This window comes from Haematobacter missouriensis, from assembly GCF_000740775.1.
Lineage (GTDB): Bacteria > Pseudomonadota > Alphaproteobacteria > Rhodobacterales > Rhodobacteraceae > Haematobacter > Haematobacter missouriensis.
This window is the reverse complement of sequence record NZ_JFGS01000001.1, coordinates 282,993-395,641: the sequence shown is the minus strand read 5'-3', so window position 1 is coordinate 395,641 and position 112,649 is coordinate 282,993. Positions and strand designations below refer to the sequence as shown.

Sequence of the window (112,649 nt, the reverse complement as noted above, 5' to 3'; positions counted from 1 at the left end):
TGACCGCCTTCCTCTCCTTCCGGGAGGAGGTCGTCGCACGGCGCACGGCCTTTGAACTCCGCAAGGCGCGGGAGCGGAGCCACCTGCTCTGCGGCTTGGCTGTTGCCGTCTCCAACGTCGATGAGGTGGTGGCCACGATCCGGTCCTCCGCCGATCCGGCAGAGGCGCGGGAGCGGCTGATGTCGCGCCGCTGGCCCGCCATGGACATCGCCGAATACATCCGCCTGATCGACGATCCGAGCCATACGATCAACGACGACGGAACCTACAACCTGTCGGAGCTCCAGGCTCGCGCGATCCTGGACCTCCGCCTGCAGCGCCTCACCGCGATGGGGGTGAAGGAGATCACCGACGAGCTGCAGGAGCTGGCCGCGAAGATCCGCGACTATCTCGACATCCTGCGCTCGCGGGAGCGGATAATGTCCATCATCTCCACCGAACTGCGCGAGGTGCGCGATGCCTTCGCCGTTCCCCGCCGGACGGAGATCGCCGACTGGTCCGGCGACATGGAGGACGAGGATCTGATCGAACGGGAGGACATGGTCGTGACCGTGACCTCCGGCGGCTACATCAAGCGCACCCCGCTGGCGGAGTTCCGCTCCCAGCGGCGGGGCGGCAAGGGTCTGTCCTCCATGTCCACCAAGGAGGACGATGTGGTGACGACGCTCTTCGTCGCCAACACCCATACGCAGCTGCTGTTCTTCACCACCGACGGAATGGTCTACAAGCTCAAGACATGGCGCCTGCCGCTGGCGGGCCGCAATGCCCGCGGCAAGGCCATTGTCAACATCCTGCCGATCGGGGCCGGTGTCTCCATCGCCGCGATCATGGCCATCGACGAGCCGGAGGTGGAATGGGATATGCTGCAGATCGTCTTCGCCACCTCGGACGGTGACGTGCGGCGCAACGCCCTTTCCGATTTCACCAACGTGAAGTCCAACGGCAAGATCGCGATGAAGCTGCCCGATGGGGTCAGCCTCGTGGGTGTCCGCATCGCCAACGAGCAGGACGACATGATGCTCGTCACCGCGCTCGGCCGGGCGATCCGCTTCCCGACGACGGACGTGCGCGTGTTCAAGGGCCGCGATTCCACCGGTGTGCGCGGCATCCGTCTCGCGGAGGAGGATGAGGTCGTCTCCATGTCCGTCATCCGGCATTTCGAGGCAACGCCGGAGGAGCGCACTGCCTACCTCAAGCAGCGCCGCCTCGTCGCGGGTGCGACGGAGGAGGTGGAGGCCGACGAGGATGAGGACGCCGTGGAGGGAGGGCAGCTCTCCACCGAGCGCTATGCGGAGATGTCCGCCATCGAGGATCTGATCCTGACGGTCACGACCTCCGGGACGGGCAAGCTCTCCTCCTCCCATGACTATCCGGTTCGCGGAAGGGGCGGCCAGGGTGTCATGGCGATGGACAAGGGCATGCGCGGAGGGCGGCTCGTCGCTTCCTTCCCCGTCGCGATGGAGGATCAGATCATGCTGGCCACCTCCACCGGCCAGTCGATCCGCTGCCCGGTCGATGGCATTTCCTTCCGTTCCCGCAGCGCGGGGGGTGTGCGCATCTTCGATACGGGTGGGGATGAACAGGTCGTCTCCGTCGCCCGGATCGCCGAACAGGCGGAAGACAGCGAGGAATGAGCAAAGGGGCTGGCGAAACGCCGGCCCTTTTCATTCGAAGGCGGCAGCACCTAGGGGGTGAAGAAAGCGGTCGGATCCCGACGGAACCGGGCCGAAATATATCAACCGCATTGAGCTTTGCGCACCCCGGGTCGTTTCGCGCGGGACGCCGGACCTGATCCTTCGCGGCTCCCCCCGAAAAGTCTGCCCGGCGCTTGGGATAGGGAGTGACCTGCTCTCCACAGGTCACAACATGCGGATACTGTCGCTTCAGCGCCGCGAAACTGCCCGGCCGGTAGAAATCATTTCCCGACACGACCGGCGCGCGCCGGTCCTGCCGCTGTCTGGCCCTTCCCAAATGCGCTTTACGGGATTAAGTGCGGCGCATGACCGAAAAGCTCCATATCATCGGCGGCGGCATGGCCGGATCGGAAGCCGCCTGGCAGGCGGCCCAGGCCGGGGTGCCCGTCGTCCTGCACGAGATGCGCCCCCAGGTGGGCACCTTCGCCCATCGCACCGGCGACTTCGCCGAGATGGTCTGTTCCAACTCGTTCCGCTCGGATGACGACGAGCAGAACGCCGTGGGCCTGCTGCACTGGGAGATGCGGGCGGCGGGCGGGCTCGTCATGACCACCGCCGACCGGCACTCCCTGCCTGCGGGCGGCGCGCTGGCGGTGGACAGAGATGCCTTTTCCGCCGATGTGACGGCACGGCTCCGCGCCCATCCGCTGATCGAAACGGTTGCGGGAGAGATCACCGAGCTGCCGCGGGACGGCCACTGGATCATAGCGACTGGCCCGCTCACTTCCGGCGCGCTGGCCGAGGCCATCCGGGCGGAGACGAGGGCAGACGCGCTTGCCTTCTTCGACGCCATCGCCCCCATCATCTATGCCGAGACGATCGACATGGACGTGGCATGGCGCCAGTCCCGCTACGATAAGGGAGAGACGGAGGAAGAGCGGACCGCCTATATCAACTGCCCCATGACGCGGCAGCAGTATGAGACCTTCATCGACGCCCTGCTCGCCGCCGACAAGACGGAGTTCCGTGAGGGTGAGACAGCGAAATATTTCGACGGCTGTCTGCCCATCGAAGTGATGGCAGAACGCGGACGTGAGACGCTCCGCTTCGGCCCGATGAAACCCGTGGGCCTGACCAACGCTCATGATCCCGCCGTGAAGCCCTATGCCGTGGTGCAGCTCCGCCGGGACAATGCGCTTGGCACGCTCTACAATATCGTGGGCTTCCAGACGAAGATGAAATACGCCGCCCAGACGGAGGTGCTTCGCCTGATCCCCGGCCTTCAGGACGCGCGCTTCGCCCGGCTGGGCGGCATTCACCGCAATACCTTCCTGAACTCACCCACCCTGCTCGATCCGCGGATGTGTCTGCGCTCGCGGCCGAATATCCGCTTTGCGGGTCAGGTGACCGGGGTGGAGGGCTATGTGGAATCCGCCGCCATGGGTCTGGTCGCAGGACGGCTTGCCGCGGCGGAGATCCTGGGCCGCGACCTGCCCCCGCCACCGCGGGAAACCGCGATGGGCGCGCTCATCGCCCATATCACCGGCGATGCGGAGGCCGCGACCTTCCAGCCCATGAACGTGAACTTCGGCCTGTTCCCGCCCATCGATGCAAAGGGTGGCCGGCGTGGGCGCAAGGACCGTTACAAGGCCTATACCGACCGGGCGAAGGAGGCCTTCTCGCACTGGCTTCCGGATATCACTTCCGCACCCGCCCATGCAGGAACCGCTGTCTGATCGGGGGGTTCCGGGGGGCGCTGCCCCTCGGGCCGGGGGGATCGGGGGGAGTGCGCTCCCCCCGACACGCCGCACCCGGTTCGCGCCCTCGCCCACGGGGCTGCTCCACCTCGGGCATGCCTTCTCCGCCCTGACGGCCAGTGCCCGCGCGACCCCGGGGCAGTTCCTGCTCAGGATCGAGGATATAGACACCGCCCGTTCCCGCCCCGACTACGAAACGGCCCTGAAGGAAGACCTGCACTGGCTGGATCTTTCCTGGCCGGAACCGGCGCTCCGTCAATCGGACCGTCGCGACGCCTATGACGCCGCTCTCGCCCGGCTGGCGGAGATGGATCTTCTCTATCCCTGCCGCTGCACGCGGGCCGACATCCGCGCGGCCCTGTCCGCCCCGCAGGAAGGTATGCCGCTGATCGGGCCGGACGGTCCTGTCTATCCCGGCACCTGCCGCGAGCGCACGATCGCCGAGGCGGGGCCGGGAGACGCCATCCGCCTCGACATGCAGCGGGCCGTGAAGCTGATCCCGCCCGGCACCGGCTTTCTGGAGACCGGACCGGAGCATCCCGGCCTGCATCTGCTGGACGCCGAGACGATGCTGCGAAACATCGGTGACATCGTTCTGGCGCGGGGGGATATCGGCGTGGCCTATCACCTCGCCGTCGTGGTGGACGATGCGTTTCAGCAGATCACCGAGGTCGTCCGCGGAGAGGACCTGTTCGAGGCGACCTTCATTCACCGCCTGCTGCAGCTGCTGCTCGCCCTGCCCACGCCCGACTACCACCATCACCGCCTCATCCGCGATGAAAACGGCAAACGGCTCGCCAAGCGGGACGATGACCGCGCAATCCGCCATTATCGGGCAGCGGGTGCCACGCCGGACGACATCCGGGCGATGCTGGAAAAGTGAAGCTCAGCCCTCTTCGGGCTGCATCAGCTCCACCTCCTCCTTCCCCCGGACAGCCGTGTAGAAGCAGCTCCGCCGGTTGGTGTGGCAGGCCGGTCCCGTCTGTTCGATGAGCACGAGCACGCAATCCCTGTCGCAGTCGAAACGGAAATCGACCAGCTTCTGCACGTGGCCGGACGTCGCGCCCTTGATCCACAACTCCTGCCGGGAACGCGACCAGTAGGTCACCTCCCCCGTTTCCAGCGTCCGCTCCACCGCAGCCTGCGTCATCCAGGCGACCATCAGCACCTCGCCCGTGCGATGGTCCTGCGCCACAGCGGGGATGAGACCGCGGTCGTCGTAGCGAAGGGTCGAGGGGTTGAACATGACAGGCTCCTGTTCATCGGGCATCGCGCCGCATATATGAGGTGGAAGCGAAAGAGGAAACCCGTGGACGATCTCGTCAAGCTCTACTCCGCGCGGCTGCTGGCACTGGCTGCCGACATTCCGCTCACCGGACGGCTTCCTGCCCCGGACGCAAGCGTCATGCGCCGCTCCCCGCTCTGCGGCTCGCAGGTGACGGTCGATGTGACGACAAAGGACGGCAGAATCGGGGAGTTCCGGCAGGACGTCCGGGCCTGTGCGCTGGGTCAGGCTGCGGCATCCGTGGTGGGTCAGGTCATCCTCGGGCGGTCCGAACCCGAGGTCCGCCGCGCCCGCGATGAACTTCGCGCGATGCTTGCCGCCGGCGGGCCGATCCCGGCGGCGCCCTTTGACGGGCTGGAGGCGCTGATGGCGGCGCGTGACTTTCCCAATCGCCATGCCTCCATCCTGCTGTCGCTCGACGCGACCGTCGCAGCGCTTGAGGAAATCGCCGCGAAAACCTGATCCCGAAGACGAAAAAGACGCCGCACATCCCTGCGGATGGCGGCGCCAGTGGCACGTCTGCGGAGGGACAGGGCCGCAGGCGGCAGGCAGACTCAGAGCAGGATCGGAAGGTGAAGCAGGACCACGAACAGCAGCGTGATCGCCGTCATGCCCAGCATATCTTCCACCAGCGTATCGGCGTGACGGGAAACGACGGACTTCAGTTGGGTCAGCATCTTGAACCTCCGTTTTGTTCCCTATTTGTTCCCTATTCTTCGTGATCTGTAAAGAACTTTTTAGGAACATTCTGTCATCCTGTGGGATTCGTCCTCCGACATGCTGCAGAAAAGCCCTGAATATCCTGCGATGTCCTGTAAAGAGACGCTGCGCGCTGACAAATCGGCCCTGCCTGTCCCGAAATGTGCGGATTTCCAAGATTGCGCCCCAGCTCCGCTCTCGTGCGGACCTGGAACCTGTTTCAATAGCCTGTTAACCGATGCGCCCCAGACGGATGGAGCGGTCTTTCTCCATCAGCCACAGCAGCAGACGCGCGGCCTCTCCCCGCGCCGAGGTCAGTTCGGGATCCATCGTGAGGAGCGCGCGCGAATCTGATTGAGCCAGAGCCATCAACGCACCCTGCCGCTCCAGATCGGCAATGCGGAACTTCGGCAGGCCGGATTGCGCCGTTCCGATGACATCGCCCGCACCACGGATCGCCAGATCCTCCTCGGCGATGCGAAAGCCGTCCTCCGTATCACGGAGCAGCTTCAGTCGCCGCTCCGCCGTCTCTCCCAGCGGCGGCTGGTAAAGCAACAGGCATGTGGAAACAGCGGCCCCGCGGCCCACCCTGCCGCGAAGCTGATGAAGCTGCGCGAGGCCGAATGTCTCCGCCCGTTCGATCACCATGATCGACGCGTTGGGGACGTTCACACCGACCTCGATCACCGTAGTTGCGACAAGGATCCGCGCTTCCCCCCCGGCAAAGCGGGCCATCGCGGCGTCCTTCTCCGCCGGGGGAAGCTGGCCATGAACCAGCGCCACGTGGTCCCCGAACAGGCCGCGCAGTTCCCTGAACCGCTCCGTCGCGGCGGTAAGGTCGGATGTCTCGCTTTCCTCCACCAGCGGGCAGACCCAGTAGGCCTGCCTTCCCTCATGGAGCGCACGGCCCAGATGCGCGATGACTTCCTCCCGCCGCGCGGCGGACACCAGCGCGGTGCGGACGGGTGTCCGGCCCGGTGGCTTTTCGTCCAGCACCGAAAGATCCATGTCACCGTATTGCGCGAGCGCGAGGCTCCGAGGGATCGGCGTGGCCGTCATCACCAGCACATCGACCGCCTGACCCTTGGCCCCCAGCTCCATCCGCTGCGCGACGCCGAAGCGATGCTGCTCATCCACGACCGCGAGCCGCAGATCATGGAAAGCCACATCCTGCTGAAAGACCGCATGGGTACCGACGAGAATCCGCGTCTTACCGGAGGCGAGGCCGGCGAGCTTGGCGGCGCGCTCAGCCCCCTTGTCGCGACCGGTCAGCAACTCCATTGATATTCCCGCGCTTTCCGCCAGCGGGCGAAGGCTTTCGAGATGCTGGCGCGCGAGGATCTCCGTCGGCGCCATCAGAACGCCCTGCCCGCCCGCCTCCACCGCGATGGTGAGGGCGAGGAACGCCACCAGCGTCTTGCCGGAGCCGACATCACCCTGCAGCAGCCGGCTCATCCGTTGCGGAAGCGCCATGTCGGCAGCGATCTCCGCCACCGCCCGTCTCTGCGCCCCCGTGGGTTGATACGGCAGGGCGGAAAGAACGCGTCCTTGCAGAACGCCGCTTCCGGTCGTCGCCCGCCCCCGTTGACGCCGCGCACGGGCACGGGACAGGGCTAGCGTCAACTGATGCGCGAAGAATTCGTCATAGGCGAGCCGCCGCCGCGCGGGATGGTTGGGCGAAACGGCATCCGGCCCGTCCGGGGCGTGGGCCGCGCTCAGCGCTTCCCGCCAGGAGGGCCAGCCTTCGCGGGCACAGAGCGCGGGGTCGATCCATTCCGGCAGATCGGGCGCCCGGGCGAGCGCACCTTCCGCCGCGCGGAAGACGGTCCGCTGCCCCAACCCCGCCGTCAGCGGATAGACCGGCTCGAACTCCGGCAGGCGCTGCGCCTCCTCCTGCATCAGGATGTGGTCGGGGTGGACCATCTGGGCCATGCCGTCGAACAGCTCGACCCGGCCCGACACGATGCGGCGCGCGCCGACCGGCAACTGCCGCTGGAGATAATCGCCCTTGGCGTGAAAGAAGACGAGCTGGAACTCCACCGCCGCGTCTCGCACCGTCACCCGATGCGGGCGGCCGCGGGTGACAGGCGCGCTGTGCCCCAGCACCTCTACCTCCGTCGTGACGATACCGGGCAGTTGCGCGTCTCGGATCGTCTCCCGCCGCCGCCTGTCGATCACGGAATGCGGCAGAGTGAACAGCAGGTCACGGGGGCGCTCCACTTCCAACCCCGTGAAATGCTTCGCCGTCTTCGGGCCGACGCCCTCCAGCGTGTCGAGCTGGGCGAAGAGCGGCAGCAGGAAGGACGGACGATCCGCCATCACGCCCCGCCGATGAGGTCGAGCCAGCCGTCCTCGTCGATCACTCGGATCCCGAGCTCCGCGGCCTTCGTGGCCTTTGACCCGGCCCCCGGCCCCGCCACCAGCAGGTCGGTTTTGGCAGAGACGGAACCGGCGACCTTGGCACCCAGCGATTCCGCCCGCGCCTTGGCCTCCGCCCGCGTCATCTTCTCCAGCGAGCCGGTGAAGACGACCGTCAGACCGACGACCGGGCTTTCCGTGGCGCGGCTTTCGGGGGGCACGATCTCGCGTAGCTGGGCGACGAGATCGTCCACCGCTGCCCGCTCATGCCCGCCCTCCGCCAGCGTCGTGACGACAGAGGTGGCAAGTGTCGTTCCCACACCGTCGATGGAGAGGAGCTCCTGCCATGCAGCCTCCGCCTCCGGGGGGACATTCTCCCGCGCGGCCGCACGGGCCCGCGAGATCTCGGCGCGACGCCCCGCCTGCGCGGCGGCGGCCCGCTCCTCCGCTTCGGCCTCATCGGATGCGATGTTTGCGATGGCGGCAGGCTGCGCAGCATCTATCGCGGCGCGCAGCGCCGGCCAGCCGTGATAGTGGTGGGCAAGGTCCTTTGCCGCCACCTCCCCCAGATGCCGGATGCCCAGGGAGAACAGAAACCGCTCGAACGGGATCACCCGCCTTTCATCGATGGCGGCGAACAGCTTCTCCGCGCTGCGCTTGCCGAAGCCGTCGCGGTTCGCAAGCTTGGCGATCTGCGCCTTGTCACGCGCCTCGAGTGTGAAGATGTCGGCAGGGGTCTTCACCGGCAACATGTCGTCAGCAAAGAACATCTCGATCTGCTTGACGCCCAGCCCCTCAATGTCGAAGGCGCCTCGGCTGACGAAGTGCTTCAACTTTTCCGTCGCCTGCGCGGGGCAGATCAGCCCGCCCGTGCAGCGGCGCACCGAATCCCCCGGCTCGCGGATGGCGGGGCTTCCGCATTGCGGGCAGGTTTCGGGGAAATGATAGGGTTCCGTGCCCTCTGGGCGGCGCGCAAGATCCACGTCCGCCACCTTGGGGATCACGTCGCCCGCGCGATAGACCTGCACCGTATCGCCGATGCGGATGTCCTTGCCGTCCCGGATGGGGTTCCCGGCGGAATCCAGCCCGGCGATGTAATCCTCGTTGTGCAGCGTGGCATTGGAGACGACGACGCCGCCCACCGTCACCGGCGTCAGCCGCGCGACGGGGGAAAGAGCGCCCGTTCGTCCCACCTGGATGTCGATGGCTTCCAGAACCGTCCAGGCAAGCTCCGCCGGGAACTTGTGTGCAAGCGCCCACCGGGGTGTGGTGGACCGGAAACCAAGGCGACGCTGGTAGTCCAGATCGTTGACCTTGTAGACCACCCCGTCGATGTCATACCCGAGCTGCGCCCGGTTTTCCTCTATTTCCTGGTAAGTGGCCAGCATCTCCTGCGGCCCGTTGCACAGGCGGGTGAGAGGGTTGGTCTGAAATCCAAGCGCCGCGATGCGGGCGATGGCGTCGAACTGAGTGGCGGCCAGGGGCTCGCTCACCACGCCCCAGGCATAGGCAAAGAACCGAAGTGGTCGGGAGCGTGTGATCGTCGCATCAAGCTGGCGGAGCGATCCCGCGGCCGCGTTGCGCGGGTTGGCAAAGACACGATCCCCCGCCGCCGCCTGCCGCTCGTTCAGCGCGGCGAAATCGGCGTGGCTCATATAGACCTCACCCCGAATCTCCAGCACCTCCGGCGCACCGGTCAATGTGCGGGGAATATCTGCGACCGTCATCGCGTTCTGGGTGACATTCTCGCCCACCGCGCCGTCGCCGCGCGTCGCGGCCTGAACGAGAATACCGTTCTCATAGCGGAGCGACAGCGACAGCCCGTCGATCTTCGGCTCCGCCGTGTAAAGCAGCGGCGCGTTGGCGGTAAGGCCGAGATAACGCCGCACCCGGTCGTCGAAATCGCGCAACTCGCTGTCGGAAAAGGCATTTTCAAGCGACAGCATGCGGATTTCGTGACGGACCTTGGAGAAACCCTCCGCCAGCGCACCGCCGACCTGTTCGGAGGGGCTGTCGGGCCGCTTGAGGTCGGGGAAATGCTCCTCGATATCCGCGTTGCGCCGCTTCAGCGCGTCGTATTCGGCATCGCTGATCTCGGGGGCGTCCTCCGTATGGTAGGCACGGTTTGCGCGGGCCAGCGCATCCGACAGCGAGGCCAGCTCCTGCGCGGCCTCTCCGGGGGTCAGCGTCTCGACGGGTTTGAAATCGGGCATGTAAGTATCCGTCACGATCGGGCCGGGCCGCCCCTGTCAGGTTGACCCTGAATAGGGCGCAGGGCATGGCGCGTCCAGCATCACCAGAGGCCGGTCATGCTGCGCAGCACCAACGCGCCGCGGCGGGTGAATTCTGCTGGCAAGGGCAGCCCCGTCCAGACCCTTTCCGGTGCATGGAGCGCCGCCCGGAGCGTCGGGCCCGCCTGCCACGCCGCGAGCATTGCGGGTGCGGCGACACGGGGCACAGTCGCACGCCCCTGACGCGCGCGGGTTAGAGCCTCCATGCCGCGCCGGGCAAGGTCCGCGGGCTCGCTGTCGGCAGGAAGCGGATACCGCCCCCGCGCCACGAGCACCGGCACCGCCCGAAGCCAGGACGCGATCCCCGAGGCCAGCGCCAGATCACGGATCGCCGGCTCGCTCGCCGCATCGGCGCCCAAAGCTCTCGCAGCCTCCATCATGAGATTGCCGGAGGTGGCATCGAGATAGGCGACGAGCGCAGGGGTATCGGCGAAAGGCTCCTGCCAGACATCCCAGAACCGCGCTTCCGCCATGGCACGGAGCGCACCCGTGTCCAGTCCGCACTCCTGAATGAGCGTTGAGAGCGGGCCTGCGACCTCATGCGCGTGATGGGTCTTGCCCGCAGCGATGGCGTCCAGTGTATCGACCCACCATTGCAGGCGCATCTCCGCAATCATCGGCTCCCGGCTGGCCCAGGGAGCACGGGCGATCTCCAAGTTGTAGGCATAGAGCGGCCAGAGCCTGTCGCGCGCCTCCGGGCTGGCCGACATGGTGGCCAGAAACCTGTCCGGGTCGCCCTTCTCTACCAGTCTCGCACAGGCGTCGAGGCTCATGCCACCGACTCCGCCACGCCGAGGATACCCTCCACGTCGAGATGTGCCTCCATGTGATCGGCGAGATCGTTCAACACGCGCTCCACCTCTTCTCCGTAACTCAGTCCGCTGGTCAGCCCTCGCTGGGCAAGCCACGCGCGACGGAACCCGTCGGCGGCGAACAGACCGTGGAGATAGGTGCCGGCGATCCGCCCATCCGTGGAGCGTGCGCCCTCGTCCCGCCCGCCGGGCCGCACGAAGGGCCGCATGCGATCCGGCCCCTCCGTCCGGCCTGCGTGGATCTCATAACCGGAGAGACGCTCCCCGGTCAGGTCATCCTGTGCCTCCATCCGGGCAAGCCGCTTCTCGGGGGCCATCACCGTCTTCACATCCAGAAGACCAAGCCCCTCCGATACACCCGGCTCGCCATCGATACCGTCCGGATCGGCGACCTGCCTGCCCAGCATCTGATATCCCCCGCAAATCCCCAGCACCGCGCCGCCCCGTCGCACATGGGCGTGGATGTCGATGTCCCAACCTTGCGCGCGCAGGAAGGCAAGGTCACCGCGCGTCGACTTGGTTCCCGGCAGCAGCACGAGATCGGCATCCCCCGGCAAGGCGCGCCCGGGCGGCACGATGTCGAGACGGATAGACGGCTCAAGCTTCAGCGGATCGAGATCGTCGAAATTCGCGATACGCGAGAGTGCGGGACAGACGATGCGGAATGTGCCCTGAAGACCACCGGCGGCAAGGTCAAGACTGTCCTCGGCGGGTAATCTCGTGGCACCGGCGAACCAGGGCAGAACGCCATAGCCCTGCCAGCCCGTCCGTTCCGCCACCAAGGAATACCCATCGTCGAACAGCCGCGGATCACCGCGGAAACGATTTACCAGAAAGCCCCGAATCATTGCGCGGTCGGCAGGCTCGAGAATTTCCGCAGTGCCGACCAGCTGGGCGATGACGCCCCCCCGGTCAATGTCCCCCGCGAGGATGACCGGAACGCCAGCCGCACGGGCAAAGCCCATATTCGCGATATCTCGCGCCCGGAGGTTTACCTCGGCAGGACTGCCTGCCCCCTCCACGACGATCAGATCGGCGTCACGCGAAAGGCGCTGAAAACTGTCAAGGACGGCGGGCAGCAGCGTCCCCTTCATGGCTCCGTAGCCGGAAGCGGGGAGCGTGGTGCGCGCCTGCCCCTGCACCACAACCTGCGCACGGCGATCCGTCTCGGGCTTCAGGAGAACCGGATTCATGTCGGAGACAGGCTCCCGTCCGGCCGCCAGCGCCTGTAGAGCCTGCGCGCGACCGATTTCGCCGCCATCGCGTGTCACGGCCGCATTATTGGACATGTTCTGCGGCTTGAAGGGCGCGACTGAAAGCCCACGCCGAAGCGCCGCGCGGCATAGCCCTGCCACGAGAAGAGACTTCCCCACATTGGAACCGGTCCCCTGGATCATCACGGCGCGCGTCATGCCTCGTTCTCTACGCAATACCGCAGCGGAAGGCGAGGCCGGCCGCAAAAGGAACTAGGGAAAACGATGCGGCTCGCGCTATCTTTTCCTCCAGATCGCGGAGGCGCCATGTTCCAGCCGACCGAATTTCTCTCAGGGCTGTTGTCCACCCTGCTCGACCGTACACAAAGCGCCGATGCGCGCATCGTGCGCCGCCCGATCCGGGAGCTTTGCGGCGCGCTGATGTCGAGCCGGGGGGAGGTCTCCGGGGTAAGGCTGGCCAAGGAAGTGCTCGCTCGCTACCGCATCATGACGGAGGCAGAGCGGCTCGACTTCTTCCGTTGGCTGACGGAGGATATGGATCTGGACACGACGGTGCTGGCGCAGGCGGTCACGGCTTACGGCCGCGAGCCGACGCCTGCCACGCTCGCTGCTGTCACCCATGCCGCGGAGCCCCAGCGACGGGAGTTGCTCCGCAGGATCAATCAGGCCCCCGACGCCACGAACGCGCTGGTGAAGATGCGGCTCGACCTGCTGACCCTGACATCCGCCGCGCCCGAGATCGCCCGCGCCGACCTGGACTTCGTGAAGCTGTTCGAGACATGGTTCAACCGCGGATTTCTCGTCCTCCGCCCGATCAACTGGCGCAGCCCCGCGAATGTGCTGGAAAAGATCATCGATTATGAGGCTGTTCATGCGATCCACGGCTGGGGCGACCTCCGCCGCAGGCTGGAGCCGCCCGATCGGCGCTGCTTCGCCTTCTTCCATCCCGCGATGCCGGAGGAACCACTGATTTTCGTTGAAGTGGCGCTGGCGGAGGGGATCCCCGGCTCCATCCAGGCGCTTCTTTCCGCCGACCGCGCGCCGATGGATCCGGCACAGGCCAACACCGCCGTCTTCTATTCCATCTCCAACTGTCAGCAGGGCCTGCGCGGGATTTCCTTCGGCAACTCGCTCATCAAGCAGGTGGTGGAGGAGTTGAGCCACGAACTGCCCCATCTTCAGAATTTCGTTACTCTTTCTCCGATTCCCGGCCTTGCCCGCTGGCTGCGCGACAGGCCGGAGGCCGCCGCGGCACTGAAGGCGGCGGAGGCTGGAGACCTCGCCGCTCTGGCAGAGGCGAACGACGATCTTCGACATTTCGCCGCAGTCTATCTTCTGGAAGCACGGCGGGCTGACGGGTTGCCTCTCGACCCGGTTGCCCGGTTCCACCTGGGCAACGGAGCATTGGTGCATGATGTGCATGCGCTGGCAGATACGGCGCGGAATGGTCTCGCCCAGTCCTGCGGGGTGATGGTCAACTATCTCTACGAACGGGACACGGTGGAGGAGAACCACGAGAGTTTCGCCTCTCGCCGCGTCGTCGTTGCATCCAAGGCGATGCGCGCCCTGCTCAAGCCGAGAGCCAAGTCCCGCCGGTGAACGGCTCTGTCAGCCGAACAACTCGTGGCACAGCTCCAGTGCTTCCACCAGCGCATCGACCTCCGCCTCCGTGTTGTAAAGTCCGAAGGAGGCGCGGCAGGTCGCCGTCAGCCCGAGATGGGACATCAGCGGCTGAGCGCAATGATGGCCGGCCCTGACCGCGACACCCTTCTTGTCCAGTACGGTGGAGATATCATGAGGATGAGCGCCGCCGGAAAGCGTGAAGGAGAAGATTGCTCCTTTGTCCGGCGCGTCCCCCTGTACCTGCAACCAATTAAGGCCGGAGAGCCGCAGACGCGCATAATCGCGCAGGTCCCGCTCATGCGCCGCGACATTCTCCATGCCGAGGTCCATCAGATAATCGAGCGCCACACCCAAACCGATCTGCTGGACGATACCGGGCGTTCCGGCTTCGAACCTCATTGGTGGATCGGCATAGGTCACGGCATCCTGCGTGACGGTACGGATCATATCCCCACCGCCAAGGAAGGGCCGCATCTCGGCCATCCTCTCGCGGCGCATGAAGATTGCACCAGAACCACTTGGTCCGTATAGCTTATGACCCGTTATTGCGTAGAAGTCGCAATCTATCGCAGCAACGTCCACCGGCCCGTGAACGGCCGCCTGTGATCCATCAACGAGCACCGGCACGCCCTTGGCACGCGCGGCAGAACAGATGGCAGCGACATCCACACGTGTCCCCAGGACATTGGACATCTGCGTCACCGCGACCAGACGCGTGCGCGAACCGATCGCCGCGATAACCTTCTGCGGGTCCAGCGTGCCGTCTGCCTCGGGCGCAATCCATTTCAGCACCACCCCCTGACGCTCCCGCAGGAAGTGCCAGGGAACGATATTGGCATGGTGCTCCATGACCGTCAGGACGATCTCATCGCCGGCTTCCAGCCGCGGCGCGGCCCAAGCGTAGGAGACGAGGTTTATCCCCTCCGTCGTGCCGGAGGTAAAGACGATCTCTTCCTCCGACGGAGCGTTCAGAAAGCGGGCAATCTTGCCCCGTACCGCTTCGTAATGGTCGGTGGCCAGGTTCGACAGATAGTGCAAACCCCGATGAACATTAGCATATTCGTGGGAATAGGTGCGGGTTATGGCATCGATAACCACCTGCGGCTTCTGCGCAGAGGCACCGTTATCCAGATAGACCAGCGGTTTACCGTTCACCTCGCGAGAGAGGATAGGAAAGTCGCGGCGAATTTTTTCGACATCATACATGTCAGCCTCCAGCCGGGGTCAGCCCGGGCGGCATTGTGGCAAGGCTGCCAAACAGCAGCGCAAGAACAGAAGCCACGCAGAACACGGCAAAGATCACCCCCAGAAACACCCGCATCCGGCTGCGGAAGCCATGTAACTCCGTGACGAAGTTGGTCAGTAGCCAGAAGAACAGGATAACCGCGGCGAAACCTGCGACCTCACCCAGAACAGGAAGGGCGAAATAAAGGAGAAGCTGCGCGCATTGCGCAAGGACCATCACCCCCTGCAGAACGGAGACGCCAAGCAGCGTATCGGCAAACCGTGCCGTTCCCCCGAACGCGCGCCCGAAAAGCTGCACCGCTCCCACGACGATCAGCAAAAGCAGCGCTTGGATCGCGCCGGTCAGAATCGGGCTGAGGCTCGCGCCCATCAAGGCCGTGCCTCCGACGAGCCACAGGAACAGGTGGGAGAAAAGCGCGCTCGCCACCGCCACGATCAGGAAAACCTGCCAGCGTGCTGACATCGGCAGGTTGAGATCCAGAATATGGCGCAAGGCAGCGCGCGGTGTCAGGATCAGCTCACGGAGACTGAAGATGGCCATATGTCCTCACGGCATCGCCGGCTGCGGCCGCTCCGCTTCGGCAAGCGAGAGAAACCAGATCGTCAGAAAGACCGCAAGCACCACTATGCCCGAGACCGTCGCCGCAGGGGACGGGCCGACCAGACCGGCGACCAGCCCGTTGAGCAGGAAAAGCGGCGCCGATGCGAGTAAAGACCAGAAAAGCGCCACACGTGCGGCATGATAGCTGCCCCGTCCGCCCAGAAGCCGTGCGACAAGATGAGACAGGCCCGCCAGCAGATAAAAGAACAACGGCGCCAGAAACAGCCAGCCGAGCAGCGCACCCCCCAGCCGCGCATCAAGCGGGATGGCCGGATCAAGGTGTGCTTCGCGTGCAAGCCGGGGCCATTGAGCCACGAAGATAACCAGACAGGCCGCCATCAGCACCGCGAGCGCCCTGTCCTCTCTTACCCCATCCGACAAGCGACGGCGCACGACCGCCCCCGGCGTGCGATAGCTGCGCAGGATCTCGGTCGTGATCGCCATGTCGCTTCAGTGCCGGTGACGGACGAGCCAGCCCTCAAGCCGGGTCAGGATATCGCCCGCAATACCCTCATCCTCGATCTCCGCCACAGCATCGGCGAGGAAGGAGAGCACGAGCAACGTCTGCGCCGTGTGCAGATCCACCCCGCGGGAGCGCAGGTAGAACAGCGCCTCTTCATCGATGGCGCCGGAGGTGGAACCGTGGGAGCATTTCACATCGTCAGCATAGATCTCAAGCTCAGGCTTGGTCAGGAACTGGCTGTCGCCGTCGAGCAGAAGCGACTGGCTGATCTGATAGCCATCCGTTTTCTGCGCGCTCTGCTTGACAAGGATCTTGCCCTGGAAAACGCCGGTTGCGCCGTTGCGGAGCACCTTTTTGAACACCTGGCGGCTTTCGCAGCCCACTCCGGCATGGGTGATGAACACCGTGTCATCATGGTGGAAATTCGTGCCGTCGCCCACGCAGGCACCGGCGACATGCGCATTCGCGCTATGCCCCACGATATCCATCACCACCTCATTGCGCGTCAGCACGCCGTTCATAGCAAGCGTGAAGCTCTTGAACAGGCTCGCCTCGCCGATACGGGCAAAGACATGAGTGTTCACCCGCCGTTCGTGATCGCGGCCCTGAATGCGAATGTGGTGAAAGCGCGCGCCGTCGGCGACATCGACTTCCAGCACACTGTTCAGACGTCCCGCTGCGGTGCCGCTCTCCAGCAGAGTAAGATCGGAACCCTCCTCCAACTTTACGCAATGATGGAGAATAGCATCCTTATTACTTGATCCAGAACGATAAACCAGATGAACAGGCTTGGCTACCACGCCCTTGACGCGGATCATGACACCTGCTTCGGCATAGGCCGTATTCAGAGTCGCAAGCGAGCGCTGCACCGGGACTTGTCCCGCTGCCTCCAGCACACCGTAAATCTCACGCCCCCAGTGGATGTCATGCGCCAATGCATCGGCGAGCTGCTCCACCTCGATCCCGGCGAGATCGAGGTCGTCCGACGCCGCACTGTCGAAGCGACCGTCCGTAAAGACGATCTTAACGCGGTCAATATTGGCAAAAGCCTCATCCGCGGGGGAGTTAAGGGCGGCGGCAGGCGCTACTGGCTGCGTCAGAGCTGCAGGATCGGTATACTTCCAGTATTCGTCGCGGCGGGTGGGCAGGCCCATGTCGCGCAGACGCTGGAGCGCCTTGGCGCGCGCACGCTCTCCCCAGCCGCTCCCTTCCGGGACGGTCAGCGCGGAAAGCCGCGCCTCCGTAACGTCGATCTTTGCTTGCGGGATTGCCATCAGGCCGTCTCCCCCAGGATATCGGCATAACCGTTGTTCTCAACCTCCAGCGCCAGTTCCGGCCCGCCGGTTTTAACGATCCGGCCATTTGCCATGATATGCACCACATCGGGTTTGATATGGTCCAGCAGGCGCTGGTAGTGCGTGATCACAAGGAAGGAACGATCCGGCGAGCGGAGCGCATTCACCCCGTCGGCCACCAGTTTCATCGCATCGACGTCGAGACCGGAGTCCGTCTCGTCCAGAATGCACATCCGCGGCTCCAGCATGGCCATCTGGAGGATTTCGTTCCGCTTCTTCTCCCCGCCGGAGAAGCCCACGTTGACGGGTCGCTTCAGCATGTCCGCGTCGATCTTCAGCGCCTTGGCCTTTTCCCGCACGACCTTCAGGAACTCGGTGGAGGACATCTCCTCCTCACCCCGCGCCTTGCGCTGCGCGTTCACGGCGGTGCGCAGGAAGGTCATGTTGCCAACGCCCGGAATTTCCACCGGATACTGGAAGGCAAGGAACAGGCCAGCAGCAGCACGCTCCTCCGGGTCCATCTCCAAGAGCTCCTCGCCATCCAGCGTCGCGGAACCCTCGGTGACCTCGTAGCCGTCGCGACCCGAGAGAACATAGGAGAGCGTCGATTTGCCCGAGCCGTTCGGCCCCATGATCGCATGCACCTTGCCAGCTTCGACCGTCAGATCGACGCCCTTGAGGATTTGTTTATCCTCTTCTTCAAGTTTGACGTGCAGATTTTTGATATTCAACATGTTTATTCCGACGCCTAGGCGCCGTCCCTGATAATTGGCGGCGGCTTAGCCGACCGAGCCTTCCAGCGAAATGGCGACGAGCTGCTGCGCTTCCATGGCGAATTCCATCGGCAGCGCCTGAAGCACTTCCCGGCAGAAACCGTTCACCACGAGCGCTACGGCCTCCTCCTCATCCATACCGCGCTGGCGGCAGTAGAAGAGCTGATCGTCATCGACCTTGGAGGTAGTCGCCTCATGCTCCGTGCGGCTCGAATTGTTGCGGATCTCGATGTAGGGCACGGTATGCGCCCCGCACTGGTCACCGATGAGCAGGCTGTCGCACTGCGTGTAGTTGCGGCTGTTCTGCGCGCGCGGATGCATGGAAACCAGCCCGCGATAGGTGTTCTGCGCCTTGCCCGCCGAGATACCCTTCGAAACGATTCTGGACTTGGTGTTCCGGCCGAGATGAATCATCTTGGTGCCGGTATCGGCCTGCTGCATGTTGTTGGCGATGGCGATGGAATAGAACTCGCCCTGGCTGTCATCGCCCCGCAGAATGCAGGAGGGGTATTTCCAAGTGATCGCCGATCCGGTTTCCACCTGCGTCCACATGACCTTGGACCGAGCACCGCGGCAGTCCGCCCGTTTGGTGACGAAGTTGTAGATGCCGCCCCGGCCTTCCTCGTCGCCAGGATACCAGTTCTGCACGGTGGAATATTTTACCTCCGCGTCGTCGAGCAGCACGATTTCCACCACGGCGGCATGAAGCTGGTGCGTCTCGCGCTTGGGCGCGGTGCAACCTTCGAGGTAGCTCACGTAGGCGCCTTTATCGGCGATGATCAGCGTACGTTCGAACTGCCCGGTGTTCTCCGCATTAATGCGGAAATAGGTGGACAGCTCCATCGGGCAGCGCACGCCCGGCGGCACGTAAACGAAGGAGCCGTCGGAGAACACGGCGGAGTTCAGCGTGGCGAAGAAGTTGTCGGATTGCGGCACAACCGAGCCCAGGTATTTCTTCACCAGTTCGGGATGTTCCCGGACCGCTTCGGAAATCGAACAGAAGATCACGCCCGCCTTCGCCAGCTCCTCCTTGAAGGTCGTACCGACGGAAACGCTGTCGAACACCGCATCAACGGCGACCTTGCGGGCCTCCGCCGGAGTGTCGCCCGCGCCCTCGACGCCCGCGAGGATCATCTGCTCCTTGAGCGGGATACCGAGCTTTGCATAGGTCGCGAGCAGGGTCGGGTCCACGTCGTCAAGCGACTTCGGCTTCTCCGTCATGCTCTTTGGCTTGGCGTAGTAATATTGGTCCTGATAGGCGATCTCGGGGTAATGGAGCATGGCCCAACGAGGCTCCTCCATCTTCACCCAGCGGCGATAGGCGGCCAGACGCCAGTCCAGCATCCACTCCGGTTCGCCGTTCTTTTCAGAGATCAGGCGCACGATGTCCTCGTTCAGACCCTTCGGCGCATATTCGGTCTCGATCTCGGTTTCCCAGCCGTATTTATACTTGCCGGCCATCGCCTGGACGGTTTCGACCGTCTCGCGGTCGACGCCGTCACGGACCTCTGTCACCGCATCTGCTGCGGCGAGTTCAAGCCGTTCGGCCTCGGTCATCTCGCGTGCTGCCATCTTCCTCATCCTTCCGCCGGCGATTGCCGGCCATTCAAGCGACCCGCAGCCGCGCCTTGGCGCGCCGCGAGAGCCACGCTTCAGCGAAGCGCGACAAATCTTCTTCCCGCGTTCCGGGTCCGATCGACACCCGGATCGCCGATGCGGCCGCGATGTCATCAAAGCCCATCGCACGAAGCGTCCAGCTCGCCCTGACCTTGCCACTGGAGCAGGCAGAACCGGCCGAAACCGCGAAACCGGCCAGATCGAGCTGCATCACCTGCGTCTCGCCCTTCCAGCCGGGCGTCACGATGCAGGAGGTGTTCGGCAGCCGGGGACCGTCTTTCCCGACAAAAATAGTCTCTTCCGCAGCGGATGCCAAGTTTAGTTCTAGACTATTTCTAAGTTCCGCGACGCGATCCCAGACACCTTCCGCCAAATCCCGCGCCGCCGCTTCTGCCGCTGCCCCGAATCCGGCAATCCCGACGATGTTCTCCGTTCCCGATCGGCGGCCCATCTCCTGACCGCCGCCGCGTATCTGGGCGGCAAGGTCCAGCCCGCGACGCAGAACCACGGCGCCGATACCCTTGGGACCGCCGAGCTTGTGCGCCGACACAAGCCCCATGTCGAGACCGAGCCAGTTGAAGGCGAAGGGCACCTTGCCGAACCCCTGCGTGAGATCAGAGACCGCCAGCCCTTCCGGCAGGGTCTGAAGGATACCTGTTTCACTGTTGGCGAGTTGCAGCGTGGAATGCGCGGGGTCAGGTACGCTGACCTGCCCGTCCCTACCGGTTGTCAGAACAGGGTTGATCCAGGCGCCCACCGCGTCATGTTCGATCTCTGCGCCGACGAAATCACGGCTCGCGAGCGTCAGCGCCGCCGCCTCCGTCGCGCCCGAGGTAAAGACGATATCCGCCCCCTCCGCGCCAAGCGCGGCCGCGATCTGCGCACGCGCCCTTTCCACGATAGCCTTGGCCGCGCGCCCCTCGGCATGAACGGAGGAAGGATTGCCCACCGCCTCCATCGCCGCGATCATCGCCTGACGCGCCTCGGGCCGGAGCGGCGTCGTGGCATTCCAGTCCAGATAGACCCGCGCAATGTCGCCGTTCATTTCACCGCCGCCGGAGCGGGTGTCGCGTTCAGCGGCGCGGAAGCCTCCTCCTCATCCACGATGCGGAAAATCGAGGGAACCGCGGGACAGGGGCGAAGCTGGTTGCCGATGACTTCCGAGAGCCGCGTCTGATGCAGAAAGACATAGACATGGGCGGAGAGACCCTCCCAGAGCCGGTTGGTCAGCGACTGCGCCCGCGTGCCGGAAACCCCGCCCGTCGCCCCCGCCCCGGTGTGCATGGCGCTCACCGTTTCATCGACGGCTTCCAGAATGTCGGACACCCGGATGTCGGAGGCGAGACGCGCCAGCCTGTAACCGCCGCCCGGGCCACGCACGGATTCAACCAACCCCGCACGGCGGAGCTTGACGAAAAGCTGCTCCAGATAGGGCAGCGACAGATCCTGCCGACGGGCGATCTCGGCCAGCGAAACCATTCCGTCGCCTTCCGCCATCGCCAGATCGGCAAGCGCCACCATCGCGTAGCGCCCCTTGGTCGAGAGCTTCATGATACCCCCAAAGCATTGACGCGGGCCGGAAGGCTGCTTAATTGCCTTCCGTCCACGGTCGTCCGGAAACTTGGAATTATTCTAAGTGCTGCGAGGCCCGCGGTCAAGTTCGCCCCGTCCGTCGGACGGCAGGTCACAGTGAAGCGAGGATACAGGCGGCAGGATGCCCGAAGTCATTTTCCAAGGGCCGGACGGCCGGCTCGAAGGTCGCTATCACCCGCAGAAAGAGCGCGACGCACCGATCGCCATAGTCCTTCACCCGCATCCGCAGTTCGGCGGGACTATGAACAATCGCGTCGTCTACAACCTGCATTACGCCTTTTACAACATGGGCTTCACGGTGCTGCGGTTCAATTTCCGCGGTGTCGGGCGCAGCCAGGGCGAATATGATCAGGGGATCGGCGAGCTGTCGGACGCGGCATCTGCGCTCGACTATCTCCAATCGATGAACCAGAATTCCAAGCACTGCTGGGTGGCAGGCTTCTCCTTCGGCGCGTGGATCGGGATGCAACTCCTCATGCGGCGCCCGGAGATCACCGGCTTCGTGTCGGTGGCGCCGCAGGCGAACCTCTACGACTTCTCCTTCCTTGCGCCCTGCCCGTCCTCCGGGCTCATCATCAACGGCAGCGCAGACCGTGTCGCCCCGCCGAAGGATACGTCTACTCTGGTGAGCAAGCTGCGCGAGCAGAAGGGCATCACGATCACGCACGAGCAGATCGATGGCGCCGGCCACTTCTTCGAAGACCCGCATATGGAGCCGATGATCGACACGGTCACCGGCTACGTGAAACGCCGGCTGACGGAAACGACACGCTGACATCCTGCGGCCGCCCCTTCGGCGGCCGTTTTCTTCCGGCGATCCCGACGGAGATATTCCCCCATGGCCGACAGCGCGCATACCCCCTCAAATCTGGAGCGGCAGCTTGCCTTCCTTCAGGAGGCCGACCGGCTGAAGACCGTGCTTCGGGCCAGCCGCCTGACCGATGATTCCCGGCGTGAGAACTCCGGCGAGCATTCGTGGCACGTGGCGCTTTACGCGCTGATTCTCGCCGATCAGGCAGGGCCGGATGTCAGCATAGACAGGGTCATCCGCATGCTGCTGATCCACGATCTGGTGGAGATCGACGTGGGGGATACCCCGATTCACGGCACTTTCGATGCCGCGGATGTCGCGGCGCGTGAACAACGCGCAGCGGACCGGATTTTCGGCCTGCTGCCTTCGGAACTGGCTTCCAGCCTCCGCGCGCTGTGGGAGGAATTCGAGGCCGCGCGCACCGCTGATGCCATCTTCGCCAAGGCCATAGACCGGGTTCAGCCGGTCATGCACAACATCGCCCTCGGCGGCGGGACATGGCAGGAATTCGGCGTCACGGAGGAGCTGCTGGAGCGTCGCGTGGGCAGCAAGATCGCGCGCGGAGCTCCCGACCTGTGGCACCATGTGCGGGCGCTTGCCGAAGGCCATCTTCCTGCGGACCGTGCGACGGAATAACGCAGACCTCTGCAACGCCCGCTCATGATATGTCTCAAGGCGGTCGTGGAGCGCCCGCATATTGCGCGCCGGGGCGGCTCCGCGCCACTTGCCGGGATGAAGCGACCTCTTCGGGGCATGTCGTATCGTATGCCGTTGGATACCGCCCTTTCCCCCCAGTCGCATTTGCGCTAGAGGCAGGCTGACGATTCCGGCAAAGGAGCTTCTGCCCGTGTCCAAGATCAAGGTAGCCAATCCCGTCGTCGAACTCGACGGCGATGAGATGACCCGCATTATCTGGGAATTCATCAAGAAGAAGCTCATACTGCCTTACCTCGACCTCGACCTGAAGTACTACGATCTGGGCATCGAGGAGCGTGACCGCACCAACGACCAGATCACCGTCGATGCGGCCAACGCGATCAAGCAGTATGGCGTCGGCGTGAAATGCGCCACGATCACCCCTGATGAAGCGCGGGTGGAAGAATTTGGCCTCAAGCAGATGTGGCGGTCGCCCAACGGCACGATCCGCAACATTCTGGGCGGCGTGATCTTCCGTCAACCCATCATCTGCAAGAACGTGCCTCGTCTTGTTCCCGGCTGGACCCAGCCCATCGTGGTCGGGCGCCATGCCTACGGCGACCAGTATCGCGCCACCGACTTCCGCTTCCCCGGCAAGGGCAAGCTTACGCTGAAGTTCGTGGGCGAGGACGGCACGACCATCGAGCGTGACGTATTCGATGCGCCCGGCTCCGGCGTGACGATGGCGATGTACAACCTTGACGATTCGATCATCGACTTCGCCCGTGCCTCGATGAACTATGGGCTGAACCTCGGCTGGCCGGTTTACCTTTCCACGAAGAACACGATCCTGAAAGCCTATGACGGCCGCTTCAAGGATCTGTTCCAGAAGGTTTATGAGGAGGAGTTCGAGGAGGCCTTCAAGAAGAAGGGCATCACCTACGAACACCGCCTGATCGACGATATGGTGGCCTCGGCGCTGAAGTGGTCCGGCGGCTATGTCTGGGCCTGCAAGAACTACGACGGCGACGTGCAGTCCGATACGGTGGCACAGGGCTTCGGCTCCCTCGGCCTGATGACCTCTGTCCTTATGACGCCCGATGGCAAGACCGTCGAAGCGGAAGCCGCCCACGGCACCGTGACGCGGCACTACCGCCAGCATCAGGCAGGCAAGGAGACCTCGACCAACTCCATCGCCTCGATCTACGCTTGGACCGGCGGTCTGAAGCACCGCGCCAAGCTCGACAACAATCAGGCGCTGCTCTCCTTCGCCGAAACGTTGGAGAAGGTGACTGTTCAGGCGGTTGAGGACGGTTACATGACCAAGGACCTCGCGCTGCTCGTCGGGCCGGATCAGAAATGGCTCACGACCATGGGCTATCTCGAGAAGGTTGATGAATACCTGAACCGGGCGCTCGCCTGATACGAATCCCGGCTGGCGGAGCTTTCCGCCAGCCGGGCTACGCCGTGCCGCCCCAAAACGGGCCGCCCATCCGGCGCACGACCCCCTCCCCCCGTCATGACTGGCTTGTCTAAAACGGAAATCCGCTTGACCGGCGTGGTGGGCACGTCACCATGGCGCAGGGGCAATTTAGAACTTCAGGGAGAAGACATGAAACCGTTCAGCACACGCCTTCTGGCCGCCTCAGCGCTCGCGCTGATGTCGGCAGGCGCACTTCAGGCACAGACGCTTGTCTACTGCTCGGAAGGTTCGCCCGAGGGATTTGACCCCGCGCCCTATACCGCCGGCACGACTTTCGACGCCAGCGCGCATCCTGTGTACAACCGTCTGGTCCAGTTCAAGCCGGGCACCACGGAGGTGCAGCCGGCACTCGCGGAAAGCTGGGATGTGTCCGATGACGGGCTGGAATACACGTTCCATCTGCGTCCGGGCGTGAAATTCCACAGCACGCAAGCCTTTACGCCCAGCCGTGAGTTCACTGCCGATGACGTGATCTTCTCGTTCGAGCGGCAGGGGAAGGCGGACAATCCGTTCCACAACTACGTGGCGGGTGTTACCTATGAATATTATTCCTCGATGGAGATGGACAGTCTCATCAAGGAAATCCAGAAAGTTGACGACCATACCATCAAGTTTGTGCTGAACCGGCCCGAAGCGCCGTTCATGGCGAACCTGGCCATGCCTTTTGCCTCCATCGTCTCCAAGGAATATGCCGACACGCTGATGGCGGCAGGCCACCCGGAGGACTTCAACAACCTTCCCGTGGGCACCGGGCCGTTCAAGTTCGTCGCCTACCAGAAGGACGCTGTTATCCGTTACCAGCGGAACGATGACTACTGGGGCGAAAAGGCGAAGGTGGAGAACCTGATCTTCGCGATTACCCCCGACGCTGCCGTCCGGCTCCAGAAGCTGAAGGCGGGTGAGTGCCACATCATGCCCTACCCCGCTCCGGCGGATATTGAGGGCATCAAGGCAGATTCGAACCTCACCATGATGGAGGCTCCCGGCCTCAACGTCGGCTATCTCGCCTACAACACCCAGCAGGCGCCGTTCGACAACCCGAGCGTTCGCAAGGCGCTGAACATGGCGATGAACAAGCAGGCGATCATCGACGCCGTGTTCCAGGGTTCCGGCGTGGTGGCCAAAAACCCGATCCCGCCGACCATGTGGTCCTACAACGACGCCGTGCAGGATGATGCCTACGATCCGGCCGCGGCGAAGAAGCTGCTCGATGAGGCGGGTGTCAAGGATCTGTCCATGAAGATCTGGGCGATGCCGGTGCAGCGCCCCTACATGCCCAACGCACGGCGCACGGCAGAGTTGATCCAGTCGGACTTCGACAAGGTCGGGGTGAAGGTGGAGATTGTCTCCTACGAATGGGGCGAATATCTCAAGAAGTCGATGGAGGAAGGCCGCGACGGCGCCGTGATCCTCGGCTGGACCGGCGACAACGGCGATCCGGACAACTTCCTGGGTGTCCTGCTGTCCTGCGCCTCCGCGCAATCGGGCGGGGCCAACCGCGCCTTCTGGTGCAACGAGGAGTTCTCGGACCTGCTGGCCAAAGCCAAGGCAACGTCCGATATGGCCGAACGCACCAAGCTCTATGAGCAGGCTCAGGTGATCTTCAAGGATCAGGCCCCCTGGGCGACGCTCGACCACTCGACCGTCTTCATGCCGATGTCGAGCAAGGTGAAAGGCTATGTTATGAGCGCGCTTGGCGATCATACGTTCGATGGGGTCGAACTGGCCGACTGACCGGCTGGCTGATGTCTGAAAGGCCGGTGCGGCAGGCGTCGCACCGGCTCCATATTTTTTCCGGAAGAAGCGCGAAACATGATCCGGTTCATCCTTGGCAAGTTTCTCTACCTGATCCCCACCTTCCTCGGCATCACGATCGTGGCTTTCGGTTTCGTCCGCATCCTGCCCGGCGATCCGGTCCTGCTGATGGCGGGTGAGCGCGGCATCTCCCCGGAGCGCTATGCGCAGCTTTCCCATCAACTCGGCTACGACAAACCGATTTGGCAGCAGTACCTGGACTTCCTCTGGCGGCTGGCTCACGGCGATCTGGGCAATTCCATCGTCACGAAGAAGCCCGTTCTGACGGAGTTTCTCGCACTCTTTCCGGCCACGATCGAACTTGGCCTGTGCGCCATTCTGATCGCAACGCTGGTGGGCGTGCCGGTGGGTGTGATCGCGGCGATCAAGCGCGGCTCTTGGTTCGACCAGCTTGCCATGACGACGGCGCTTGTCGGTTTTTCCATGCCGATCTTCTGGTGGGGGTTGCTGCTCATCATCCTGTTCTCGGGCACTCTGGGCTGGACACCGGTTTCCGGCCGTATCTCCCTGATGTATTTCTTTCCGCAGGTGACCGGCTTTATGCTGATTGACAGCCTGCTCTCAGGGCAGAAGGGCGCCTTCGCCTCCGCGGTCTCGCACCTGATCCTGCCGTCCGTCGTGCTGGCGACGATCCCCCTTGCAGTGATCGCCCGTCAGACCCGCTCCGCCATGCTGGAAGTGATGGGCGAGGATTACGTTCGCACCGCCAAGGCCAAGGGCCTGTCAGAGGGACGTGTCGTGGGGGTTCATGCGCTGCGCAATGCAATGATCCCGGTCGTCACCACCATCGGCCTGCAGATCGGCGTGCTTCTGGCGGGTGCGATCCTGACGGAGACGATCTTCTCCTGGCCCGGCATCGGCAAGTGGATGATCGATTCCATCTCCCGCCGGGACTATCCCGTGGTGCAGAGCGGTCTGCTCCTCATCGCGGCCGTGGTCATGATCGTGAACCTGATCGTGGACCTGACCTACGGCCTCATCAATCCCCGCATCCGGCATCAGTGAGGCGCGCATGACCGATACCTCCTCCACCGCTCCGGCAAAGCTCTCCGACGCCGCCATCCGTCGGCGCATGTTCGCGGATTTCTGGTTTTATTTCAGCGAGAACCGGGGTGCCGTCGTCGGACTGGCAATCTTTGTCCTGCTCGTTCTCGTGGCGATATTCGCGTCGCTCATCGCCCCGCATGACCCCGCGATGCAATATCGCGACTCCCTCCTCGTCCCGCCGATCTGGCAGGAGGGCGGTAAATCCGGCTTCCTGCTGGGCACGGATGCGGTGGGACGGGACATCCTTTCCCGCCTGATCTATGGCGCGCAGTATTCGCTGTTCATCGGTATCGTGGTGGTGGCGGTCGCCCTGATCGGCGGCATCATCATCGGCCTGGTCGCCGGATATTTCGGCGGTTGGGTGGATACGGTCATCATGCGCTTGATGGACGTGATCCTCGCCTTCCCCTCGCTTTTGCTGGCGCTCGTGCTGGTGGCGGTGCTGGGGCCGGGACTGGTCAACGCGATGATCGCCATCGCCATCGTCTATCAGCCGCATTTCGCCCGCCTTACCCGTGCGGCCGTCATGGGCGAGAAGCGGCGAGAATATGTCACCGCCGCCAGGGTGGCGGGCGCGGGCAACCTGCGGCTTATGTTCAAGACGATCCTGCCCAACTGCCTCGCCCCGCTGATCGTGCAGGGCACGCTCTCCTTCTCCAACGCGGTGCTGGATGCGGCGGCGCTCGGCTTTCTCGGCATGGGCGCTCAACCGCCGACGCCGGAATGGGGCACCATGCTGGCCGAAGCGCGGGAGTTCATCCTGCGCGCCTGGTGGGTGGTGACCTTCCCCGGCCTCGCCATCCTCATCACGGTGCTCGCCATCAACGTCATGGGCGACGGGCTGCGCGACGCGCTGGACCCCAAGCTGAAGAGGGGCTGAGATGCCGCTGCTCGAGATCAAGAACCTCACCGTGCGCTTTGCCACCGCGACGGGCCCCTTCACTGCCGTGGACGGGGTCGATGTGTCGGTGGATGCGGGCGAGGTGCTGGCCATCGTCGGTGAGTCCGGTTCCGGCAAATCGGTTTCCATGCTGGCAGTCATGGGACTGCTTCCGGACAGCGCGACCGTCACCGCCGATGCCATGCGCTTCGACGGACGCGACATGCTGACGCTGACACCAAGAGAACGGCGCAGGATCATCGGACGTGAAATCACGATGATCTTCCAGGAACCGATCGCTTCGCTCAATCCCTCCTTTACCGCTGGCTTCCAGATTGAGGAGGTGCTGCGGCTGAACCTCGGCCTGTCGCGCTCCGCGGCGCGAGCACGCGCCCTGGACCTGTTCCGGGCGGTCGGGCTGCCTGACCCGGAGGGCAAGCTCAAAGCCTATCCGCACCAGATGTCCGGGGGGCAGTGCCAGCGGGTGATGATCGCCATCGCCATCGCTTCCAATCCGCGTGTGCTCATTGCGGACGAACCCACGACCGCGCTGGACGTTACGATCCAGAAACAGATCCTCGATCTCGTCATGGATTTGCAGGAAAAATACGGCATGGCGCTCATCATGATTACTCACGACATGGGCGTTGTGGCAGAAACGGCGGATCGGGTAATCGTGCAATACAAGGGCCGGAAGATGGAGGAAGCCGACGTGCTGACCCTCTTTGAATCGCCGAAAACCGCCTATACGCGTGCCCTCCTCTCGGCTCTGCCGGAGAATGCGACGGGTGATCGGCTACCCACGGTAGCCGATTTCATGGCCGGGGAGGCAAACCAATGATTGTTGTCGAAGGCCGCGGAATCACGCAGGACTACGATCTCCCGGGTGGGATGTTCTCCAAAAAGGGAACGTTCCGTGCGGTGAAAGGCGTGGATTTTGCGGTCGCAAAAGGCAAAACGCTGGCGATAGTCGGAGAATCCGGCTCGGGCAAATCGACTCTTGCCCGGATCATCGCGCTCATCGACCCCCAATCGGGCGGCGAGCTGAAAATCACCGGCAACAGCGTGAACATCGGCAAGACGCGCTTGACGCATGAGATGCGGTCAAAGGTGCAGATGGTGTTTCAGAACCCCTATGGCTCGCTCAATCCGCGCCAGAAGGTCGGTGATGTGCTCACGGAGCCCCTGCTGCTCAACACCTCCATCCCTGCTGCCGAACGGCGTGATCTTGCAGAGCAGATGCTGGTGAAGGTCGGCTTGGGACCGGAGCATTTCAACCGCTATCCGCATATGTTCTCTGGCGGGCAACGCCAGCGGATCGCCATCGCGCGGGCGCTCATGCTGAAGCCTTCGCTGCTGGTGCTGGATGAGCCGGTGTCCGCGCTTGATCTCTCTGTTCAGGCGCAAGTGCTGAACCTGCTCGCCGATCTGCAGGAGGAGTTCGAGCTGACCTACGTCTTCATCAGTCACGACCTATCGGTGGTGAACTACATCGCCGACGAGGTTATGGTGCTCTACAAGGGTGAGGCTGTGGAACAGGCCAGCCGGGATGAAATTTTCTCGAACCCAAAACACGCCTATACGAAGGAACTGTTCGCCGCCACGCCTGTCACTGATCTGGACGCGATCCGTGCCCGCGTCGCTCGTCGTGCAAGCAGTCGCGCCGCACGGGTAGCTGCGGCGGAAGCGAGAGTATCCGCAGACAGATAATAAAATAATATCAGAAAATTAACCGACACTGTAAACAGATTGCACGAAGCCATTGGGCCAGCTTCTGGTGGCTTCGTGGCGAAGCGCGATCTCTCCGGTATCACAGAAAAGCGGGATACCTTCTCCAAGCAGGACCGGTAGCCGGGTGATGGTCATCTGCTCGATCAGCCCCGCCCGCAGAAAGGCTGAGACGACCGCCCCCCCGTCCACATAGACGCGCCGCGCGCCCTGCCGGCCGAGTTCCTCCATGACAGTCACGGGGTCCCGGTCCCGTATCGCCACTCGTCCGCCCGTATCGCAGGCGCGGCAAGGCGGCAGCGTGCGGCTCAGCACCGTCACCGGCTTATCATAGGGCCACGCGCCGAAGCTCAGAACCTTCTCATAGCTCTTGCGGCCCAGAACAAGCGCATCGACCCGCGCCATGAGTTCGGAATAGCCGAAATCCTCTCCTTCTGGGAGCGGGCAGCTTGTTAACCAAGAAACATCTCCATCGGGTCGAGCGATGTAGCCATCCAACGAGGTGGCGATAAAGACTTCCCCTTCGGGCATTTCCATGGTGGGTCTCCTTGACCCATCCTATGTCGGTTCGCTCCCCCCGCTTCGCAAGACCGTAGCCCGGTCTCGTCGCACAAGCGGGGCGGAGGCGACACACCTTCCGCCCCGCTTCGAATACTGCCGCGCACCCTGCGCGTGTCGCCCGTAGCTTATCCGCCTCGGCGGCTGAACAGCACGCGTCTGTCGAGGGACGACATGATCTTCGCTTCCGGGAAACAGGGCCGGTTCGCGGCCTGCATCTGGACTGTCTGGTCTCGACAACCCTGAGCGGAGGATGCCACGAATTTAGCGCTGGAAAGCCTTTCGCCGACGCGGCATCAAAGCGCCATGAGCCAAAAAGACAAACCGACCCGCCACACCGGCTTCGAGGACACACAAGGTATCGTCTTCGGCGCCATGATGTGCGCCCTGGGCATTCAGTTTCTAGCCTTTCACGGTTTCATGACCGGTCAGACGGCGGGTCTTGCCCTGCTCATAAGCTATGCGACAGGCTGGGGATTCGGGCCGGTTTTCTTTGTGATAAACCTGCCGTTCTATTGGCTTGGATACCGCAGAATCGGCCTGTCGTTCACGTTGAAGAGCTTTGCTTCGGTCGCGCTCATGTCCGTCCTGGCAGCGCTCCTTCCACACTATCTCAGCTTTGAAATGCTGTCGGAGCCGGTGGCAGCAGTTCTTTTCGGCTGCACCACAGGCGCAGGTCTGCTGGCACTTTTCCGTCACGGCTCCAGCCTTGGCGGCGTAGGAGTGGTCGCGCTCTATCTTCAGGACAGCACTGGTATCCGCGCGGGCTGGGTCCAGATGGGTTTCGACGTGGCGCTTTTCGCCGTCGCCCTGTGGTGGGTGCCGCTCGACCGGCTGATCTGGTCGGTCTTGGGTGTCGTCGTGGTCAATCTTGTCATTGCCATCAACCACCGCCGTGATCGCTACGTCGCGATGTAGGATGTCCACGCGACGGCTATGAAACCTCGCCCTCCCGAGCGACACAGGCAAATCCCGCGCGGGACGCGATAGGCTCACATAGGCTCAGCTGGTTTATGGCGGAGAGAGAGGGATTCGAACCCTCGAGACGGTTCCCCGCCTACACACTTTCCAGGCGTGCGCCTTCGACCACTCGGCCACCTCTCCGTGGCGGGCTTCCTAACGCGGGTTTTGGTTGGGGGCAAGGGGGTCTGAACAGACTATTGCGGTTCCCCGCTCAGGATGAGACACATAATCATCACTTCATAGCAAGCCCCTTGGCCCGTGCAGAAATGCCGCTTTTCCTTCGGCAAACTTCCTCTAAATAGCATGGATCGTCTAATCGAAGGTGGGTCATGCGGCGCAGGCAATTTCTTCTTACCGGTCTTTCAGTAAGCGCCCTCGCCGCCATTGCTCCACTCCGCGTTTCCGCGCAGACGGCCGACTTCTTCGACGCGTTGACGCAGGAAATGCAGGCGCTCATCAACCAGCCCTATCAGCGGAACGAACTTACGTTGCCCGAGCCGTTCTCGACGCTCGGATATGACGGCTATCGTCAGGTGCAGGCGGATCCCACGCGGGCCATCTGGGCGGGTCAGGCCCTGTTCACGCTGAACGCCTTTTCTCTCGGCTGGCTTTATGATGAGCCGGTGACGATTTCCCTGCTCGAAGGCGGGGAGAGGCGGGAGCTTTCCTTCACCTCGCAGGACTTCCTCTATCATGCGCCGCTCGACCGGGCGCCTTTCGATGCGGTGAACCCCTTCCCCGGCATCGCCGGACTGAAAATCAACTACCCGCTGAATTCTCCCGAAATCTGGGATGAGCTGCTGACATTTCTGGGAGCGAGCTACTTCCGCGCACTGGGACAAGGATCGTCCTATGGCACCTCGGCGCGGGGTATCGCCATCGACACGGCGGCCGGTAAGCCGGAGGAGTTCCCTCGCTTCACCCGGTTCTACGTCGTCCCGCCCGGCCAGTTCGATGCGTCGATCACCATTTACGCCCAGCTGGAAGGACCAAGCGTCACCGGAGCGTATCGCTTCATCACCCGCCCGGGCAAGGACACGACCATGGACGTGACCGCGCGGATCTTCGTGCGGCGGGACATCTCGCGCCTGGGCATCGCGCCGCTTACCTCGATGTTCCTTTACGGCGGGCCGAATCGTGCGGCTTTCGACGATTATCGCGAGCGTGTGCATGACAGCGAGGGATTGAAGATCATCCGTGCCAGCGGAGAGGAAGTCTGGCGCAACCTGAACAATCCGGCGCAACTGGCGGCTTCCTTCTACAAGGAGGAGAACCCCCGCGCCTTCGGCCTCATGCAGCGCAGCCGTCGCTTCGAGGATTACGCGGATGCGGAGGCACATTACGAAAAGCGCCCGTCCGTTCTGGTGGAGCCGTCCGGGCAATGGGGCGTGGGCCATATCTGTCTGATCGAGATACCGACAAAGCGGGAAGTCAACGACAACATCGTCTGCTTCTGGATGCCGGAAGCGCCCGCAACCGCGGGTTCGGCGGTCGAGTTCAGCTACCGGCTGGTGTGGGGTGACATCGCCGAATCGAGTACCCGATTCGCGCGGGTCATCACCTTCAGTTCGGGCCATTCCGGCACGTCCGGCTCCGATCCGACCGCGGGAGAACGGAAGTTCGTGGTGGATTTTGAAGGCCCTTATCTGGACCGCCTGCTCGACCTCGATTCCGTCTCCGCGAATACTTCGATTTTTAATGGAGAATTCGTCCACACGGACTTGAAGAAAGTCGCGGGAGAGGACATCTGGCGGTTCGTTGCCGACGTGAAGAGTACCGCAAGCAATCCTGTGGAACTATCGGTATATTTGAGCGTTGCCGGTCGTCGCCTGACCGAAACTTGGAGCTATCAGTGGAGACCTGGAGATGAATCGCCTCACTGACATCGCTGCTGCGAAGGTCATGGTAGTGAGTGACGCGGATGGCGCGCTCGCGCTTGATGATCGGTTGCCGCCGGCGGCACCGATGGTCATGCCGGTGCAGGTTCTGGAGCGCGCCTCCTCCTGGTTCGGGCTGTTGCGCGCCAGGTTCGCCCAGTCTGGCGGCCGGCGACTGACCTGATCTCCCGATGATATTACGGACCGTCCTCTTTCTGGCGAGCCTTGTGTTGGCCGGCACAGCCGTATGGCTTGGCCTCAATGTCTTTTTTGCCGACGGGCGGGATGGGACGGACTATGTCAGGATCGCACTGCTCGGCCTGACAACCTGGTGGATCGCCTGGGGCGCGATGCTCGGCATGAGCGGCGTGTTCATGAGCAGTCGCATACACCGCGCACGGACGAGCGGCCCGCTGACAACGCGCACGGCGATCCTGCTCCCGGTTTACAACGAACCCCCGGAAAAGCCCTTTTCCCATGCGGCGGCGATGATCGAGAGTCTGCAGGCCACCGGCCTTCATGGCGCTTTCGAACTTGCGATCGTCTCTGATACCACCCGCGCCGCAATAGGGGCGGAGGAAGAGGCATGGTTCGAAAAGTTGCGTGGCGGCTGGGGGCATATCCTGCCGGTCTATTACCGTCGCCGGACGGACAATACCGGCAAGAAGGCGGGCAACATCGCGGAATTCATCCGCCGCTTTGGCGGGCGGTACGATTTCCTCATCATTCTCGACGCGGATAGCCTGATGGAAGGCGAGACGCTGGTTGAGATGGTTCGCCGTATGGAGGCAGAGCCGAAGCTCGGACTGCTTCAGACCCTACCCAAGATCATACGGTCGCGGTCCTTCTTCGGCCGGGTACTGCAGTTCTCCGCTGCCTTCTTTTCACCGATCTTCACGCGTGGCGTCGCGGCGCTTCAGGGGCGCGAGGGGCCGTTCTGGGGCCACAATGCCATCACGCGCACCACGGCATTCGCCGAAAGCTGCGGCCTGCCCGAACTCAAGGGCAAGCCGCCGTTCGGAGGCCATATCCTCAGCCACGACTATGTGGAGGCCGCACTTCTCGCGCGCGCAGGCTGGACCGTGCGGGTCGATCCCGACATCGGCGGCTCCTATGAAGAAGCACCCGACAACATCCTCGATTATGCCAAGCGCGACCGCCGCTGGGCACAGGGCAACCTTCAGCATTCGCGCCTGCTCGCCGTGCCCGGCCTGAAGATGTGGAGCCGGTTCGTGTTCTTTCAGGGAATCATGGCCTACCTCGCCTCCTCCCTCTGGGGCGTATTCCTGATCGCGACCATTCTGGCACCGATTCTGGCGGCGCCCTTTGAGTTCTTTCCTGACTCGGCGCTCGGCGTTCCGCAGTTTCCAATCAGTGAATCCACCCGCGCCATTCTTTTGCTGCTGCTCGTTCTGGGGCTTCTTCTGGGGCCGAAGCTGCTCATCGCGCTGAGATCCATATTCGATGGCCGCGCCCAGCAATTCGGTGGTGCCTTTGCATCTCTGGCAAGTGTCATCATTGAAATCCTGTGGTCGAGTCTCATCGCCCCCCTCATGCTGGCCTTCCAGACCCGCTCCGTCATCGAGATCCTTACTGGAGCAGACGGCGGCTGGCCGGTTGCAGATCGGGAGGCGCAGGCGATCCCGCTTTCAACCGCCTGGAAGGCAAGCTGGTGGATCACCGCCACCGGCGCGGTCATCCTCTTCGCTGCGTGGAAGTTCACCACTCTATTCATATGGTTCCTGCCTGTCGGAGGGCCAATGCTCATCGCACCGCTGATCATCGCCTGGTCCTCCGATTCCGGCGAGGGCGCCTCCGCCCGTCGGTTGCGGCTGTTCATGACCCCCGAGGAACAGCATCCTCGCCCGGTGATGATTCGGCAGCAGGAAATCCTGAATGACTGGCGCCGGGAGGAGATCGCCTCCCCCGGCCCGGATAGCCAGGTGACGGCGCCGCCCGCGGCTACGCTCTCCACTGAACCGACAGGCTGAACATCTTCCCGGACAGGCCGGAGTTGCCGTTCAGCCCACAACCCCGCATAGTGGCGCAGCCCCAGGCCGAGGTTCCGCGCGCCATGCTCAAGACGACACCGCCCGAGGATCAAACCGGCGTCTTCCCTCCCTACCGCCCGAGTCTGGAAGACAGGCTCCGCATCCAGACCTGGGCGCTCACCATCATCGCCTTCGGAGTGGCGGTGTTTCTTCTCTGGGTGGGCAGTTCCATTCTCATCTCACTCGCCTTCGGCATCATCCTTTTCAGCGTGACGACCGCGACCATTGACCAGATTGCGCGACTGAGGCTCGGCCGCTTTTACTTTCCGCGCTGGATTGCCGTAGTGCTGGCCGTGACACTGCTCAGCTTCTGCCTCATCCTTCTCGCTGTCGTGGTTGTAAATGAGGTCAACCGGCTCATCACCACCATGCTGCTTTACAGCGACGCGGCTATCAACGCTGTCGCCCGGCTGTTTGCGTGGCTTGGGCCAGAGGCGACATCGGCGGTTCAGAACGCGATCCAGACGATCAATTTCAACGCCTATCTCCGCTCGATCGCGTTTCAGCTTTCCGGGCTTGTATCGATCGCGGTGATGACGAGCCTCGTCGTGGGCTTTCTCTTTGCAGAGCAACACTGGTTCCATGCAAAGCTGCTGAACCTGTTCTCCTCGCCGGAGCGCGCTGCCGGCGCCGCCGCGATCAGCCGCTCCATCATACGCCGGGTGAACCGCTATCTTCTGGTGAAAAGCGCGGTCAGCCTTGTGACCGGACTCGAGGTCTATCTAGTGATGCGCTTGGCGGGGCTGGAATTTGCGGGCGCCATGGGCATGCTGACGGTCATTCTGAACTTCATTCCGACCATCGGCTCGCTCGCCGCCTCGGTCCTCACCATACTCGCGGTGTTCATCCAGATGCCGGAGCCCTGGGTCACCGTGACGGTATCTCTCATCGTATGCGGTATTCAGTTCGGCAACGGAAATATCATAGAGCCGATATTCATGGGGCGGACATTGCAGCTTTCCACGTTCTGCATCGTGCTGGCGCTGGCATTCTGGGGCGCGATATGGGGAATCGCCGGGTTGTTCCTCGCAGTACCGATGATGGTCGCGGCGATGATCCTCTGTTCCCATATTCCGCCGCTCCGCCCGCTCGCCGTGCTCATGTCCCGAGACGGCCAACCGGACAGCATGTTCGGCGCGGGCGATCCCGCTCCGCTTACCCCCCAGACGGTCAGACGCTGAGGTCAGACGCTGATCCTGGCGCCGATCTCCACCACCCGATCCCTCGGGAGATGATAGAACACCGTTGGATCAGCCGAGAACCCGTTCAGCAGGATATATATTCTGTCCAGCAGAAGTGGCATCCCGATCCGCGCACCCGGCACATAACGGCGCCGCCCGAGGAAGAAGGAGGTGCGCATCACCTCAAGCTTCACCCCGTCGATACGGGAGCGGAACAGCGCACGGCTGACATCCGGCGTTTCCATGAATCCGAAGCGAAGGGTGATGCGCGCAAAGCGGTCATCGAGATTTTCGTAGCTCAGCCGGTCGTGCTCCGCGACACGCGGCTCCTCTGCCACCAGCACCGTCGTGACGAGGTTCCGGCGATGAAGCACCTTGTTGTGCTTGAGATTATGCAACAACGCAGGCGGCGCGGTGGTCGGGTCGGAAGTCAGGAAGACAGCAACTCCGTCAGCGATGTGCACCGAGCTATGCGACATCGAATGGGCAAAACTCTCCAGCGGCACGGCCATCCGATGTTGCCGCTCGAAGGACAGCTGCGACCCCCTCCACCAGGACCACATGACCAGCATGAGCGCGAGCGCCACCAGTACCGGAACGTAGCCACCATCAAGGATTTTCAGCAGGTTGGACGTCAGGAACGACAGCTCGATCACTGCAACCGGCGCCGCGATCAGCAGCACAAGCCATAGCGGCTTACGCCAGCCCTTCACCGCCAGCACGACCGCCAGCGCCGTAGTGACGATCATCGTTCCCGTCACCGCGATACCATAGGCGGAGGCAAGGCTGCTTGAGGAGCCGAACGCCAGTGTGAGCCAGATCACCGCGATGAGCAGTAGCCAGTTCATCGTGGGCACGTAGATCTGACCGCTCTGTTGCTCAGACGTATGGCGGATCTCGAACCGGGGCAGCAGGCCAAGCTGCACCGCTTGCCGTGTCATGGAAAAAGCACCGGAAATCACGGCCTGGCAGGCGATGACGGTCGCCACCGTCGCCAGCAGTACCAGCGGTATCAGCCCCCAATCCGGCACCATCAGGAAGAACGGATTACCCAGCGTCTCTGGCCGCGAAATAACCAGCGCTCCCTGCCCGAGATAGTTCAAAACCAGCGCGGGTAGTACCACCCAGAGCCACGCAAAGCGGATCGGCCCGCGTCCGAAGTGCCCCAGATCGGCATAGAGCGCCTCCGCCCCCGTCACCGCCAGAAACACCGCGCCCAGCACGAGAAAGGCGGTGAAGCCGTGGTCGGTGAGGAAGAACACCGCATGATGCGGATTCAGCGCGGTGAGCACATGGGGATTGCCGGAGATCTGCCAGATACCGGCCGCTCCCATGGTGATGAACCAGATGAGCGTGATCGGGCCGAACCATGCGCCAATCCGCGCTGTCCCGTGTCGCTGCACCATGAAGACACCGATCAGGATGATGATGGTGATCGGAAGAACGAACGGGGTGAAGCTCGGCGTGATAAGCTCCAGGCCCTCCACGGCGGAGAGGACGGAAACCGCAGGCGTGATCATCGCATCGCCAAAAAACAGCGCTGCCCCCATGATACCCAGCATGAAAACCGGAACAGAACGCCGCCCGACCGCCGCCATGGCAAGAGAGAACAGGGCAAGCACGCCCCCCTCTCCCCGGTTGTCCACCCGGAGGAGGAACACCACATACTTGCCCGTGACGATCAGAAACAGCGCCCAGACGAGCAGCGAGACAACGCCCAGCACTTCTTCATTCGTCAGGCCATCGCTCGCCGCGTGGTGCAGCGCTTCGCGCATGGCATAGAGCGGACTTGTACCGATATCCCCGTAGACAACGCCGACGGAACCCAGCGCGAGCTTCAGAAAGCCCTCACGGCCCCGTGTTCCATGGGATGACGCATCATCCACCGGTTCCGGGGAGTTTGGCCGGGAAGAGGGCGTATCAGTCATGTGAGGTTGTCTATCCGGGAGTGGTGTGCTGACCCGATGCTCATTCGATCCGCAAGGATCGCCATGGCGTTTTCACCTTGTGGGCATGGCCCGTTGCACTGAACGGTCCATACCGCCCTTCGGTGAATCATGCGTGGAGAGGCGACCAGAGTCAAGCACTGCCACCCCTCCTCCCGCGGCCTCAGCGTGTGGGACTTCCGGCGCGGCGCTGGTCGTTTTCCTCGGCCTGTTCCTCCACCTTGCCGTCGCGCGCCGCTTCCGCATCGACAGGATCGGGGGCAGGCTTCTCCCCAAAGATCGCGCCGGGCAGGACATAGGGCGTGCCGTCGCCATCGGCCATGATGGTCTTGCTCGACCCCATGACACCGAAGGCGATCCCCTCTTCCTTGAAGCGGCGATGGATGAGGTGGAGCACTTCGTCCTGAACCGCACCCTTGAAGTTCACGTCCCGGATGATGAGCCGCATCTCGAACGTCAGGTTGCCGCCGTCGATACCGACCAGCCCCACAGAAGGCGGCGGGTTCAAAATCACCATGGGTGGTATCTTGGCGATATCTTCCAGCACCTTCTGTACATGATCACTGTCATTGACCCCCGACACGGTAACCTTCTGCAGCACGCGCCCCGACAGGTTGAAACGCGTGATATTCGTAACCTGACCCGAGATGAGTGAAGCGTTGGGCACGATGACGTGGTTGCGGTCGAACGTCTCGATCCGGGTCGAACGGACAGAGATCGCGCGCACGCGGCCCTGCACGCCCGCGACCTCGATCCAATCGCCCTCCGACACGGGCCGTTCGATCAGAAGGATGATACCGGAGACAAAGTTCTGCACGATATTCTGCAGGCCGAAACCGATACCGACGGAAAGCGCGGAGGCGAGGATCGCCAGCGATGACAGGTTGATACCTGCTGTCGTCATCGCGATGATCGCGGACAGCACGACCCCGACATAGCCAACACCCAGAACCACCGCCCGCTGCCCGCCGGTGTCCAGCTTGGTCTTGGGCAGGATGGAGGCGCCGAGCGCGCCCTGCAGCAGCTTGGTGACCGTGTAGCCGATAACGAATACGACGACGAAGGTCAGGAAGATGGTGGGAGAGATCTGCACCCCTGCCACGTTGAAGCCGTCGCGGAACTTGATCCACATCTCCGCCAGGTCAGAGCCGCGAGCACCCCAGATCAGCAGCAGGAAAGGGATCGCCAGCGCGCAGAGCACGAAGCCGAGCAAAACCGGCACAAGGTCACCCCGATTGGCCTCGTCACCCTTGATCACCAGCACGTAGATGTCGGCGCAGAGGCCCTGCAGGAACATCACCATACCGATGAGCGCGAGCGTCATGGCCGCCGGATAGATCAGCGCTGTTGCTGCGGAGACATAGCCCACGACCGCGAGAAGCGGAGCCAACACCCCGATGGCGATAGCGACGTAGGCCACATAGCTAATGAGCCGGTGACGGAACAATACCTCGGCACTCGCCGCCGTCGCATTCACCGCATGAGCGCGGATGAGCTGTCCGAAGCGAAAGAGCAGAATCCCGCCCACGACCAGAAGAGGAAAGGCCAGAACGGAAAAGACCTGCGGTTCGGGGTTCGGGATGATCTGCCAGAGCAGGCTGCGAATGGCGAGGAGAGTACCGAACGCGACCACGTGAACGCGCGCTTCGCGCCGTCGTTCGGGCGCAAGTTGAAACGGGCTGTCTCCCGCATCGTCGGGAAAGAGCCGACCCGCGAGCCACAGCGCCGCAAAGACAAGAAAACCGGCCCATGGCAGGGTTTCGACGATCGGAAGGGTGCGGACACCCACCATCCCCGAAAGCTGCAACGCCCGGCCCACCAGCACCAGTCCCAGGACGGGGATCACCACCTGCCCAAGCGAGACCAGCTTTGCGATGACCTTGGCGCCACGGAGTGAACTCCGGCCGCTGATATTGCGGACAAGCCGCTCCATCCACACTCGGCCTCGCAGAAGGATCACCGCCGCGACGACAAGGTGGAGCAGGATGATCGGGAGGTTGGAAATGAGGTTCTGACGCCGGAAATCAGAAACCACGTTGCGGGTGACCTCGGCTGTGATCCCCTTGCCCGCGTCCAGAAGAGTCCCCGCTGCAACCGTCCAGTTGGCCGGATTCAGCGGCGATGGTGCTAACTCCAGAAGGGCATTGGTCTGCCGATCGCGCAGGATCGCATCGATCTGCTTGATGAGATTGTCGGCCCTCGTATAGGCCTCGACCGCCGCTTTGCCGGGTGCCTCGGCTTCCGAAATCTGGCTCTGAAGCTCCGAGCGGCGCGCTGTGATCTCCGGGGCTTCGGTCGTACCGTCGTCCGGGGGCGCACCTAGCGCGGTAAGTTGGCCCTTCAGGGTTTCGATCCGGCTGTTGTTCGCGCCCTGCGCCGTTTGAAACTCGGCGCGGAGCGGGACAAGCTGGGCGCGACGCGTGTCGAGTTGCTGATCCGTGACATCCGGATCCGCGACCTCGCTCTCTATCTCGCTCGCCGTTTTCTCCCACGCGGCGAAATCGGGCGTGGTCTGCGCGGGTTCCTGTGCGTGGACGGGTGTGACGAAAGCCCCGGTTGGTACAACAGAGACGGGCAGGAGCGCAAAGATCAGCGCGATCAGAATACCGGTCAGACGCTGCATGGATTAGCCCTCGAGCACCGAAGGAAGGGGGCGAGCGGGCGTCGCCAGCCAGTCCGGCACCGGCAGGTTCTTCGTCCGCAGAAAGGCCGGATTGAACAGCTTCGTCTGATACCGGGTGCCGTAATCGCACAGCACCGTCACGATTGTCTTACCCGGACCAAGGTCGCGGGCAAGCCGGATCGCCCCCGCGATGTTGATGCCGGAGGAACCGCCCACGCAAAGCCCCTCCTCCGACAGTAGGTCAAAGATCAGCGGCAGAGCTTCGCCATCCGGGATACGATAGGCGAAGTCGGGCGTGAAACCTTCGAGATTGGCGGTGATACGGCCCTGTCCGATACCTTCGGTAATCGAATTGCCTTCGGATTTCAGGGTTCCGTGCGCGTAGTATTCGTAAAGCGCAGACCCCTCCGGATCCGCCAGCGCGATCTTCACGCCCTTCGGTTGCAGAGCCATCCCGACACCCGCGAAAGTGCCCCCCGACCCGACGGAGGCTACGAAACCATCAATATTGCCGCCCGTTCCCTCCCAGATCTCGGGGCCGGTCGTCTCAACATGCGCAAGCCGGTTCGCGGTATTGTCGAACTGGTTGGCCCAGATCGCGCCGTTCGGCTCCGTCTTTGCGAGTTCTGCGGCAAGCCGGCTCGAATAACGCACATAGTTGTTCGGGTTGGCATAGGGCGCCGCAGGCACCTCCACCAGCTCCGCCCCGGCGAGGCGGATCATGTCCTTCTTCTCCTGGCTCTGGGTCTCGGGAATGACGATCACGGTGCGAAAGCCCATCGCCGCGCCCACAAGCGCAAGGCCGATACCGGTATTGCCCGCCGTCCCCTCAACGATCGTGCCGCCCGGAGCGAGCTCACCCCGTGCCACTGCGTCCTTGATGATATAGAGCGCTGCGCGGTCCTTCACCGACTGGCCGGGGTTCATGAACTCGGCCTTGCCATAGATGTCGCAGCCCGTCATCTCGCTGGCCTTGCGCAGCCGGATGAGCGGGGTATGACCGATGGAGGCCATGAGATCGCCGTAAACGGGCATTTCCTTCTCCCTCTTCAGGATCGCTTCCGTGATAGGGCCGCCGTCAGACGAACTCAACCCGGACCATTTCGGTTCAGTTTTCCGTTTGCCCGCGAAGCGCATCACGATTCAGCGCCAGCCACTGGGCCGTCACAACAAGCGGGCCATTCGCCCCTTCGCCGGAATTGACGAGTTTCAACAGGTCATCAACGCTCATGAGAAGGCCACGAATGTCCTCCGCCTCCTCCACCAACCCGCCCGTCTGCGCCACATCGTCCGGCAGATCGCAGAGAGCGACGAAACAGTAAAGAAATTCGGTCATCGTGCCCGGGCTGGAGTAATAGCGCATGATCTCCCGCACGTCGGAGACGTTCAGGCCCGCCTCCTCCACTGCCTCCCGCATCACCGTTGAGCGGGGGTCTTCGCCCGCATCGATCCGTCCTGCGATCGGCTCGATAAGCCACGGCTGCCGATCGCCCCGTGCGAACGGCCCGGGGCGAAACTGCTCAATGACGAGCACCCTGTCCCGCACCGGATCGTAGGGGACCAGCGTCGCAGCGTCACCGGAGACGAAGACCGCACGATTGACGACCGGGCTCATCGTCCCGTCGAAACGGCGAAAACGCAGGTCATATTCCTCAACGGAGAAGAAATGGGCATAAGGCTCCCGCGCCGCGATGACCTCCACATCGCCTGGATCGGCCACGCCACGCGACTCCCTCGGCATGTCATCTGCGGCACGGATGCGGGAATGAGCCCGGCCCAGCAACATGGGGAGGCGGGCCAGATGAGCCGTCGGCGGGTTGATCCCGAAGCCCCGCATGATGTCGCGAGCGGTTTCCGCGGTGATATTGCCCCAATCGTCCACCCAGTCCTCGAAGGACCAGTCGTGATCGCTGCCCCCCCCACCGGGATAGACCAGCGCCTTGACGCGTCCACGCTCGGTTTCGAGCGTCATGGGCATGGCCTCACCTGCCTCATAGTGATCGAGCCGCGCGCGATCCGCCTCGCTCAGCCCGGTGACCAGCAAGCCGGGCGCGAGCGCCGCCTCCGCCCCGACAAGCACCGGGCCTGTATCGCCCACTACCACACGCTGCCCCGGCAGCCGCGCCGCGCGGCCGCTAACGGGATGACCCAATACGGCCTCCAATACGGGGGGGTAGCGCAGCGTGCCGTAGAAGAAGAAGTCCGTCATATGCGTCTCCGGGAAGATTGCCGGCACAGTTGCCCGGCGGCGACGGGGGTGCAACCCCACCCCACACCGTTAGCGCCGTAAGTGAACGATCGATATGCTGACCTGTCACTATGGCGTAGGTTATAACCGTTAAACATTTCTGATAGCATGGTTCGCTACCCTATTGTTAAAGAGGCCGATTGTTCGGTTTTCACACTGCATGGCCGGCATGTCGCCTATCTCTGCCGAGCGGATTGGAAGTTACCGCAAAATCTTGATCGACCGACTACAATCGCCGCTTGAGGCATCGGACGCTGTCCTCTAGCCTCGGGAGAAACAGCTCTCCAACAGAGGATCGAGAATGGCCATCAGGACTTGGCTTCTTGGCACCGCCGCTGCGACGCTTGTCGCGCAGGCCGCATGGGCGGAATCGCCGAATTTGCTCGTTTTCGACTGGGCCGGGTTCGAGGATCCTGGTCTTCATCAGGCTTATATCGACAAATATGGCGCAAGTCCGCAGTACAGCTTTTACGCGGATGACGACGAGGCGTTCCAGAAGGTCGTTTCCGGCTTCAAGCCGGACATCGCCCATCCCTGCTCACAGATGATCTCCAAATACCGCGATGCTGGTCTGATCGAGCCGTGGGATACCTCCAAATTGACCGCCTTCAAGGATCTGGACCCGGCCCTGCTTGATTCCTCCATCTTCAAGGATGACAGCGGGCTGTGGTTCCTGCCGACGGACTGGGCCTCCACCGCCATCGCCTGGAACACGGAGAAGGTCCCGGCGGAGGATGTCTCGACCCTGCAGGTGTTCAAGGATCCGAAATATGCGGGCCGCATCTCGTTGCCGAACTCGGTGGACGATATCTGGCCGCTCGCCTTTCTGGCAACCGGCGTGCACGACTGGACCCACGTGACGGACGATCAGTTCAAGGCCGCAGCGGACTGGCTCCGCGAGGTGCATCCGAACGTCCGCGCCTACTGGGCCGATCCCTCGGAGATGGGCCAGCTCATGGCGACGGGAGAAGTGCTGATCGCCTGGTCCTGGCCGGAGGGTGTGACACAGCTTGTCGCGGACGGCTATCCCGTCGGCTTCCAGCGTGAGGCGAAAGAAGGCTCCTCGGCCTTTGTCTGCGGCTTCGTGAACTTCAAGAACGGTCCCGGATCGGAAGATCAGGCCTATGATTTCATGAATGCCTGGCTCCAGCCGTCGTCAGCCGAATATCTGGTGGACGTGTTCGGCTACGGCTCCTCCAACAAGACCGCCATGGATGCGATGGATCCGGAGAAGCTGAAGGAGGCCGGTCTTGGCCCCGTCACGGTCCCGGTGCTGACACAAAAGCCGCTGGAACAATCGCTTCGCGACCGGATGGTGCAGGAGTTCGAGAAGATCAAGGCCGGCTTCTGAGCCGCAGCCACGGGGTAGCCGGCGAACGGCTACCCTCTTCACCGCTGGCCCCCGCGCTGGCCCTGCAGAAGATGCCCCTTTCTTCATCGGGGTTTACCCGTCTCCGGGGCGTTGCAACGGGGTGAACAGGGTATCCTGAGCATTTCGCCCGAGACTGAGACTGAGACTGAGACTGAGACTGAGACTGAGACTGAGACTGAGACTGAGACTGAGACTGAGACTGAGACTGAGACTGAGACTGAGACTGAGACTGAGACTGAGACTGAGACTGAGACTGAGACTGAGACTGAGACTGAGACTGAGACTGAGACTGAGACTGAGACTGAGACTGAGACTGAGACTGAGACTGAGACTGAGACTGAGACTGAGACTGAGACTGAGACTGAGACTGAGACTGAGACTGAGACTGAGACTGAGACTGAGACTGAGACTGAGACTGAGACTGAGACTGAGACTGAGACTGAGACTGAGACTGAGACTGAGACTGAGACTGAGACTGAGACTGAGACTGAGACTGAGACTGAGACTGAGACTGAGACTGAGACTGAGACTGAGACCAGATAAGGCGATGCCGCAATAGGTTTTATCCTTGCCAGCGGCGAAGCACCCTTGCCGGTGTGCCTCCCGAAATCATGCGGGCCGCCGCGCGGGATGAGGTGACCGTTACCATAAGATTTCATTCAGGTTCAGAGAGAAAACCCGCATCCCGTCGCCCCGGCCATTGATCGCGGCCACGGAGCGGTCTATATCCTTCCTTGTCCGGGGCTTGCTTCGGACTATGGCGATAAACGCGCACGGAATAAGCGGATCGGACCCGGGGGCGGTACCCGGCGGCTCCACCAAACACCCTTGTTGGGGGCGGAGGGGGCCGAAATAGGATCGACGAACGTGTAAAGGTGATTGCTTTCGCTCGGTGAGGTACCACCGTTACCGGTCCAAAAGTACAGTTGCCAACAACAACCGTGCTCCGGTGGCTCTGGCTGCGTAAGCAGTTCGAGTACCGAAACTAAGTCCTTGCAGGTAGCACTGTAAGGCGGGGTTCGCAGGCACCTGGCAACAGAAGCCTGCACTTCCCCTTCTCAATGCAAAAACGCCTCCCGAAGGAGGCGTCTGAAGTGTATCTCGCGAGGGTCAGGCGGTTTCTTCGACCACCACCAGATCGCGGATGGAGGCGCCCTTCGCATGCGACAGGGCCTCCTGATAGTCGGGACTGTTGTATGCCTCCACCGCGGCTTCCACCGACGGGAAGCGGGCCACGACATTCCGCGTCCGCTCGTTCCCTTCAAGCTGAACGTAGCGTCCGCCCCGGGCGAGGAACACCCCGCCGAATTTCGCCAGCGCCGGACCGGCAAGCTTGGCGTATTTGCCATAGGCTTCCGGGTCGGTCACTTCGACATGGGCTATCCAGAGAGCGCTCATTCCTTACCCCGCGATAACGGCTTCCGCAGCGCGGATCGCCTCGTCCGCCTTGGACGCATCAGCGCCCCCGGCCTGTGCCATGTCCGGTCGACCGCCGCCGCCCTTACCGCCGAGCGCCTGCGCCGCCGCCTTCACCAGATCGACCGCTGACAGGCGCGCCGTCAGATCGGCCGTCACGCCAGCGGCGACGGCGGCCTTGCCGCCTGTATCGGCGACAAGCAGGACCGCGCCGGAGCCGACACGGGCCTTCATCTCGTCGATCAGCGCGGGCAGATCCTTGCCGGAAACACCGGAGACGACCTGTGCCAGAAACTTGACGCCACCGATGTCCTTGGCATCCGCGCCACCCTGTGTGCCGCCGCCCATCGCCAGTTCGCGGCGCAGCTGCGCTACCTCGTTCTGCAGCGCACGCCGCTCATCGACCAGCGACCTCACGCGATCGACGACCTCACTCGGCCCTGCCTTCAGAACGGAGGCGACCTCGCCCAGACGGCCCACCTGTTCTTCGAGATAGGCCAGAGCGGCCTCCCCCGTCAGCGCTTCGATCCGCCGCACACCAGCGGAGGAGGCGCTGTCAGACAGCAGCACGAACAGGCCGATCTCGCCCAGCCGTCCCACATGTGTCCCGCCGCAAAGCTCCAGCGAGTAGGTCTTGCCGTCTGTCCCCTTGCCGGAACCGTCGAGCAGACCCATGGAGACGACGCGCACTTCATCGCCGTATTTCTCGCCGAAAAGCGCTTGCGCACCGAGGCCGCGCGCCTCATCGGGCGTCATCACGCGGGTCTCCACCGCGCCGTTCTGGCGGATGTGATGGTTCACTTCGCGCTCGACCTGCTTCAACTCCTCCGCCGTCAGGCCCTTGCCATGCGAGAAGTCGAAGCGCAGCCGGTCATCAGCATTGAGAGAACCGCGCTGTGCGACGTGATCGCCCAAGGTCCGGCGCAGTGCCTCATTCAGCAGGTGGGTCGCAGAATGGTTGGCCCGGATCGCCTGCCGCCGGTTATGATCGACGCTCAGTTCCGCACCCTGCCCGGTCACGATCTCCCCCAGCGTGACTTCGGCTATATGGATATAGACGCCCTGCGATTTCTTTGTATCGGTCACGCGAGCGGCGCCCGTATCCGTCTTGAGCAGACCGGCATCCCCGACCTGACCACCGGATTCTGCATAGAACGGCGTCTGGTTCACCACGATCTGCACACTGTCACCGACGCCGGCCTTTCCGACCTCAGCTCCGTCACGGACGAGGGAGAGTATCTCACCCTCCGCCTTCTCGGTATCGTAGCCCAGGAATTCCGTGGAGCCGTTCTTCTCCGCCAGATCGAACCAGATGGCCGCGTCTTTGGTCTCTCCCGATCCGGCCCAGGAGGCGCGGGCCTTGGCCTTCTGCTCAGCCATGGCGGCATCGAAGCCAGAGACATCGACCGTCCGCCCCTGCTCGCGCAGGGCATCCTGCGTAAGATCCAGCGGGAAGCCGTAGGTATCGTAAAGTTTGAAGGCCGCGGCGCCCGGCAGCGGTTGCCCCTCGCCGATCTTGGACAACTCGTCGTCGAGCAGCCGAAGGCCGCGGTCCAGCGTCTGGCGGAAGCGGGTTTCCTCGAGCCTCAGCGTCTCCTCGATCATCGCCTGCGCGCGCGGCAGTTCGGGATAGGCTGCACCCATCTCGCGCACCAGCGCGGGCACGAGGCGATACATCAGCGGTTCCGCCACGCCGAGCTGATGCGCATGCCGCATCGCCCGCCGCATGATGCGGCGCAGGACGTAGCCCCGCCCTTCGTTCGAGGGCATGACCCCGTCGGCGATCAGGAAGGAGGTGGAGCGCAGATGGTCCGCGATGACCCGGTGGTGAATCTTGCCCGGCCCGTCAGGGTCGGTGGAGGAGGCATGCGCCGACGCCTCGATCAGGTGGCGCATCAGATCGGTGTCGTAGTTGTCGTGCTTGCCTTGAAGCAGCGCGCCGATACGCTCCAGCCCCATGCCGGTGTCGATCGACTGCGACTCCAGATCGCGCATCGTGCCATCGGCGAACTGCTCGTACTGCATGAAGACGTTGTTCCAGATCTCGATGAACCTGTCGCCGTCCTCATCCGGGCTGCCGGGAGGGCCGCCGGGGATATGCTCGCCGTGATCGAAGAAGATCTCCGTGCAGGGGCCGCAAGGGCCGGTCGGCCCCATGCGCCAGAAGTTGTCATCGGTCGGGATGCGGATGATCCGCTCGTCGGGCAGCCCCGCGACCTTCTTCCAGATCGCCGCCGCTTCATCGTCCGTGTGATAGACCGTGACCAGCAGGCGCTTGCCGTCGATGCCGAAATCCTTCGTCAGCAGTTCCCACGCGAAGGGGATCGCCTGTTCCTTGAAGTAATCCCCGAAGGAGAAGTTGCCCAGCATCTCGAAGAATGTGTGGTGCCGCGCGGTATAGCCCACATTGTCGAGGTCATTGTGCTTGCCGCCCGCGCGGACGCATTTCTGCGCGGTGGTGGCGCGGGTGTAATCGCGATGCTCCACGCCGGTGAAAACGTTCTTGAACTGCACCATGCCGGAGTTCGTGAACATCAGCGTCGGGTCGTTCCGGGGAACGAGCGGAGAGCTTTCCACGACAGCATGTCCGTTGCGGCGGAAGAAGTCGAGATAGGTCGATCGGATATCGTTCAGGCTGGCCATCGGGTGCCTCGTCACGGGGGAAGACCGGGGCCTCCCGCCCCGTCCATTGCGCATACGACTATCTCTCCCGGCAGCGTCTGTCCATCGCTCCCGGCAAGAAAGCCGCGCGTCCAGCCTTGGAGATGGGGGATTGCGCGGCATATGACAAGGCGGACGGATCGGGAGCCGCCATGCCATCCCTCGCCAGCCATCTCCGCTTGAAACGGGTCTACGATCCGCCTGATCCCGCCGACGGGAAGCGCATTCTGGTGGACAGGCTCTGGCCACGCGGCATGACGCGGGAGCGCGCGGCGCTCGACGACTGGCGCAAAGACCTCGCCCCGAGCGACGGTCTCCGCCGTTGGTTTGCACATGATCCGGCGAAATGGCCGGAATTCCGGGAGCGCTATCTGGAGGAGTTGAAGGCACAGGGCGCGGCCCTGAGCCAGCTTCGCGCAGAGGCGGAGGGGGAGGTCGTCACTCTCCTTTACGGCGCGCGGGATACCGAGCACAACGAAGCGGTCGTTCTCCGCGATCTGCTGCTCGGATAGCCCGGCTCAGCGCGAGGTTTCAGCCGCGATCTCCGCCCGGCTTTTCCGTGCCCGCTCGGTGGCGGATTTGAGCTGGCCACAGGCGGCCATGATGTCCTCCCCCCGCGGCGTACGGATGGGAGAGGCATAGCCCGCGCGATAGACGATCTCCGCAAAGCTCTCGATCCGCTCCCAGTCGGACCGCTGGTAAGGCGCGCCCGGCCATTCGTTGAACGGGATCAGGTTGATCTTGGCCGGTATGCCACGGATCAACTTCACCAGCCGGCGCGCATCGTCGTCGCTGTCGTTCACGCCTTTCAGCATGACGTATTCAAAGGTGATCCGCTCGGAATTGGACAGCTTCGGATAGGTCCGCAGCGCCTCCAGCAACTCCTTCAGCGGCCACTTCTTGTTGATCGGCACCAGTTTGTCGCGCACCTCGTCCGTGGTGGCGTGGAAGGAAATGGCGAGCTGACAGCCGATCTCCTCCGCTGTGCGGGCGATCATGGGCACGACGCCGGAGGTCGAAAGCGTGATCCGGCGGCGGGAGAGCGAGATACCCTCCGGGTCCATGGCGATCTTCATCGCATCACGCACGGCATCGAAATTGTAGAGCGGCTCGCCCATGCCCATCAGGACGATATTGGAGAGCAGCCGCGTCTCATCCTTCGGAGCACGTCCGGGCGCGGGCCATTCCCCCAGGTCGTCCCGTGCAAGCAGGACCTGCCCCACGATCTCTCCCGGCGTCAGGTTACGGACGAGTTTCTGCGTGCCGGTGTGGCAGAATGTGCAGGTCAGCGTGCACCCCACCTGCGAGGAGATGCAGAGCGTGCCACGCCCCTCCTCCGGGATGTAAACCGTCTCCACCTCATGCCCACCCGCGATGCGGACAAGGTATTTCCGCGTGCCATCCGCCGAGATCTGGCGGGAGACAAGCTCCGGGACATCCACGGTGAAGTTCTCCGCCAGAAGCGCCCGGTAATCCTTGGCGAGATTGGTCATCGCCGCGAAATCACGCACGCCCTTCTGGTAGATCCACTGCCAGACCTGACCGACGCGCATCTTTGCCTGCCCCTCCGGCGTTCCTGCGGCGATCAGGGCATCGCGAAGCTGCTCGCGTGTCAGGCCGACGAGGTTCGTCCGACCCGCTTCCGGCAGCTTGCGCGGAATGGTCAGCACGTCCTGCGTGATGGGCGCGGAGGCGCCGGTTTGCGGCGCCGGATCGGCAACAGCGGGCGTGACAACGGGTCTGGCGGGGGCGTTCATTTCGACTATCCGGCTTCTGGGCAGGCCACCCATATAGTCCATCTTGCGGGAAAGCGAAACTCCCCCGCGCATTGTTACCGGATTTTGACGGCAATCCACCTCAGCGGCAGAGCTTCGCCGCCTCGTCAACCGCCGCCGTCACGCCTTTCAGCGAGAATACGTCGCGTGTATCCGTCCCGCGCTGCGAATGCCCCGTGATAACCGCTTCGGCCCCGCCCCTGAGTGCTGCGACGAGACGCTGGTCATCGGCGGGAGTGCCAGGCCAGGCCCAGTCGCCATCCGTGAACATCTCGAACTTGGAGCCGCCCACATCTACCGAAACCGTGGAATTCGCGGCGAACGGATAGCCGCCTGCGAAGGAGACCTCCGGCTGACCGCCGCGATAGGTGACGTAGAGCCGGATATCCCCCCGCGAGACCTCCGCCCGTTTGCCGTCGCGCGAGGCTGTGGAGGATTTCGGGCTCGTCACCGCCCAGCATTCCTTCGGGCTTTGCGAAGCGAAATAGCTCCAGTCGTCCTTCTGCCCGGAGGCAGTCGTCTGTTGCGCCGATGCGGCCGTAGCCAGCCCCATGACTGCGGTCATGCCGGCGATAGCGCACAGGATGCGTGGTGTCATTGGCTCACAGCCTCCGTCTCTCTGCCTCTGTCCCCCGCCTGCCACCGCTTTCCGCGGTCTTTTGGTGTGGCGGACGCTGTTTCAAGTGCTTAGTTCTTAGCGCAAAGCCGTCGCCGGACGAAACCCCCGTCGGACAAAGTTCGCATTTCTGTGAGAGGCAACATGACAGACGCGATTCCCATGGTGGAGCTATGGCGTGGCGGAAGGCTGGAAAGCCGGCATATGGGACATGCCGTGGTCGTCCATGCGGACGATGGCGTCATCGCAAGCTGGGGGGAACCGGAGACGCTCATCTATCCCCGTTCCTCCTGCAAAATGATTCAGGCGCTCCCGCTTCTGGAAAGCGGGGCCGCAGAGGCCGCCGGATTGACGGAGGCGCAGCTGGCGCTTGCCTGCGCAAGCCACAGCGGCGCGCGGCTTCATACCGACATGGTGGAAACATGGCTCGCCACGCTCGGACTGCGGGAGGAGGACCTGCGCTGCGGATGCCACATGCCGGGAGATGAGGCGGCGCGGAACAACCTGATCCGCGAGGACAGGCAGCCCTGCCAGATCCACAACAACTGTTCGGGGAAGCATTCTGGATTCCTGACGCTCAACCGGCATCTTGGCGGCGGGCCTGAGTATGTGGAGCCGGATCACCCCGTTCAGCGGGCGGTGAAGGAGGCTTTCGAGGCGACGACTGGGCTTCCCTCTCCGGGTTACGGGATCGACGGCTGCTCTGCGCCGAACTTCGCCACCACCGTCACCGGCCTTGCCCGCGCGATGGCCTTCTTCGCCGGCGCCAACCCGGAAGGATCGCTGCGGGAACGGGCGGCAGCGCGCCTGCACCGTGCCATGGCCGCGCACCCGGAACTAGTCGCCGGAGAGGGCCGTGCCTGCACGGAACTGATGCGCGCCATGGAGGGAAAGGTTGCGATCAAGACCGGCGCGGAGGCTGTCTTCGTCGCGATTCTGCCGGAGCAGCGGCTCGGCGTGGCGCTGAAGATCGTGGATGGCGGCACGCGCGGGTCGGAGGCGGCGATCACCGCCCTGCTTGTGCATTTGGGCGTACTGGACGGCGAACATCCCGCCGCGCGGAAGCGGCTGAATGCCACCCAGAGCAACTGGCGCGGGCTGGAAACGGGTATCGTCACCGCCGCGACCGGTTTTCCTGCCTGATTCTCAGGTTCGGCCGGAAGCGCCCGACCGGCGAAGCGCAACCGGTCCGCCGCCTGTCAGGCAGCGAACTCCTCACGCCGGTAACCCTGAATGTAAAGCAGCGCGGTGAGATCGCCGAAATTCACCCGCACGTCGCATTGAGCGGCCACGGCGGGTTTCGCATGGAGTGCCACGCCGGTGCCCGCCCGCTCCAGCATTCCAAGATCGTTCGCCCCGTCGCCGACGGCAATGACATCCGCTTCCGCGATGCCGAGACGGGCGGAAATCTCCTCGAGCGCCGCGACCTTGGCGGCACGGCCGAGGATCGGCTCCCCCACCTCCCCCGTCAGAGCCCCGTTCGCCGACAGCAGCGTATTTGCCCGGTTTTCATCAAAACCCAGATGCGCGGCGACCGGCCCGGTGAAGGAGGTGAACCCGCCCGAGACGAGCACGGCATGGCCGCCATTCGCATGCATCGTGGCGATCAGTTCCCGCCCGCCGGGGGTATAGGTGATCCGCTCCGCCAGCACCTTGCCGATGACGGAGACGGGAAGCCCCTTCAGAAGACCGACCCGCTCACGCAATGCGCCCTCGAAGTCCAGCTCTCCGTTCATGGCGCGGCGGGTGATCTCAGCCACACGAGGACCGACGCCTGCCTCATCGGCCAGTTCGTCGATGCACTCCTGCTGGATCATCGTGGAATCCATATCGGCCAGCAGCATCCGCTTCCGCCGTCCCGCCTCTGGCTGCACGACGAGATCGACCCCCTGCGCCTGCAACAGTTCCCACCGCGCCCAGAGATCGCCGGGCCTCTCGGCGAGATCGAATTCTGCCGCGATGGCAGGGGCGAGCCAGCGCGTGTCTCCACCGCCCCAATCCCGGGCGAGAGCACCCACGATTTCGGCGGTCAATCCGCCCCGTTCAGGAGAGACAAGTAGGGTGGCGACATGCATTCGAGGCACCTTCGCTGATGGCGTTGTCGCCGCTTAACCGATCCGCCCCGGCTTCGCCAGCCGCGCGCCGCGCAGATGCCGCTTGCCAGAGGGCCGCTCCCGCACCACATCTTGCGCATGGATCACGACACCCCTCCCCCTCCGGCCCAGGCGAAGCCCGAGCTGAAGCCCGCAGAGCCGATGCCATCCGGCCCGAAGCCCCATGCGCCGGAGACCGCGCCTTCCGCGGTGAAGCCGGACCCGCTACTGTTCGCCTCCTACAATGTCCACAAGGGCGTGGGGCTGGACATGAAGCGGGATCCCTCCCGCACGGCGCAGGTGATCGCAGAGATCGCGCCGGACGCCATCGCGCTGCAGGAGGCGGACCGCCGCTTCGGCGCGCGTACGGGGGTGCTCGATCTCGAAGAAATCCGCGAGCGGACGGGGCTGGAGCCAATTCCGCTTACCGACCGGCTGGGGCGCGCCGCGCATGGCTGGCACGGCAATCTCGTCCTTATGCGGAACGCGGAATTGGAGGATGTGCGCCCGGTGCATCTGCCGGGGCTGGAGCCGCGAGGGGCGGTCATGGTGGATGCACGGCTTAATGGCCAGCCGCTTCGGCTGATCGCCGCGCATCTGGGGTTGCTGCGCTCCTCCCGTCTGCTCCAGACCCAGCTTCTAAGCCGGCTGCAGGACGAGGCGGAGGGTCGGCCCACGGTTCTCATGGGAGATCTGAACGAATGGCGGCGGGCGCCTTTCGGCGCGCTGGCGCCTCTTCGCAATCTGGGCGGCGACGGGCGGAGCGTGCCAACATACCCCGCCCGACGGCCCTTTCTTCCGCTCGACCGGATCTATACCTGCCAGAATGCGGAACTCCTCGATCTGCATGCGCATCAGACACCGCTGTCCCGTATCGCGTCGGACCACCTGCCGCTCACCGCGCGGATCAGGCTCGGTGTCGATGCACCACCAAGCCTCTGACGCCGCTCCATGCATTGGCTTGTATGGCTTTTCCTGATTGTCGCTGTCGCTGTCGGGGCGTCGCTTGTCGCGCTCTGGTCCTTCGGACGTTTCGCCCGGAAGGCAAGCGGGCCGGATAGTCAGGCTCTGCCGCGGACCGTCCGGCCAAGTCCATTCGACATGGCTCTCGACCCGCTGGAGACAGCGCATCCCGGGATGAGTGGCGGCGCCCTGCTGTTCTCCGGGCACGATGCCTTTGCCGCGCGGTTCGAGAGCATCCGCCGCGCCACCCGCTCCATAGACCTGCAATACTATATCTGGAAGGATGACATCACCGGCAACCTGCTGGCGGGCGAACTTCTGATCGCCGCTGACAGGGGGGTCCGCATACGTATCCTGCTGGACGACGTGAACGTCCTAGGCATCGACCCGAAGTGGCTGAACCTGAACGGACATCCCAAGGTGGAGATGCGAATCTTCAACCCGATCGTCAACCGGCGAAACGCGCTCCGCCGCGGGATAGAGATGGCGCTGGCTCTCGTGCGCTACAACCGGCGGATGCACACCAAGTCGTGGACGGTGGACGGTCGGATTTCGATCATCGGCGGGCGGAACATCGGCGACAGCTATTTCGATGCCGCGCGGAGGCGCAGGCGCAATTCGCTGGACGCCGACATGCTGCTCGCCGGCCCGGTGGTCGCCGAGGTGGAGACGATGTTCGATGCCTACTGGAACAGCGATCTCGCCCTGCCGCTTTCTGCGCTCTGGTCTGAGCGGATCAACGACCTCGTGAGCTTCCGTCGCCGCATCGGCGCACTCCGTCGTCACCGACGGGGCCGGGAATATCTGTCCCGCGCCCTCCGGGACGATGATGCTATGCGCGGACTGGACAGACTTGTCTGGTCCGATACCTTCCGCATCGTCACCGATCCGCCCGAAAAGGCACGGGGCGAAAAGCGGGAGGAGTGGCTGCCCGCCCATCTTGGCCGGCTCATCAATCGGGCGGAGCAGCGGTTCGAGATGATTACACCCTATCTCGTCCCCGGAAAGCCGGGGATGGCGCAACTCGGAGAATTGCGGGAGCGCGGGGTAGAGGTGAGACTGCTGACCAATGCGCTGGCCAATACCGACCACTCCATCGTCCATGGAGCCTATCGCCGATACCGTGTGCCGTTGCTGGCGGACGGGGTGGAACTCCATGAGTACGCGCCGACGGACGAAGGCGCGCGACGGACCCGTATGCTGCATGCCAAGACCTTCGTGATCGACCGGCGGACGGCTTTCATCGGCTCATTCAACTATGACCTCCGCTCTGCTTTCCTGAATACGGAGATCGGCGTGGTGTTCGAGGCCCCCGAACTGGTCGGTGCGCTCTGCAATTGGCAGGATGTGGCGATGGCCCCGCAGAATGCCTTTCACCTGTCGCTCCATGGCCGCTGGATCCGATGGGATCAGTCGCTGGAGGGTCAGGACGCCTCGCAACTGCCCGAAATCTGGTATGAACCCAAGGCGTCGCCTGCGCGACGGGCATTGTCGTGGGTTGTCGGGCATTTGCCGATCCATTCCTATCTCTAGGGCTGGAAAGGCGGTGGTTTGCAGGCGATCATCACCGCGCTGATGGAGGAATGCCATGCCTGTCTATCGCTCAACCCTTGGTGGGGAGCGTTTCGCCTTCGACGGGCTCGCCGCCCTGCTCGCCGCTGCGACGCCTGCCCGGTCCGGCGATGCGCTTGCGGGGATCGCGGCCGGGACGGAGGCCCAGCGGGTCGCCGCGCGCTATGCTCTGGCCGATCTGCCGCTTGTTACCTTCCTGAACGAAGCTTTGGTGCCCTATGAGAGGGATGAGGTCACCCGCCTCATCATCGACAGCCACGACGCTGCGGCCTTTGCCCCGTTTGCCGCGATGACGGTCGGTGATCTGCGGGATTGGCTGCTGTCGGAAGCCGCCACGCCGCGAACGCTTGAGGCCGCGCGTCCCGCGCTTACGCCGGAAATGGTCGCTGCCGTCTCAAAGCTCATGCGCAACCAGGACCTGATCGCCGTCGCACGGAAGGTGGAGGTGGTGACGGCCTTTCGCAACACCATCGGACTGGCGGGGCGGATCTCCACGCGGCTGCAGCCCAACCACCCCACCGACGATCTGCGGGGCATTGCCGCGGCGGTATTGGACGGGCTGCTCCAGGGTGCGGGTGATGCGGTCATCGGTATCAATCCTGCCTCCGACAACCTGCGCAACTGCACCGAGATCCTTCACGCGCTGGACCAGTTGCGGCAGGACTTCGCCATGCCCACGCAAAGCTGTGTGCTTACCCATGTGACGAACACTCTGCGCATCATGGAGGCAGGTGGACCGGTCGATCTCGTCTTTCAGTCGATCGCCGGAACGGAGGATGCAAACCGTGGCTTTGGCGTAGATCTGGCAGTGCTGGCGGAGGCCGATGCCGCCGCGCGAGGGCTGAACCGCGGCACCGTCGGGCAGAACGTGATGTATTTCGAGACGGGCCAGGGCGCACCGCTTTCGGCGGGTGCGCATCACGGTGTCGATCAACAGACGCTGGAGGCTCGCGCCTATGGCGTGGCGCGGGCCTTCTCCCCGCTGCTGGTGAATACGGTCGTGGGCTTCATCGGGCCGGAATATCTCTATGACGGTAAGCAGATCATGCGCGCGGGGCTGGAGGATCATTTCTGCGGCAAGCTCCTCGGCCTGCCGATGGGAGTGGATGTCTGCTACACCAACCATGTCGAGGCGGATCAGGATGACATGGATACATTGATGACGCTGCTGGGTGCCGCGGGTGTGACCTTCGTGATCTGCGTCCCCGGTTCGGATGACGTGATGCTCAGCTACCAGAGCCTCGCGTTTGAGGATGCCGCCTGGCTCCGCCGTGTCTTCGACCGCAGCCCGGCGCCGGAGTTCGCGGCTTGGCTGGAGAAGACGGGTCTCGCCGGGTGGGGAGCCGGGCCACGCGCGCTGCCGGATGTAGATGGACTTGCCCGCCGGATGGGGCTTCCCGCATGACCGCTCCGACAGATCCGACGCTTGCCCGCCTCCGCCGCCTCACCCCCGCACGGCTGCGGCTGGATCCCCGTGGCGGGGTGGCGCCGCTCTCTGCCGTGCTTGACTTTCAGGCAAGCCATGCTCGAGCCCGTGATGCGATCCGCGCACCCGTGGACTGGGAGACAATCGCAGCAGCGCTCGCCCCCCGCGCAACCCTTTCCGTGCAAAGCCGCGCGGGGGATCGAGAGACCTACCTGCGGCGCCCCGATCTTGGCCGCCGGGTGCGGGCGGCGGATCTTGAGCGGCTGGAAGACGCTGGCAGCGACGTGGCCATTGTCATTGCCGACGGGCTCTCCGCACTCGCCGTCAACCGGCACGCCGCTGCCATCGCAGCGGGCATCATGGAAGCCCTGCCCCGTGTAAGCTTCGCGCCTATTGTTCTGGCGAGCCAGGCACGTGTTGCCATCGGCGACGATATCGGCGCGGGCATGCGGGCACGGCTATCGCTCGTCCTCATCGGCGAGCGGCCAGGGCTGTCCGTCGCGGAAAGCCTTGGCGCCTATATCACCTATGACCCTCGTCCCGGACGTCAGGACAGTGAACGAAACTGCGTCTCCAACATCCACGATCTGGGCGGGCTGAGCCACGAGAGGGCTGTAGAATTGATCTCGTGGCTTGTGGGAGAGGCACTGTCGCGACGCCTGACAGGCATCGCGCTCAAGGATGAAAGCGGAGAGATCCTTCTGGGCGAAAGCTAGAAACAGTTTTTTCCTTACGAAAAATTCTATCTTTACGTGTATTGCTTGGATATAACTCAATTTTGAGTTACTATCTATTCATCATGCTACCCCTGACAATCAAACTCCCCGTCAAGCCAAAGCCAGAAGGATCTACCCCCATGTCGAAAAAACATGCGCTCGCCGCGATCCTTGCTGCAGCCACCGTTACCGCTGCCGATGCAGGGAACGCTGCAACCATCGTCATTGATGAATTCGTTGCGCCGCAATACGTCGTCGCACGGGCGCCGAGCGGGAGTTTCGCACGGTCCGAGATCCGGGCCCCCAGCACGGTCGCGGTTGGCGGATATCGCGACATGTCGGTGACGAACAGCACGAACCGACTGAATGGCACGTCGCTTGAAACCGGCGATGGATATCTCGACTTCAACAACGCCTCCCGCACCAGCGGGACCGGCACGATCACTTGGGACGGCCAGAATTCGACCGGCCTGCGCGGGTTGGACGTAACCGATGGCGGCACCAATGATGCGGTGTTTTTCAGCGTAGTCTTTGCGGATGCCGATATCGCGATGGCGTTTTCCATAACCGATACGCAGGGCCGCGTCTCGACCTTCAATACCCTTCTCGTCGAGGAACTCAGCGACCCGGCCGAGGTGATCTTCCGCTTCTCCGACTTCAGCGGGAGCGCGGATTTCACGCAGGTGAATGCAATTTCCTTCACTCTGATTGGCACCCGCCCGGCTGTGGATGCCTCCCTGGACAGGATTTATTTCGGAGCTACCGTCGCGCCCGTGCCGCTGCCGGCCACCGCGCCTCTCCTTTTTGCGGCCATGGGTGGGCTGGCATTCGCGGCGCGTCGTCGGAAATGAGACTTTTTGGCCCGGCACAGCGTCTGTCGGGCCTTTGACCATGTCGATGTTGCGCTAGCTGACCCTGAACGCTCCCCTGTCAGGTTTGCCCATGTCCGTGACGTCCGACAATGCCATTCGCGCCGAGCTTCGCCAGAAATGGGGATGGTTTCTGGCCTTGGGCCTTCTGCTTCTTGCCTTCGGGCTGATCGCGGCGGCGAACCTGCTGGTCGCAACGGTCGCGTCCGTCTTCTGGGTGGGGATCATGATGATCGCGGGCGGCGTCTTGGCGATCGTTCATGCCTTCAGCGTCCGCACCTGGGGAAGCACGATACTGGGAGTTCTCGCGGGACTGCTCTACGCCGTCGCGGGAATTTTCGTCTTCGTCAACCCGGCGGTGGCGACAGCGGCAATCACCATAACCGTCGGATTGCTGCTCATCGTCGTGGGGCTGGTGCGACTGGTGATAGGCCTGCAGGAACGCACGACAGAGGGATGGGGTTGGGTGGTGATCGGCGGCCTCATCACCGCGCTCGCCGGGGTGGTCATCGTGGCTGGCTGGCCAGGTAACAGCATCTGGGTATTGGGCATCTTTCTCGCCGTCGATCTGCTGACGCAGGGTGTGACATACACGGCGCTGGCCCTCACCATGAAGAAATCCGCCTGATCAGACGAGCCTGCCCGCCTCAAGGCGAACGATCCTGTCCATCCGGGCGGCGAGATCAAGATTGTGGGTCGCGATGAGCGCGGAGAGCCCCGTCTCCCGCACAAGCTCGATCAGCGTGTCGAAAACCAGCGAAGATGTTTCAGGGTCCAGATTGCCCGTCGGCTCATCCGCAAGCAGAAGCCGCGGCCGGTTCGCCAGCGCCCGGCAGAAGGCCACACGCTGCTGCTCTCCACCGGAAAGGGCCGCGGGTCGGTGCGCTGCGCGCGGCCTGACCCCCACTCGTCCCAGCAGGCTCTCTGCCCGGTCAACCGCCTCGCGCCGGGAACGGCCATCGGCCAGTTGCGGCAGCACGATATTCTCCAGCGCCGAAAACTCCGGCAGCAGGTGATGGAACTGATAGACGAAACCGACCTCCGAACGCCGGGCATCTGTCTGCTCCCGGTCTGAAAGCCCCGTCATCTCGCGCCCGCCCATGAAAACACGCCCCTGATCGGGTGTGTCCAGCAGGCCAGCGATATGGAGAAGCGTCGATTTACCCGCGCCCGAGGGAGCAACCAGCGCCACGGCCTCTCCCGCCATCAGCTTCAGATCGACGCCACGGAGCACTTCCACCGGGGCGGCGGTATCGCCCCCGTAGGTGCGCCGGATGCCGTCGAGCCGCAGAACTTCACTCATACCGCAACGCCTCTACCGGGTTCATACGCGCTGCCCGCCGTGCCGGGAACAGGGTGACAACGAAGGAGAGGACGAGCGAAAGGACCACGGCGGAAAGCACGTCCTTCGCTTCCAGTTTGGCGGGAAGTGCGTAGATGCCCCGGATCGACGGATCCCAGACCCCGCCCCCCATGACATAGTTCACGAAGGAGAAGATCGGGTCGATGTAGATCGCGAACAGGCAGCCGAGAATCACCCCCGCCAGCGTACCGATCAACCCGACCGAGGCGCCGCAGATAAAGAACACCCGCAGGATGGACCCCTCCGTCAGCCCCATAGTGCGCAGGATGCCGATGTCCCGCCCTTTATTCTTCACCAGCATGATGAGGCCGGAGACGATGTTCATCGCCGCGATCAGCACGAGAATGGACAGGATGACGAACATCACGTTGTCCTCCACCTCCAGCGCGCGCAGGAAGCTCCCGGCGCTGTCCCGCCATGTCCAGAAGCTGGTGGAGGGGCCTGCCGCCTGCAGCAGCGCGGGGAGCAGGCGTTCCACCTCCTCGGGGCGCTGGACCGTGACGGCGATCTCATCCACCAGCGTCTCGCGGTTGAAATAGCTCTGCGCCTCGGCGAGCGGCATGTAGATCCGTGTCTCATCGATGTCGTAGCGACCGGCGGAGAAGATATAGACGACGTCGTAGGCATTGACCCGCGGCGAGGTTCCGAACGGCGTCTGCACCCCGTCCGGCGAGATGAGGCGTATCCTGTCTCCCACTCCCACGCCCAGAGAGCGCGCCACCCCAGCCCCGATGGCGACACCCTGATCGAAGGCGTCGATGTCGCCCGCGCTGCGGGGACCCGGCTGGATACCCGGAATGGCCTTAAGGTCATCATGGCTGACGCCCAGCACTTCCACCCCGGCATTGCGGCCGTTGGCATTGGCCATGACCTGCCCCCGGATCTGGGGGGAGGCATGGATCACGCCCGGCACGGCGGCGATCCGCTGGGCCAGTGGAAGATAGTCCGGGATCGTCCTGTCGATGCGGCCCGTATCGTCGATCCGGTCGGCGAACACCGTCACATGGGCATTGGCGCCGAGGATGGTGTTCACGAACTCCTCCCGGAAGCCCGAGCGCACGGCGAGCGTCGCGATCAGCGCAAAGACGGCAAGGCTGATGCCGATCAAGCTGATCCAGGTCATCACGCTGACACCGCCCTCCTCGCGCCGGGCGCGGAGGTAGCGCCAGGCGATCATCCATTCGAAGGCGGCGAAGGGCTTGGTGCGCATGGGGTCCGTCGGCTTGGGTCTCACGGGGCGAGAGGACCGTGGCCGCCTGCTCCCGGAAGGTCAAGCGGCCACACGCAGTCGTGCGCGACCGCGAGAGGCTCAGATGCCCGCGTAGATTTCCGCAATGCGCGAGACGGCGGCTTCGGGCTTCATCTCGACGCTTTCACCGGTCCGGCGGCTCGTCAGCTCGACGAGGTTGGAAGAGACGCCACGCGGACCCACGGTGATCCGCCACGGAACGCCGATCAGATCGGCGGTGGCGAACTTGGCTCCGGCACGATCCTCCCGGTCATCATAGAGCGGGTCGAGGCCCTTGGCCTTCAGCGCCGAATAGAGCGCCTCACACGCGCTGTCGGTGGAGGTGTCGCCCTGCTTGACGTTCACGATCACCACGTGGAAGGGCGTGACGCCCTCCGGCCAGATGATGCCCTTCTCGTCATGGCTGGCCTCGATGATCGCACCCACCAGACGCGAGACGCCGATCCCGTGGGAGCCCATGTGCACGGGAACCCGCTCGCCCTTGTCATTGACGACGAGCGCCTTCATCGGCTCCGAATACTTGGTGCCGAAGTAGAACACCTGCCCCACCTCGATCCCGCGGGAGACGCGGCGGCGCTCTTCAGGGACTTCCGCATCGAACACGGCAGCGTCGTGGGTTTCGTCGGTCCGGGCGTAGGGGGTCGTCCATTCCTTGACGATGGCGGCCGTTTCGGCGGGATCATAGTAGTCCACCTTCCGGTCGCCGAGTTTCAGCTTGGTGATCGCCTCATCGTAGAACACTTCCGACTCGCCGGTTTCCGCCAGCACGAGGAATTCATGGGTATCTTCGCCGCCGATGGGGCCGGAATCGGCCCGCATGGGGATCGCGGTCAGGCCCATCCGCTCGTAGGTGCGCAGGTAGCTCACCACATGGCGGTTGTAGGAGGCGATGGCGCCCTCATAGTCCAGATCGAAGTTGTAGCCATCCTTCATCAGGAACTCGCGTCCCCGCATCACGCCGAAGCGCGGACGAATCTCGTCACGGAACTTCCACTGGATATGATAGAGGGTAAGCGGCAGGTCCTTGTAGCTGCCGACAGCGGACCGGAAGATATCGGTGATCATCTCCTCGTTCGTCGGGCCGTAGAGCATCTCGCGCTTGTGGCGATCGGTGATGCGCAGCATCTCCTCCCCATAGGCGTCATAGCGGCCGGATTCGCGCCACAGGTCAGCGGGCTGAAGCGTGGGCATCAACAACGGGATATGGCCTGCGCGCTGCTGCTCCTCATGCACGATCTGCTCGATCCGCGAGAGCACCTTGAAGCCAAGCGGCAGCCAGGAATAGATGCCTGCCGCCTGCTGCCGGATCATCCCCGCGCGCAGCATGTAGCGATGGCTGACGATCTGGGCGTCAGCCGGGTTTTCCCGCAGGACGGGCAGGAAATAGCGGGACATTCTCATCGCGCGCGCTCCGGGATCAGAAGAAAGACATTGCCGCCCCTGCTAAGGCATCCCAATGTCACAGGCAAGCCGCGCTACGGATGACGCGGGGACGGCTTGCATAGATGAAACGCTCAGGCGATGAGCCACGTTTGGACGGCTATCGGATGCGTGGGAACAGAGCGACATGGAACTGACCGTCAAGGAACAGGTGAAATACTGGAGCATCGCCGCACTGGTGTTCCTTGTGTTGCTCTGGATGCTGGGCGATGTGATCCTGCCCTTTCTCATCGGGGGCGCGATCGCCTATTTTCTCGACCCGCTCGCGGACCGGCTGGAGCGGATCGGGCTATCGCGACTGATGGCGACCGTCATCATCTCGCTGGCCGCGCTGATGGTGTTCAGCCTGCTGTTGCTGCTGGTTCTGCCAATGGTGATCCAGCAGGGGGCGAGCCTGATCGAGGCCGCGCCGAGCTATGTGGACGCCTTCCAGCGCTACATCGACATCCACTATCCCCAGCTTCTGGACGAGCAAAGCACCATGCGCCAGACGCTCAACACTGTGGCCGCCGCAGTGCAGGACCGGGCGAGTATCTTTGCCGATACAGTCGTGCAATCGCTGTTCGGCGTCATCAACGCGGCGATATTCATCGTCGTTGTCCCGGTGGTGGCCTTCTATATGCTGCTGGACTGGGACAGGATGATCGCCCGCGTCCGCAGCCTTCTTCCGCGCGAACACGCGCCCACGATCTATCGTCTTGCGGGAGAAATCAACCTCGCCCTAGCCGGGTTCATACGGGGGCAGCTTACCGTCTGTCTCATCCTCGGCGCGTGGTATGGCCTCGCGCTCATGGGGGTTGGTCTACAATACGGGCTGTTCATCGGCGTGTTTGCCGGCATGATCGCCTTCATCCCCTATCTTGGCACCTTCGTGGGCGGCGTGACCTCCATCGGAGTGGCGCTTTACCAGTACTGGAACGATCCGTTCTGGATCTTCGTCGTGGTCGGCATCTTCGTCATCGGTCAGATGGTCGAGGGAAATTATCTCACACCGAAGCTTGTAGGCGAATCGGTCGGGCTCCATCCGGTCTGGCTGCTGTTCGCGCTTTCCGCGTTCGGGGCGCTGTTCGGCTTCGTAGGGATGCTCGTGGCGGTGCCCGTTTCCGCCGCGATCGGTGTCATCTGCCGGTTCCTCGTGGAGCGCTACAAGGACAGCCGGCTGTATCGCGGAGCGCCACGTCCCCTCGATGTCGACGATCTCTGACCGGCGAACGATGGAAGCGGACCTGTCCGGTCGGCAACTTCCGCTAGACCTGCCGTTGCCGGAAGCGATGGGGCGGCGGGATTTCTTCGTTTCACCTGCCAATGCGACGGCCGTGGCGATGGTTGACAGCTGGCGCGACTGGCCGGAGGGAAAACTCGCCGTCATCGCCCCGCCCGGAGCGGGCAAGACGCATCTCGCCTCCATCTGGGCGGCCGAGGCCGGGGCGGTGATCCTGCACCCGGCGGACCTGGTGGAAACCTCGCCATTCGCACTCGCCGCCTGGGGGCGGATCGTCATAGAAGACGCGGAGCGGATCGCCGGTCAGCGTGAGGGGGAGACGGCGCTCCTCCACCTCTACAATGTGCTGGGCGGCAACGGCGGGCGGCTTCTGCTCACGGCGTCTGACGAGCCCGCGCGCTGGCCCTTGCTGCTCCCCGATCTGGCGAGCCGCCTTGCCACCCTACCCGTCGCCCGTCTCTCCCGCCCCGATGACGAGCTTTTGACCGCCGTGCTTACCAAGCAATTCGCCGACCGCCAGATCGCCGTGCAACCACAGGTCGTAGACTGGCTCGTAACGCGGATGGATCGTTCGCTGGCCTTCGCCCGCAGGCTCGTGGCAGCATTGGACCGCGCGGCACTGGCGGAGGGTCGCGCTGTCACACGCCCTTTGGCGCAGGTCGTTCTTGCAAGCCTGACCCCCGCCGACGCGTGATCCTCCACCCCAAGTCGCTCTGGACAGCGGGTGAAGGAAGGGCAGATACTGTACCGATAGCAGAGAATTCACAGCAGAGACCGGAACGGCTGTCATCTGCGGGTTACAAGTCTGAATGATAAGCGCGGCATGACATCTCCATCCGATTTCCTCAATGGCGGATTTCCCGCACCTGTCACTCTCCCTTCGGGTGAAGCCGTGGGGCCGTCCCGGTTCTTCAACCGGGAACTTTCCTGGCTCGACTTCAACTGGCGCGTGCTGGAGGAAGCGAAAAATCCGCGTGTGCCGCTGCTGGAACGGCTGCGGTTTCTGACCATCTCCGCCACCAATCTGGACGAGTTCTACACCGTTCGTGTCGCGGGGCTGATGGAGCTGGCGAAGGCGGGCAAAACCAGCCTGTCTGACGACGGGCGCACGCCAGCGGAGCAGCTCGTGCTGATCCATGCCGATGCGCGGCGGCTCATGCAGACCCAGCAGACCACATGGAACAAGCTCCGCCGCGAGATGGAGAAGGAGCGGATCATCCTGCTCACTCCTTCCAAGCTGACGCGGCGGGACGAACGGTTCCTTGACGAATACTTTCTGGCGCAGGTCTTTCCCGTGCTCTCGCCGCTGGCGATCGACCCCGCGCATCCGTTCCCTTTCATCCCCAACATGGGCTACTGCCTCGCGCTCGAACTGCACCGGGAGACGGACAGCAGGATTCTACACGCACTGCTCCCGATACCGCAGCAGATCTCCCGGTTCGTCAGGCTGGCCGGCAAGGACGGCGAGGCGCGTTTCCTGCCGCTGGAGGAGGTGCTGATGCTCCATCTCCACTCCATCTTCCCCGGCTACAAGGTGGCGGGAGGCTGCTCCTTCCGCGTGCTGCGCGACAGCGACATCGAGGTGGAGGACGAGGCCGAGGATCTGGTGCGGGAGTTCGAGGTCGCCCTGAAGCGCCGCCGCCGGGGTGAAGTCATCCACATGCAGATCTCCGCCGGCGCCCCGCCGGAGCTGCAAAGCCTCATCATGGAGGAGCTGGGCGTCACGCCGGACGAGGTGGCGGAAGGTCGTGGCATCGTCGGCATCGCCGACCTGAAGGAACTGATCCTGGACAACCGGCGCGACCTCCTCTGGCCCCCCTTCACGCCCCGGGTGCCGGAACGGGTGCAGGACCATGACGGCGACATATTCGCCGCCATCCGGCAGAAGGACATGCTCCTTCACCACCCCTATGAGACCTTCGACATGGTGATCCGCTTCCTCGAGCAGGCAGCGCGGGATCCCAACGTGCTGGCGATCAAGCAGACGCTCTACCGCACCTCCCGCGAGAGCCCCATCGTCGGCGCCCTGTGCGAGGCCGCGGAATCGGGCAAGTCGGTGACAGCGCTGGTGGAGCTGAAAGCGCGGTTCGACGAAGCCGCGAATATCCGTCAGTCGCGGCGGCTGGAACGGTCGGGCGCCCATGTCGTCTATGGGTTCATCAACTACAAGACGCACGCCAAGATCTCCACCGTCGTACGGCGGGAGGGCGACAACCTCGTGACCTACACTCATTTCGGCACCGGCAACTATCACCCGATCACGGCCCGCATCTATACCGACCTCAGCCTGTTCACCTGCAACCCGGCGCTCGGGCGCGACGCGACGAAAGTGTTCAACTATCTCTCCGGCTACGCACAACCGGAGATGCTGGAAAACCTCTCCATCTCTCCGCTGACGCTGAAATCCAACCTCCTGACCATGATCGCGCGCGAGGCCGAGTTCGCCCGCGCCGGGCGCCGCGCCGAGATCTGGGCCAAGATGAACTCGCTCATCGACCCGGAAGTGATCGACGCGCTCTATGCCGCCAGTCAGGCGGGGGTGAAGATCACGCTTGTCATCCGGGGAATTTGCGGCCTTCGCCCCGGCGTGAAGGGCCTGTCGGAAACCATCCGGGTCAAGTCCATCGTCGGCCGGTTCCTCGAACACAGCCGCATCGTCTGCTTCGGCAATGGCCACGGCCTGCCGTCGCAGCGGGCGCGCGTGTTCATCTCCTCCGCCGACTGGATGGGGCGGAACCTCAACCGACGGGTGGAAACACTGATCGAGATCGTCAACAGCACGGTGCGGACACAGATCCTCAGCCAGATCATGGCGGCAAACCTCGCCGATGTTGAGCAGAGTTGGGTGTTGGCCCCCGACGGTCACTATCAGCGCTATCTCCCGCCACCCGGGACAGAGGCTTTCAACTGCCATCGGTTCTTCATGGAGAACCCCTCCCTCTCCGGGCGTGGCACCGCGGGCGCGGCGGATGCGCCGGTGCTCGCGCTCTCCGTGGATTGACGCTGGGGCTTCCGGCCCCCAGTTGATTGACCATCGGCAACCGGAAAGGCTATTCGGGGGTTGAGCCGAGAGGAGCCGCAGAAGATGGACGCCACATCCACCCCCCCTGCCGACGGCTGGGGCCCGTTCGGGCCGCCGCTCTTTGAAGATCCGTCCGTGCGGGCCTTGTCCCGCGTGGGCGTGATCGATGTCGGATCAAACTCCGTGCGGATGGTCGTATTCGATGGGGCGGCACGCTCACCGGCCTATTTCTACAACGAAAAGATCATGGCGGGACTGGGAGAAGGCCTCGTGGCGACGGGGCGGCTCAACCCCAAGGGCCGCGCCCGTGCGTTGTCAGCGTTGGAGCGGTTCTCTTTGATCGCCAAGGGCATGGATATCATGCGTCTTTCCGTCGTTGCGACCGCTGCGGTGCGCGAGGCGGAGGATGGGCCGGAATTCTCTGCGGAGGTGCTAGAAAAGACCGGACTCCGCCTTCACATCATCGACGGCTCGGAGGAGGCACGGCTCTCGGCTCAGGGTGTTCTGCTGGGCTGGCCGGATGCGGAAGGTATCGTCTGCGATATCGGCGGCAACTCGATGGAACTCGCCCTTGTCAGCAAGGGGGCAATCGGCAAGCGCGTCTCCCTGCCGCTCGGACCGTTCCGCCTTCAGCAGGTGGAGGGAGATGCCGCGGCCCTCCGGAAGCATATCCGCCGCATTCTGACCGAGGCGAAGGAACTGATCGGCGCCAAGCATGAGCGCATCTACCTCGTCGGCGGGTCATGGCGCGCCATTGCCCGGCTGGACATGGAGCGGAAGGCCTACCCGCTGACGGTCCTGCACGAATATCGGATGAGCCGGCAGTCCGTTCTGGACACGGTCGGTTGGATCCGCCGTTCCGATCTCAACTGGCTACGCCTGCAAACGGGGGTGTCCAGCGACCGGATGGCACTGGTACCCTTGGCGGCCGATGTGCTGGAACAGCTCGTGACCATCTTCCGCCCGCGAGAGATCGACGTCTCCTCCTACGGTATCAGGGAGGGGCTGCTCTACGAGCAGATGCCGGAGAAGTTGCGGCGACGGGACCCGCTGATCGAAGCCGCGCGCTACACAGAAGCCTCCAGCGCGCGCATGCCTGGCTTCGGCAAGAAACTGTTCGATTTTCTGTCACCGCTTTACAAGAACGCCCCGCCTGAGCGTCTCCGGCTCATCAAGGCCGCCTGCCTCCTGCACGATACGACATGGCGCGCCCACCCCGACTACCGGGCGGAGGTCTGTTTCGACAACGCCACACGCGCCAACCTCGGCGGGCTGGATCATCCGGGTCGTGTGTTTCTGGGGCTCGCGTTGCTGCATCGCTACAAGAACTCTCGCTCGGGCAGCCGGCTTGAGCCGCTTCTGCAACTGTTGAGCGACAAGGAAATTCAGGACGCGGAAGTGCTCGGGCGCGCGATGCGTTTTGGGGCCATGTTCTTTGTCGAGACGCCGGAAATGGGCGGCAAGCTGAAGTACTACCCGAAGAAAAAGAAGCTCGAACTCATCCTTCAGCCGGAGATGGAGGGCCTGTACGGAGAGGTCGCCGCCGCCCGGTTCAAGGCGCTCGGTGCAGGGCTGCAGGTGGAAACGGCGGTTCGTGTGGCGCGGCAGGTGGCTCCTTCGCCGACCGAGAGGTGATTACAGATCCACTCCCGGCTGTGGTGGCGCGGCGGGATCTGCGGGTGGTGGCACATAGGGCGGGGCATCCGGCTTGCGTCGAATGAGGATATCGCCGTTCTGCTGCACCTCGGGCGAATCATAATTCTTCAGATCGCCGATTCGGTCGGCAAGCGCCCGAAGTGCGGGTCCGACCTCGCCGAAAATTCCCCGCAGCATCGCATCCGCTCCCTCGCGGAACATGTCGAAGCCGCGCTCCATTTCGTTCTGTGCCGTGCCCGGATCGGAAAGACCGGGGGGCGGGGCGGGTGGGTTCGTCTGTGCGGAGGCGCCGCCCACCGTCATAGCCAATGCGGCAGCCAATAGAAAAGGGATGCGATGGCGCGAACAGATCATGACGAAGGTTCCTTGCAGCCCGGCTTATCTAGCGCATACCCGCATTCGCTCAACCCATTCCGGGTGTCAGAGCGGCACGTCGATCGACACCGGGAAGTGGTCGGAGGCGGCGAGCAGCGCCTCCCGCAGCATCGGATCGCCATAACAGGCAGGGTCGTCGAACGGATGCCAGATGCGCCAGCGCGGTTGCAGAGCACGGAGATCCGGCGACACCATGATGTAATCCAGCAAAGCCGACAGATAATGGCCGCTCCCCCCGTCAGGCAGCCAGAAACGTGCGCTCGCAGGCTGCGCCGCGATCCGCTGGGCGAGCGCGCGCCGGGCATTGGCGTCGTAGAGACGTTCGGGCTTTGGCGCGTTCCAGCCCATGACGATCTCGACCGCGGAGCGGCCGAAGAGCTTCTCGTATTCGTCCAGCCCCGGCCCGTCGTTGAAATCCCCCATGACCATGAGCGAGTCGCCCCGCGCAAGTTGCGCGAGCACCCGCTCCCGCAGCCAGATGGCCTGTGCGAGCTGCTTGCGCCGGTTCTGGATCGACAGGCGCATCACCTCATCCTCGTCCACCGCTCCGTGAGGGGCTTTGGACTTGATATGTACGCCGATCATGCGGAAGGCCCGCCCCGACGCCGATACCGCCGCCACCTCCAGCGGCGGCTTACTGAAGGTGACGACATCCTCCGTCCCGTCGATGTCGAGGTCGATACGATAGGTTCCGTCGAACCGCGGTAGCGGATGACTTCCACGCCGCCCGGTGAAGGTCCCCATCGGATCGTGCCGCGCGGTCAGGTGCGCCGGATCATACAGCAGGGCGATCTCCTGCTGCGTGTCATTCCTGAATCCCAGCAGCGACGTATTGGTCCGCAGGCCAAATCGCGCCGCGAAACTCTCCAGTGCCACATGCGTGGCGCGATGGCGGGAATCGTCAGGGGCCTCGACGACCATCACCGCATCCGCATCCACCGCACGGAATACAGTGCCCAAGGCTTTGATCTGTGCCGCACGCCGCACACCGTGGCGCCCGGACCAGCCGTCATCCTCCAAGAGCCGACCGGTATCGTCGAACAGGGAGTTGAACCACTCGACATTATAGGTGGCGATCCGCATGGGCCGGGTCAGGCCGCGCGCTCGCGCCCGATGGTCTCCCAGGCGCGGTTGATGGCGACAAGGCGCCGCTCCGCCAGCCGTACCGCCTCCTGCGGCACGCCCCTTGCCTGCATCCTGTCAGGATGCGAGTCGCGCACCGCGCTGCGCCACGCGTTGCGCACCTCCGTCATCGGCGCATCGGGCGAAACGCCGAGCACCTCGTAGGGGTCCGGCTCGGTATCAGGAACATGGCGCGCGCGCAGCGAACGGTAACAGCGGTCGGAGAGCCCGAAGATCTCCGCCACATCCCTCAGGAATGCCTCTTCCATCTCGTGAAAACCGCCGTCGGCCACTGCAATTCGGAACAGTCCGTCCATCAGGTCGATGAGCACCGGATCGCTCTCCGCCGGGAACATGCCGGCGATCTTGCGGGCATAAGCCTCGTAGCCAGCCACGTCCTGCCGGGCGAGGTTATAGACGCGGGCGGCGTTCGGCTCCTCCTCCTCCGGGATGTGGAACACCTCGCGAAAGGCGGCGACCTCGCTCCGCGTGACCTCGCCATCGGCCTTTGCCATCTTGGCGCCCAGCGCGATCACGGCGATGGTGAAGGCGACGGAGCGCTCGGGCGGCGCGCGCAGCCGTTCGAACACGGCGGAGAGGCCCTCCCCCTGTGCAAGCGCGGACAGCGCATCCCTTATGCGGCTCCAGATCGACATGAGAGGATCATAGCGTCTGCCGCGCTGGAGCGCACACCGTTTTTAGCGCTCGCGGCGTATCCTCCCCGCCCTAGGAACGTCCGTACCAGCGTGCAAGGATGACGCCGGGGGTCGCGGGGGGCGTCCCCCGCGCGGCCGGAGGGTTGATCACCGTCTCCGGAACGTCTCGTGCTCGGTCACGACGGCATCCAGCGGCGCATCCGTATCCTCCACGGGCACAACCGGCACCTCCTGCACCGCGAAGGCAAAGCCGATAGCGCGCACGGGGTGCAGTGCACGGAGCATGGCGAGCGTCCTGTCATAAAACCCGCCGCCATATCCCAGCCGCATGCAGCGCCGGTCAAAGGCGAGCAGCGGCACGACCAGGTACCTGGGCTGCACCCAGACTCCCCGTTCGGGATGCCTTGTGCCGAATGGTCCGGGGGCAAGCGGCGCGCCTTCCTCCCAGAGCCGGAATCTCAGCGGCTGGCCCCTGCCCTCCACGACGGGCAGGCAAACGGGCCATCCCCTCAGTGCGGGAAGGGGGTCGATCTCGCTTCCGATGGGAAGATAGGCGGCAATGGGGTGGCCGTTGGGCGCGCCGATCTCTGCCCTGAGCCTCTCCGCCGCGCGCAGGCCCAGCCCGCTGTCCGTACCGTCCCGGCGCTCCCGCGCCAGTTGCCGCGCCGCGGACTTCATGCGCGCGATCTCCTCCCCGCTCACAACAGCACCGCCGAGGCCAGCGCGAGAAAGGAGAAGAAGCCCACCGCATCCGTCGTCATGGTGACAAAGGTGCCCGACGCCAGCGCCGGGTCCAGCCCCAACCGGTTGAGGGTGAGCGGAATCAGCGTTCCTGCGATGGCGGCGACGATAAGGTTGATAACCATGGCCGCCGCGATCACCCCGCCGAGCAGCGCCGATCCATAGCCCAGCCATCCGACAGAGGCCATGAGCGTGGCAAAGATGATCCCGTTCGTCATGCCCACCATCAGCTCCCGTCGCACGACGCGCCAGGCGTTGGAGGAGGTGAGATCTTTCGTGGCGAGCGAGCGGACGGCGATGGTCAGCGTCTGCGTTCCCGTGTTTCCTCCCATGGAGGCGATGATCGGCATGATCGCTGCCAGCGCCACGATCTGAGCGATAGCACCCTCGAAATGTCCGATCACCAGCGCCGACAGGTTTGTCGCGATGAGATTGACGAAAAGCCAGGGAAACCGCAGCCGCACGGTTTCCAGCACCCCGTCCGACAGGCTTTCGTCGCCCACCCCGCCCAGAAGCAGGATGTCCTCTTCGGCCTCGTCCTCAAGCACACTCATCGCGTCGTCGATGGTGATGACGCCGACCAGCCGCCCGTCCGCATCCACCACCGGCGCGGAGATCAGGTGGTACTGGTTGAAAGCATAGGCCACATCCTCCTGGCTCTGAGTGGCGGGGATGGTCCGGTAGCTGTCCTCCGTGATCTCGGAGAGCTTCCTGTCCCGGCGGGAGGCGAGCATCTTGCCCAGAGCCACATAGCCCGTGGGCCGGTGACGCGGATCGATCAGCACGACATGATAGAACTGATCCGGCAGCCATTCCTCGTTCCGCAGGAAGTCGATGGCATGCCCCACCGTCCAGTCCTCGGGTGCGGTCACCACCTCCCGCTGCATGAGACGACCCGCGGTGTATTCGGGGTAGGAGAGCGCCTGCTCCACCGCCACCCTGTCGGCATCATCCAGCGCATCGAGAACCTGGCGCTGCTGCGGCTCCTCCAGATCCTCGATGATGTCCACGACATCGTCGGAATCGAGTTCCCGGACAGCATTGGCCAGCACGTCCTGCGGCAGTGCCTCGATGACCTCTTCCCGGACGCCCTCCCCCAGCTCGGAGAGAATGTCGCCGTCGATCCCGCCCGGCCAGAGCCGGATCAGCGCCCGCCGCTCGCCCGGGCCGATCTGCTCTAGAAGGTCGGCGATGTCGGCGGCGTGCAGAGGCTCCATGAGCGCATCGAGCAGCGGGGCGTCCTCCGCCTCCACCGCCTCGACAATGGCCTCCACGCGGTCTGGATCCAGCGCATGGGCATCTTCCTCGCGCCGGGAGGTTTCGGGCTCGGTCATGGCGACTCCGTGGCTGGCTGGCTGGACTCGCGGCGGACCTTAGCGGCAACAGCCGCTGCGGAACAGGGGCGGTGGTGCAGGAAATCAACACGCTGCCGGGAGCCGCTGATGAAAACACCCAGCGCCCCTCCCTGGCGCTCCGACGCATTTACGCAACCCGGTCGTCATCATAGGGTGGCGCCCAACCGAAACAGGGAGACGAGCATGCAGACGTTGATCGCGGGACAGGTGATGACCTTTGACGGAGATCCCTTCCGCGACGGGCCGGAAGCTGTTGGCATCGACAGCCATGGCGCTGTTCTGGTGGAAAACGGCCGTATTACCGCCGTCGGTCCGCGCGAACGTCTCGCGCGGGAGGCACCGCAGGCGCAGATCATCGACCACGGCGAGGCCCTGATCTCTCCCGGCTTCGTCGATGCACACGTGCACTACCCCCAGACTGCCATTATCGCGAGCTGGGGCAAACGGCTCATCGACTGGTTGAACAGCTATACCTTCCCGGAGGAGATGCGGTTCTCCGATCCGGCCTATGCCCGCCGGATCGCGGAGCGGTATTTCGACCTGACGCTTTGCAACGGGACCACCACCGTCTGCAGCTATGCCACTATCCACCCAGAGAGCGTGGATGCCCTCTTCGAGGCGGCGGAGGCGCGTGGTCTCCGCGCTCTGACCGGCAAGGTCTGCATGGACAGGAACGCCCCGGACGGGCTGCGGGATACACCCCAATCCGCTTATGATGATTCAAAGCGTCTGCTGGAGAAGTGGCATGGGCGCGGGCGGCTGTCCTATGTCATCACGCCGCGTTTCTCGCCCACTTCCACCCCGGAGCAGCTGCACATGGTCGGGCAGCTCTGGAAGGAGCACCCGGACTGCCTGATGCAGACACATCTGTCCGAGCAGACGGATGAGATCGAATGGGTGAAGGCCCTGCATCCGCAGGCGCGCGATTATCTCGATACCTATGAAGCACAGGGCCTGCTCGGGGAGCGCGCGATCTACGGCCATGCGATCCACCTTACCGCGCGGGAGCGCTCACGCCTGCTGGAGGTCGGTGCGAGCCTTGTGCATTGTCCCACGTCCAACACCTTCATCGGGTCCGGTCTGTTCGACATGGCGGGGCTGAAGGCCGAGGGGCAGCTTGTCGGCCTGGCGACGGATACGGGAGGTGGCTCCTCCTTCTCGATGCTGCGGACCATGGCTGCGGCCTATGAAGTCGGGCAGCTCCGGCATGCGCCCATCCATCCGGCAGCGCTGTGGTGGCTTGCCACAGCAGGCTCCGCGGAGGCGCTGCATCTGGGCGACAGGATCGGGGCGATCCGCGTGGGGATGGAGGCGGACCTGATCGCGGTGGATCTCTCCTCCACACCTGCAATCGCACAACGCTCCGCGCGGGCGGATAACGTTTGGGAGCAGATCTTCGCCACCGTGATGATGGGTGACGATCGCGCCATTCGTGCGGTCTATGTGGCGGGAGAGCCGATCAGCTAATTCTCCAGCGTCGAGAGCGGCACGACCTCCACTTCCGTGTGAGAGAGCCACTCGCCAAGCGCGCGGATGTTTTCCTCCGTCGGCTGCAGCAACAGCGCAGCCGCACCGGACTGCGCTGCACGGTAGAGCGCACGATCCAGCGGTCTGGACACCGGCTCCTCGCTTGCGGACGCAATGAGAGGAAGGCTCAACGCCCCGCCATCCTGCCGGAACAGGTGTGCACCCTGTCCGTCCAGACGCAGCCGGGCCGTGGCTCCGGACAGCGGCTCCTGCTCCTCCTCTCGCTCCACCGCCACGAGTTCCACTCCCTCGGCCGCGAAACGGGCAGCATCCTCGCGGTTGCGGGGATCAAGCGCAACGCTCACCGGAAACGACACCTCACCGACACGTTCGGCCAAGTCAGGCATTTCAGGATCATCAAGCAGGAGGATCGCGAGCCGTGGACCATGGGCCTGCGGCGCCACGGCAGGCTGCGGCTCGACCGGGATCGACTCCACGGCGGAAGCTTCCTCCGGGGGGGGCGGCGCAGCAGGGGGAACAGCCATGTCCTGCGCCGGTGCGTCGCTGTCCGATGCGGGCACAGAGGGAGGGGGCTGAATTTCCGCCGGGGGTTCGGTTTCCGGGGGCGGCGGCGGCTCAAACGCCGGAGGCTCCGGCGCGGGTTCCGCCACTGGAGCCGACTCTGCGGTTGTGGCCGGCGCCGCGGGTGGCGTTGCTTCCCCGCCGTTCTGGGTGGCTGAACTCTGCTCGGCGGGTGTCTGGCCGGCCGCGGTCTGTCCATCCGGCAACTCTCCGCCGGGCGTCTCCGTTGCGGGGGTCTCTCCGGCGGAGGGCTGCGGCGCGGGAGCTGCCGGGGGGGGCGGCGGGGTCTCCTCCGCGCCGGCGGAATCGGAGCTTACGCGCGGCAACGGTACCGCGGGGGCCGCATCCTGACGAGGAATGGAAAGGACTGATGCACCGGCGGCAACGACCACACCAACCGCCATTCCTGACAGCACCCCTTTCAACAATCCGTTCGACACGACACCGCTCCCCGCAAAACAGTTTCCACAGCCCCGGAGGCCTTGACCCGGACGCTGCGACCTGAACATCTATAGCCGCCGTCCGGCGCGGGTTCACCCCCAAAGGCACTCGGGCGACGGGCCGGTGGACCGGCCGCGAACAAGCGCCAGACATACGACGGAGGGCCGCGCCATGCTCCTGCTGATCGATAACTACGACAGCTTCACCTATAACCTCGTGCACTATCTGGGCGAACTCGGCGCGGATGTCGTCGTGCGGCGTAATGATGCCCTGAACGTGCAGGAGGCCATGGCGATGAAGCCCGCCGCCATCCTGCTCTCTCCCGGCCCGTGCGACCCTGCACAGGCGGGCATCTGCCTCGCCCTCACGGAAGCGGCCGCCGAGACCCGGACGCCGCTCTTCGGCGTGTGCCTCGGTCATCAGACCATAGGTCAGGCCTTCGGGGGACGTGTCGTCCGCGCGGGAGAGATCGTGCATGGCAAGATGGGCCGGATCGAACATGCGGGTGCCGGTGTCTTTGCAGGTCTTCCCACACCCTTCGAGGCCACCCGCTACCATTCTCTGATCGTGGAACGGGAGACATTGCCCGACAGTCTTGAAGTGACGGCATGGCTGGCCGACGGGACCATAATGGGGTTGAAGCACCGCGACCTGCCGATCGAGGGCGTTCAGTTCCACCCCGAAAGCATCGCTTCCCAACACGGACACCGCATGCTGGCGACCTTCCTGGAAGGCGCTGGAATTGCAACCCGCCCGCTCTCCACGGGAGAGGCGGCATGAGCGACCGCCTTCGCCCGCTGATCGGTCTTGCAGCGGAACGGCCGCTCACCCGCACGGAAGCGGAGACCGCCTTCGCCGCCTTCTTTGAAGGCGAAGCCACGCCCTCGCAGATGGGCGGCCTGCTCATGGCGCTCCGTACGCGGGGCGAGACTGTGGAGGAATATGCCGCCGCCGCCAGCGCCATGCGCGCCCGCTGCAACGCCGTCCGCGCACCCGAGGGGGCGATAGACATCGTTGGCACCGGTGGCGATGGCAAGGGCACGCTCAACATCTCCACCGCCGCCGCCTTTGTCGTGGCTGGCGCAGGGGTGATCGTGGCCAAGCACGGGAACCGCAACCTGTCCTCCAAATCCGGCTCCGCCGACGCGCTGGGGCAACTGGGCATTGACGTGATGGTCGGTCCCCCCGTCGTGGAGCGGGCGCTCGCCGAGATCGGCATCGGTTTCATGATGGCGGCAATCCATCACCCTGCCATGCGGCACGTGATGGCCACGCGGACGGAACTGGGCACCCGCACGATCTTCAACATCCTTGGGCCGATCACCAATCCCGCCGGGGTGCGCCGCCAACTCACCGGCACCTATGCCGCGCACCTCAACCGTCCGGTGGCAGAGACGCTGGCAGCCCTTGGATCGGACCGCGCATGGATCGTCCATGGAGGCGACGGTACGGATGAGATTTCCATCGCCGGTCCCACGCAGCTCGCCGAACTGAAAGACGGTCAGGTGACGGAGCGGGAAATCCACCCGGAGGAAGCGGGCCTCCCCGTCCATCCTTTCGAGCAGATTCTCGGCGGAACCCCGGCGGAGAATGCCGCCGCGCTCCGCGCTCTTCTCGATGGCGCAGAAGGCGCTTATCGCGACGCGGTGCTGCTGAACGCGGCGGCTGCGCTTGTCGTGGCGGGGCGTGTCGCGACGCTGAAGGATGGCGTGCACCTTGCCCGGGAGAGCATCGACAGTGGCGCCGCCCGCGACAAGGTGCACCGTCTTGCCACATTGACGCAGGCCGCATGACATTTGAATGCGCAACGCCACCCGCCGCCTGGGCCGACCTGCCGTTCTTCGGCCGGGATTGGGCGGAGGTTCGCCACAGGCTCCTCGCCGATACGCGCAGGCTCCAGCCCGGACCGGATGCGGTGTTCCGGGCGCTCGATCTCTGTCCGCCGGAGGACGCGAGGGTGGTGATCCTTGGCCAGGATCCCTATCCGACCGCGGGAAATGCCGATGGATTGGCCTTTTCTGTTCCACCCGGCAGACCGCTTCCCGCCTCGCTCCGCAATATCTACCGCGAGATGGCCGATGATATCGGCTGCACGCCGCCTGATGGCGATCTCGGTCGCTGGGCGGCGCAGGGCGTGCTGCTTCTCAACACCGCCCTCACCGTTCCCGTGGGAGAGGCGAACGGCCATGCGCGGTTGGGCTGGGCACCCCTCGTGGCGGAAGTGCTGGCGCGCGCGGCGGCGCTCCGGCCTCTCGTATTCATCCTCTGGGGCGGCCCCGCGCAGAAGCTGGCGGCAAGGACGGTTGACCTCTCCCCCCATCATGTTATCGCCTCACCTCATCCTTCCCCGCTCTCTTCCTACCGGGGCTTCTTCGGTTCACGACCTTTCAGCCGGACGAATGACTGGCTGACGGCAAGGGGTGAGAAGTCGATCGACTGGTGCCGGTGACGGACCGGGGGTCCGGGGGCGCTGCCCACCGGACAGGGTCGCAGGGGAGCGTGCTTCCCCCCTCTACCCACTCAGACCAGGCCGTTCCGCGCGAACAGGGCGCGCAGATCTTGCTCCGGGCGCGCCCCGATATGCGAGATGACCTCCGCTGCCGCCAGACAACCCATCCGGCAGCAGATTTCCGGCTCATACCCCTCAGACAGCCCCCAGAGGAAGGCGCCAGCAAACAGATCACCGGCGCCGGTCGCATCCACGATTCCGGTTTTTACAGCTGGAACATGCCAGTGCTGACCGCCTTGCATCACATGGGCACCGTTTTCCGAATCCGTTACCACGGCAATCTCCAGCTCTGCCGCGGCGGCGGCCATCGCCTGCTCGAACGTACCACCATACATGGAGACGATCTCGGCCCGGTTGGCAAAGAGCAGGTCCAGATCCTCCCGGATCATCTGCCGGAATGCATCGCGGTGACGATCCACGCAGAACGGGTCCGACAGGGTCAGCGATACGCGGCCCCCTGCCCCTTTCGTCGCCCGGATCGCCTTGGCGAAAGCTTCCATGCTTTCCGGCCCGTCGAAACGGTAGCCTTCCAGATAGATCCAGTCCGCCGCGGCCATCTGACCCTCGTCGATATCCGCAGGCGTCAGGAATTCCGAAATGCCAAGGTATGTGTTCATCGAACGCTCGCCATCCGGCGTCACCAGCACAATACAGCGCCCCGTCTCCTGCAAAGAGTTGGCGGGGGCAAGCGGCGTGTCGTAATCGGCGCCCTGTGCCCGCAGGTCGTGGGCGAAGATCGCGCCGAGCTGATCATCCCGAACCTTTCCGACATAGGCCGTCCGGCCTCCCAATCCGGCGATGCCCGCAACCGTATTAGCTGCGGACCCACCTGATATCTCGCGCGACGGCCCGATATGACCGTAGAGCTCAATCGCGCGGTCCATGTCGATGAGCTGCATGATGCCCTTTTCGACGCCATTCTGTGCAAGAAAGGCCTCGTCGGTGCGGGACAACACGTCAACCATGGCATTACCGATGCCGACGACCTGGTATTTCTTCATTGGGGCCTCCGTTGAATTGGCCGGACCCTCCGATTTTCGTCGCCGGAACGGAAGCCCAAAAGCGCCTCAGGGGGCTTTCGCCTCCGCCTGAAACTTGACGGCACGCTGCACGGCGGGATCTGCGGCCAGCCGGTCATAAAGCGCCATGACATTGGTATAGGCGTCAAGCCCGTCGGGCAGCTTGGCGCGGGCCCAGCGTATCATCGGAAAGGCATAGGCATCTACGACAGATCGGGGTCCGAGGATCCACTCTTTCCCCTCAAGCTGTGCATCCAGCAGCCGGAGATTCTTCCGCACCAGCCCCAGACCCGCTTCGACAACTTGAGCTTTCGCGCCATCGCTTTGGTCGGTGGTGTAGCGGTCGGGCATGAAGACGGGATAGAAAGAGGGATGAAGATCGCCTGTGAGGAAGCAAATCCAGCGTTCGAATTCCGCCTGACCGCGCGTCCCTTCCTCTCCGTCCAGACCGGAATCGGGATGCTTCATCAGCAGGTAGCGCAGGATTGCGCCCGCCTGGGTCAGCACCCAACCATCGTCCTCCTTCAACACCGGCACGGCACCGGACGCATTCATCGCCAGCAGTTCCGCCGAACCGGCAGGGGCAACGACTGCCTCATAGCGCGCCCCGATCCATTCAAGCGCGATATGAGGCCCAAGCGCGCAGGTGCCGTTACGGAAATAGAGAGTGGTCATGGAATCCTCCTTGCGAACAAGGCGGCACGTAGCGCTTTTGGCTCAAGGATCAATCGGCGCGGACATCTTGCCGCCCGCGAGCGTCTTTTCTTCGTAGAGGCAGATGTCCCGGATGAGGCAGACAGCGCAAAGAGGCGCACGTGCCTTGCAGGTGTAGCGTCCGTGCAGGATCAGCCAGTGATGCGCATGGCGCTGGAATTCGACGGGCACGTTATCCTCGATCGCCCGCTCCACCACTTCCACATTGCGCCCCACGGCGATGCCGCTTCTATTTCCGACGCGGAAGATATGGGTGTCCACCGCCTGTGCGGGGAAGCCGAACCAGGTGTTCAGCACCACGTTTGCCGTTTTCCGTCCCACCCCCGGCAGCGTCTCCAGCGCCGCGCGAGACGACGGCACCTCTCCCCCGAAATGCTCCTGCAGCAGTGCGGAGAGTTTCAGCACGTTTCTGGCCTTGTTGCGATAAAGGCCGATGGTTCGGATGTGAGAGATGATGCCCTCCTCGCCCAGAGCCAGCATCTTCGCGGGTGTATCGGCCACTTCGAACAGGCCCTTCGTGGCCTTGTTGACACCGACATCCGTCGCCTGAGCTGAAAGTGCCACCGCGACCAGGAGGGTAAAGGCGTTGGTGTAGTTCAACTCGCCCACAGGCTCCGGCTCCCGCTCCTCGAACCGGCGGAAGACCTCCTTCATGTCGCTATAGTCGAGCTGTCTGGCCATGCTCCCCGCCTACTTCGCCGAAGGCAACACGACAACCCCCCACGGTATTCCGCAGGATCCGGGTCGAGAAAACGCGCTTGCGGGCTTATGCTGCAGGCAAGGAGAAACGCCATGTCCAACGATACCTCACCCGCCAGCTACCACTATGCGCTCATCGCCCGTGCGCTGGACATCATTGATCGCGAGGGGGAGATGCCGCTTGAGACCCTGGCTGCGCAACTGGGCCTGTCTCCCGCGCATTTCCAGCGCACCTTCTCCCGCTGGGTCGGTGTCTCTCCGAAGCGATACCAACAGTATCTGGCGCTCGACCATGCACGCCGGCTGCTGGCCGAGCGGTTTACGGTGCTGGACACCGCTCTCGCCAGCGGTCTTTCAGGGCCGTCACGCCTGCATGACCTGTTCATGAGTTGGGAGGCCATGTCCCCCGGCGATTACGCCAAAGGCGGCGCGGGGTTGACCATCCGTCACACCTTCGCTGCGAGTCCCTTTGGCGACACCGTTGTCATGGCGACAGAGCGCGGGCTTTGCGGGCTAGCCTTCACAGAGGAAACCGGGCGCGACGCGGCGATGGCCGACATGACATCACGTTGGCCCAAGGCGACCTTTCAAGCTGATGAAAGCGTAGCGGGCCTGCTCTCCCCCGCCTTCGGTGGCGAAGGTGAAACCCGGCTCCATCTGATCGGAGCACCCTTCCAGATCAAGGTGTGGGAGGCGCTGATGCAGATCCCGACCGGTCACGTGACGACCTATGGTGAGATCGCGCGGGCCATTGGTTCTCCCAAGGCCAACCGTGCCGTCGGGGCAGCAGTGGGCCGTAATCCGGTCAGCTGGATCATTCCCTGCCACCGGGCGATCTCTTCCAGTGGGCGGCTCACGGGCTACCATTGGGGGCTTCCGGTCAAACGCGCCATGCTGGCATGGGAATCGGCGCGCCTCGACGCGACAATCAACTGAAAGCGTTCGCATTTTCGTGAAATGCCCGGGCTGAGTTGCCGCATCGGGATCGGCGGTGCTATAGCGCTTATGCCCGTGATATCGGGCGAAGAAAAGCACAGGGCGAGGCGGGACATGCACGCAAAAACCTATCTCATCAGCGCGATGCTCGGGGCCTTCGCGCTCTCCGGCTGCGCGACGGGCGATGGCAGCAACTCCGGGGCGCAGACCGGCGCCATTCTCGGCGCGCTTGGCGGTGCCGCGATCGGCTCCACAAGCAAGTCCCACAACAAATGGGTCACGTCCGCTGTCGGCGGCGCAATCGGCGCAGGCATTGGCGGGGCGCTCGGCTCTACCTTGGACGCGCAGGCCGCTGATCTGCGGCGCGACGTCAACAACCCCAATATCGGCATCGTCAACACCGGCAACGAACTCGTTGTGACGCTGCCGGAAGCTATTACCTTCGCCACGGACAGCGCGACGGTGAGCATACAGACCCAGCGCGACATTTCTGCTGTCGCCAAAAACCTTCTGCAATATCCCAACAGCACCATCGTCGTCACCGGGCACACCGATTCTACCGGCACGGCTGCGCATAATCAGGACCTGTCCCAGCGCCGCGCACAATCGGTCGCCAATGTGTTGACCACCAATGGTGTTCCCGCCTACCGCATCAGCACCGTCGGGCGCGCTTCCACCCAGCCCATCGCCAGCAATGCGACGGTAGAGGGTCGTGCACAGAACCGTCGTGTCGAAATCACCATACGCCCGAACGGGTGAACCGGCGCAGCAGCCCATCCGATACTGAAACGAAAAAAGCCCGGCAATGCTGCCGGGCTTTTGCGGTCTGGACAGACGCCTTCAGTGAAGGCGCTTCTCCACTTCGCCAAGAGAACGGTCGATCATCTCGTTCGCCTCATCCTTGGTCATCTGCTTGGCAATGACTTCGCCCGCGGCGGCGACTGCGATGGCAACCGCCTCATCACGCACTTTGCGCACGGCTTCGGCTTCGGCTACACCGATCTGCCCTTCTGCAGTCTGCAGTCGCCGAGCAACAGCGCGTTCGAGATCAACCTTGGCTTGCGCGGCGGCAGCCTCGGCTTCCTTCTTGGCGTTTGCAACGATCTGCTGGGCCTGATCCTGAACTTCGCGCTGACGCCGTTCATAGGAAGCGAGAATTTTCTGCGCCTCCTCTCGAAGCGCCTTTGCTTCTTCGAGTTCGCTCTTGATCGTGACTGCCCGCTTGTCGAGCAGACCCATGACCTTGCCTGGAACACCGAACCACAACAGAATGGCGATGAAGACCAGTGCGCCCAGCATCACCGTGAAGTTCGTATTGTGGAAGGTGAAGAAGCCGTGCGCCGACGCGGCAAGCGCTGGGGTCGCAACCGTCAGTGCCACAGCGGTAGTCGTTATGATCCGCATGACCCTCACCCTTTCACCCGCTGATCGACTGCCTGCACCAGCGCCTCGTCGCCGGCACGACCACCCAGAGCGGTCACGATAGCGCGGGCGGTCTCGTGCGCGACCTCACGCACACTTTCCGCGGCACCGGCGCGGATATCCGCGATCCGTGCTTCGGATTCAGCAGTCCGGGCAGCAATTTCTGCATCTGCGTGCGCGATCGCCGCATCGAGTTCCTTCTGGATCTCGGCACGTGCCGCTTCGGCGATGCGACCAGATTCTGTCCGCGCGTCGGCGAGCGCCTTGGTGTAGGCCTCCTCCGCCGCTTTCGCCTTCAGCTTGAGTTCTTCCGCCTGAGCGATGTCATTGGCAATTGTCCCGTTACGCTCGGACAGCACGCCGGAGATCCGGGGCAGCGCGATGCGCGTCAGGATGAAGTAAATCGCGCCAAGCGCGATAAGGAGCCAGAAGATCTGGTTTGGCCAGACCGAGAAGTCGAGCTGCGGCATACCCGCCGCGGCGACCGCCTCCTCCTGTGCGTAATCCATGTCGCGTCCCCCGAAAGCCTGAAGCGGGCGGCGCCAAGCACCGCCCTACTATCGTTCGTCGATCCGTCGGATCAGACGGCGAACATCAGGAGGAGGGCGATCAGGAACGAGAAGATGCCCAGAGCTTCGGCGAAGGCGATGCCGACGAACAGGTTCGCCGTTTGGCCCGGCGCAGCGGACGGGTTACGCAGCGCGCCTTCAAGGAATTTGCCCGCGATGTTACCGACGCCGAGGCCAGCGCCCGCGAGGCCGATAGCCGCGAGGCCAGCACCGAGGTATTTGCCCATAAGAGCGAGTTCGCCTTCCATGTCGTATCTCCTTGATGGGAATGGCTGGGATGAGTTGATCCGACCGGGGTCAGTGGTGGGCGTCGCCCACCGCGTCCTTCAGATAGACGCAGGTCAGAATGGTGAAGACGTAGGCCTGCACAACGGCCACGAGCACTTCCAGCCCGTAGATCGCGGTGACAGCAAGAATGGAAACCGGCGCGATGGCCAGGACAGTGGCGAAACCGGCGAACACCTTGATCACCGCGTGACCCGCCATGAGGTTGCCGCCAAGCCGGATGGAGTGGCTGACCGGACGCACGAAGTAGGAGATCACCTCGATCACGGCAAGGATCGGCCGCAGCGCCAGCGGCGCGGAGGTCACCCAGAACATCTTGAGAAATCCCGGTCCCTTACGGATGAAACCGATAATCGTAACGCCGAAGAACACCAGAAGAGCGAGCGTCACCGTCACAGCGAGGGAGGAGGTCGTGGTGAAGGAGCCAGGGATCAGACCCAGCAGGTTCGCAAACAGGATGAACAGGAAGAAGGTCAGCACCCAGGGGAAATACTTCACCCCCTCATGCCCCGTCACCTCTTCCACCATGTTGTGAATGAAACCGTACATCAGCTCTGCGACGGACTGGCTACGCGACGGGATGATCCCCCGACGGCGGGTGCCGAGCACCAGTATCGCAAAAATAGCCAGAACGGCCAGAGCAAGCCAGAGCGTCACATTGGTGATCGTGTACCAGTGAACCTCACCGCCGCCAAACAACGGCTTTACGACGAATTGATCCATCGGGTGGATCGCAAAGGGGCTCGAGCTTTCGTGTTCCAAGTCAGTTTCCCTCGTCGTCGCGGCTGGCAGGCGCCTGCCCGGTCTTGGCGTTCAATTCGGCAGCAGTGCCGAGCATCGTCTTCACCCCGGCAACAAGACCGAGGAGAGTGAAGATCACCAGCAGGATCGGCAGCGTCCCGAACAGATAGTCGAGCCCGTATCCGATACCGAAGCCAATCAGCAAACCGGAGACCATTTCGATCACCATTCGCCAGGCAACTTCGCCCTGGGTGAAACCACCCTGTTCCTTGCGTGCGACGGGGGCTTTGTCCCGCTTCATTCGGGAGAGCCGTTCTTCGAGCTGGCGCAGCCGCTCCTGATCCGGTTCTTCCGTCATTCCCGCACCTTCCGGAAAGTTGCGGCGAAACTAGGGGGCGCAAGCGCTCAAGTCAAGCTGACATATTAAGTTAATAGTACAGCATAACACACTGTTATTAAATATTTTATTTTATATAATACTTTCGACCTACAGCGGCGCCCGGCATGTTAGCGCCCGCAGCTTATCTGCATTATTCAACCAATAGGTTGACCGTCAGCCGCCTTCTGGCCTATGGCGGCGCATGGACAGTCGATTGGACCTGGTATTTTCGGCCCTCGCAGACCCGACGCGGCGTGCGATACTTGCGCTTCTGCTGGAAGACGACATGGCCGTCAGCGACGTGGCGCAGCCATTCGACATCACGCTCGCAGCGATCTCAAAGCACCTTGCCATCCTCGCGGGAGCAGGTCTGATTACGCAGGAGAAACGTGGCCGGATCAACTGGTGCAAACTCGACCCGGACGCCTTGCGCGAAGCCTCCGTCTGGATGCAGGGTTTCGGGCAATTCGAGCCAGTGGAGCTCGACGCCTTCGAACGGTTTCTGGAGGTCGAGTTGCGGGCGGGGCGCGAAGACGCCCCCTCCCCTTAGAATGCTTCGGGCCGGGCTTCGCGGGCCATATGGTCAAGCACCGCATTGACGAACTTCGGCTCCCGGCCATCCGGAAAGAAGGCATGCGCTACATCGACATATTCGGTGATGACGACACGTGGAGGTGTATCTGTCGCAGTGAACTCTGCCCCCGCCGCGCGGAACAACGCGCGGATCACCGGGTCGATCCGGTCGATGGGCCATTTGGCCACCAGCGCGCGGTCCGTCATCTGGTCGATCTTGGCCTGCCAAGTCACCGCGCCCTCCACCACCTTGCGGAAGTGGTCGACATCGCCCTCGGTCAGCGCCGTTCCCTCGTCGATCTCGGCGCCGAAACGCCATGTCTCGAACTCGCGCATCACCTTGTCCACGGTGGTGCTGGACGCCTCCATCTGGAACAAGGCCTGCACGGCGTAAAGCCGAGCGGCCGATCGCATCTGCCGTTTGTTGGGAGCGCTGGTCATTCGCCAGCCTTCCGCACGAAACCGACTTCACGAGGCGCGCGCTTCAGCGAGCGTGTGAGCGCAATCAAATGCAGCGCCGCGGCCGCAGCCCCGCCGCCCTTGTCCTGACCATCAGGATCGGCGCGAACCACCGCCTGATCTCGGTTCTCAACCGTCAGGATACCGTTGCCGAGGCAGGCGCCGCCAAGGCCGAGCTGCATCAGCCCGCGGGAGCTGTCGTTGCACACCGTTTCATAATGGGTGGTCTCCCCCCGGATCACACAGCCGAGGGCGACATAGCCGTCATAGTCCGACTGACGCAGCGCAATGCCGATGGCGGGCGGAATTTCCAGTGCGCCGGGCACTTCAATGAGTTCCCATGTCGCGCCAGACCTCTCCAGCATCGCCTTTGCTCCCGCGACAAGCGCGTCGGCAATATCCTTGTAATAGGGCGCAACGACAATCAGAACCTTCGGCGCTGTGTCAAAAGCCGGAACCGGCGGCGAGTAATGGGTTTCGGCCGAGGCCATGGTTTTACTCCTTGGGGATCGGCCGGGTGCCCTCGATGGACAGACCGTAACCGTCAAGGCCGACGACGCGCGGTGTCGGCGAATTGGACAGCAGGATGATCTTGGACAGACCGAGCGACGCGAGAATCTGCGCCCCCACCCCGTAATGCCGCAGCGTATGGGGGGCGGCCTCCTCCTGCGTGGAGAGCTTCATCGAGGTATCGCGGATCAGCACCATCAGACCCCGCCCTTCCGCTGCAATAAGGCGCATCGAGGCGGCGAGATTACCGGATGCCGAGCCGATCCCGAGCGCATCCTCCAGCGGGTCGAGCGTGTGAACCCGCACGAGAAGCGGCTCCGCCAGACCGATATTGCCCTTGGAGAGCACAATATGCTCCGCCGCCTGCGTTTCATCGGAATAGAGCCGCATGAGCCAGTCACCCCCATAGCTGGAGGTGATCTTTTTCACCGCAACCTCATGCACGAGGTTGTCGTAGCGACGGCGATAGGCGATCAGGTCTGAAATCGTGCCGATCTTGATCCCATGCTTCTGTGCGAAGGCGACGAGATCGGGCAACCGCGCCATCGTCCCGTCCTCGTTCATGATCTCACAGATCACGCCGGAGGGGTTGAGACCGGCCAGCCGCGCGATGTCCACCGCCGCTTCAGTGTGGCCGGCGCGGACGAGCACGCCGCCCTCGCGCGCGCGAAGCGGAAAGACATGGCCCGGCGTACCGATATCGCTCGCTCCTTTGGTCGGGTCGATCGCGACCGAGACGGTACGCGCGCGGTCATGCGCCGAAATCCCAGTGGTCACACCTTCCCGCGCCTCAATGGACACGGTGAAGGCGGTTTCGTGCCGGGTGGAGTTGTTGGCCGACATGAGCGGCAGTTTCAGCGCGTCAATCCGCTCTCCGGTCAGCGCAAGGCAGATCAGCCCGCGCCCGTAGGTCGCCATGAAATTGATCGCGGAGGGTGTGGCCATCTGGGCCGGAATAACAAGATCGCCTTCGTTTTCACGGTCTTCATGGTCAACAAGAATGAACATCCTGCCATTCCGGGCGTCGTCGATGATCTCCTCGATGGAAGAAACGGCGTCGGAATAGACGGAGGGGGTATGGTCGATCACGGCTTGCTCCATTCCCGCAGGCGGGCGACATAGCGCGCCAGCGTATCGATCTCGATATTGACGACCTGCCCCAGGGCGAGCCTGCCCCAGGTCGTCACCTGTTTGGTATGCGGGATGAGGTTCACCCCGAAGTCCGGCCCGTTGACCTCATTCACCGTCAGCGAAATGCCGTCGAGCGCAATTGAGCCTTTAGGTGCAATAAAAGGGGCAAGAAGCTCCGGCGCCTTGAGGGTCACGCGGGTGCTGTCACCCTCATGACGCATCTCCATGATCTCCGCCATGCCATCGACATGGCCGGAGACGATATGCCCGCCCAGTTCATCACCCACGCGGAGTGCGCGTTCGAGATTGACCGGCCGGCCAACCACCCACGCACCAAGCGCACTGGCGGCGATCGTCTCTGCCGAGATATCGACCTCGAACCAGCCGGACGTGTCGGAATGCCCGGTTTCCACGACCGTCAGACAGACCCCGTCACAAGCTATGGACGCCCCGAGATCGATCCGATCGACATCGTAACGCGTGGAGATCCGCGCGCGCAGATCGCCCCGCTGCTCCAGCGCCAGCACTTCTCCGATATCGGTGACAATCCCCGTGAACATGGCCGGTTCCTTTCGCGCCTACCCCTAGCTCCACTGGGCGTGAAGGGCAAGACGGAGCTGGGCGGCGATGCTTCAGACAGCTTCCCACCGGGTCAGCATGTCAGCGCCGATCGCCCGGCTCTCCCGCAGGCTGAACCGCGGCGCTTCCGCCAGTCGATCGAGCGCCAGCGGCCCCACGGCAGCGTGACCATCCGCGCCGATCGCGCGACCGGCTGTAAACATGGCCAGATCGTCCACGATCGCGGCGCGGAGCAGGGAAGCCGCAAGCATCCCGCCCCCTTCACAGAAAACCCGTGTCAGGCCCTGTGCACCAAGAGCCGCAAACATGGCGCGTGCAGCCAATCCGCCCGTCGCATCCGTGGACACCGGCAGCAGGCGCGCACCCGCCTTCTCCCAGAAACGTCGTGCCGCAGCGGGGGCACGCGCTGCATCGAAAAGCAGCCATACCGGCGGCCCCTCGGCCGCGGTCCGCGCGAGCTGGCCGTCAGTCGGCAAGTCAAGCGCCGCAGCAGCCACTACGCGGACGGGGGAAGAAACGGTGCCCAGATCACGTACTGTCAGACCGGGATCATCTGCACGCGCGGTCCCTCCGCCAACCAGCACGGCATCATGTCGCGCCCGCATGAGATGAACATAGCGCCGGGCCTCCGGGCCGGTGATCCACCGGCTTTCCCCTGCCCCTGTGGCGATACGACCGTCGAGCGTTGTGGCGAGCTTGAGCGTGAGCATGGGACGCCCCTTTCGCACACGGCTCAGAAACCCCCGATGAGACCTTTCCGCCATATCCGGCAAGGCATTGGCAAGCACCACGAGGCCCGCATCTGCCAGCATCCGGTGCCCTCGCCCCGCAACGCGAGGATCGGGATCCTCAAGCGCGCTGACCACCCGGGTGATGCCAGCGGCAATCAGCGCCTCTGCACAAGGGGGCGTTTTCCCGTAATGAGAGCAAGGCTCCAGACTGACATATGCAGTTGCCCCTCTCGCGGCGTCCCCGGCCTCGCGAAGCGCCACGACCTCTGCATGGGGCCTACCCCCGGGCTGGGTCCAGCCACGCCCGACGATACGTCCGTCCCGCACGATCACACAGCCCACAGCGGGGTTCGGCCATACGCGTCCCCATCCGCGTTCGCCGAGCGCAATAGCCATTGTCAGGTAGCGGGCGTCGATGTCGCTGAGCTTCTTCACTCTTCTGACGACGCGGCTGGACGAAGCTCCGACACGAACTTGTCGAAATCGTCCGCAGCCTGGAAGTTCTTGTATACGCTGGCAAAACGCACGTAAGAGACAGTATCTATCCTGGCGAGGGTCTCCATCACGATCTCGCCGATCACCTTGGACGGGATGTCCGTATCGCCAAGACTTTCCAGCCGCCGCACAATACCCGAGATCATCTGGTCGATGCGTTCAGGATTTATGGGCCGCTTCTGCATGGCGATGCGGATAGAGCGCTCCAGCTTGCCCCGGTCGAAATCCTCCCGCCGCCCGGAGGACTTGATGACGACCAGATCACGAAGCTGCACCCGTTCATAAGTGGTGAACCGCCCACCGCAGGCCGGGCAGAACCGGCGTCGACGGATCGATACATGATCCTCAGCAGGCCGGGAATCCTTGACCTGCGTATCTATGTTTCCGCAGAACGGGCAGCGCATCCGCCTTCACCTTGTCGCATTTCATGACTTATCCACAGTGACTATAGGAACACTCCCACCCCTTGGGTAGTGCCCATTTCAGCCCCCAGATGTTGGGCGACCGTTGTGACTAGCCTGCGTCACATGAAATGCAGCGCGATCTTTCGGCAATGTGGTGCCGCACGGTGTTCCATGAGGTAGATGCCCTGCCAAGTCCCGAGCAGCATACGCCCGTGCGATACGGGAATGGAAAGCGAAACAGGCAATACAGCCGCCTTGATATGGGCGGGCATGTCGTCCGGCCCCTCCGAGCGATGCACCAGATAATCCATGCGAGGGTCGTCGGCATCCGGGACAAACCGCGCGAAGAAGGCCGCGAGATCCTGTTGCACATCCGGATCGGCATTTTCCTGAATCAGGAGGGAGCACGAAGTATGCCGGACAAAGAGCGTCAGAAGGCCGTCTTGCGCGGGCAGCAGTTCCGCCACCCTCCCGGTGATCTCGTACATCCCCCGGCCGCGTGTCATGATACTCAGCTCGGCCAACATCATTCAGCCGCGTGACCGGGGATCAGCGGCGTATCCTCTTCCTCATCGAAGTCGAGCGCCATACTGCGGTTGCTGCGTGCGCCCAGTTTCTTGAGCTTGTCCACCTGTCCCAGAACGTTTCCGCTCCCCCGCGAAAGCTTGGACACAGCCGCTTCATGCGCGGAGGCGGCGCGCCCAAGATGCGTGCTCACCGAAGCGAGGTCATCCACGAAACCCGCCACCTTGTCATAAAGAAGCCCTGCGCGGCGGGCGATTTCTTCGGCGTTCTTCTCCCGCCTGTCCACCGTCCAGACATGCTCGATCGTACGAAGGGCAACCATCAGGGTCGTGGGCGTCATCAGGCCGATCCCACGCGCCAGAGCGTAGGAAGTCAGATCGCCCTGCTCGCGCAGCGCCTCCGACAGCGCGCCTTCTATCGGCACGAACATCAATACGTAATCGACGGCCTCGGCATCCGTGCCCGCGTAGTCCTTGGCTCCCAACCGGTCGATATGCGAGCGGATTGCAGCAACATGGTCCCGGATGTGCAACACGCGCTCCTCCGGGCTGCCCGCATTCACCGCGGACTCATAGGCGACCAGCGACACCTTGGAGTCGATGATGACGACTTTGCCGCGCGGCATCCGCACGATCACGTCTGGCCGGAACGTCTTGCCCGCATCATCGCGACGGACAGCCTGCACTTCATAGTGAATGTCCCGCTCCAGTCCGGATTCCTCCAGAATCCGTTCCAGAATCATCTCCCCCCAGGCACCCTGCCGCTGCTTGTCCCCCTTCAGCGCACGGGTGAGGGCGACGGCCTCCTGACTGATCTCCTCAGACCGGCGATGAAGCAGCGAGATCTGCTCTCCGAGCCGTGCCCGCTCCAGATCGGCTGCGCGGTGGACGTTGCGCAATTCCTCTTCGAACCGAACGACATGCTCGCGGAACGGATTCAGGAGTGCCGTGAGCCGATCCGTCTGCGCCTTGGAGAAATCGGCATTCTGCCGGCGCAACGTTTCGTCCGACATGTCTCGGAACCGCGTTGTCATTTCCTCGCGCAGTTCCTTCAGGAGCGCGATCTCACGCGTGGCGGCTTCCCTGTCCTTCTCCATGGCCATTTCGCGACCGCGCGCTTCGACCCTCAGCCTCTCTCCTTCGCGCCGCGCCATCTCGAGGGCCGACTGAACCTGCCCGGCCTCCTGCCGAAGGGCGCCCAACCGGTCGCGAAGCCCCGCTACCGTCTCCTCCAGGCGCTCGGCGCGGACATGCGCCTCCGTCGCGCGCTCCTCAGATCGCGCAAGGGTCGCAGTTCGCTCCGCAAGCTCGTCTTCCCGCTCCGCGAGGCGGGTGCGGAGCGCCCGCGTCTCCCGTTCGAAGGCATCGGAAGCGTCAACCGCGTCACGCTTCATCCGGCGAGTCCGCAACAGCGTTAAAAACAAGATAAAGCAGAGAAGACTAAAGCCGCCCAGCAGATATTGTATGTCCTGCGGAAGGCTTTCCAGGGACGTCATGAGTGTCTCCAATTCAGGTTCACTCATTGTTCCGCTGTCAGCCGGGTCGTGCAAGCGAAAACTTCAGTCCCGCCTCTCCGACGGATTCCAGCAGAGCTGTTCGGCAAAACTGCGGTTGAAGGAGCCGTCCTGCCGTCCTCCGAGAGTAAAGACGCCGGTTTTCCCGCTACTGTCCTCCGGCGAGAAGGAGAACATCACGCCCCGCCCGCCCCGCATCGGAGGGGGCGTGACCCGCCAGATTCGCCCCGCAGCAGGGAGGCCTTGACGCCGGGCGAACTGCGCAGCGGCGCACCACAGATCGGACTCGCCGATCGCCCCCTTCGGCTGAACGATGAACCGGTTCGCGTCGACCGGATCCACCCGCAATCCGCTCCGTGTGACAGCCGCCGTTGCGGGGCCGGAGAGAAGCGCCGCGAGTGCCGCACAGGAAAGGAGTTTTATCAGGGTCATGGAAGCCTCCTTCTTGCCCAAACATATAGGGCGCATTCCCGCGGAGGGGAATGCGCCCAAGGATCAATCAGGCTGAATGCCCAAGACTACGAAAGGCTTACTGATCGAGGAACGAACGGAGTTTGCGGCTGCGGCTGGGATGCTTGAGCTTTCGAAGCGCCTTGGCCTCGATCTGCCGGATCCGCTCGCGGGTAACAGAGAACTGCTGACCCACCTCTTCCAGCGTATGATCGGTGTTCATGCCGATGCCAAAACGCATGCGGAGAACCCGTTCCTCCCGCGGGGTAAGGGAAGCCAGAACCCGCGTCGTCGTCTCCTTCAGGTTTTCCTGAATGGCGCTGTCGAGCGGCAGGACGGCGTTCTTGTCCTCGATGAAATCGCCGAGCTGGCTGTCCTCCTCGTCCCCGATGGGGGTTTCGAGGGAGATCGGCTCCTTGGCGATCTTCATCACCTTGCGAACTTTCTCCAGCGGCATCTGAAGCTTCTCTGCAAGCTCCTCCGGCGTCGGTTCCCGGCCGATCTCATGCAGCATCTGCCGACCCGTGCGGACGAGCTTGTTGATCGTCTCGATCATGTGGACCGGGATACGGATCGTGCGTGCCTGATCGGCGATGGAGCGGGTGATCGCCTGACGGATCCACCACGTCGCGTAAGTGGAGAACTTGTAGCCGCGGCGATACTCGAATTTATCCACCGCCTTCATCAGGCCGATGTTGCCTTCCTGAATAAGATCAAGGAATTGCAGACCACGGTTCGTGTATTTCTTCGCGATGGAGATCACGAGCCGGAGGTTCGCCTCCACCATCTCTTTTTTGGCCTGCCGGGCTTCCTTCTCACCCTTCTGGACCTGGGAGACAATGCGGCGGAATTCCTGGATATCGACGCCGACATACTGGCCGACCTGCGCCATTTCGGCCCGCAGCCCTTCCACCTTGGCGCGCGACTTTTCGATCAGCACCTGCCAGCCCCGGCCCTGCTTGCCCGCCATGCGCTCAAGCCAAGTCGGATCGAGTTCATAGCCGCGATACTCGTCTATGAACTCGCGCCGGTTGATGCGCGCCGCATCAGCCAACTTCACCATGTTCGAGTCGATCGACATGATCTTGCGGTTGATGCCGTAGAGCTGGTCGATCAGCGCTTCGATCCGGTTGTTGTGCAGATGAAGCGAGTTCACCTGATGGACCATCTGGCCGCGCAGCTTCTGGTAAGCGGTTTCCGCTTCCAGCGAGAAGGTGTTGTCCTCGTTCAGCGTGGCCGACATGCGCAGATCCTGCATCTCGGCAAGACGCTCATAGTCGGAAGCGATAGCGTCGAGCGTTTCCAGCACCCGCGGCTTCAGAGCGGTCTCCATCGCGGCCAGCGACATGTTGGAGCCGTCCTCATCCTCGTCATCGTCGTCGGACCGCATGATGGGGTTGCCATCGGCGTCCAGCTCCGGCTCAGCAGAGGAAGCGCGGCGGGGGGCGGCATCGGCCCCCTGCTCCATGTCGAGCCCTTCAACCACAGGGCCTTCCATGTCGTCATCATCCATGGAGCGACCGAAGGTCGCCTCCAGATCGATGACGTCGCGCAGCAGAATGTCCTCCGACAGGAGCTCGTCCCGCCAGATGGTGATGGCCTGGAAAGTCAGGGGGCTTTCGCACAGCCCGGCGATCATCGTGTTGCGACCGGCCTCGATCCGCTTGGCGATGGCGATCTCGCCCTCGCGCGACAGCAGTTCGACAGAGCCCATCTCGCGCAGATACATCCGCACCGGATCGTCGGTGCGGTCGAGCGTCTCGGACTGGACACCGGCGATGGCGACTTCGCGGGAGCCGGAAGTTTCCACTACCGCCCCGCCTTCGCTCTCCGTCTCCTCGGCTTCATCGTCTTCGATGACGTTGATGCCCATCTCGGACAGCATCGCCATCACATCCTCGATCTGCTCAGAGGAAACCTGCTCTGGCGGCAGAACGGCGTTCAGCTGGTCGTAGGTGATGAACCCCCGCTCACGCGCATCTGCGATCATTTTCTTGACCGCAGTCTGGCTCATGTCGAGCGTGATTTCAGCATCCTGATCGTCCGTCTTGCCGTCGTCGGTTTCCTTGATGGCCATGCGCTCTCCTCGGGGGTCCGAATCATGGGTGAGGTTTATCGAATCGTTTGGCCGAATCACAGCCGATACATCATCGAGGCTTCCTGTTCTTCACCCAGATCTCCCTATCAATCAGTGTCTGAAGATGCCGCGACAGGGCCGAGCGGTCCTCTCCCAAGTCACTGGCGTCCTCGTGATGTCTTCTTCCGGCGCGTTCGACGGCCTCAGCGGCACGACCGAGTCGCCATGTCAGCCCCTCGTCAACCACCCCGCCGAGGTCCTCCACCGCGTCCTCGATCTCTTTCCTGGCCCCGCGTCGCGCGTCTAGTTTGGCGAATTCCTCGGCCAGACACATCTCGGCCAACTCAATATCGCCCGGATTGCGGATCGGGGGTGCGATGGTCACATGGCTTGAACTCCACAGCTTTTCAAGGGCGGGCGCGGCCTCTGAAGCTATTTTTGCCTGTATCTCTTCCGGTGCTGCCTGACTGTTGCGCAGGATTGCTATCCGCAGGGCACGATGATCAGGGGAGATCATCTCCGTCGCTTCCAGATCCGCCTCGAATCGCTCGATAAGGGCAGGATGTGTCAGGAGTGCGGCGAGAATCACCGCTTCCCGCAGCGAATCCTCCACGCCTTCCGCCGTCGCCAAAAGGGAGCGGCGCGTGGCCGGTGCCGGACCGACGGGCGCTGCCGGCTTGCCCCGGCGGCCTTGTACCGCGAATCGGTTGCGCGGAACAGCGGAACCGCGTCCGAACAGGTCCTGTCGGAGTCGGGCGATCTCCTCGCCATAATGGCGGCGGAGCGAGGGGTCGCGGATCGTCCGCAGCACTTCGCGCAGACGCTTGTCCAGCGCGGCGCGGCGCTCGGGGCTGTCGAAGACATGGCCTTCGGTTTCCCGCCGCCACAGCAGGCTCACCATCGGCTCGGCCCGGTCGATGACCCGCTGCATCGCGCTGCGGCCTTCGGCGCGGATCAGGTCGTCGGGGTCGCGTCCTTCGGGAAGCAGGGCAAACCGCAGGCTCTTGCCCGCCTCCAGAAGCGGCAGGGCAAGGTCCACCACGCGAAGCGCCGCGCGAATCCCTGCCTTGTCGCCGTCCAGCGCCACCACCGGCTCATCGGCGATCCGCCACAGAAGGCGGAGCTGGTCCTCCGTCACTGCCGTCCCCAGGGGCGCCACCGCCGCGGCGAAACCCGCCTCCGACAGCGCAATGACGTCCATATAGCCTTCGGCGACCAGAAGGGTATTGCCCTTTCCCGCCGCCTCCCGCGCCGGCCCGATGTTGTAGAGCGTCCGCCCCTTGTCGAAGAGCGGCGTTTCCGGCGAGTTCAGGTATTTCGCCCGCGCGTTCGGATCCAACGCCCTTCCGCCGAAGGCGATGCACCGCCCTCGTGCATCCCTGATCGGGAACATGATGCGTCCCCGGAACCGGTCGTAGGGAGTGCCGCCGTCATCCGGCGCAATGGCCAGCCCTGCCTCCACGATCCGCTGCGGCGCAACGCCCGCGCCCGTCAGATGCGACCAGAGCGCCGTACGGCTGTCCGGCGCATAACCGATGCCGAACCGCTCCCGCCCCGCCATGTCGAGCCCGCGCCGATCCAGATAGTCCCGGGCCGCGGCTCCTGCCCCGCCCGCAAGCTGCAGCCGGTAAAAGCGTACGCTCGCTTCCATCACCTCTACCAGCCCGGAGCGGAGATCCGCGCGCTCCTGCTCTCCGGCGGTGCGCTGGGGCATCGGCATGCCGGCTTCGCGCGCAAGGATTTCGACGGCTTCGATAAAGCCGACGTTCTCCGTCTCCTTGACGAAGGTGATCACATCGCCTTTCGCGTGGCAGCCGAAACAGTAGTAGAAGCCCTTGCGGTCATCGACGTGGAAGGAGGCGGACTTCTCCTGGTGGAAGGGACAGGGCGCCCACATGTCGCCCTTCCCCTGATTGGACTTGCGCAGGTCCCACGACACCTTGCGCCCGACCACCTGGGTCAGCGAAAGGCGAGAGCGCAGTTCATCAAGGAAACCGGGGGGAAGACTCATCCGCGGATTATCCGGTGAACCGTCGTCTCTGTCCATGCCCCAGACCCGATCGCGCCGGAGGGTAACGACCGTTTGGCGCGCGCAAACCGAATGAGGAGGGCAAAGTCGGGAAGATGGCAAAAGCCACAGTATGCCCGGCGTGCTATTCTGCCGCTATCGACGCCAAGTCACGCCATGCTAGATCCGCATGGACTCGCTGCGAAATCAGAAGGAATTCCAATGGCGACCGCAGTCGAACCGAGCTTCCGCGATTCCGTCGATCTCATGTATGGGCGCGCCGTGAAGCTTCTCGATCTCTCCCCGGGGCTGGAGGAGAAGATCAGGGTCTGCAACTCCACTTATGTCGTCCGCTTCGGCGTGCGCCTGCGGGGGCAGATCCACACCTTCACCGGCTACAGGTCGGTGCATTCGGAGCATATGGAGCCAGTGAAGGGCGGCATCCGTTATGCCTCCACCGTCAATCAGGACGAGGTGGAGGCGCTGGCCGCGCTGATGACTTATAAATGCGCGCTGGTGCAGATCCCCTTCGGTGGCTCCAAGGGCGGGCTCTGCATCGACCCCCGCGAATGGGAGGAGCATGAGCTGGAGCGGATCACCCGCCGCTTCGCCTACGAACTCATCAAGCGCGACCTCATCAACCCGTCCCAGAACGTCCCCGCCCCCGACATGGGCACGGGAGAGCGGGAGATGGCGTGGATCGCCGACCAGTATGCGCGGATGCATACGACCGACATCAACGCCGCCGCCTGCGTCACCGGCAAGCCTGTCCATGCCGGCGGTATCGCCGGGCGGGTGGAGGCGACAGGGCGCGGCGTGCAGTACGCGCTCCGTGAATTCTTCCGCTACCCGGAAGACGTGCGTCGCGCACATCTCTCCGGCGGGCTGGACGGCAAGCGGATCATCGTCCAAGGCCTCGGCAACGTCGGCTTTCACGCCGCGCAGTTCCTGTCGCTGGAAGACGGCGCGAAGATCACCGGCATCATCGAACGGGACGGCGCGATCTATTCGGAGGACGGGCTGGACGTGCTTTCCGTCAAGGAGTGGATCAGCCGGCAGGGCGGTGTGAAGGGCTATCCCTTCGCGACCTTAGTCAGCGATGGCTCCAAGCTTCTGGAGACGGAATGCGACATCCTGATCCCCGCCGCGATGGAGGGCGTCATCAATCTCGACAATGCCGCACAGGTGAAGGCGCCCCTGATAGTGGAGGCTGCGAACGGCCCGATCACCGCAGGGGCAGACGAGATCCTCCGGCAAAAGGGCGTCGTGATTCTGCCGGACATGTACGCCAATGCCGGTGGGGTGACCGTGTCCTATTTCGAATGGGTCGGGAACCTCTCACACATCAAGTTCGGTCGGATGGAACGGCGGCAGGAGGAGGCGCGTCACCGCCTGCTCGTCGATGAGCTTGAGCGTCTCGCTGCGGACAAGGGCTTGGACTGGACGCTGTCGCCCGGCTTCAAGGAACAGTATCTTCGCGGCGCGGGAGAGATCGAGCATGTGCGCTCGGGTCTCGATGACACGATGCGCGAGGCTTATCAGTCCATGCGCGAAATCTGGAACGGTCGCGGCGACGTGCAGGATCTCCGCATGGCCGCATATATGGTCGCGATCGGGCGGGTCGCGACAGCCTATCGCTCCAAGGGGCTGTGATCTTGCAAGAGCGGTAATTCAGCAGTTGGGGGCACCCATCGCCCCCACTGTTCCATGGGCCAGCCCGGTGTAAAGCCGGGTGACGCCTTCTCTGCTCAACCGTCCGCCCGAGCGATACCAGGTATTGACCCCCGTCAGCATCGCGATAAGCGCAAGCGTAGTGACACGCGTGTCGGCGATGCGAAAGACCCCGGCCCTTACGCCTTCGGACAGGATCGCTTCCAGAGCATCCTCATATCGGCGGCGCAGGCCCTCTATCAGAGCGAAGTTCCCCGGTTCCAGACTGCGGAGCTCCATGTAGGACACGAAAACCGCTTCTGGCCGGTCGAGGTTGAAGCGTAGGTGGAACGCAACGAAGGCATCGAGCCGCGCGCGGGGATCCCCTCCCCCCCGCGGTGCCTCCCCTTCCCAGGCGGCGAGGATGTCCTGCATGTGCGTATGCATGAGGTCGAACAGCAGGGTCTGCTTGTCGGGGGTATAGAGATAGAGCGCGCCCGCCTGCACACCTACCTCCGCCGCGATCCGCCGCATGGAGACGGCGGCATAACCCTCGGCCGCGAAAAGGCGCAGCGCGGCATCCTGCAAACGCTGCCGGGTGATGTCGGATCGGGAACCTGTCGTGCGCGCCATGCGTTCAGCCTTAACTGAACAATCGTTCATTTCCAAGCAGACGCTGTGTCAGACCGGGGGATGGCTGGTCAATCCTCTGTCGGGCAAATTCTCAGTTCGCTGCCGGCCTGGCGGGCTCTGGCGCCGGAAGTCCTCGCCTTCGGCTTGCAGAGCGTTGCGGCCCATGCGACTCTGCCTCGGCGCATGTGAAACCTCCCGGAGAACGCCTTGCAAATCCGCCCGCCTTTTCTGCTGGTTGCACTCGCCACAGGCCTGTTTTCCGCATGCAGCCCGCCGGATGCACCCGAGCTCCGCACATTGGGAAGCGCAGAGGCCAGGCGCGAACCCTACCCCGAGATCGTCCCCACAGGCCCGTTGCTTGCACAGGCGACAACGCGCATCACCCCTGACGACACCACTCAAGTGCAGGCTGCCGGAGCAGAGACCGCGCGACGGGCACGGCTGCTGCAAAACCGCAACCTCGACCAGTAGCCCGAAGCGCGGCGTGGCTATGCAGCGGCGCCACGCTCCCGCCTGCGCATAAAGCGGGCGTTGCGGTAGCTTCTGCAAGCCGCTAACAGACGCGGGCTGGATTTTGCACTGGAGGATACCATGACCACGCCCCTGCGCCTCGGCCTCGCCGGACTCGGCACCGTCGGCACCGGCGTGATCCGCATTATTCAGACGCATCCCGACCTCATTACCGCGCGCGCTGGGCGCCCCGTCACGATCTCCGCCGTTTCGGCGCGCGATCGCAAGCGCAACCGGGGCGTCGATCTGTCGGGTTACGCGTGGGAGGATGATCCTGTGGCGCTGGCCCGCCGCGACGATGTGGATGTCGTGGTGGAAGTGATGGGCGGGTCCGATGGCCCCGCGAAGGCCGCGACCGAAGCGGCCATCGCCGCCGGCAAGGATGTCGTGACCGCAAACAAGGCTCTCCTGGCCCACCATGGTCAGGATTTGGCCCGAAAGGTGGAAGCCGCGGGAACGGCACTCCGGTTCGAAGCGGCCGTCGCGGGTGGCATCCCCGTCATCAAAGCACTGACCGAAGGCCTTGCGGGCAACGAGATCAAGCGCGTGATGGGCGTGATGAACGGCACGTGCAACTACATCCTGACCCGGATGGAAAGCGCGGGTCTCCCTTATGAAACGGTGTTCGAGGAGGCCCGCTCGCTCGGCTATCTGGAGGCCGATCCGAGCCTCGACGTGGACGGGATAGACGCGGGGCACAAGCTCTCGCTCCTCTCCGCCATCGCATTCGGAACGGAGGTGGACTTTGATTCGGTGGAGCTGGAAGGCATCGGCCAGATCTCCATCGACGACATCCGGCATGCCGGAAACCTCGGCTTCCGCATCAAGCTTCTGGGGGTGGCTCAGATGACGGGCCGCGGGCTGGAGCAGCGGATGACGCCCTGCCTCGTCCCCGCGCAAAGCCCGCTGGGCCAGCTCGAGGGCGGCACCAACATGGTTGTGCTGGAGGGCGATGCCGTGGGCCAGATCGTTCTCCGCGGCCCCGGCGCCGGCGAAGGGCCGACCGCTTCCGCGGTCATGGGCGACGTGATCGACATTGCCCGTGGCCTGCGGATTCCACCTTTCGGCCGCCCGGCGAGCGGCCTGACACGCGCCATTCCGGCCAAGGCCGCCGTGCCCGCGCCCTACTACCTGCGCATGACGCTTCTGGACAAGCCCGGCGCACTGGCCCGCATTGCCACGCAACTGGGCGATGCAGGGATCTCCATCGACCGGATGCGCCAGTATGGGCATAGCGAGCCGACCGCGCCGGTTATCATCGTCACCCATCGCACCATGCGCGATTCCATCGACGTCGCGCTCGCGGGCTTCCGAGATACCGGCGTCGTCGTGGGCGAACCCGTGGCCATTCGGATCGAGGCGGTCTGAAAATATCCTCCGCCGCCATGACCTGCTGGCAAGGCTGCCTCTCCCCCGAGGCAGCCTTGTTTCCGCGCCTGCACGGGGATAAACCAATGCCACCGAACAACGAACCGCAAGGGGACAGGCCGAATGGCGAATGATGTTGAGTTCCACGACCGCATGCTTTCTCTGGGCCTCGCCCGCGTGTCAGAGGCGGCGGCCATCGCCTCCGCCCATCTCGTCGGCAGGGGAGATGAGAAGGCCGCGGACCAGGCCGCCGTCAATGCCATGCGGAACCAGCTCAACATGCTCGACATCGCCGGGACGGTGGTGATCGGCGAGGGGGAGCGGGACGAAGCCCCGATGCTCTATATCGGCGAGAAGGTCGGCACCGGCAAAGGGCCGGCTGTTGACATCGCGCTCGACCCGCTCGAAGGCACGACGCTGACGGCGAAGGACATGCCCAACGCGCTCACTGTGATCTCCATGGCGCCCGCGGGCACGCTTCTGCACGCGCCGGACACCTATATGGAGAAGCTCGCCATCGGCCCGGGCTATGAGACGAACATCGTGACGCTCGCGATGTCACCGACCGAACGGATCGAGCGACTGGCGAAGGCGAAGGGCGGCAAGCCCTCCGATATCACTGCCTGCATCCTTGAGCGCGAGCGCCATGAGGATCTCATCGCCGAGGTTCGTGCGACGGGCGCAGCGATCCGGCTCATCACGGACGGCGACGTTGCGGGGGTGATCCATTGCGCGACGCCCGGCAGCGGGATCGACATCTACATGGGCTCGGGCGGCGCCCCGGAAGGCGTTCTCGCCGCCTCCGCGCTCAAATGCCTGGGCGGCCAGTTCTACGGGCGGCTGCTGTTCCGCAACGACGACGAAATCGGACGGGCACGGAAGGCCGGGATCGACGATCTCGACCGCGTCTATCAGCGTGACGACCTTGTCACGGCCGACGTGATCTTCGCCGCGACCGGCGTGACGGACGGCAACCTCGTCCACGGGATCAAGCGCGAAATCGGCTTCATCACAACCGAAACCATCCTCATGCGGTCCAAGACCGGCTCCGTCCGTCGGATGAGCTACCGCAACCCGGTGAAGTGACCGACGCGGCGGCTCTCCTCCGCCCCGCCTTCCTCGGCGTCGAGCGGTCCGCGACCGGGCGCCGCTGGGTCGGTCCCGGAGTAGAGGAGGACCGCCTCGCCGAAGCGATGACGCAGGGCACGTGCCTGCCCCTTCCCCTCTGCCGAGTGCTTGTCCGGCAGGGGGTGTCCGCACAGGATGCCGCTCTTTACTGTGCCCCGGCACTCCGCGACCTGCTGCCCGATCCACTCAACCTTCGCGATATGGATCTGGCCGCGCGACGCTTTCTCGCCGCGCTGAAACGGCGGGAGCGGATCGCCGTCTTTGCCGATTATGACGTGGATGGCGGCTCCTCCGCCGCGCTGCTCATTACATGGCTGCGGCATTTCGGCCATCCCGCGACGCTCTACATTCCGGACCGGATCGAGGAAGGCTACGGCCCCAATCCGCCAGCGATGCGGAAGTTGGCGGAGGGGCACGATCTCATCGTCTGCGTGGATTGCGGGACGCTGTCTCATGAGGCGATCTCTGCCGCCGCCGGAACGGATGTCGTGGTCCTCGATCACCATCTTGGCGGTGAAACGCTGCCCGATGCGCTGGCGGTGGTGAATCCTAACCGGCAGGATGAGAGTGGCGATCTGAGTTACCTCTGCGCGGCCTCCGTCGTGTTCCTCATGCTGGTGGAGGCCAACCGCCAACTGCGGAGCGAAGGCATCAACGGGCCGGACCTGATAGCCCTGCTCGATCTCGTAGCGCTTGCGACGGTTGCCGATGTGGCCCCGCTTGTCGGCGTGAACCGGGCCTTTGTTCGACAGGGGCTGAAGGTGATGGGGCGACGGGAACGGACGGGGCTGACCGCGCTCGCCGATGTCGCGCGGATGGACCGGGCCCCAACCCCTTATCACCTTGGCTTCCTGCTCGGACCGCGCGTGAATGCCGGGGGGCGGATCGGGGCGGCCGATCTGGGAGCGCGGCTGCTTGCAACGGATGATCCGCATGAGGCGGAAGCCCTTGCCGCGCGGCTGGACGCGCTCAATACCGAACGGCGGGACATCGAAGCTCGAGTGAGGGAAGCCGCCCTCACCCAGGCGGAGGCAAGAGGACTTGACGGGCCGCTCGTCTGGGCCGCTGGCGAAGGCTGGCATCCCGGCGTGGTCGGTATCGTTGCGGCCAGGCTGAAAGAGGCGACCAACCGCCCAGCCGTCGTGATCGGACTGAGTGCCGGGGAAGGCAAGGGATCCGGACGATCCATCGCCGGCGTCGATCTCGGCGCGGCGATCCATCGTGTCGCTTCTGAAGGGTTGCTGCTGCGCGGCGGGGGTCACAAAATGGCTGCGGGCCTGACGGTCGATCCCTCCCGCATGGAAGAGGCGATGGAGCGCCTCGGGGAGTTGCTAGCTCGTCAGGGTGCGGGAACGATGGGGCCCGCGGATCTGAAGCTGGACGGACTTTTGACTTCCGGCGCGGCGACGATCCAGATGATCGGGGAGATGGAAACCGCAGGTCCTTTTGGCGCGGGCGCCCCTGCTCCGAGATTCGCCTTTCCCGATCAGCGGGCGTCATCCGTGAAGGTTTTTGGCAACGGCCACATGCGCGTGCGGTTTTCCGACGGAACGGGAACGGTGGAGGGTATCTCCTTCAGCGCCGCAGGAACTCCGTTGGGGGAGGCTTTGAAGGAGGGCTCCCGCCTTCACGTTGCGGGGCGTGTCGAAGTGGACGAATGGCAAGGGCGGCAGCGGGTGCAACTTCGCCTCGAAGATGTGGCCCAGACATGAAAAACGCGCGGGACCAAGCCCGCGCCAGCTTCTTCAAAAAGATAATCCTATCGCGCTCCGCGAAGCATTCGCGCCAGTCCAATAAGAATGCACGCGCCAATCACACCGGCAACGAGATAGCCCAGCCAACCGCCGAAACCGACGCCCAAGAAGCCAAGCAAGAAGCTAGCAACCGCCGCGCCGACTATGCCCAGAATGATGTTCAGAAAAACACCCGTATCGCTTTTCATAAGGGCAGATGCGGCCCAACCGGCGATACCGCCTATGATGATCGCTGCGATCCAGCCGACCTGAGCAGAACCTTCCATCCATTCCTCCTAGCCTGAAGGCAAGAATTCGGCGGTCTTTCAAGAAACCGATCTGGCCGCCACGCAGATCGGAAGAATCTGATCGAGTCTTACCAGTGATCTTCGGCGGAGGAACGGCCTGCAAGATACCCAAGGCCTAGGCACGTCAGCGCCACGACCGACAGGATCGTCGCGGCGCTACCCGGGTTATCGCGCGCGACGTCACCCATGACACGCGCCTGCTTACGGAATTGCTTTGCCGCCACATGCGCATGATCTTGCGCCGCATCATAAAATTCGTGCCCCCGCTCCGAAAGGTCGCCGCGCAGGCTGTGCAGCTGATCCTGCAGGTCGGAAATCTGGCTCTCGATCGAGCGGCGGATATCATCGGTCTTAGTCATCGGTTTCTCCTGAGGGAGCATTTGTTCTGCGGGGCCAACGCAGAACACCGAAGACGGTTCCCGCCCTAAAGATCGATTTTAGCGGCTGACGCGCGCCTCGATCACCTTCCAGATCACCTCAGCAGTATTCGTGCCATCGAAGCGCTCAAGTTCCTGTATCCCCGTGGGGGAGGTGAGGTTGATTTCCGTGAGCCAGTCGCCGATGACATCTATTCCCACGAAAATCTGCCCCTTCTCTCGCAGGGTTGGCCCGATCGCCGCACAGATTTCTCTGTCCCGCTCTGTGAGGCTGACTTTCTCCGGCCTGCCGCCGACATGCATGTTGGAACGTGTTTCCCCCGCCTGCGGCACTCGGTTGATCGCGCCGACCGGCTCTCCGTCCACGAGAATGATCCTTTTGTCGCCCTTTGCCACTGCAGGAAGGAATTTCTGAACGATCAGCGGCTCCCGCGAGAAGCCCGTGAACAGCTCATAGAGCGAAGAGAGGTTCCGGTCATTCTCGTCCAGCCGGAACACCCCTGCGCCACCATTGCCGTAAAGCGGCTTCAGGATGACATCCCCATGATCTGCCTTGAAGGCACGGATCGTGTCCAGATCGCGGGCAATGGCGGTCGGCGGCGTCAGGTCGGGAAACTGGAGAACCAGCAGCTTTTCGGGCGCATTCCGCACCCAGAAGGGATCATTCACCACCAGCGTTTCCGGATGAATGAGATCAAGCAGATGGGTCGTGGTGATATAGGCCATATCGAAGGGCGGATCCTGCCGGAGCCAGACCACGTCGAAGTCGGAAAGTCGCACGTCCCCCAGATCGCCCAACGTGAAGTGATCGCCTTTCACACGGCGGACCGTCAGCGGGTGCCCCTTCGCCCTGACCTCCCCTTCCCGGAAGTAGAGTTTATCCGGAGTATAATAGAACAGACGGTGACCGCGCTTCTGCGCCTCCTCCGCAATGCGGAAGGTGCTGTCCGCATCGATGTTGACCGGACCGATCGGGTCCATCTGAATGGCGACGTTCAGGGTCATGCCTGTCTCCCGAGAAGCTTCTGCCCCTGAATGACGCAAGCCCGGCTGCGATGCAATCGGCCCGCCTCAGGCCATCAGCGCGTTTTGCAGCGTTTCGACACGACCCGTGGCATCCACGAGCGCCACGTCGAAGCGGGAAGGAGAGGACAGGCCCGCCGGCAATTGCGAAAGGTATTCCTCAGCCGCGCGCAGCAGTCGCATGCTTTGCCGGGGCGCAAGACGTTCGGCGGCACGCGCAATGGTCGCCGCTCTTTTCACCTCGACGAAGATCACGTCCTCACCCTGCTGGAAGATGAGGTCGATCTCGCCCGCGCGCCCGCGCCAGCGCTCCGCGAGGCAGTGTGCGCCCAACCGAACATAGTGCCGAAGGACAGAAGCTTCCGCCGCCAGCCCCGAATGATATCGCGTTGCGCCGTCCATGCTAATCCTTGTTCTCGCCCTGAAGTGTGAGCGCCGTCTGATAGACATCGCGCCGCGGCAGATTGAATCTCGAGGCAACTTCCGCAGCGGCGTCCTTCACCCGCAAACGCCCTAAAGCCTCCCGCAATGCTTCCTCCACCGCCGCCGGGTCTGCCTGCCCTTCGCCCGGCCGATCCACCAGAACCACGACCTCCCCCTTTACATCGCGCCCGGCGAAAGCCTCCTCCAACTCCCCCAATGTGCCGCGGCTCACCTCTTCAAACCTCTTGGTGAGTTCGCGGCATACGACCGCCTGACGCTCTCTTCCCCAGGATGCGCTCAATTCCCCTAACAATCGGTGAACGCGTTTGGGAGATTCATAGAAAATCACCGTCGCGGCGATCTCGGAGAGCCCTGCCAGCGCCCTCTGCCGCGGGCCGCCCTGCTGAGGAAGAAAACCTGCGAACAGGAAGCGGTCGCTGGGCAGGCCGGAGACAGTCAGCGCCGCGAGGACCGCCGATGGCCCGGGCGCGGAAGTGACGGCGAATCCCTCCGCAATCGCGGCGCGGCCAAGCTGGAATCCCGGATCGGCAACCAGCGGCGTCCCTGCTTCCGAAGCATACGCCACCGATTTCCCCTCCCCCAGCGCCCGAAGCAGGCGCGGCCGCGCGACCTCTCCATTGTGATCGTGATAGGCGACGAGCGGCCTGTCACCCAGCGCGATGCCATGGATCTCCATCAGGTGCCGCAGGGTCCGGGTATCTTCCGCCGCCAGAACATCCGCCGTGGCCAGGATGTCGAGCGCGCGCAAGGTGATATCCCGCGCGGCGCCGATCGGCGTCGCGATGAAATACAGGCCGGGCGCGAGCGGCCCCCTTTCGCCGATGGAATGCATCTTTGCCGCCTTCTGTTTACTTATGCGCCCGCCCCGCCTAGCATTTCCGGGAGGTCGCCCTAGACTTCGCTTGAACGCCCGGCCCCAACGGGCCGTCAGCCAGAGGGATAGCCGCATGACCGACGCCGTGACACGTCGCCCGTTTTTCACCCGCCCGATCGGCATCCGCAACCTCTTCCGCAGCGCAACCGGACTTCTGGCGGCCGGAGCGCTTGCGGCCTGTGCGCCGACCGGCAACGTCAGCCGGGGCACCGTCAATCCCTCTCAGGCGGTTCAGGTCGCCCTGCTCCTGCCGCAGAGCGCGAGTGCGAGCGACCGGCTGGTTGCACAGAACCTCGAAAACGCGGCGCGTCTGGCCATCGCTGATCTTCAGGGGGTAAGTATCGATCTGCGGGTCTATGATACCGCGGGCAGTCCCACACAAGCCTCCGCCATGGCGATGCGAGCCGTGGATGAAGGCGCGAAGATCATTCTGGGACCGATCCATGCGCAGGATGCCAACGCTGCGGGAAGCGCTGTTGCCTCTCGCGGGATAAACGTGCTCAGCTTCTCCAACAATTCCGATATCGCTGGCGGGAACGTCTTCGTTCTGGGCCAGACATTCGCCAACTCCGCCGATCGGTTGATGCGGTTCGCGGCAGGTCAGGGCCGTCGCGACATCGTCGTGGTGAGCGATCCTGACGCCTCCGGTCAGGTGGGGCGTCGGGCGATCGAAACGGCCGCCGCCGCCAATGGCATCCGCGTCGCCGGCGCTGAGAGCTATGAGCTGTCGCAGCAGGGCGTGACGGCCGCCGCGCCGAATATCGCCACCACCGTGCGTAATACCGGTGCGAGCGGTGTGTTCTTTACCGCGGGGACAGCGGGCGCACTGCCCATGCTGACGCAACTTCTGCGCGACAACGGTATCGACCCCAACGTCACCGCGTTTTACGGCCTGACGCGTTGGGACGTGCCCGCAAGCGCGGTCACGACGCCGTCGCTTCAGGGAGGGTATTTCGCTGTGCCCGATCCCGCCATCACGGCGCAGTTCAATGCCCGTTATGCGGGGGCCTACGGCGCTGCACCCCATCCGCTTGCCGCGCTGGCCTATGACGGTATGGCCGCCATCGGCGCCGCTGTTCGTTCGGGACGGGCGGATCCGCTGGGCCGGGCCTCCCTGACCCAGCCCTCCGGCTTCGTCGGTGCGAATGGCGTCTTCCGATTCACCGCAGACGGCAGTAACCAAAGGGCATTGGCTGTTGCGCAACTCCGCGACAACAGGGTCGAGGTGGTGGAAAATGCGCCCAGAAGCTTCAGCGGTGCCGGTTCCTGATGCGGCAGCAACGCCGCAAAGCGATACCACGGCTGTAACACTCATACTGCCGGAGGTCGCTCTGTTCGACGCCGAGGCAGTGCTGGCGCAGATAGAGACCGAGATCGCCGATCTGTCGGCGCCCGATGCGCGCGCCCTTCGTGCGGTCGCCGTTGCCCGGATCGGTGCGGAACGCCAGCGCGGCTTCAACGAGATCAGGGAAGCGTTTCTGGCCACGCCGCTGGCCTCCGACATCACCGTCGCCTCCATGAGCTGGCTGACTGATCAGGTGGTGCAGACAGCGCTGGAGGTGGTGCGGCGCCACCTTCTCCCCGCCGAAAATCTGGATGATCGCAAGGTCACTCTACTTGCGGTTGGAGGTTACGGACGCGGGGAGATGGCCCCCTTCTCGGATGTGGACCTGCTGTTCCTGACGCCCGATGCAGAGAACGGGACGGTCAAGACATTGATCGAATCCATGCTCTACATCCTCTGGGATCTGAAGCTGAAGGTCGGGCACGCCAGCCGCTCCATCGCCGAATGTCTGAGCCAGGCGCGCGAGGATATCACCGTTCGGACCGCCCTGCTGGAAGAGCGCTACATCACCGGTGACAAGGGCCAGGCCAAGATGCTCCACGGCAGGCTGCGCAAGGAGCTCTTCTCCCGCACCGCCGCGGAATTCGTCGAAGCCAAGCTCGCCGAACGCACCGAGCGGCACCAGCGGCAGGGCCAGCGCTACATGCTTGAGCCTAATGTGAAGGAGGGCAAGGGGGGCCTGCGGGACCTCCAGACGCTCTACTGGATCGCGAAATACGTGACGGGCGTGGAGGAGGTGTGTGATCTCGTCGGGCTCGGCCTCATCACGGCGGATGAGTTCGCGGCGTTCGACCGGGCGGAGCGGTTTCTTTGGGCGGTGCGCTGTCACCTGCACTACCTGACGGGACGCGCGACGGACCAGTTGACGTTCGACCTGCAACTGGAGGTGGCCCCCCGCATGGGCTATCAGGACGGCGCGGGGCGGCGTGCGGTCGAGTTCTTCATGCAGGACTACTTCCGCCATGCGACCAAGGTGGGCGAACTCACGCGTATCTTCCTGACCGCGCTCGAGGCACGGCACGTCAAGACTACCCCTGTCACCGTAGGGCTGTTCCGGCGCCCGAAACGATTGCATGAGGGCTATGTTCTCCGCCACAACCGCATCGCCGTCGCCGATGAGAAGGGGTTCCTGTCGGACAAGCTGAACCTGCTGCGGATTTTCGAGGAAGGTCTGCGGACCGGCCACCTGATCCATCCCGACGCCATGCGGCTCGTCGCCGCGCATCTCGACCTCATCGACGAGGACATGCGTCAGGACAGGGAGGCGAACCGCATCTTCCTCGACCTGCTGCTGAAGCACGGCAACCCGGAGCGGAGCCTGCGCCGGATGAATGAACTCGGCGTCGTGGCGGCCTTCATGCCCGAATTCGAGCCGATCGTTGCGATGATGCAGTTCAACGTCTATCACCATTACACGGTGGACGAGCACACCATTCAGTGCATCTCCACCCTCGCGATGATAGAGCGAGGGGAGTTGGCGCGTGAACTGCCGCTCGCCACGCATATCACTGCCGAAGGCACGGTGAACCGCCGGGTGATCTACGTGGCGTTGCTGCTGCACGATATCGGCAAGGGACGGCCGGAGGATCACTCCATCCTCGGCGCTCAGATCGCCCGGCGTGTGGCACCGCGGCTGGGCCTGAACGCGCAGGAGTCGGAACTGGTCGAGTGGCTGGTCCGCAACCACCTCGTCATGTCGGATGCAGCGCAGAAACGCGACCTGTCGGATCCGCGCACGGTGCGGGATTTTGCCCGGACGGTGCGGTCCCGGCGGCGGCTCGACCTGCTCTACCTGCTCACCTGCTGCGACATCATCGGCGTGGGTCCCGGCACCTGGAACAATTGGAAGGCCATGCTGCTCGACCGGCTCTACCGGGAGACAGCGACCGTGCTGGACATGGGGCTGGAGGCTGCGCATCGCCCCCACCGGGAGGCGGAGGCGAAACGGGCGCTCCGCGCCGCTCTCTCCGACTGGGACCGGAAGGATCTGCGGGCTGAGACGCAGAGGCACTATGGACCCTACTGGCAGGGGCTGCCGCTCGACACGCAGGTAGTGTTCGCCCACCAGCTCCGCGGTATCAGCGATAATGAGATCCGTATTGATCTGACCCCGGATCAAGATCGGGACGCAACCCGCGTGTGCTTTGCCCTGGCGGATCATCCCGGTATTTTCGCGCGGCTGGCGGGGGCGCTGGCGCTTGTCGGGGCGAATGTGGTCGATGCCCGCACCTTCACCTCCAAGGACGGCTACGCCACCGCCGCCTTCTGGGTGCAGGATGCCGAGGGCGCACCCTATGATCCCGGCAAGCTGCCGCGTCTGCGCAACATGATCGAGCGGACGCTGAAGGGTGAGGTCGTCGCCCGGGAGGCGCTGAAAGATCGCGACAAGGTGAAGAAGCGGGAACGCGGATTTCATTTCCCGACTGCGATCACCATCGACAACGATGGATCGGAAATCTACACCATCGTGGAGGTGGATACGCGCGACCGTCCGGGCCTGCTCTACGATCTCGCGCGGACTTTTGCCTCCAACAACATCTACATCGCCTCGGCGCAGATCGCGACCTATGGCGCGCAGGTCGTGGACACCTTCTACGTGAAAGACATGTTCGGTCTCAAAATCCATTCACGGCAGCGCGCCGAGGCGCTGGAAAAGAAACTCCGCCAAGCGGTGGACGAAGGGGCGGAGAGGGCGCGCAGCTAGAATGCGGCAGATACGCCTGCTGCACGGCTTCCTGACCGTCGGATTCTGGACCTTCGCCAGCCGGTTGCTCGGCTTCATCCGCGACGTGATCATCGCCGCCTATCTGGGTTCCGGCCCGGTGGCGGAGGCGTTTCTGGTCGCCTTCTCCCTGCCCAACATGTTCCGACGGATCTTTGCCGAGGGCGCGTTCAACACCGCTTTCGTGCCGATCTTCGCCAAGAAGATCGAGGCGGGGGAGGATGCGAAAGGTTTCGCACAGGATGCCTTCTCGGGCCTCGCGTCCGTTCTGATCGTGCTCACGATGATCGCTCACGTGGCGATGCCGTGGCTGGTGCTGGCGATGGCATCCGGCTTCAAGGGAGATGAGCGGTTCGATATCGCCGTGACCTTCGGGCGCATCTGTTTCCCCTATATCCTGCTCATTTCACTCACCGCGATGCTGTCGGGAGTGCTGAATGCGACGGGGCGCTTCGCCGTCGCGTCCATGGCGCCCGCGGTGCTGAACATCGTCTTCCTGATCGCTTTCGGCCTGTCCATTCACTACGGCTGGGAGATGGGTCTGACGCAGAGCTGGGCCACCCCGGTCGGGGGGGTGCTGCAACTCCTGCTGGTCTGGCATGCGGCGCGGAAGGAAGGGTATTCCATGCGGCTGTCATGGCCGCGGCTGTCGCCCGACATGCGGCGGCTGGTGCGTGTCGCGATGCCCGCCGTGTTCGCGGGCGGGATCGTGCAGATCAACCTCGTCGTCGGGCGGCAGGTCGCCTCCTATTACGACGGGGCGATCGCGTGGCTGTCCAACGCCGACCGCATCTATCAGCTCCCGCTCGGGGTTGTCGCTGCGGCGGTGGGCGTGGTGCTGACGGCGGAGCTTTCGCGCAGGCTCCGCGCGGGTGATATCGGCGGCAGCCGCACGGCCTATAACCGCGCATGGGAATTCTCTCTGTTCCTGACCCTGCCCGCTGCGGTAGCACTCATCGTCATCGCCGGGCCGATCATCAGTGTGATCTTCGAGCGGGGGCAATATACGGCCGCGGACTCGGCCAATACCGCGCTGGCCCTGATCGTCTATGGCGCGGGACTGCCGGCCTTCACGCTTCAGAAGGTGCTCCAGCCGGTGTTCTACGCGCGGGAGGATACGCGCCGCCCCTTCCATTATGCCATCGTGGCTATGGTCGTGAACGCGCTGCTCGCCTTTGGCCTGTCCTACTGGCTGGGCTTCATCGCGGCAGCCATCGGCACGACGACCGCCTCGTGGGCGATGGTGTTCCAGCTCTGGTGGGGTTCCAGAAGCATGGGCGAAGCCGTCCGCTTCGACCCGCGGTTCTTGAAGAACCTCGTGCGTATCCTGATCGCCTCGGTGGTGATGGGGCTGTTCCTTTGGGGCGCGACGCAGGTGCTGGATGGCATGCTCACACAGAAGGGCACGCGCGTGCTCGCGCTGTTCATCCTTTGCGGCACGGGAATGGCGGTTTACTTCGTCACCGCCATTGCACTCGGCGTCATGAAGCTCGCCGATCTGCTCAGGATGGCTCGCCGTCAGCGCTGACGGATGAGAGCGAGCGCCCGGCGCCAGCCGCCGGGGCAGACCACGAATGACAGTCCGAATCCCGTCGCAAAACCCGACAGGTCCGCCACCCATTCGTTGGATCCGCCAAACAGCGCCCCAAAGACGAGCTGGATACCCAGCAGCGTGCCGATCAGCCCGAATGCCCGCAGGCGCCCCGATCCCTGCCCCCCAGCCCGCATCCAGAGCAGGAAGGTGAACGCTCCGATCAGCCCGTAGACCGCCGGATATCCGCCCACAAGCCACGCGGGATCGTCCAGCAGCACCCCGAAGACGAGCGCCCCCATGATGGCGGAGCCGAAGAACACCGCCAGCACCGCAGCCGTCGAGAATACCTCCCCCACCATCTTGCCAAGCGCGAGGATGAAGACGAACACGAACATCATATGCGTGAAGGACGCGTGGAAGAACGGATAGGTCACGAAGCGGATCATCTGCTCCGCCGGATAGAAGTGGTTGGCGACCATCCAATCGAAGATCTGGCCCGAAAACCCGAACCGCTGGATTGCTTCCACCCGCCAGGTGAAGCCGAGTCCGCCGCCGACGATCCCCCGATCCGCCAAGCTCAGCAGAAGTTCTATGGCGGCGACGGGGCCTGCCAACACCCAGACGACGAATGGCAGCGGATTGAGCGGGGAGCGGTCTGGATCGTGCATGGCCGGCATTCTGTTGACGCGATGATGGACCAGCGATAAGCCGACCGTGCCATATAATCCAGACGGAGAAAAATCATGACCGAGCCGGTCCAAACGCCTCGTGTCTTCCCGCAACGGGTGTTCTCGGGGATCCAACCCTCGGGCAACCTGCAACTGGGCAACTATCTCGGCGCGTTGAAACGCTTCGCCGCCGCTCAGGACAACGGGATCGAGACGATCTATTGCATCGTGGACATGCATGCGATCACCGTCTGGCAGGATCCCGCCGACCTCACCCGCGCGACGCGGGAACTGGCGGCCGGATTCATCGCCTCCGGCGTGGACCCG

The 112,649-nt window shown here is 63.7% G+C and carries 106 protein-coding genes, 1 tRNA gene and 1 other RNA gene (2 of these 108 cut by a window edge); 48 read left to right on the top strand and 60 right to left on the bottom strand.

Annotation, left to right across the window (positions count from 1 at the left end):
- The 3 genes from gyrA to gluQRS all read left to right on the top strand — a co-directional run.
- Positions 1 to 1,634, top strand: partial view of a DNA gyrase subunit A gene (gene gyrA, locus CG51_RS01895; protein WP_035741105.1) — the 3' portion only. It extends 1,090 nt beyond the left edge of the window; only the last 1,634 of its 2,724 coding nucleotides appear in the window; the start codon falls outside the window, past its left edge; the stop codon is at positions 1,632 to 1,634.
- Between the two features lie 365 nt (positions 1,635 to 1,999).
- Positions 2,000 to 3,370 carry a methylenetetrahydrofolate--tRNA-(uracil(54)-C(5))-methyltransferase (FADH(2)-oxidizing) TrmFO gene (gene trmFO, locus CG51_RS01890; RefSeq protein WP_035741102.1) on the top strand — a complete coding sequence of 457 codons (1,371 nt, stop codon included), beginning with the start codon at positions 2,000 to 2,002 and terminating at the stop codon, positions 3,368 to 3,370.
- Positions 3,351 to 4,274: a tRNA glutamyl-Q(34) synthetase GluQRS gene (gene gluQRS / locus CG51_RS01885; RefSeq protein ID WP_084694981.1), complete on the top strand. Its 924-nt coding sequence runs from the start codon at positions 3,351 to 3,353 to the stop codon at positions 4,272 to 4,274. Before trmFO ends, gluQRS begins: the two co-directional genes overlap by 20 nt.
- Positions 4,275 to 4,277: 3 nt before the next feature.
- On the opposite strand, the gene hisI is transcribed toward gluQRS, so the two are convergent.
- A complete protein-coding gene (hisI, locus tag CG51_RS01880; RefSeq protein WP_084694980.1) occupies positions 4,278 to 4,637 on the bottom strand; it encodes a phosphoribosyl-AMP cyclohydrolase in 360 nt (119 codons plus the stop codon).
- A gap of 63 nt (positions 4,638 to 4,700) precedes the next feature.
- Here hisI and CG51_RS01875 point away from each other — a divergent pair, with 63 nt between their 5' ends.
- Positions 4,701 to 5,138, top strand: coding sequence for an iron-sulfur cluster assembly scaffold protein (locus tag CG51_RS01875; protein WP_233141339.1), 438 nt, complete (start codon positions 4,701 to 4,703; stop codon positions 5,136 to 5,138).
- Between the two features lie 92 nt (positions 5,139 to 5,230).
- On the opposite strand, the gene CG51_RS20900 is transcribed toward CG51_RS01875, so the two are convergent.
- From CG51_RS20900 to CG51_RS01855, 5 genes are all read right to left on the bottom strand, one after another.
- Positions 5,231 to 5,353, bottom strand: coding sequence for a hypothetical protein (locus CG51_RS20900; RefSeq protein WP_088233434.1), 123 nt, complete (start codon positions 5,351 to 5,353; stop codon positions 5,231 to 5,233).
- A 253-nt stretch (positions 5,354 to 5,606) separates the two neighbouring features.
- Positions 5,607 to 7,694 (bottom strand): ATP-dependent DNA helicase RecG, encoded by a 2,088-nt coding sequence (recG, locus tag CG51_RS01870; protein WP_035741095.1) that lies wholly within the window; start codon positions 7,692 to 7,694, stop codon positions 5,607 to 5,609.
- Entirely contained in the window at positions 7,694 to 9,946 is a 2,253-nt protein-coding gene (ligA, locus tag CG51_RS01865; RefSeq protein WP_035741093.1) for an NAD-dependent DNA ligase LigA, read from the bottom strand. Before ligA ends, recG begins: the two co-directional genes overlap by 1 nt.
- Before the next feature lie 80 nt (positions 9,947 to 10,026).
- On the bottom strand, positions 10,027 to 10,797 hold the full coding sequence (locus tag CG51_RS01860; protein ID WP_035741091.1) for a squalene/phytoene synthase family protein: 771 nt from the start codon (positions 10,795 to 10,797) through the stop codon (positions 10,027 to 10,029).
- Positions 10,794 to 12,248, bottom strand: coding sequence for a cobyric acid synthase (locus tag CG51_RS01855; RefSeq protein WP_035741090.1), 1,455 nt, complete (start codon positions 12,246 to 12,248; stop codon positions 10,794 to 10,796). The genes CG51_RS01860 and CG51_RS01855 overlap by 4 nt, the downstream gene beginning before the upstream one ends.
- Positions 12,249 to 12,356: 108 nt before the next feature.
- Here CG51_RS01855 and CG51_RS01850 point away from each other — a divergent pair, with 108 nt between their 5' ends.
- Positions 12,357 to 13,649, top strand: coding sequence for a malonyl-CoA decarboxylase domain-containing protein (locus CG51_RS01850; protein WP_035741088.1), 1,293 nt, complete (start codon positions 12,357 to 12,359; stop codon positions 13,647 to 13,649).
- 9 nt (positions 13,650 to 13,658) lie between these two features.
- Here the strand turns inward: CG51_RS01850 and CG51_RS01845 are convergent, their stop codons facing one another.
- Genes CG51_RS01845 through iscR form a run of 8 tightly spaced genes read right to left on the bottom strand, consistent with a single transcriptional unit; the run spans position 13,659 to position 21,218 of the window.
- Positions 13,659 to 14,879 carry a cysteine desulfurase gene (locus CG51_RS01845; protein WP_035741087.1) on the bottom strand — a complete coding sequence of 407 codons (1,221 nt, stop codon included), beginning with the start codon at positions 14,877 to 14,879 and terminating at the stop codon, positions 13,659 to 13,661.
- Between the two features lies 1 nt (position 14,880).
- Complete coding sequence (locus CG51_RS01840; protein ID WP_051929972.1) at positions 14,881 to 15,459, bottom strand: YIP1 family protein; 579 nt, start codon at positions 15,457 to 15,459, stop codon at positions 14,881 to 14,883.
- Between the two features lie 6 nt (positions 15,460 to 15,465).
- The gene (locus CG51_RS01835; RefSeq protein WP_035741086.1) at positions 15,466 to 15,963 is read right to left on the bottom strand and encodes a YIP1 family protein; all 498 of its coding nucleotides are present in this window, start codon (positions 15,961 to 15,963) and stop codon (positions 15,466 to 15,468) included.
- Between the two features lie 6 nt (positions 15,964 to 15,969).
- Positions 15,970 to 17,256, bottom strand: coding sequence for a SufB/SufD family protein (locus CG51_RS01830; protein WP_035741085.1), 1,287 nt, complete (start codon positions 17,254 to 17,256; stop codon positions 15,970 to 15,972).
- Positions 17,256 to 18,011: a Fe-S cluster assembly ATPase SufC gene (sufC, locus tag CG51_RS01825; RefSeq protein WP_035741084.1), complete on the bottom strand. Its 756-nt coding sequence runs from the start codon at positions 18,009 to 18,011 to the stop codon at positions 17,256 to 17,258. The genes CG51_RS01830 and sufC overlap by 1 nt, the downstream gene beginning before the upstream one ends.
- Positions 18,012 to 18,056: 45 nt before the next feature.
- Positions 18,057 to 19,607 (bottom strand): Fe-S cluster assembly protein SufB, encoded by a 1,551-nt coding sequence (sufB, locus tag CG51_RS01820; protein ID WP_035741332.1) that lies wholly within the window; start codon positions 19,605 to 19,607, stop codon positions 18,057 to 18,059.
- Positions 19,608 to 19,656: 49 nt separating this feature from the next.
- Complete coding sequence (locus tag CG51_RS01815; RefSeq protein WP_035741330.1) at positions 19,657 to 20,700, bottom strand: cysteine desulfurase family protein; 1,044 nt, start codon at positions 20,698 to 20,700, stop codon at positions 19,657 to 19,659.
- 8 nt (positions 20,701 to 20,708) lie between these two features.
- The gene (gene iscR, locus CG51_RS01810) at positions 20,709 to 21,218 is read right to left on the bottom strand and encodes a Fe-S cluster assembly transcriptional regulator IscR (protein ID WP_051929971.1); all 510 of its coding nucleotides are present in this window, start codon (positions 21,216 to 21,218) and stop codon (positions 20,709 to 20,711) included.
- Between the two features lie 163 nt (positions 21,219 to 21,381).
- On the opposite strand from iscR, the gene CG51_RS01805 reads away from it, so the two are divergent.
- From CG51_RS01805 to CG51_RS01770, 8 genes are all read left to right on the top strand, one after another.
- Entirely contained in the window at positions 21,382 to 22,035 is a 654-nt protein-coding gene (locus CG51_RS01805) for an alpha/beta hydrolase (protein WP_035741083.1), read from the top strand.
- Positions 22,036 to 22,098: 63 nt separating this feature from the next.
- Entirely contained in the window at positions 22,099 to 22,707 is a 609-nt protein-coding gene (locus CG51_RS01800) for an HD domain-containing protein (RefSeq protein ID WP_035741082.1), read from the top strand.
- Positions 22,708 to 22,918: 211 nt separating this feature from the next.
- Positions 22,919 to 24,130 carry an NADP-dependent isocitrate dehydrogenase gene (locus CG51_RS01795; RefSeq protein ID WP_035741081.1) on the top strand — a complete coding sequence of 404 codons (1,212 nt, stop codon included), beginning with the start codon at positions 22,919 to 22,921 and terminating at the stop codon, positions 24,128 to 24,130.
- A 189-nt stretch (positions 24,131 to 24,319) separates the two neighbouring features.
- A complete protein-coding gene (locus tag CG51_RS01790; RefSeq protein WP_035741079.1) occupies positions 24,320 to 25,924 on the top strand; it encodes an ABC transporter substrate-binding protein in 1,605 nt (534 codons plus the stop codon).
- Positions 25,925 to 26,002: 78 nt separating this feature from the next.
- A complete protein-coding gene (locus CG51_RS01785) occupies positions 26,003 to 27,010 on the top strand; it encodes an ABC transporter permease subunit (RefSeq protein WP_035741077.1) in 1,008 nt (335 codons plus the stop codon).
- 7 nt (positions 27,011 to 27,017) lie between these two features.
- The gene (locus CG51_RS01780) at positions 27,018 to 27,932 is read left to right on the top strand and encodes an ABC transporter permease subunit (RefSeq protein WP_035741075.1); all 915 of its coding nucleotides are present in this window, start codon (positions 27,018 to 27,020) and stop codon (positions 27,930 to 27,932) included.
- Between the two features lies 1 nt (position 27,933).
- A complete protein-coding gene (locus CG51_RS01775; protein WP_035741326.1) occupies positions 27,934 to 28,773 on the top strand; it encodes an ABC transporter ATP-binding protein in 840 nt (279 codons plus the stop codon).
- The gene (locus tag CG51_RS01770; RefSeq protein ID WP_051929970.1) at positions 28,770 to 29,642 is read left to right on the top strand and encodes an ATP-binding cassette domain-containing protein; all 873 of its coding nucleotides are present in this window, start codon (positions 28,770 to 28,772) and stop codon (positions 29,640 to 29,642) included. Before CG51_RS01775 ends, CG51_RS01770 begins: the two co-directional genes overlap by 4 nt.
- Before the next feature lie 18 nt (positions 29,643 to 29,660).
- Here CG51_RS01770 and CG51_RS01765 read toward each other — a convergent pair whose 3' ends face one another.
- Positions 29,661 to 30,197: a dihydrofolate reductase family protein gene (locus CG51_RS01765; RefSeq protein WP_198947707.1), complete on the bottom strand. Its 537-nt coding sequence runs from the start codon at positions 30,195 to 30,197 to the stop codon at positions 29,661 to 29,663.
- A 327-nt stretch (positions 30,198 to 30,524) separates the two neighbouring features.
- Between CG51_RS01765 and CG51_RS01760 the strand changes: the two genes are divergently transcribed.
- Positions 30,525 to 31,136 carry a YitT family protein gene (locus tag CG51_RS01760; RefSeq protein WP_035741073.1) on the top strand — a complete coding sequence of 204 codons (612 nt, stop codon included), beginning with the start codon at positions 30,525 to 30,527 and terminating at the stop codon, positions 31,134 to 31,136.
- Between the two features lie 96 nt (positions 31,137 to 31,232).
- Here the strand turns inward: CG51_RS01760 and CG51_RS01755 are convergent.
- Positions 31,233 to 31,322 (bottom strand) — tRNA-Ser (locus tag CG51_RS01755).
- Positions 31,323 to 31,510: 188 nt separating this feature from the next.
- On the opposite strand from CG51_RS01755, the gene CG51_RS01750 reads away from it, so the two are divergent.
- The 4 genes from CG51_RS01750 to CG51_RS01735 all read left to right on the top strand — a co-directional run bounded on the left by CG51_RS01750 (position 31,511) and on the right by CG51_RS01735 (position 36,290).
- Positions 31,511 to 33,064, top strand: coding sequence for an OpgD/OpgG family glucan biosynthesis protein (locus CG51_RS01750; protein WP_035741071.1), 1,554 nt, complete (start codon positions 31,511 to 31,513; stop codon positions 33,062 to 33,064).
- Positions 33,048 to 33,242, top strand: coding sequence for a hypothetical protein (locus CG51_RS01745; protein WP_035741069.1), 195 nt, complete (start codon positions 33,048 to 33,050; stop codon positions 33,240 to 33,242). The genes CG51_RS01750 and CG51_RS01745 overlap by 17 nt, the downstream gene beginning before the upstream one ends.
- Positions 33,243 to 33,249: 7 nt before the next feature.
- Complete coding sequence (mdoH, locus tag CG51_RS01740; RefSeq protein ID WP_035741067.1) at positions 33,250 to 35,049, top strand: glucans biosynthesis glucosyltransferase MdoH; 1,800 nt, start codon at positions 33,250 to 33,252, stop codon at positions 35,047 to 35,049.
- 83 nt (positions 35,050 to 35,132) lie between these two features.
- The gene (locus CG51_RS01735) at positions 35,133 to 36,290 is read left to right on the top strand and encodes an AI-2E family transporter (protein WP_143412832.1); all 1,158 of its coding nucleotides are present in this window, start codon (positions 35,133 to 35,135) and stop codon (positions 36,288 to 36,290) included.
- A gap of 2 nt (positions 36,291 to 36,292) precedes the next feature.
- Here the strand turns inward: CG51_RS01735 and CG51_RS01730 are convergent, their stop codons facing one another.
- The 4 genes from CG51_RS01730 to CG51_RS01715 form a co-directional block, all read right to left on the bottom strand.
- The gene (locus CG51_RS01730; protein ID WP_035741065.1) at positions 36,293 to 38,218 is read right to left on the bottom strand and encodes a potassium transporter Kup; all 1,926 of its coding nucleotides are present in this window, start codon (positions 38,216 to 38,218) and stop codon (positions 36,293 to 36,295) included.
- Positions 38,219 to 38,399: 181 nt separating this feature from the next.
- The gene (locus tag CG51_RS01725) at positions 38,400 to 40,859 is read right to left on the bottom strand and encodes a DUF3772 domain-containing protein (RefSeq protein WP_051929968.1); all 2,460 of its coding nucleotides are present in this window, start codon (positions 40,857 to 40,859) and stop codon (positions 38,400 to 38,402) included.
- A gap of 3 nt (positions 40,860 to 40,862) precedes the next feature.
- Positions 40,863 to 41,894: a cysteine synthase A gene (locus CG51_RS01720; RefSeq protein ID WP_035741063.1), complete on the bottom strand. Its 1,032-nt coding sequence runs from the start codon at positions 41,892 to 41,894 to the stop codon at positions 40,863 to 40,865.
- Between the two features lie 73 nt (positions 41,895 to 41,967).
- Positions 41,968 to 43,068, bottom strand: coding sequence for an NUDIX domain-containing protein (locus CG51_RS01715; protein ID WP_035741061.1), 1,101 nt, complete (start codon positions 43,066 to 43,068; stop codon positions 41,968 to 41,970).
- Between the two features lie 340 nt (positions 43,069 to 43,408).
- Between CG51_RS01715 and CG51_RS01710 the strand changes: the two genes are divergently transcribed.
- The 3 genes from CG51_RS01710 to ssrA all read left to right on the top strand — a co-directional run bounded on the left by CG51_RS01710 (position 43,409) and on the right by ssrA (position 45,529).
- Positions 43,409 to 44,458, top strand: coding sequence for an extracellular solute-binding protein (locus tag CG51_RS01710; RefSeq protein WP_035741060.1), 1,050 nt, complete (start codon positions 43,409 to 43,411; stop codon positions 44,456 to 44,458).
- A 111-nt stretch (positions 44,459 to 44,569) separates the two neighbouring features.
- Positions 44,570 to 45,022 carry a hypothetical protein gene (locus CG51_RS20330; RefSeq protein WP_035741058.1) on the top strand — a complete coding sequence of 151 codons (453 nt, stop codon included), beginning with the start codon at positions 44,570 to 44,572 and terminating at the stop codon, positions 45,020 to 45,022.
- 153 nt (positions 45,023 to 45,175) lie between these two features.
- Positions 45,176 to 45,529: a transfer-messenger RNA gene (gene ssrA / locus CG51_RS19350) on the top strand.
- A gap of 60 nt (positions 45,530 to 45,589) precedes the next feature.
- Here the strand turns inward: ssrA and CG51_RS01700 are convergent.
- Positions 45,590 to 45,877 (bottom strand): DUF1330 domain-containing protein, encoded by a 288-nt coding sequence (locus tag CG51_RS01700; protein WP_035741056.1) that lies wholly within the window; start codon positions 45,875 to 45,877, stop codon positions 45,590 to 45,592.
- 3 nt (positions 45,878 to 45,880) lie between these two features.
- Positions 45,881 to 48,538 (bottom strand): alanine--tRNA ligase, encoded by a 2,658-nt coding sequence (alaS, locus tag CG51_RS01695; protein ID WP_035741053.1) that lies wholly within the window; start codon positions 48,536 to 48,538, stop codon positions 45,881 to 45,883.
- Between the two features lie 170 nt (positions 48,539 to 48,708).
- On the opposite strand from alaS, the gene CG51_RS01690 reads away from it, so the two are divergent.
- Positions 48,709 to 49,068, top strand: coding sequence for a DUF488 domain-containing protein (locus CG51_RS01690; RefSeq protein WP_035741319.1), 360 nt, complete (start codon positions 48,709 to 48,711; stop codon positions 49,066 to 49,068).
- A gap of 6 nt (positions 49,069 to 49,074) precedes the next feature.
- Here the strand turns inward: CG51_RS01690 and rlmN are convergent, their stop codons facing one another.
- Together rlmN and CG51_RS01680 are read right to left on the bottom strand one after the other, a co-directional pair.
- Positions 49,075 to 50,313 (bottom strand): dual-specificity RNA methyltransferase RlmN, encoded by a 1,239-nt coding sequence (rlmN, locus tag CG51_RS01685; RefSeq protein WP_084694979.1) that lies wholly within the window; start codon positions 50,311 to 50,313, stop codon positions 49,075 to 49,077.
- A gap of 100 nt (positions 50,314 to 50,413) precedes the next feature.
- The gene (locus CG51_RS01680; RefSeq protein WP_035741051.1) at positions 50,414 to 50,929 is read right to left on the bottom strand and encodes an invasion associated locus B family protein; all 516 of its coding nucleotides are present in this window, start codon (positions 50,927 to 50,929) and stop codon (positions 50,414 to 50,416) included.
- 162 nt (positions 50,930 to 51,091) lie between these two features.
- Here CG51_RS01680 and CG51_RS01675 point away from each other — a divergent pair, with 162 nt between their 5' ends.
- Positions 51,092 to 52,090, top strand: a complete 999-nt coding sequence (locus CG51_RS01675) for an asparaginase (protein ID WP_035741049.1) — start codon at positions 51,092 to 51,094, stop codon at positions 52,088 to 52,090.
- Positions 52,091 to 52,146: 56 nt separating this feature from the next.
- Here the strand turns inward: CG51_RS01675 and serB are convergent, their stop codons facing one another.
- Positions 52,147 to 53,022: a phosphoserine phosphatase SerB gene (serB, locus tag CG51_RS01670; RefSeq protein ID WP_035741048.1), complete on the bottom strand. Its 876-nt coding sequence runs from the start codon at positions 53,020 to 53,022 to the stop codon at positions 52,147 to 52,149.
- A gap of 180 nt (positions 53,023 to 53,202) precedes the next feature.
- On the opposite strand from serB, the gene CG51_RS01665 reads away from it, so the two are divergent.
- The 6 genes from CG51_RS01665 (at position 53,203) to CG51_RS01640 (ending at position 59,214) form a co-directional block, all read left to right on the top strand.
- A complete protein-coding gene (locus tag CG51_RS01665; protein ID WP_084694978.1) occupies positions 53,203 to 53,982 on the top strand; it encodes an endonuclease/exonuclease/phosphatase family protein in 780 nt (259 codons plus the stop codon).
- 9 nt (positions 53,983 to 53,991) lie between these two features.
- Complete coding sequence (locus tag CG51_RS01660; RefSeq protein WP_035741046.1) at positions 53,992 to 55,536, top strand: phospholipase D-like domain-containing protein; 1,545 nt, start codon at positions 53,992 to 53,994, stop codon at positions 55,534 to 55,536.
- A gap of 55 nt (positions 55,537 to 55,591) precedes the next feature.
- Positions 55,592 to 56,980 carry an ethanolamine ammonia-lyase subunit EutB gene (locus CG51_RS01655; protein ID WP_035741044.1) on the top strand — a complete coding sequence of 463 codons (1,389 nt, stop codon included), beginning with the start codon at positions 55,592 to 55,594 and terminating at the stop codon, positions 56,978 to 56,980.
- Complete coding sequence (eutC, locus tag CG51_RS01650) at positions 56,977 to 57,717, top strand: ethanolamine ammonia-lyase subunit EutC (RefSeq protein ID WP_035741042.1); 741 nt, start codon at positions 56,977 to 56,979, stop codon at positions 57,715 to 57,717. Before CG51_RS01655 ends, eutC begins: the two co-directional genes overlap by 4 nt.
- Positions 57,718 to 57,857: 140 nt before the next feature.
- Complete coding sequence (locus tag CG51_RS01645) at positions 57,858 to 58,568, top strand: VPLPA-CTERM sorting domain-containing protein (protein ID WP_035741040.1); 711 nt, start codon at positions 57,858 to 57,860, stop codon at positions 58,566 to 58,568.
- 91 nt (positions 58,569 to 58,659) lie between these two features.
- Positions 58,660 to 59,214, top strand: a complete 555-nt coding sequence (locus CG51_RS01640; RefSeq protein ID WP_035741038.1) for an HdeD family acid-resistance protein — start codon at positions 58,660 to 58,662, stop codon at positions 59,212 to 59,214.
- On the opposite strand, the gene CG51_RS01635 is transcribed toward CG51_RS01640, so the two are convergent.
- From CG51_RS01635 to proS, 3 genes are all read right to left on the bottom strand, one after another.
- The gene (locus CG51_RS01635) at positions 59,215 to 59,889 is read right to left on the bottom strand and encodes an ABC transporter ATP-binding protein (protein ID WP_035741036.1); all 675 of its coding nucleotides are present in this window, start codon (positions 59,887 to 59,889) and stop codon (positions 59,215 to 59,217) included.
- Complete coding sequence (locus tag CG51_RS01630; protein WP_035741034.1) at positions 59,882 to 61,159, bottom strand: lipoprotein-releasing ABC transporter permease subunit; 1,278 nt, start codon at positions 61,157 to 61,159, stop codon at positions 59,882 to 59,884. The genes CG51_RS01635 and CG51_RS01630 overlap by 8 nt, the downstream gene beginning before the upstream one ends.
- 99 nt (positions 61,160 to 61,258) lie before the next feature.
- On the bottom strand, positions 61,259 to 62,599 hold the full coding sequence (gene proS / locus CG51_RS01625; RefSeq protein WP_035741032.1) for a proline--tRNA ligase: 1,341 nt from the start codon (positions 62,597 to 62,599) through the stop codon (positions 61,259 to 61,261).
- A gap of 166 nt (positions 62,600 to 62,765) precedes the next feature.
- Between proS and CG51_RS01620 the strand changes: the two genes are divergently transcribed.
- The 4 genes from CG51_RS01620 (at position 62,766) to CG51_RS01605 (ending at position 68,517) form a co-directional block, all read left to right on the top strand.
- Positions 62,766 to 63,842 carry an AI-2E family transporter gene (locus tag CG51_RS01620; RefSeq protein WP_035741030.1) on the top strand — a complete coding sequence of 359 codons (1,077 nt, stop codon included), beginning with the start codon at positions 62,766 to 62,768 and terminating at the stop codon, positions 63,840 to 63,842.
- Positions 63,826 to 64,554 carry an HdaA/DnaA family protein gene (locus CG51_RS01615; RefSeq protein ID WP_233141338.1) on the top strand — a complete coding sequence of 243 codons (729 nt, stop codon included), beginning with the start codon at positions 63,826 to 63,828 and terminating at the stop codon, positions 64,552 to 64,554. The genes CG51_RS01620 and CG51_RS01615 overlap by 17 nt, the downstream gene beginning before the upstream one ends.
- A 129-nt stretch (positions 64,555 to 64,683) precedes the next feature.
- The gene (locus CG51_RS01610) at positions 64,684 to 66,861 is read left to right on the top strand and encodes an RNA degradosome polyphosphate kinase (RefSeq protein WP_035741028.1); all 2,178 of its coding nucleotides are present in this window, start codon (positions 64,684 to 64,686) and stop codon (positions 66,859 to 66,861) included.
- Positions 66,862 to 66,945: 84 nt separating this feature from the next.
- Positions 66,946 to 68,517: a Ppx/GppA family phosphatase gene (locus tag CG51_RS01605; RefSeq protein ID WP_035741026.1), complete on the top strand. Its 1,572-nt coding sequence runs from the start codon at positions 66,946 to 66,948 to the stop codon at positions 68,515 to 68,517.
- Here the strand turns inward: CG51_RS01605 and CG51_RS01600 are convergent, their stop codons facing one another.
- The 5 genes from CG51_RS01600 to mgtE form a co-directional block, all read right to left on the bottom strand.
- On the bottom strand, positions 68,518 to 68,892 hold the full coding sequence (locus CG51_RS01600; RefSeq protein WP_035741025.1) for a hypothetical protein: 375 nt from the start codon (positions 68,890 to 68,892) through the stop codon (positions 68,518 to 68,520). It lies immediately after the preceding gene.
- 66 nt (positions 68,893 to 68,958) lie between these two features.
- Entirely contained in the window at positions 68,959 to 69,996 is a 1,038-nt protein-coding gene (locus CG51_RS01595; protein WP_035741023.1) for an endonuclease/exonuclease/phosphatase family protein, read from the bottom strand.
- 8 nt (positions 69,997 to 70,004) lie between these two features.
- Complete coding sequence (locus CG51_RS01590; RefSeq protein ID WP_035741021.1) at positions 70,005 to 70,691, bottom strand: molecular chaperone DjiA; 687 nt, start codon at positions 70,689 to 70,691, stop codon at positions 70,005 to 70,007.
- 147 nt (positions 70,692 to 70,838) lie between these two features.
- Positions 70,839 to 71,369, bottom strand: coding sequence for a 5-formyltetrahydrofolate cyclo-ligase (locus CG51_RS01585; protein ID WP_035741020.1), 531 nt, complete (start codon positions 71,367 to 71,369; stop codon positions 70,839 to 70,841).
- 20 nt (positions 71,370 to 71,389) lie between these two features.
- Positions 71,390 to 72,766: a magnesium transporter gene (mgtE, locus tag CG51_RS01580; protein ID WP_035741018.1), complete on the bottom strand. Its 1,377-nt coding sequence runs from the start codon at positions 72,764 to 72,766 to the stop codon at positions 71,390 to 71,392.
- 204 nt (positions 72,767 to 72,970) lie between these two features.
- On the opposite strand from mgtE, the gene guaD reads away from it, so the two are divergent.
- Positions 72,971 to 74,254 carry a guanine deaminase gene (gene guaD / locus CG51_RS01575; protein ID WP_035741016.1) on the top strand — a complete coding sequence of 428 codons (1,284 nt, stop codon included), beginning with the start codon at positions 72,971 to 72,973 and terminating at the stop codon, positions 74,252 to 74,254.
- On the opposite strand, the gene CG51_RS19870 is transcribed toward guaD, so the two are convergent.
- The gene (locus CG51_RS19870) at positions 74,251 to 74,799 is read right to left on the bottom strand and encodes a hypothetical protein (protein WP_143412830.1); all 549 of its coding nucleotides are present in this window, start codon (positions 74,797 to 74,799) and stop codon (positions 74,251 to 74,253) included. The two genes, guaD and CG51_RS19870, sit on opposite strands and share 4 nt — an antisense overlap.
- Positions 74,800 to 75,448: 649 nt before the next feature.
- On the opposite strand from CG51_RS19870, the gene CG51_RS01565 reads away from it, so the two are divergent.
- Genes CG51_RS01565 through CG51_RS01555 form a run of 3 tightly spaced genes read left to right on the top strand, consistent with a single transcriptional unit; the run spans position 75,449 to position 77,726 of the window.
- Entirely contained in the window at positions 75,449 to 76,057 is a 609-nt protein-coding gene (locus CG51_RS01565) for an anthranilate synthase component II (RefSeq protein ID WP_035741012.1), read from the top strand.
- On the top strand, positions 76,054 to 77,070 hold the full coding sequence (gene trpD, locus CG51_RS01560) for an anthranilate phosphoribosyltransferase (RefSeq protein WP_035741010.1): 1,017 nt from the start codon (positions 76,054 to 76,056) through the stop codon (positions 77,068 to 77,070). The genes CG51_RS01565 and trpD overlap by 4 nt, the downstream gene beginning before the upstream one ends.
- A complete protein-coding gene (locus tag CG51_RS01555) occupies positions 77,067 to 77,726 on the top strand; it encodes a uracil-DNA glycosylase (RefSeq protein WP_035741008.1) in 660 nt (219 codons plus the stop codon). The genes trpD and CG51_RS01555 overlap by 4 nt, the downstream gene beginning before the upstream one ends.
- A gap of 71 nt (positions 77,727 to 77,797) precedes the next feature.
- Here the strand turns inward: CG51_RS01555 and CG51_RS01550 are convergent, their stop codons facing one another.
- From CG51_RS01550 to nth, 3 genes are all read right to left on the bottom strand, one after another.
- On the bottom strand, positions 77,798 to 78,787 hold the full coding sequence (locus CG51_RS01550) for an adenosine kinase (RefSeq protein ID WP_035741007.1): 990 nt from the start codon (positions 78,785 to 78,787) through the stop codon (positions 77,798 to 77,800).
- A gap of 66 nt (positions 78,788 to 78,853) precedes the next feature.
- Positions 78,854 to 79,480 carry a glutathione S-transferase family protein gene (locus tag CG51_RS01545; RefSeq protein WP_035741005.1) on the bottom strand — a complete coding sequence of 209 codons (627 nt, stop codon included), beginning with the start codon at positions 79,478 to 79,480 and terminating at the stop codon, positions 78,854 to 78,856.
- Positions 79,481 to 79,522: 42 nt separating this feature from the next.
- The gene (gene nth / locus CG51_RS01540) at positions 79,523 to 80,200 is read right to left on the bottom strand and encodes an endonuclease III (RefSeq protein ID WP_035741003.1); all 678 of its coding nucleotides are present in this window, start codon (positions 80,198 to 80,200) and stop codon (positions 79,523 to 79,525) included.
- Positions 80,201 to 80,311: 111 nt separating this feature from the next.
- Between nth and CG51_RS01535 the strand changes: the two genes are divergently transcribed.
- Both CG51_RS01535 and CG51_RS01530 read left to right on the top strand, forming a co-directional pair.
- A complete protein-coding gene (locus tag CG51_RS01535) occupies positions 80,312 to 81,154 on the top strand; it encodes a methylated-DNA--[protein]-cysteine S-methyltransferase (RefSeq protein WP_035741001.1) in 843 nt (280 codons plus the stop codon).
- A 114-nt stretch (positions 81,155 to 81,268) separates the two neighbouring features.
- Complete coding sequence (locus tag CG51_RS01530; RefSeq protein WP_035740999.1) at positions 81,269 to 81,913, top strand: YiaD family glycine zipper/OmpA-like lipoprotein; 645 nt, start codon at positions 81,269 to 81,271, stop codon at positions 81,911 to 81,913.
- An 81-nt stretch (positions 81,914 to 81,994) separates the two neighbouring features.
- Here the strand turns inward: CG51_RS01530 and CG51_RS01525 are convergent, their stop codons facing one another.
- The 5 genes from CG51_RS01525 to CG51_RS01505 form a co-directional block, all read right to left on the bottom strand.
- Positions 81,995 to 82,558: a F0F1 ATP synthase subunit B family protein gene (locus tag CG51_RS01525; RefSeq protein ID WP_035740997.1), complete on the bottom strand. Its 564-nt coding sequence runs from the start codon at positions 82,556 to 82,558 to the stop codon at positions 81,995 to 81,997.
- 5 nt (positions 82,559 to 82,563) lie between these two features.
- Entirely contained in the window at positions 82,564 to 83,085 is a 522-nt protein-coding gene (locus tag CG51_RS01520) for a F0F1 ATP synthase subunit B' (protein ID WP_035740995.1), read from the bottom strand.
- A gap of 71 nt (positions 83,086 to 83,156) precedes the next feature.
- On the bottom strand, positions 83,157 to 83,393 hold the full coding sequence (locus CG51_RS01515; protein WP_035706080.1) for a F0F1 ATP synthase subunit C: 237 nt from the start codon (positions 83,391 to 83,393) through the stop codon (positions 83,157 to 83,159).
- Between the two features lie 49 nt (positions 83,394 to 83,442).
- On the bottom strand, positions 83,443 to 84,153 hold the full coding sequence (locus CG51_RS01510) for a F0F1 ATP synthase subunit A (protein ID WP_051929986.1): 711 nt from the start codon (positions 84,151 to 84,153) through the stop codon (positions 83,443 to 83,445).
- 40 nt (positions 84,154 to 84,193) lie between these two features.
- The gene (locus CG51_RS01505) at positions 84,194 to 84,529 is read right to left on the bottom strand and encodes an AtpZ/AtpI family protein (RefSeq protein WP_035740992.1); all 336 of its coding nucleotides are present in this window, start codon (positions 84,527 to 84,529) and stop codon (positions 84,194 to 84,196) included.
- 223 nt (positions 84,530 to 84,752) lie between these two features.
- Between CG51_RS01505 and CG51_RS01500 the strand changes: the two genes are divergently transcribed.
- Entirely contained in the window at positions 84,753 to 85,100 is a 348-nt protein-coding gene (locus CG51_RS01500; protein ID WP_035740990.1) for an ArsR/SmtB family transcription factor, read from the top strand.
- Here the strand turns inward: CG51_RS01500 and nusB are convergent.
- The 11 genes from nusB to dnaG form a co-directional block, all read right to left on the bottom strand.
- A complete protein-coding gene (gene nusB, locus CG51_RS01495; RefSeq protein WP_035740988.1) occupies positions 85,097 to 85,564 on the bottom strand; it encodes a transcription antitermination factor NusB in 468 nt (155 codons plus the stop codon). The two genes, CG51_RS01500 and nusB, sit on opposite strands and share 4 nt — an antisense overlap.
- Complete coding sequence (locus tag CG51_RS01490; protein ID WP_035740987.1) at positions 85,561 to 86,073, bottom strand: 6,7-dimethyl-8-ribityllumazine synthase; 513 nt, start codon at positions 86,071 to 86,073, stop codon at positions 85,561 to 85,563. Before CG51_RS01490 ends, nusB begins: the two co-directional genes overlap by 4 nt.
- A 4-nt stretch (positions 86,074 to 86,077) precedes the next feature.
- The gene (ribB, locus tag CG51_RS01485) at positions 86,078 to 87,178 is read right to left on the bottom strand and encodes a 3,4-dihydroxy-2-butanone-4-phosphate synthase (RefSeq protein ID WP_035741310.1); all 1,101 of its coding nucleotides are present in this window, start codon (positions 87,176 to 87,178) and stop codon (positions 86,078 to 86,080) included.
- Entirely contained in the window at positions 87,178 to 87,783 is a 606-nt protein-coding gene (locus CG51_RS01480) for a riboflavin synthase (protein ID WP_035740985.1), read from the bottom strand. The genes ribB and CG51_RS01480 overlap by 1 nt, the downstream gene beginning before the upstream one ends.
- A 72-nt stretch (positions 87,784 to 87,855) precedes the next feature.
- Complete coding sequence (gene ribD, locus CG51_RS01475; protein WP_269845352.1) at positions 87,856 to 88,968, bottom strand: bifunctional diaminohydroxyphosphoribosylaminopyrimidine deaminase/5-amino-6-(5-phosphoribosylamino)uracil reductase RibD; 1,113 nt, start codon at positions 88,966 to 88,968, stop codon at positions 87,856 to 87,858.
- Positions 88,965 to 89,432, bottom strand: coding sequence for a transcriptional regulator NrdR (gene nrdR / locus CG51_RS01470; protein WP_035740984.1), 468 nt, complete (start codon positions 89,430 to 89,432; stop codon positions 88,965 to 88,967). Before nrdR ends, ribD begins: the two co-directional genes overlap by 4 nt.
- A gap of 119 nt (positions 89,433 to 89,551) precedes the next feature.
- Positions 89,552 to 89,959, bottom strand: coding sequence for a secondary thiamine-phosphate synthase enzyme YjbQ (locus tag CG51_RS01465; RefSeq protein ID WP_035741305.1), 408 nt, complete (start codon positions 89,957 to 89,959; stop codon positions 89,552 to 89,554).
- Positions 89,959 to 91,350, bottom strand: a complete 1,392-nt coding sequence (locus tag CG51_RS01460; protein WP_233141182.1) for a DNA recombination protein RmuC — start codon at positions 91,348 to 91,350, stop codon at positions 89,959 to 89,961. Before CG51_RS01460 ends, CG51_RS01465 begins: the two co-directional genes overlap by 1 nt.
- 165 nt (positions 91,351 to 91,515) lie before the next feature.
- Positions 91,516 to 91,902 carry a hypothetical protein gene (locus CG51_RS01455; RefSeq protein ID WP_051929966.1) on the bottom strand — a complete coding sequence of 129 codons (387 nt, stop codon included), beginning with the start codon at positions 91,900 to 91,902 and terminating at the stop codon, positions 91,516 to 91,518.
- Positions 91,903 to 91,999: 97 nt separating this feature from the next.
- Positions 92,000 to 93,997 carry an RNA polymerase sigma factor RpoD gene (gene rpoD, locus CG51_RS01450; RefSeq protein WP_035740982.1) on the bottom strand — a complete coding sequence of 666 codons (1,998 nt, stop codon included), beginning with the start codon at positions 93,995 to 93,997 and terminating at the stop codon, positions 92,000 to 92,002.
- Between the two features lie 70 nt (positions 93,998 to 94,067).
- Positions 94,068 to 96,008 carry a DNA primase gene (gene dnaG, locus CG51_RS01445; RefSeq protein ID WP_035740981.1) on the bottom strand — a complete coding sequence of 647 codons (1,941 nt, stop codon included), beginning with the start codon at positions 96,006 to 96,008 and terminating at the stop codon, positions 94,068 to 94,070.
- A 219-nt stretch (positions 96,009 to 96,227) separates the two neighbouring features.
- On the opposite strand from dnaG, the gene CG51_RS01440 reads away from it, so the two are divergent.
- Positions 96,228 to 97,658 carry a Glu/Leu/Phe/Val family dehydrogenase gene (locus tag CG51_RS01440; RefSeq protein WP_035740980.1) on the top strand — a complete coding sequence of 477 codons (1,431 nt, stop codon included), beginning with the start codon at positions 96,228 to 96,230 and terminating at the stop codon, positions 97,656 to 97,658.
- Positions 97,659 to 97,676: 18 nt separating this feature from the next.
- Here the strand turns inward: CG51_RS01440 and CG51_RS01435 are convergent, their stop codons facing one another.
- Entirely contained in the window at positions 97,677 to 98,288 is a 612-nt protein-coding gene (locus CG51_RS01435) for a TetR/AcrR family transcriptional regulator (RefSeq protein ID WP_035740979.1), read from the bottom strand.
- 591 nt (positions 98,289 to 98,879) lie between these two features.
- On the opposite strand from CG51_RS01435, the gene CG51_RS01425 reads away from it, so the two are divergent.
- From CG51_RS01425 to recJ, 3 genes are all read left to right on the top strand, one after another.
- The gene (locus tag CG51_RS01425; protein ID WP_035740976.1) at positions 98,880 to 100,166 is read left to right on the top strand and encodes a homoserine dehydrogenase; all 1,287 of its coding nucleotides are present in this window, start codon (positions 98,880 to 98,882) and stop codon (positions 100,164 to 100,166) included.
- Between the two features lie 123 nt (positions 100,167 to 100,289).
- Complete coding sequence (gene glpX / locus CG51_RS01420; protein WP_035740975.1) at positions 100,290 to 101,252, top strand: class II fructose-bisphosphatase; 963 nt, start codon at positions 100,290 to 100,292, stop codon at positions 101,250 to 101,252.
- Positions 101,249 to 103,006: a single-stranded-DNA-specific exonuclease RecJ gene (gene recJ / locus CG51_RS01415; protein ID WP_035740974.1), complete on the top strand. Its 1,758-nt coding sequence runs from the start codon at positions 101,249 to 101,251 to the stop codon at positions 103,004 to 103,006. The genes glpX and recJ overlap by 4 nt, the downstream gene beginning before the upstream one ends.
- 47 nt (positions 103,007 to 103,053) lie before the next feature.
- On the opposite strand, the gene CG51_RS01410 is transcribed toward recJ, so the two are convergent.
- From CG51_RS01410 to rsmI, 5 genes are all read right to left on the bottom strand, one after another.
- Positions 103,054 to 103,314 carry a GlsB/YeaQ/YmgE family stress response membrane protein gene (locus tag CG51_RS01410; protein WP_035740973.1) on the bottom strand — a complete coding sequence of 87 codons (261 nt, stop codon included), beginning with the start codon at positions 103,312 to 103,314 and terminating at the stop codon, positions 103,054 to 103,056.
- Positions 103,315 to 103,403: 89 nt separating this feature from the next.
- Positions 103,404 to 103,694 (bottom strand): hypothetical protein, encoded by a 291-nt coding sequence (locus CG51_RS01405; protein ID WP_035740972.1) that lies wholly within the window; start codon positions 103,692 to 103,694, stop codon positions 103,404 to 103,406.
- A 78-nt stretch (positions 103,695 to 103,772) separates the two neighbouring features.
- Positions 103,773 to 104,717 carry a glutathione synthase gene (gshB, locus tag CG51_RS01400; RefSeq protein ID WP_035740971.1) on the bottom strand — a complete coding sequence of 315 codons (945 nt, stop codon included), beginning with the start codon at positions 104,715 to 104,717 and terminating at the stop codon, positions 103,773 to 103,775.
- 66 nt (positions 104,718 to 104,783) lie between these two features.
- Positions 104,784 to 105,137 carry a YraN family protein gene (locus CG51_RS01395; protein ID WP_035740969.1) on the bottom strand — a complete coding sequence of 118 codons (354 nt, stop codon included), beginning with the start codon at positions 105,135 to 105,137 and terminating at the stop codon, positions 104,784 to 104,786.
- Between the two features lies 1 nt (position 105,138).
- Complete coding sequence (gene rsmI, locus CG51_RS01390) at positions 105,139 to 106,011, bottom strand: 16S rRNA (cytidine(1402)-2'-O)-methyltransferase (protein ID WP_035740968.1); 873 nt, start codon at positions 106,009 to 106,011, stop codon at positions 105,139 to 105,141.
- 115 nt (positions 106,012 to 106,126) lie between these two features.
- Here rsmI and CG51_RS01385 point away from each other — a divergent pair, with 115 nt between their 5' ends.
- From CG51_RS01385 to murJ, 3 genes are read left to right on the top strand one after another with little or no spacing between them, the layout of a single operon-like run.
- Positions 106,127 to 107,323, top strand: a complete 1,197-nt coding sequence (locus CG51_RS01385) for a penicillin-binding protein activator (RefSeq protein WP_051929965.1) — start codon at positions 106,127 to 106,129, stop codon at positions 107,321 to 107,323.
- A complete protein-coding gene (locus tag CG51_RS01380; protein WP_035740967.1) occupies positions 107,289 to 110,102 on the top strand; it encodes a [protein-PII] uridylyltransferase in 2,814 nt (937 codons plus the stop codon). The genes CG51_RS01385 and CG51_RS01380 overlap by 35 nt, the downstream gene beginning before the upstream one ends.
- A gap of 1 nt (position 110,103) precedes the next feature.
- Positions 110,104 to 111,648 carry a murein biosynthesis integral membrane protein MurJ gene (gene murJ / locus CG51_RS01375; protein ID WP_035740966.1) on the top strand — a complete coding sequence of 515 codons (1,545 nt, stop codon included), beginning with the start codon at positions 110,104 to 110,106 and terminating at the stop codon, positions 111,646 to 111,648.
- Here murJ and CG51_RS01370 read toward each other — a convergent pair.
- Positions 111,639 to 112,322 carry a rhomboid family intramembrane serine protease gene (locus tag CG51_RS01370; protein ID WP_035740965.1) on the bottom strand — a complete coding sequence of 228 codons (684 nt, stop codon included), beginning with the start codon at positions 112,320 to 112,322 and terminating at the stop codon, positions 111,639 to 111,641. The two genes, murJ and CG51_RS01370, sit on opposite strands and share 10 nt — an antisense overlap.
- Before the next feature lie 75 nt (positions 112,323 to 112,397).
- Between CG51_RS01370 and trpS the strand changes: the two genes are divergently transcribed.
- Positions 112,398 to 112,649, top strand: partial view of a tryptophan--tRNA ligase gene (trpS, locus tag CG51_RS01365; RefSeq protein WP_035740963.1) — the 5' portion only. 789 nt of this gene lie beyond the right edge of the window; 252 of the gene's 1,041 nt are visible here — the first part of the coding sequence; its start codon is at positions 112,398 to 112,400; the stop codon falls past the right edge of the window.

Bases quoted from the DNA above. Each gene is read 5' to 3' on its own strand.
- CG51_RS01645 (WP_035741040.1), top strand. From the start codon at position 57,858: ATGTCGAAAAAACATGCGCTCGCCGCGATCCTTGCTGCAGCCACCGTT.
- serB (WP_035741048.1), bottom strand. From the start codon at position 53,022: ATGCATGTCGCCACCCTACTTGTCTCTCCTGAACGGGGCGGATTGACC.
- CG51_RS01715 (WP_035741061.1), bottom strand. From the start codon at position 43,068: ATGACGGACTTCTTCTTCTACGGCACGCTGCGCTACCCCCCCGTATTG.
- CG51_RS01425 (WP_035740976.1), top strand. From the start codon at position 98,880: ATGACCACGCCCCTGCGCCTCGGCCTCGCCGGACTCGGCACCGTCGGC.
- CG51_RS01530 (WP_035740999.1), top strand. From the start codon at position 81,269: ATGCACGCAAAAACCTATCTCATCAGCGCGATGCTCGGGGCCTTCGCG.
- CG51_RS01735 (WP_143412832.1), top strand. From the start codon at position 35,133: ATGCTCAAGACGACACCGCCCGAGGATCAAACCGGCGTCTTCCCTCCC.
- dnaG (WP_035740981.1), bottom strand. From the start codon at position 96,008: ATGAGTCTTCCCCCCGGTTTCCTTGATGAACTGCGCTCTCGCCTTTCG.
- CG51_RS01525 (WP_035740997.1), bottom strand. From the start codon at position 82,558: ATGCGGATCATAACGACTACCGCTGTGGCACTGACGGTTGCGACCCCA.
- CG51_RS01565 (WP_035741012.1), top strand. From the start codon at position 75,449: ATGCTCCTGCTGATCGATAACTACGACAGCTTCACCTATAACCTCGTG.
- CG51_RS01590 (WP_035741021.1), bottom strand. From the start codon at position 70,691: ATGTCGATCTGGAGCCGCATAAGGGATGCGCTGTCCGCGCTTGCACAG.
- CG51_RS01385 (WP_051929965.1), top strand. From the start codon at position 106,127: ATGACCGACGCCGTGACACGTCGCCCGTTTTTCACCCGCCCGATCGGC.
- glpX (WP_035740975.1), top strand. From the start codon at position 100,290: ATGGCGAATGATGTTGAGTTCCACGACCGCATGCTTTCTCTGGGCCTC.
- CG51_RS01700 (WP_035741056.1), bottom strand. From the start codon at position 45,877: ATGAGCGCTCTCTGGATAGCCCATGTCGAAGTGACCGACCCGGAAGCC.
- CG51_RS01635 (WP_035741036.1), bottom strand. From the start codon at position 59,889: ATGAGTGAAGTTCTGCGGCTCGACGGCATCCGGCGCACCTACGGGGGC.
- CG51_RS01585 (WP_035741020.1), bottom strand. From the start codon at position 71,369: ATGAAGTCCGCGGCGCGGCAACTGGCGCGGGAGCGCCGGGACGGTACG.
- CG51_RS01660 (WP_035741046.1), top strand. From the start codon at position 53,992: ATGCATTGGCTTGTATGGCTTTTCCTGATTGTCGCTGTCGCTGTCGGG.
- CG51_RS01835 (WP_035741086.1), bottom strand. From the start codon at position 15,963: ATGGCGATCACGACCGAGATCCTGCGCAGCTATCGCACGCCGGGGGCG.
- CG51_RS01725 (WP_051929968.1), bottom strand. From the start codon at position 40,859: ATGCAGCGTCTGACCGGTATTCTGATCGCGCTGATCTTTGCGCTCCTG.
- iscR (WP_051929971.1), bottom strand. From the start codon at position 21,218: ATGAAGCTCTCGACCAAGGGGCGCTACGCGATGGTGGCGCTTGCCGAT.
- CG51_RS01510 (WP_051929986.1), bottom strand. From the start codon at position 84,153: ATGGATCAATTCGTCGTAAAGCCGTTGTTTGGCGGCGGTGAGGTTCAC.
- CG51_RS01785 (WP_035741077.1), top strand. From the start codon at position 26,003: ATGATCCGGTTCATCCTTGGCAAGTTTCTCTACCTGATCCCCACCTTC.
- CG51_RS01720 (WP_035741063.1), bottom strand. From the start codon at position 41,894: ATGCCCGTTTACGGCGATCTCATGGCCTCCATCGGTCATACCCCGCTC.
- CG51_RS01640 (WP_035741038.1), top strand. From the start codon at position 58,660: ATGTCCGTGACGTCCGACAATGCCATTCGCGCCGAGCTTCGCCAGAAA.
- CG51_RS01440 (WP_035740980.1), top strand. From the start codon at position 96,228: ATGGCGACCGCAGTCGAACCGAGCTTCCGCGATTCCGTCGATCTCATG.
- eutC (WP_035741042.1), top strand. From the start codon at position 56,977: ATGACCGCTCCGACAGATCCGACGCTTGCCCGCCTCCGCCGCCTCACC.
- CG51_RS01515 (WP_035706080.1), bottom strand. From the start codon at position 83,393: ATGGAAGGCGAACTCGCTCTTATGGGCAAATACCTCGGTGCTGGCCTC.
- CG51_RS01435 (WP_035740979.1), bottom strand. From the start codon at position 98,288: ATGGCGCGCACGACAGGTTCCCGATCCGACATCACCCGGCAGCGTTTG.
- CG51_RS20900 (WP_088233434.1), bottom strand. From the start codon at position 5,353: ATGCTGACCCAACTGAAGTCCGTCGTTTCCCGTCACGCCGATACGCTG.
- CG51_RS01775 (WP_035741326.1), top strand. From the start codon at position 27,934: ATGCCGCTGCTCGAGATCAAGAACCTCACCGTGCGCTTTGCCACCGCG.
- CG51_RS01465 (WP_035741305.1), bottom strand. From the start codon at position 89,959: ATGTTGGCCGAGCTGAGTATCATGACACGCGGCCGGGGGATGTACGAG.
- CG51_RS01750 (WP_035741071.1), top strand. From the start codon at position 31,511: ATGCGGCGCAGGCAATTTCTTCTTACCGGTCTTTCAGTAAGCGCCCTC.
- CG51_RS01610 (WP_035741028.1), top strand. From the start codon at position 64,684: ATGACATCTCCATCCGATTTCCTCAATGGCGGATTTCCCGCACCTGTC.
- CG51_RS01770 (WP_051929970.1), top strand. From the start codon at position 28,770: ATGATTGTTGTCGAAGGCCGCGGAATCACGCAGGACTACGATCTCCCG.
- trpD (WP_035741010.1), top strand. From the start codon at position 76,054: ATGAGCGACCGCCTTCGCCCGCTGATCGGTCTTGCAGCGGAACGGCCG.
- CG51_RS01680 (WP_035741051.1), bottom strand. From the start codon at position 50,929: ATGACACCACGCATCCTGTGCGCTATCGCCGGCATGACCGCAGTCATG.
- CG51_RS01800 (WP_035741082.1), top strand. From the start codon at position 22,099: ATGGCCGACAGCGCGCATACCCCCTCAAATCTGGAGCGGCAGCTTGCC.
- nrdR (WP_035740984.1), bottom strand. From the start codon at position 89,432: ATGCGCTGCCCGTTCTGCGGAAACATAGATACGCAGGTCAAGGATTCC.
- sufB (WP_035741332.1), bottom strand. From the start codon at position 19,607: ATGACCGAGGCCGAACGGCTTGAACTCGCCGCAGCAGATGCGGTGACA.
- CG51_RS01630 (WP_035741034.1), bottom strand. From the start codon at position 61,159: ATGCGCACCAAGCCCTTCGCCGCCTTCGAATGGATGATCGCCTGGCGC.
- recG (WP_035741095.1), bottom strand. From the start codon at position 7,694: ATGGCGGATCGTCCGTCCTTCCTGCTGCCGCTCTTCGCCCAGCTCGAC.
- CG51_RS01855 (WP_035741090.1), bottom strand. From the start codon at position 12,248: ATGACGCGCGCCGTGATGATCCAGGGGACCGGTTCCAATGTGGGGAAG.
- CG51_RS01745 (WP_035741069.1), top strand. From the start codon at position 33,048: ATGAATCGCCTCACTGACATCGCTGCTGCGAAGGTCATGGTAGTGAGT.
- CG51_RS01455 (WP_051929966.1), bottom strand. From the start codon at position 91,902: ATGACCCTGATAAAACTCCTTTCCTGTGCGGCACTCGCGGCGCTTCTC.
- CG51_RS01710 (WP_035741060.1), top strand. From the start codon at position 43,409: ATGGCCATCAGGACTTGGCTTCTTGGCACCGCCGCTGCGACGCTTGTC.
- CG51_RS01550 (WP_035741007.1), bottom strand. From the start codon at position 78,787: ATGAAGAAATACCAGGTCGTCGGCATCGGTAATGCCATGGTTGACGTG.
- CG51_RS01545 (WP_035741005.1), bottom strand. From the start codon at position 79,480: ATGACCACTCTCTATTTCCGTAACGGCACCTGCGCGCTTGGGCCTCAT.
- CG51_RS01380 (WP_035740967.1), top strand. From the start codon at position 107,289: ATGCGCCCAGAAGCTTCAGCGGTGCCGGTTCCTGATGCGGCAGCAACG.
- CG51_RS01370 (WP_035740965.1), bottom strand. From the start codon at position 112,322: ATGCACGATCCAGACCGCTCCCCGCTCAATCCGCTGCCATTCGTCGTC.
- CG51_RS01730 (WP_035741065.1), bottom strand. From the start codon at position 38,218: ATGACTGATACGCCCTCTTCCCGGCCAAACTCCCCGGAACCGGTGGAT.
- CG51_RS01490 (WP_035740987.1), bottom strand. From the start codon at position 86,073: ATGGCCTCGGCCGAAACCCATTACTCGCCGCCGGTTCCGGCTTTTGAC.
- CG51_RS01840 (WP_051929972.1), bottom strand. From the start codon at position 15,459: ATGGCCATCTTCAGTCTCCGTGAGCTGATCCTGACACCGCGCGCTGCC.
- CG51_RS01615 (WP_233141338.1), top strand. From the start codon at position 63,826: ATGTCGACGATCTCTGACCGGCGAACGATGGAAGCGGACCTGTCCGGT.
- rsmI (WP_035740968.1), bottom strand. From the start codon at position 106,011: ATGCATTCCATCGGCGAAAGGGGGCCGCTCGCGCCCGGCCTGTATTTC.
- hisI (WP_084694980.1), bottom strand. From the start codon at position 4,637: ATGTTCAACCCCTCGACCCTTCGCTACGACGACCGCGGTCTCATCCCC.
- guaD (WP_035741016.1), top strand. From the start codon at position 72,971: ATGCAGACGTTGATCGCGGGACAGGTGATGACCTTTGACGGAGATCCC.
- CG51_RS01675 (WP_035741049.1), top strand. From the start codon at position 51,092: ATGACAGACGCGATTCCCATGGTGGAGCTATGGCGTGGCGGAAGGCTG.
- CG51_RS01850 (WP_035741088.1), top strand. From the start codon at position 12,357: ATGTTCCAGCCGACCGAATTTCTCTCAGGGCTGTTGTCCACCCTGCTC.
- CG51_RS01690 (WP_035741319.1), top strand. From the start codon at position 48,709: ATGCCATCCCTCGCCAGCCATCTCCGCTTGAAACGGGTCTACGATCCG.
- CG51_RS01620 (WP_035741030.1), top strand. From the start codon at position 62,766: ATGGAACTGACCGTCAAGGAACAGGTGAAATACTGGAGCATCGCCGCA.
- CG51_RS01480 (WP_035740985.1), bottom strand. From the start codon at position 87,783: ATGTTCACGGGGATTGTCACCGATATCGGAGAAGTGCTGGCGCTGGAG.
- CG51_RS01805 (WP_035741083.1), top strand. From the start codon at position 21,382: ATGCCCGAAGTCATTTTCCAAGGGCCGGACGGCCGGCTCGAAGGTCGC.
- sufC (WP_035741084.1), bottom strand. From the start codon at position 18,011: ATGTTGAATATCAAAAATCTGCACGTCAAACTTGAAGAAGAGGATAAA.
- CG51_RS01405 (WP_035740972.1), bottom strand. From the start codon at position 103,694: ATGACTAAGACCGATGATATCCGCCGCTCGATCGAGAGCCAGATTTCC.
- CG51_RS01860 (WP_035741091.1), bottom strand. From the start codon at position 10,797: ATGAGCCTCGACGCCTGTGCGAGACTGGTAGAGAAGGGCGACCCGGAC.
- CG51_RS19870 (WP_143412830.1), bottom strand. From the start codon at position 74,799: ATGGCTGTTCCCCCTGCTGCGCCGCCCCCCCCGGAGGAAGCTTCCGCC.
- gluQRS (WP_084694981.1), top strand. From the start codon at position 3,351: ATGCAGGAACCGCTGTCTGATCGGGGGGTTCCGGGGGGCGCTGCCCCT.
- CG51_RS01395 (WP_035740969.1), bottom strand. From the start codon at position 105,137: ATGGACGGCGCAACGCGATATCATTCGGGGCTGGCGGCGGAAGCTTCT.
- nusB (WP_035740988.1), bottom strand. From the start codon at position 85,564: ATGACCAGCGCTCCCAACAAACGGCAGATGCGATCGGCCGCTCGGCTT.
- CG51_RS01655 (WP_035741044.1), top strand. From the start codon at position 55,592: ATGCCTGTCTATCGCTCAACCCTTGGTGGGGAGCGTTTCGCCTTCGAC.
- mdoH (WP_035741067.1), top strand. From the start codon at position 33,250: ATGATATTACGGACCGTCCTCTTTCTGGCGAGCCTTGTGTTGGCCGGC.
- alaS (WP_035741053.1), bottom strand. From the start codon at position 48,538: ATGGCCAGCCTGAACGATATCCGATCGACCTATCTCGACTTCTTCCGC.
- CG51_RS01535 (WP_035741001.1), top strand. From the start codon at position 80,312: ATGTCCAACGATACCTCACCCGCCAGCTACCACTATGCGCTCATCGCC.
- gshB (WP_035740971.1), bottom strand. From the start codon at position 104,717: ATGACCCTGAACGTCGCCATTCAGATGGACCCGATCGGTCCGGTCAAC.
- CG51_RS01765 (WP_198947707.1), bottom strand. From the start codon at position 30,197: ATGGAAATGCCCGAAGGGGAAGTCTTTATCGCCACCTCGTTGGATGGC.
- CG51_RS01790 (WP_035741079.1), top strand. From the start codon at position 24,320: ATGAAACCGTTCAGCACACGCCTTCTGGCCGCCTCAGCGCTCGCGCTG.
- rlmN (WP_084694979.1), bottom strand. From the start codon at position 50,313: ATGAACGCCCCCGCCAGACCCGTTGTCACGCCCGCTGTTGCCGATCCG.
- rpoD (WP_035740982.1), bottom strand. From the start codon at position 93,997: ATGGCCATCAAGGAAACCGACGACGGCAAGACGGACGATCAGGATGCT.
- CG51_RS01595 (WP_035741023.1), bottom strand. From the start codon at position 69,996: ATGCGGATCGCCACCTATAATGTCGAGTGGTTCAACTCCCTGTTCGAC.
- CG51_RS01605 (WP_035741026.1), top strand. From the start codon at position 66,946: ATGGACGCCACATCCACCCCCCCTGCCGACGGCTGGGGCCCGTTCGGG.
- CG51_RS01845 (WP_035741087.1), bottom strand. From the start codon at position 14,879: ATGTATGATGTCGAAAAAATTCGCCGCGACTTTCCTATCCTCTCTCGC.
- CG51_RS01520 (WP_035740995.1), bottom strand. From the start codon at position 83,085: ATGGATTACGCACAGGAGGAGGCGGTCGCCGCGGCGGGTATGCCGCAG.
- CG51_RS01410 (WP_035740973.1), bottom strand. From the start codon at position 103,314: ATGGAAGGTTCTGCTCAGGTCGGCTGGATCGCAGCGATCATCATAGGC.
- CG51_RS01665 (WP_084694978.1), top strand. From the start codon at position 53,203: ATGCCATCCGGCCCGAAGCCCCATGCGCCGGAGACCGCGCCTTCCGCG.
- CG51_RS01505 (WP_035740992.1), bottom strand. From the start codon at position 84,529: ATGACGGAAGAACCGGATCAGGAGCGGCTGCGCCAGCTCGAAGAACGG.
- murJ (WP_035740966.1), top strand. From the start codon at position 110,104: ATGCGGCAGATACGCCTGCTGCACGGCTTCCTGACCGTCGGATTCTGG.
- proS (WP_035741032.1), bottom strand. From the start codon at position 62,599: ATGAGAATGTCCCGCTATTTCCTGCCCGTCCTGCGGGAAAACCCGGCT.
- CG51_RS01500 (WP_035740990.1), top strand. From the start codon at position 84,753: ATGGACAGTCGATTGGACCTGGTATTTTCGGCCCTCGCAGACCCGACG.
- CG51_RS01460 (WP_233141182.1), bottom strand. From the start codon at position 91,350: ATGAAGCGTGACGCGGTTGACGCTTCCGATGCCTTCGAACGGGAGACG.
- trmFO (WP_035741102.1), top strand. From the start codon at position 2,000: ATGACCGAAAAGCTCCATATCATCGGCGGCGGCATGGCCGGATCGGAA.
- nth (WP_035741003.1), bottom strand. From the start codon at position 80,200: ATGGCCAGACAGCTCGACTATAGCGACATGAAGGAGGTCTTCCGCCGG.
- CG51_RS01780 (WP_035741075.1), top strand. From the start codon at position 27,018: ATGACCGATACCTCCTCCACCGCTCCGGCAAAGCTCTCCGACGCCGCC.
- CG51_RS01830 (WP_035741085.1), bottom strand. From the start codon at position 17,256: ATGGCAATCCCGCAAGCAAAGATCGACGTTACGGAGGCGCGGCTTTCC.
- mgtE (WP_035741018.1), bottom strand. From the start codon at position 72,766: ATGACCGAGCCCGAAACCTCCCGGCGCGAGGAAGATGCCCATGCGCTG.
- CG51_RS01600 (WP_035741025.1), bottom strand. From the start codon at position 68,892: ATGATCTGTTCGCGCCATCGCATCCCTTTTCTATTGGCTGCCGCATTG.
- CG51_RS01760 (WP_035741073.1), top strand. From the start codon at position 30,525: ATGAGCCAAAAAGACAAACCGACCCGCCACACCGGCTTCGAGGACACA.
- CG51_RS01555 (WP_035741008.1), top strand. From the start codon at position 77,067: ATGACATTTGAATGCGCAACGCCACCCGCCGCCTGGGCCGACCTGCCG.
- ligA (WP_035741093.1), bottom strand. From the start codon at position 9,946: ATGCCCGATTTCAAACCCGTCGAGACGCTGACCCCCGGAGAGGCCGCG.